Genomic DNA, 82,727 nt, shown 5'->3' with positions numbered 1-82,727 from the left:
GTCTATCTCGCGGTGGGCATTTCCGGGGCGATCCAGCACCTTGCCGGCATGAAGGACTCAAAGACCATCATCGCCATCAACAAGGACGAAGACGCGCCGATCTTCCAGGTGGCCGACGTGGGCCTGGTGGCTGATCTGTTTACCGCCGTGCCGGAACTGGTGGGCAAGCTTTGAGGGAATAAAACATGCCCTCCCCCAGCCCCTCCCGCACGCGGGAGGGGAGTCTAAGGGGCACTACTGAAAGTCCCCCTCCCGCTGGCGGGAGGGGTTAGGGGAGGGCATGTTTCGGGTCCCAAGCCCGAAAACAATCAATCGCAGGGATCGCCCGCTTCCACGGTCACGCTGGCCTGCGTTTGGCGCACGCGGCTGCCCGGGGGAACGGAGCGGGTGAGCCAGACATTGCCGCCGATCACGGAGCAGCGGCCGATGGTGACGCGGCCCAGGATCGTGGCGCCGGCGTAGATCGTCACGTCATCCTCGATGATCGGATGGCGCGCCTCGTCCTTGACCAGGCGGCCTTCCTCGTCGGTGCTGAAACTCCGCGCGCCGAGCGTCACCGCTTGGTAGATCCGCACCCGCTTGCCGATGATCGCGGTCTGCCCGATCACCACACCGGTGCCGTGATCGATGAAGAAACGCTCACCAATCGTGGCGCCGGGATGAATGTCGATGCCGGTGCGGGAGTGGGCGATTTCGGCCAGGATGCGCGCCACCAGCGGGGCGCCCAGCTTGTAAAGCTCGTGCGCCACGCGGTGATGCAGCACGGCAGTGACGAACGGATAGCACAGCAGCACTTCATCGACGCACCGCGCGGCGGGATCGCCGTCGAACGCGGCTTCCACGTCGCTGTCGAGCAGGCGGCGGATTTCCGGGAGGCGCGCGGCGAGCGCGGTGACGATGCGGTTGACCTCGGCATCGACAGTGGCGTTGCAATCCTGGGGATGGCTGTAGTGCAGTTCCATCCGCACTTGCGCGGCCAGGAGGGGCAGGGCCGATTGCAGGCTGGCGGCAACGAAGATGTCTTCGTTGGCGGCGGTCACTTCGGCCGGGCCTAGGCGCAGCGGGAACAATGCGGCGGCCAGTACATCGATGATCCGGCCCAGCGCGTGGCGCGAGGGGAAGCCGACCGCGCCGTAATCGCCGCGCTTGCTGCGTGCATCGCGCCAGCCCTCGCGCACCCGGCGCAGGTGCGCGACAACATCGTCGATGGCAAACGGCGGCTCGGGAAATTCGACCTCGGCCTTGCCCATATCCCTCATGTCCTTCCTGCGCCTTGCCGCCGGCCGATCAGGGGCCGTCGTGGCTGTGGCGCATCATATAGGATGTGCCACAGCCACGGAAAGGGGGCCTTGTGGGAATGTTGCCAGTTGTTTGCGCGGCGTTATGCCGGCGCGGCGCCTAGAGGCCGGTCGCTGCCAGGCGCGCGGCCGTGGCGTCGCCGTGGGCAAAGCGTGCGGCCTCGATCACGAGGTCGGCCGACGGACGCACCCCGGTATAGAGCACGAACTGCTCCACTGCCTGAAGCACGATGACCTCGGCCCCCGAAACGACCGGCTTTCCGGCTGCCAGCGCGGCAAGGATGAACGGCGTTTGCGCCGGTTGGGCCACCACGTCGAACGCCACGTCTGCGGCGGCGATCATTTCGGCCGGGAAGGCCAGCGCCTGGGCATCGGGCCCTTCCATGCCCAGCGGCGTCACGTTGACCAACAGCGGCGCGCCGGCGGCCGGCAGGTCGCTGGCCCAGGCAAAGCCATAGCGTTCGGCAAGCGCCGGGCCAGCCTCGGCATTGCGTGCCACGACCGTGCCCTGGGTAAAGCCCGCATCGCGCAGCGCCGCGACCACGGCCTTGGCCATGCCGCCGCTGCCCCGCAGGATGAACGGCTGGGCCGGATCGGCGGGACTGGCTTCGATCAACTGGCGGCAGGCGGTATAATCGGTGTTGTAGCCGGTAAGGTGGCCGTCGTCGTTGACGATGGTGTTGACGCTGTCGATCGCGAGTGCGGAGGGTTCGAGCGTATCCAGCAGAGGGATCACCGCTTCCTTGAACGGCATCGAGATCGCGCTGCCGCGAATGTCGAGCGCGCGGATGCCGGCAACGGCCGCCGGCAGATCGCGCGTGGAGAAAGACTTGTAGATAAAGTCGAGGCCCAGTGCCTCGTACAGATAGTTGTGCAGCCGCGATCCGGCATTGCCGGGGCGGCCCGACAGCGACATGCACAGGCGGGTGTCGCGGCCGATGGGGGGCTTGTTGGGCATTGAGGCTCCTGGGGGAAGGGGCTGACGGTCGGCCCAGCCATGGCATGAATTGCCGGGGCAAGGCCAGCCTGTTGAGGCAGCTTGACAGGAGGCGGGGGTTGCCGCCAGCGCTGGCGAAACCGCAACCTCTCCCACCATGGTTTCCCGCATGATGCCACCGCTTGCGATCGTTCTGGCCGGGCGCAGCAACACCGCCAAGCGATCCGATATCCTGACCCGCGTTGCCCGCAAGTTTGGCGAGCGCGGGCAACCGGTTTTCGTGTTTGAATCCCCGCGCCATGCCGCATCGGAGGGGATCAACCGCCGCCTGGAACAGGCCCTGCCAAGCATTGCGCGCAGCACGGGCCAGGCGCTGTCGTGGCCGCGCCTGGCCGCCTGGTACGCGGTCAAGACCGCGCTGGCCTGCGCCAGCCCGCACCGCCTCGACTTTCTCATGGCGGCACTGCTGCCGCCGTGGCTGATCGCCAGCTGGGAATTGCAGCGGTTCATCGAAAGCCTGCCGCACGCACGAGTCGTGGTCGTGACCCATTCGGCCGGGGGCGTGGCTGCCACGCGGATTGCCGCGCACCCCCACGTGCAGGCGATAGCCAGCTTTGGCTATCCGTTTCGCCACCCGGAACGACGGCGCGAAGCCTATCGCACGCGGCACCTGCGCGCGGTGGCCAAGCCGATGGTGGTGATCCAGGGCCGCGGCGATGCCTATGGCGGCGATCCCGCGCAGTTCGGCCGCTTCCTTGGCCCGACATGCGCGATCGTTTCGCTCGAGTGCGACCACGAATACCATGGCCTGGACGATGGCGCGTTCGCGCGCGCCTGGGAGGCCATTGATCACGTGCATGATCTGGCCTGTCAGAAGGAATCACAAGCGCCACGGCTGGATTGCGCCACGAGCGTGTCAGGACAGACGTGTTGAAGATCGACACTGCGCGATGACGGTCTCGCGCAGCCAGCGATGCGCAGGATCGGCGTCCATGCGCGGATGCCACAGCGCGGCAACGGCAATGTCGGGTGTTTCAACCGGCAGCGTGAAGCGCACCAGCCCATCCGAGAACCATGGGTCGGACAGACAGGATTGCGGCACCAGCGCGACCAGATCGGACTGGCGGGCAATCCGCAAGGCATCCGGGAAGCCGGGCACGACGGCGACGATCTCGCGCTGCAGCCCGAGCGCTGCCAGCATGTCATCGACGGGTCCGGTCGATTGTCCGCGCCGCGACACGACGACATGCTTGGCGGCCGCATAGCGATCTGCGGTCACCGCAGCTGACAACAGGGGATGCCCCTCTCTTGCCGCGCCGATGAAGCGGTCACGAAAAAGCAGCTGTGTTCGCACCTCGGGCGCAAAATCGCCGAGCACTCCGATTTCAAGGTCGATCGTTCCGTCCCGCAGCGGCCCAGCCTCCTTGATGGGCTTTGGGGCAAAGCGCAGGCGCGCATGCGGCGCGGCGGCGACCACGGTCTTGACCAGGGAAGCGGAGAACAGCGCGATGAAGCCTTCGTTGGCGCGGATGGTGAAAGTCCGCTTGAGCGTAGCGAGATCGAGCGGCCCTTCGTGTGGCGTGAGAACATCGCGAACATCTCGCGCCAACGCATGAACACGCTCGCGCAGCATGATGGCGCGGGGAGTTGGCACCAGCCCACGGCCTGCCCGCACCAGTAGGGGATCGCCGGTCGCCGCCCGCAACCGTGCGAGCGTGCGGCTCATGGCCGATGGGCTGAGGCTCAAGCGACGCGCCGCAGCCGTCACGCTGCCTTCCGCCAGAAGCGCGTCCAGCGCCGACAACAGGTTAAGGTCAATGGTGTCCATCGCCACATGATAGGCGGCTTGGCAAACGTGGGACAGCGCGTGATGCAACAACAGTTTGCATCCTGTGCGCCTGGTGCAGCTATCGAAAGTGGAAGATGATGGTCTTCAGCGGCAAAACCGAAAGGAATCACCATGCTCTCCCGGTCCATCAGTGACACCGCCGGCACGATTCTCATTGTCGGCGCATCGCGTGGCCTTGGCCATGCGATGGCGGCAGAATGTATCGCGCGGGGCTGGCATGTCGTCGGAACGGTGCGCGGCCCTGACCGCACTGCGTTGCACGACCTTGCCGATGCCCACCCGGGCCGCGTCGACATTGCCCAGCTCGACATGACGCAGCCAGCCCAGATTATGGCATTGCGCGAACGGCTGATGGGGAAGCAGTTCGACATCCTGTTCGTCAACGCGGGTACGGCCAACCACAACCAGGACGAAACCATCGCGGAGGTTTCGACCGAAGAGTTCATTCGCGTGATGGTCACCAACGCGCTCAGCCCGCTAAGGGTGGTGGAAGGCTTGCAGGATTGCGTCGCGCCAGCGGGCCTGATCGGTGTCATGTCTTCGGGCCAGGGCAGTATCGCCAACAATGTGAATGGCGGGCACGAGGTCTATCGGGGCACGAAGGCTGCGCTGAACCAGTACATGCGCAGCTATGCGGCGCGTCATGCCGATGATGGCCGGGCCAAGGTGCTCATGGCGCCGGGCTGGATCCGCACCAGACTTGGCGGAGCCGAGGCGCCGTTCGGCATCGAGGAAACCGTGCCACAGATCGTCACCACGCTGCTCGCGCAGCAGGGAAAGCCCGGCCTGCATTATCTCGATCGGGAAGGGCGCACCGTTCGCTGGTGAGAATCGCTGGAATGGCGCGCCCTGCAGGATTCGAACCTGCGGCCACCGGCTTAGAAGGCTGGTGCTCTATCCAGCTGAGCTAAGGGCGCGCACAGCCGTGCCCATAAGACGGCTTTGCCTTTGGTGCAAATGGCGATAGCAGTTCATCCCCATGAACGATCCCGCATCCGCATCGACGCCGCTTGAAAAGATCGGCGGCAAGCTCGGCGCACGCCGCCATTTCCGCTTTTTCGACTACATGATGGCCGCGTTCGTGGCGATCCTGCTGCTGTCGAACCTGATCGGCGCGTCAAAGCTGTCGAGCGTGGGCGGCTTCACCTTTGGCGCGGGCATCCTGTTCTTCCCGATTTCCTACATCCTGGGTGACGTGCTCACCGAGGTCTACGGCTATGCCAACGCGCGGCGCTGTGTGTGGGTGGGCTTTTTCGCGCTGCTGTTCATGGCGGTGATGAGCTTCGTAGTGGTGGCGATGCCGCCGGCGGCCGACTGGGGCTGCGCATCGAGCGGCGATCCGCAGTTTGCCGGGCTCGTGGCCAGAAGTTCCGCTGGGGCGGTTTGCCAGACCACCTATGTCTCGGTGTTCGGCAGCACCTGGCGCATCGTGCTGGCCTCGGTCACGGCATTCTGGGCCGGGGAATTCGTCAATTCCTTCGTGATGGCGCGAATGAAGGTGTGGACGGGCGGCAAGTATCTGTTCACCCGCACCTGGGGCTCGACCATCGCCGGGCAGGCGATCGACAGCCTGATCTTCTATCCCGTGGCGTTCCTGGGCACCTGGACCAATGCCGATGTGGTGCATGTGATGATCACCAACTGGGCGATGAAGGTGTTGTGGGAAGTGGTGCTCACGCCCGTTACCTATGCCGTGGTCAATTTCCTCAAGCGGCGCGAAGGTGTGGACGTCTATGACACCGACACCGATTTCTCGCCGTTTGCCCGCACCGCTTCGGTGTGAAGGGGTGCGGGGCGGTGCCAGAGGTGGTGTCGGCGGCCCGCATCAATCGGCGATCAGCGCGATGGCCAGGTAGATCAACAGCAGCGAGCCAAAGCCCAGCAGGGTGCCGGCGATCCAGGCCACGCGCACCAGCGTGACATCGAGATCGAGCGCGTCGGCCATGCCGGCGCAAACGCCGAAGATCTTGCCGTTGGCGCGGTCGCGGCGGAAAATGCTGCCACGGCGGCGGGCGGGGCGGACGGGGCTATCGTCAAAGCGCAGGTCGGTCATCATGCGATCTCCACGGCGGAAGCGGTGCCCTGGGCAGTGGTGACCGGCGTCTGTACGGTCTGGCCGATGAGGGCGAGCGAGAGGGCGAGGGCGGCGACGGCGGCCGAGGTGCGGCCGGCGATGGAAAGCAAGGTCTGCATGGTGATTACTCCCTGAATGTGGCGCCGGATGATCGCATCCGGCCGATGTCCCTTGCTTTGCATGGGGCGTGCCAAATTCAGAAAATGGCGGTTTTCTGCGCTTTCTCTTCGCCTGTCTTGCCCGTGAACGCAGAATGAATACCAAGGATTGGGATTATTCACCGATAATTTGGATGATGGATTTCCTGGCTGACGCGATTCGCATGCCGCGCAGCTTTGTCAGGGCGGGGACCGGCCTTCTTCCCCCTTTGGAAGGCTGGCGCCGATGCAGGCCGGGCGGGCCATGCATCAGGCGTTGCCGGAGCAATCCGGCGGTTCCCGCCTCCCTTGCGATCAAAGGCCGAGTGGCGTGGCTTTGTTCTTGCAATTTTCCGCCGCCTCCCTTATTGGCACATTCATCCCGACATTGTGAAGGCAAGAGCGGGCTGGCGCCAGACGGGGCCGGCGCGAAACTTCGTTGCTGAAACGGTGTGGCCTGAAGTGGTTTGACGCGCCAAGGGCGTGCTCGGGAGTATTGGAGACGGCATGACGGATATCGCGCGGATCATCGAGATTGTGGAGCCCGAGGTGAAAGCCATGGGATTCGATCTCGTGCGCGTGCGCCTTTACGGCAAGAGCGAAGTTGGCGACGAGGAGCACACGCTCCAGATCATGGCCGAGCGCCCCGAGACCGGGCAACTGGTCATCGCCGATTGCGCCGGCCTTTCGCACCGCATTTCCGACAAGATCGACGCGCTGGAAGAAGCCGGCGAAATGCTGATCGAAGAGGCCTATCGCCTTGAAGTCAGCTCTCCGGGGATCGACCGCCCGCTGACCCGCCCCAAGGACTTTGCCGCCTGGATCGGTCACGAGGCGCGGATCGAGCTGTCCGAGCTGCTCGACAATCGCAAGCGCTTTCGTGGTGATCTCAAGGGGTTTGATGCCGATACCGGCACGATCTCGATCGAGGATGACGGCGAGGTGTTTGCCGTGCCGTTTGCCCTTGTCACCAATGCCAAGCTGATCCTGACCGATCGGCTGATTGCCGCCTCGCGCCCGGTGGATAGCTCCGGCGTGGACGAGGAAGATTTCGAAGACGAAGACGCTTTGGCGCAAACCGACGCATTTCTTGAGGAACAGGAAGACTAAGCCATGGCCAGTGCGATTTCCGCCAACCGTGCCGAGCTGCTGGCGATTGCCAACGCGGTCGCTGCCGAAAAGATGATCGACAAGTCCATCGTGATCGAAGCGATGGAAGAAGCGATCCAGAAGTCGGCGCGCAACCGCTATGGCGCCGAGAACGACATTCGCGCCAAGCTCGATCCGCGCACCGGCGATCTGCGCCTGTGGCGCGTGGTCGAAGTGGTCGAGCACGTCGAAGACTACTTCAAGCAGGTTGACCTCAAGCAGGCCGAAAAGCTCCAGGCCGGCGCCAAGGTGGGTGACTTCATCGTCGATCCGCTGCCGCCGGTGGACCTCGGCCGCATCGATGCGCAGTCGGCCAAGCAGGTCATCTTCCAGAAGGTGCGCGATGCCGAGCGCGATCGCCAGTATGACGAGTTCAAGGACCGCGCGGGCGAAATCATCACCGGCGTGATCAAGTCGGTCGAATTCGGCCACGTGATCGTCAACCTGGGCCGCGCCGAAGGCGTGATCCGCCGCGACCAGCAGATCCCGCGCGAAGTACCGCGCGTGGGTGAGCGCGTGCGCGCGCTGATCCTCAAGGTGGAGCGCCAGAACCGCGGTCCGCAGATCTTCCTGAGCCGTGCGCACCCCGACTTCATGAAGAAGCTGTTCGCCCAGGAAGTGCCCGAAATCTATGACGGCATCATCGAGATCAAGGCCGCAGCCCGCGATCCGGGCAGCCGCGCCAAGATCGGCGTGATCAGCCGTGACAGCTCGATCGACCCGGTCGGCGCCTGCGTCGGCATGAAGGGCAGCCGCGTTCAGGCGGTGGTCCAGGAAATGCAGGGCGAAAAGATCGACATCATCCCCTGGAGCGAAGACACCGCGACGTTCGTGGTCAACGCGCTGCAGCCCGCGACGGTCAGCCGCGTGGTGATCGACGAGGAAGAAAGCCGCATCGAAGTGGTCGTGCCCGACGACCAGCTGAGCCTGGCGATCGGTCGCCGTGGCCAGAACGTGCGCCTGGCATCCTCGCTCACCGGTTCGGCCATCGACATCATGACCGAGGCCGAGGCGAGCGAAAAGCGCCAGAAGGAATTCTCCGAACGGTCCAAGACCTTCGAGGAAGAACTCGACGTCGATGAAACCCTGTCGCAGCTGCTGGTGGCCGAAGGCTTCAGCGAGCTGGAAGAAGTGGCCTATATCGACATCAGCGAACTCGCCGGAATCGAAGGTTTCGACGAGGAACTGGCGGCCGAACTGCAGAACCGCGCGCTTGAAGCGTTGGAACGCCGCGAGGAAGGCCAGCGCGAAGAACGCCGCGCCCTGGGTGTGGACGATGCCCTGGCCGACCTGCCGCACCTGACCGAAGCCATGCTGGTTACGCTGGGCAAGGCAGGGATCAAGACGCTGGACGACCTGGCGGATCTCGCCACCGACGAACTGATCGCCAAGAAGCGCAACAACGACCAGCGCCGCCGCAACGACCGCCGCGAGCGCGATCGTTCGGAACGCAGCGAAGACAAGGGCGGCGTGCTGGGCGAATATGGCCTGAGCGACGAACAAGGCAACGAAATCATCATGGCGGCACGCGCCCACTGGTTCGACGACGAACCGATGGCCGACGAAGCCCCCGCAACCGAGGAGGCCGCCGATGCGGAATCCTCACAATGACACGCTAAGCGCCCCAGGGCCGCAAGACCGCCCGGCAAGGCCTGACAAGGCTTTGCCGGAGCGGAAATGTATCCTCACCGCCCGCCACGATGGCCGGGGCGCCTTGGTGCGCCTGGCGATTTCGCCCGATGGTCTGGTTCTGCCAGATCCGTTGGCGCGTGCCCCTGGGCGCGGCGCCTGGATCGGTGTTTCTCGCGCAGACCTTGAAATCGCGCTTGCCAATGGCAAACTTAAGGGAGCGTTGGCACGCGCATTCAAAGGCGCCCCGCTGACCATTCCCGCCGATCTGCCCGATCTGATCGAACAAGGCCTGAAACGCGCCACGCTGGACCGACTCGGTATCGAGTTGCGTGCCGGTAGCCTGGTGCTGGGAACCGAAAAAATCGCCCAGGCCGCGCGTTCCGGCGCGGTCGTGCTGCTGGCCCATGCCAGCGATGCAAAGGCCGATGGCGTGGGCAAGTTGGCCCAGGCCTGGCGCGTGGGCGAAGAGGCCGAAGGATCGGGAATGATGGGCCGCATCTTGCCGCTGGACCGGGCGGCGTTGTCTGTGGCATTGGGCCGCGACAACGTCGTTCACCTGGGCGTCACCGATGCGGGCGCGGCCGAACGGATTGACGGGCCATTGGCCCGCTTGATGCACTTTATCGGGGCTGCGGCACCGGAAGGTCCGCCTGGTGGCACGCCACCGGGCGAACCTGCCCCTGCTGATGCACCGGCTGCGCAAGCAGCGAACGACGATTTGGATACGAAGGGCGAATGAGTTCGATGAGCGATAGCGACAAGAAGCCGACACTGGGCCGCAGGCCACTGGGCCTGAAGACCGCAGTAGAGGCCGGAGAGGTCAAGCAGACCTTCAGCCATGGTCGCACCAACAAGGTGGTGGTCGAGGTAAAGCGCCGCAAGCTGGTGCCGGGCGGACAGCCCGCTGCGCCGGCCCCCGCTGCGCCTGCCGCAGCCCCGCGCCCGGCTGCCCCGGCCGCGCGTGCGCCGGTGGTGCCGCCGCCGCCGCCGCCGGTTTCCCCCACCGCCTCGCGCGAAACGCGCCAGGAACTGCAGGCCCGCCTGCTGCGCCAGGCCGAGGAAGCCCGCCTCGCTTCGCTGGAAGCGGCCAACCGCCGCGAGCAGGAAGAACGCCTGCGCGCCATCGAGGAAGAACGCCGCCGCGTTGGGGAAAAGGAAGCAGCCGCTGCTGCTGCCGCCCAGGCTGCTGCCGCGCCCGAAGCCGCCCCGGCTGAACCGGCTCCGGCTGCTGAACCCGCACCGGTGGCGCCCGCCGCTGCGGCGCAGCCCGCTGCCGAGCCGGCGCCTGCCGCCGCGCCAGTGGCGTCTGCTCCGGCTGCCGCGGCCGAAGAACCGGTCCAGGCACAAGCTCCGGCTTCTGCCGCAGCCGCTGCGCCGGCTGCGCGCCCGGCCCCGGCTGCTGCCGTGCCCGCGCCGCGCCGCTTTACCCCGGTGGTGGCGCCCAAGCGCCCCGAACCGGCCAAGAAGCCGGCGCATGCCCCGCGTGACAAGAACGCCAATGATCGCCGCCAGGCGGGCAAGCTGACCGTGACGCGCGCGCTCAACGAAGACGAGGGCGCTCGCGCCCGTTCGCTCGCCGCGCTCAAACGCGCCCGTGAAAAGGAACGCCGTGCGCACTTCGCCGGGCAGACCCAGGCGCGTGAGAAGCAGGTGCGCGATGTGATCGTGCCTGAAGCGATCACCGTGCAGGATCTGGCCAACCGCATGGCTGAAAAGGCCGCGGACCTGGTCAAGGCGCTGTTCAAGATGGGCATGATGGTCACCATCAACCAGGCCATCGACCAGGATACCGCCGAACTGCTGGTGACCGAATTTGGCCACAACATTCAGCGCGTGAGCGATAGCGACGTCGATATCGATACCGCTTCGGACATCGATGCCGATACCACGCTCAAGTCGCGGCCCCCGGTCGTGGCGATCATGGGCCACGTTGACCACGGCAAGACCAGCCTGCTCGACGCGCTGCGCGGCACCGACGTGGTGCGCGGCGAAGCCGGCGGCATCACGCAGCATATCGGCGCCTATCAGATCAAGACCAAGGGCGGCGATTACATCACCTTCCTGGACACGCCAGGCCACGAAGCCTTTACCGAGATGCGCATGCGCGGTGCCAATGTCACCGACATCGTCATCCTGGTGGTGGCTGCTGATGATGGCATCATGCCGCAGACTATCGAAGCCATCAATCACACCAAGGCCGCTGGCGTGCCGATGATCGTGGCGATTACCAAGTCCGACAAGCCCGAAGCGAATCCCAAGAAGATCCGCGAGCGCCTGCTCGAACATGAAGTGATCGTGGAAGAAATGTCGGGCGACGTGCAGGACGTGGAGGTTTCCTCCAAGACCGGCGCCGGGCTCGACACGCTGATCGAAAAGATTCTGCTCCAGGCCGAACTGATGGAACTGCGTTCCAACCCCGATCGCGCCGCCGAAGCGACCGTGATCGAGGCCAAGCTCGACAAGGGCAAGGGCCCGCTGGCGACCGTGCTGATCAACCGCGGCACGCTGCATGTGGGCGATATCCTGGTGGTAGGCACCCAGTCTGGCCGCGTGCGCGCCATGCTGGATGACAAGGGCCGCCAGGTGAAGTCTGCGCCGCCTTCGCTGCCGGTCGAAGTGCTCGGCATTGGCGGCGTGCCGATGGCTGGTGACACGCTGACCGTGGTGGAAAACGAAGCACGTGCCCGTGAAGTGGCGGCCTATCGTCAGGAGAAGGCCACTGCCAAGCGCACCGCCGTTGCGCCGTCGAGCCTGGAGAACATGTTCTCTGCGCTGGCGGCCAAGCAGAGCGTCATCGAGTATCCGGTGGTGATCAAGGCCGACGTGCAGGGCTCGACCGAAGCGATCGTCAATGCGCTCAACCGCTTGTCGACCGACGAGATCAAGGTGCGCGTGCTGCATTCCGGCGTGGGTGCGATCACCGAAAGCGACGTGGGCCTGGCCCAGGCTTCCGGCGCACCGATCGTGGGCTTCAACGTCCGTCCCAACGCCAAGGCGCGCGAGCTGATCGAGCGCAACAAGGTGCGGATGAAGTACTTCGACGTGATCTATCAGCTGACCGACGACATCGCCAAGGAAATGGCGGGCGAGCTTGGTCCGGAGCGCATCGAAACCGTTGTGGGCCGTGCGGAAGTCAAGGAAGTCTTCCCCGCGGGCAAGAAGGACAAGGCAGCCGGTCTGCTGGTGCTGGAAGGCTACATCCGCAAGGGCATCTATGCGCGTCTTACCCGCAACGATGTTATCGTCAGCAAGACCACGATTGCCTCGCTGCGTCGCTTCAAGGACGACGTTTCGGAAGTGCGCGCGGGCCTGGAATGCGGTGTGGTGTTGCAGGACACCAACGACATCAAGGCTGGCGACACGCTGGAAGTGTTCGAAGTGGAAGAGCGCGAACGCACGCTCTGATCTTCGGATCGGTAAACACGAAAAGGCGGCCTTTCCCACGGGAAGGGCCGCCTTTTTCGTTCATGGCTCTGGCGATTGCAGCCTGTGTCAGGCGCGCGCTGTGGAGCACGACCCTGGCACAAAAAGGGGCGGCCTTTTACAAGGCCACCCCTTGATGTGATCCGGTCGCGCGCGGATCAGAACGTATTGGCGATCACCGAGGCGATCACGCCGCTGCCGATTGCCACCAGCAGGGCATCGTTGCCCGACCGCACCCAGTGATAGCCACGCGGCGGCGCCGACAGGCGACGGTACTGGTGGTAATCGACCACGCGATAGTTGGGCGCGCGGCGGTGGTCGAAGCGCTGCCCCTTGCGGAACGGGTTGGGCTTCATCTTGACCGGTCCGCGGCGCACGTCGTGGCGTTGATCGTGGCGCGCATCATAGTGCTGGGCCAGCGCGGGGGTGGCGGCGGGCAGGGCCACCGCAAGGGCGGCAACCGTGGCGAGAAACTTGTTCATGGCGGTCCTTTCCAATGAAACTGACCCTTCCTCAACGGCTCAACGCCGTGCCGGCTCCCACGACAAATGTCTGACTTTGTATCGATTTTGTTACCTGATCGGCCATCAGCGCGGGGTGAGCCGCAAGTGGATGCCATGGCGCGACCGCAGGGTCAGGCGGCTGATCGGTTCGGGCGCGGGGCCTGGGGCGGGCGCCAGGCGAAATTCGCGCAGCAGCGTGGCCAGCACGATCATCGCCTCTTGCATGGCAAAGCCCTGGCCGATGCACACGCGTGGGCCCTTGCCGAACGGCAGCCAAGCCTCGCGCGCGGCCCTGGCATTCTCGGCGCGGGCAAAGCGGCCCGGATCGAACGCGTGCGGGCAGGCCCAGTTGTCGGCGTTGCGCTGGATCAGCCAGGGTGACACCACCGCGAGATCGCCCGGCGCCATCGCCTTGCCGCGCATGATCTGCGGCGCGACGACCTCGCGCATCAGGAAGCTGACCGGGGGATAGAGGCGCAGCGCTTCCTGAAAGAGATGGCGCAGTTCGGGTAAAGCCTTGAGGTGATCGGCAGCGAGCGGACCGCCAGCCGTGACAGCGGCGATTTGCGCGTCCAGGCGATCCTGCAGCCCCGCGTCGCCAGCCAGAAGATAACTGGCCCAGGCCAGCGCGGATGCCGAGGTTTCGTGGCCCGCGAGGAAGATCGTGCCAAGCTGATCGAGCAGGGCCTCGCGCGAAAACGGTGCGCCGCTATGCGGATGGCGCGCATCGAGCAGCGCATCGAGAATATCGGCCGGGGGCAAGGGCTGATCCACATGCGCGCGCGCTGCCATCCGCGCATCGACGAGCGGGGCAAACAGCATGCGGATAGCGGCGGCGGCCTGGGACAGCCGCTGGCGCCGGCGCATGAGCGGCAGGCGGTAGAGGCGCTGCATGGCATAGCGCTGGGCATGGCGCTGATAGTGATCAAAGGCGGCAAAGACCGTTTTGGCCGCATCGGCAGGCAGGCTTTGTGAAAACAGCGTGCGATAGATCACGTCTGCCGTCACCGCCGTCATCGCCTGTTCCATATCCACCGGCCCCCGCGCCGCCGCCTGGCGCAGGTTCCCGGCCATATCCTGCGCAGCGGCACGCATGGCCGGCCAGGCGCGGCCAAGGCCAGCCTGGGCGAAAGCGGGATTGATCATCGCGCGCTGCGCCTGCCACTGCGCGCCATTGGCAGAAAACACGCTTTCGCCCATCAACGGGCGCAGCAGTTCGGTCATCAAGCCGTGCTTGGGCCACGGGCAGTGGCGTTCTTCCAGCACATCTCGCGCCAGGGCCAGGTCGTTGATCACGAAAAAGCGCAGCAGCGGAAAGCGCACCGTGCCCATTTTCATGCGATAGGATTTTTCGAACAGCGTGTGGATCCAGCTGCCCCAGCCGATCACGAAACGGCGCAGCAGGCCCGCCTTGCGCCGCAACGGCGTAGGGAACGGCGGCACGACCAGCGCGGGCGGCTCGGTCATGCCCGCGATACCTGGCGAAAGGCGGCGATACTGGCGGCGAGTGGCTGGTCGCTGCAGGTGAGGCCGAGGTAATCGAGCGGTGACGGGCGATCGAGCCGGCGCAGATAATCGAAATGGGTGAGATACTTGTCCTTGCGCCGCGCAGCATAGGTCTGGGCATCGCAAAACGCGAACCAGCGCGGGGAAAGCTGTACCAGCCCATCCTGGCGGCCCGGCTCGCGGCCCAGCCAGGGATCGACCAGCGGGGTGGCGGCGCCATCGGTGGGCGAGCCAATGTCGAGCCAAGCAAAGTGGCCCTGCGCCAGCGTGGCCATGGTGCCGGCAAAATCGCGCGCATCGCGGCGAGAGGCGAGCATCGGCAGGCTGGCCCCCAGCGTGACCAGCGCCACGCGCGAAGGCAGCACGCCGCCGTGGCGGGCAAGCAATCGGGCGATGACGCCCGCGGCCAGAACGGCGCCGTTGGAATGGCTGACCAGCAGCACCTCGTCCCACGGCGGATCGGCGGCCAGCGCGCCGTCGATAGTATCGGCAAAGCGATCGAGCCGGGTGGCGAGTGCCGGATCGCCACGCCCGGCGGCCAGGGCATCGTTGAAGATGATGAACTGCACCAGCCAGCCGATGTGGCCGCGCCCCCCGAGCATCAGCGCCAGCACGGCGGCAAGCGCCAGCCCGAACAGCGGTGCCAGCCAGGCCTGCCCGATCAGCATGGCAAATAGCGCTGCGCCCAACCCGGCCAGCAGCGGCAGCACCAGCAGCGCCAGCGCCGGCAGGAACAGCGCCACGCGGCTGCCGTGCGGCACGCGGCGCAGGCAGGCAAGATCGGTCTGCCACAAGAGGCGGACATAGGCGCGGGCGCTGGCCAGCAGCACGCGCAGGCCGCCCCTGATCCAGGCGCGGCGCACGATATCGTCCCACGCCAGGACGTGGAAAGCGCTGGTGATCGTGGTGGCGGCATCGGCAACCGTCCAGGCAGTGTCCCCATGTCCGGCGGCGTGCCGCGCCGACAGGATCAGGGAATTGCCTGCGCAATCACGCGCATTGTGTGCGGCGATCTGTTGTGCGAGCAATCCATGATAGAAACGCGCGCCCCTCGGGTCGAAACCACCAATATAGAACACTTTGCGCTTGAACATTGCCCCATCCACGCCAAATCCATGGTCAGGTGATATCATAAGTGCAGGGGGCTGACGTGTGTGATCCAGGGCAGAGGGACTATTGTCTGTTCCTCAATGGATTTAAATACAACCGCAATGGATCATGCCGGCGCCATGACAATGCTTACGGTATTGCTGGCGGTGGCCGAGAGGCTGATCGCCGCCGCGCCGATGCCGCGTTCTTTCGCGGCCTGCGGCAAGAGGGCGATCCGATGGCCGTACCGGTGTGGCTGGCGGTGCGCACATTTGGCTGGTTCTTCTTCAATTATCATGGGTTTCCGTGGCGCGGCCAACTCGTGCGCAAGATCTTCCCCCGCTATTGACCCAAGGTTCTGGCGAAATCGCGGGCAATGCCCCATATAGGGCGCGATGAACCGCCAGAATGCCTCTCCCGAACAACGCTCGGTCCGCCTGCTCAAGGTGGGCGAGCAGGTGCGCCACGTATTGTCCGAACTGCTCACGCGCCAGTACGTCCATGATGATGTGCTCAGCGCGCATACCGTGTCGGTTACCGAAGTGCGCATGTCGCCCGATCTGCGCCACGCAACCGTCTTCATCAAGCCTTTGCTGGGCGAGGACGAAGAGATCGTGCTCAAGGCCCTGCGCACGCACACCGCCTATTTCCAGAAGGAAGTGGCCGGCCGGCTCAAGCTGAAATATGCCGCGCGGATCAAGTTCCTGCCCGACGAAAGCTTTGACGAGGCATTTCGGATCGACGCGCTGCTGTCTGATCCGCGCGTGCGCCGCGATCTGGGCGAGGATGCAGCGGGAGAGGGCGAGGGCTGATCGGCCCCGCCACCGCCTCGCGCCACCATGGCCAAGCTCTATTTCTATTATGCCAGCATGAACGCTGGCAAATCGACCAACCTGCTCCAGGCCGCGTTCAACTATCACGAGCGCGGCATGGCGACGATGCTGTGGACCGCCGCGCTCGATGATCGCGCCGAACACCTTGGGCCGGGGCGGGCCATTGCCAGCCGCGTTGGCCTTTATGCCGATGCCCACCGCTTTTCCCCGCAAACCGATCTGTGGCAGGCGGTCAGCGCCGAACTGGCCACGGGGCCGCTCGCCTGCGTGCTGGTGGACGAGGCGCAGTTCCTGACCAGGGCACAGGTATGGCAACTGGCCGATCTGGCCGATCGCGCGGGCGTTCCCGTGCTGTGCTATGGCCTGCGCACCGATTTCCGCGGAGACCTGTTCGAAGGTTCTGCCGCGCTGCTTGGCCTGGCCGACAGCTTGGTCGAACTGAAAGCTGTGTGCCACTGCGGCCGCAAGGCGACGATGAACCTTAGGGTCGATGCGCAGGGGCACCCCGTGCGCGAAGGCGCGCAGACCGAAATCGGCGGCAACGAACGCTATCTTTCTCTTTGCCGCGCGCATTTCAGCGCGGCGCTTCGCCAGGACGAACACCCATGAGCGATGGCCTTTACGTTCCCCTGGCCGAAGGCAACCTGGCGTTGGAGCCTCTGGCCGAGCGGCACCGCGAAGGATTGCGCGCCGCCTGCGCGCAAGATCAGGAGATATGGGCGGTCTATCCGCACGATTATCTGGGCGACAGTTTCGATCCGCAATTCGATCGCCTGCTTGAAGGCGGGACCGCACGGCGGATCTATGCCGTGCTGGCCGATGGCGTGGTGGTGGGCATGACCGGCTGGATCGAGCATGGCGCGCCAGGCTGGTCGATCGAGATCGGCAACAGCTTCATCGTGCCGGCGCTGCGCGGCACGGGCTTCAACGGCCGCCTCAAGCGGCTGATGCTCGGCCATGCCTTTGCCTGCGGGCTGGAGCGGGTGGTGTTCAAGGTGGATCGGATCAACGCCCGCAGCCAGGCCGCCGTGCGCAAGCTGGGCGGTGTGGAAGAAGGCCTGATGCGCCACGAACGCCGCACCTGGACGGGCCGGGTGCGCGACACGGTGCTGTTTTCGATCCTGCGCGACGAATGGATGGCACGGCCATGAATGACACGCTGTACAGCCTCGCCACGGTGGCCATTCCGATGATCGTGGCCATCGTGTTTCACGAAGTGGCGCATGGCCGCATGGCCCGCCTGCTGGGTGATCACACCGCGCAGGACATGGGGCGGTTGAGCTTCAACCCGCTGCGTCACGTCGATCCGGTAGGCACGGTGATACTGCCCGGCATGCTCGCGCTCGCCCATGCGCCGGTGTTTGGCTGGGCCCGGCCGGTGCCGGTGGATGTGCGCGGCCTGCCGCATCCGCGCCGGGCGATGATGCTGGTGGGCGCTGCCGGGCCGGCGATGAACTTTGCCCTGGCCGTGGTGGCGGCGCTGGGTCTGGGTGTCATGGCGCGGCTGGCGCCGGGATCGGGCGCGGTGGCCCAGTTCGTGGCGGCGAACCTGGTAAATTTCCTGGCCATCAATCTGTTCCTTGCCTGTTTCAACCTGCTTCCGCTGCCGCCGTTCGATGGATCGCACATCGTCGAGGGCCTGCTGCCGCGCCCGGCGGCGCAGGCCTATGCCAGACTGCGTCCCTTGGGCTTTCCGATCATGTTGGTCCTTCTGGTGGTCCTGCCCTGGATGATGCCATCGCTCGATCCGGTGCGTGCAGTCGTGGTGCCGCCGGTGACGTGGTTGGCCGATCATTACCTGGCGCTGGCCGAACTGGTGGCGGGCCGCCCGCTGGGCTGATGCCGCAGGGGGATTAACGTACTTTCAGCTTGGTCGCCAATTGTCGCGCCGGGCTTGATCGCGCGGGCGCGCTGCCCATGTCGATACCATTGGTTCGACATGACAAGGAGTTGGCCCATGATCCGCATTGCTACACTGGCCGCGCTGGCGCTGGCCGCAACCCCCGCTCTCGCCCAGGCGCCGGTAAATCCGGGCAAGCCGGTGGAAGCGTCGATCCCCTTCGTCAACCACGGCGGCATTCGCGATTGGCGCGCCCAGGGTGACAGCACGCTCTATGTGCAGGACCAGAGCGGCCAGTGGTACCGCGCCAGCCTGATGGGCCCGGCGTTCGATCTGCCGTTTGCCCAGGCGATCGGGTTCGATGCACGCGGCACCGATACTTTTGACCGTTTCGCCAGCGTGGTGGTGCATGGGCAAAGCTATCCGGTGCAAAGCCTGGTGAAGGTGGCTGGCCCACCGATGAAGGCGAACGCGGCGCCGGCAAAGCCTGCGGCCTGACGCGCCCTGCGCCAAAGGGCTGACAGAACGGCGCGCAGCCGCTAGGGCGCGCGACCATGGCAGATGGCTGGATCATTCTCGACAAGCCGCTGACTCTGGGATCGACCCAGGGTGTGGCGGCAGTAAAGCGCAACCTGCGCGCGCGCGGCCTTGGCAAGTGCAAGGTGGGCCATGGCGGCACGCTCGATCCACTGGCCACTGGCGTGCTGCCGATCGCCGTGGGCGAGGCAACCAAGCTGTGCGGGCGCATGCTCGATGCGCGCAAGACCTACGCCTTTACCGTGGCCTTTGGCGCAGAGACCGATACGCTCGATCTGGAAGGGGCGGTAATCGGCCACAGCACGGTGCGGCCCACCCGCGCCGCGCTCGATGCGGCGCTGGCGGCCTTTACCGGGCCGATTGCTCAAGTGCCGCCGGCCTATTCCGCGCTCAAGGTGGATGGCGAGCGCGCCTATGACCTGGCGCGCGCCGGGCACGACGTGGTCTTGGCTGCCCGCAACGTGACCATCCATGCGCTGCGCGTGCTGGAAACCCAGGGCAGCGACGCGGCGCTGGACAGTGCCACGCTGGAGGCCGATGTATCCAAGGGCACCTATATCCGCAGCCTGGCGCGCGACATCGCCCTGGCCCTTGGCACGCGCGGCCATGTTACCATGCTGCGCCGCCTCAAGGCCGGCCCGTTCACCCTGGAACAGGCGATTTCGCTGGACAAATTGAACGATTGGGGCCAAGGGGCACCCCTTGAGAACGTAATCTTGCCTGTGGAGGCAGGGCTGGTCGACATCCCGGCTCTTGACCTCAACCCCGAACAGGCCGGGGCGGTCCGCCAGGGCCGCGTTCTTTCGGGGTTGCCCTTTCCTGACGGGCTATGGTGGGCGCGGTGCGGCGGCAAGCCGGTCGCGCTGGTCATGCTGGCAGGCGGCGCCTTGCGCGTTGAACGGGGTTTCAACCTTTGAGCATGTCGCGGAGTGAATACTTATGTCGGTGACCCCGGAAAAGAAGCAGGAAATCATCCAGGACAACGCGCGCGCCGCCGGTGATACCGGTTCGCCCGAAGTTCAGGTGGCTATCCTCACCGAGCGGATCGTCAACCTCACCGAACACTTCAAGGGCCACCACAAGGACAACCATTCGCGTCGTGGCCTTCTGCAGATGGTGAACAAGCGTCGTTCGCTGCTCGACTACCTGAAGAAGAAGGACGTCGATCGCTACAACGCGCTGATCCAGAAGCTTGGTCTGCGTAAGTAAGTTCACAGACGGCCCGCCACCCGGCGGGCCGTTTTGTTTATAGATCCGCCAGCGAGGCTGGCGGCGGCCGCCACCCGGCCGACCGTTTTGTTTGTAGATCTGCCTATCAAGGCAGACAGGCCTGGATTGGCCACGATCCGATGCAAAAGGCATTCGGCGCTGGCGCAATCCATGGTAAGGCAAAGGCGCCTCGCGCAATTCGGCGCAGGCACCACGGGGCCAAGCCCCACACCGGACCGGGACGGCACCCCGGCAGCAAATCCCGCCGGCAATAGGGCCCGTGGGGCGAAGGAATATTCATGTTCGACGTCAAGACCGTATCGCTGGAGTGGGGCGGAAAGACCCTCACTCTGGAAACTGGCCGCATTGCGCGCCAAGCCGATGGTGCCGTGCTGGCTACCTATGGCGAAACCGTTGTGCTTTGCGCGGTGACTGCCGCCAAGTCGGTGAAGGAAGGCCAGGACTTCTTCCCGCTGACCGTGCACTACCAGGAAAAGTTTTCCGCAGCTGGCCGCATCCCCGGTGGCTTCTTCAAGCGTGAACGCGGCGCCACCGAAAAGGAAACGCTGGTCTCGCGCCTGATCGACCGTCCGGTGCGCCCGCTGTTCCCCGAAGGTTTCTACAACGAAATCAACGTCATCTGCCAGGTGATGAGCTATGACGGCGAGACCGAACCCGATATCGTCGCGCTGGTTGCCGCCTCGGCCGCGCTGACCATCTCGGGCGTGCCGTTCATGGGCCCGATCGGCGCTGCGCGCGTCGGCTTCAAGGATGGCGAATACCAGCTCAACCCGTCGCTGTCCGAAGCTGCCTCTGGCCGCCTCGACCTGGTGGTTGCCGCAACCGACGCTGCCGTGATGATGGTCGAATCGGAAGCCAAGGAACTGACCGAAGACGAAATGCTCGGCGCGGTGGTCTTTGCCCACAACGAAAGCCGCAAGGTGATCGGCGCGATCATCGAGCTGGCCGAAAAGGCCGCCAAGGATCCTTGGGAAATCGACCTGTCGGACAACACCGCCGACATCAAGGCCAAGCTCAAGAAGGGCGTTGGCGCCGATATCGCGGCGGCTTACAAGCTGACCGACAAGTCGGCCCGTTCGAACGCCCTGAACGACGTGCGCGCCAAGGCCAAGACGCTGTTTGCGGATGAAACCCCGCAGACGCAGATGGTGGCGATCAAGACGCTCAAGAAGCTGGAAGCCGAAATCGTGCGCGGCGCCATCATCAAGGATGGTCAGCGTATCGACGGCCGCACCGTCACCCAGGTTCGCCCGATCGAATCGATCGTTGGATTCCTGCCGCGCACCCACGGTTCGTCGCTGTTCACCCGCGGCGAAACCCAGGCCATCTGCACCACCACCCTTGGCACCAAGGATGCAGAGCAGATGATCGACGGGCTCGACGGCCTGAGCTATCAGCGCTTCATGCTGCACTACAACTTCCCCCCCTATTCGGTGGGTGAAGTGGGCCGCTTTGGCGCCCCCGGTCGCCGCGAAGTGGGCCATGGCAAGCTGGCCTGGCGCGCGCTCAACCCGGTGCTGCCTACCAAGGACGAGTTCCCCTACACGATCCGCGTGCTGTCCGACATTACCGAATCCAACGGCTCTTCGTCGATGGCCACGGTGTGCGGCGGCTGCTTGTCGATGATGGACGCTGGCGTTCCCATCGCGCGCCCGGTTTCGGGCATCGCCATGGGCCTGATCCTGGAAGGCAAGGACTTTGCCGTCCTGTCCGACATCCTGGGTGATGAAGATCACCTGGGCGACATGGACTTCAAGGTGGCCGGCACCAGCGAAGGCATCACCTCGCTGCAGATGGACATCAAGATCGCCGGGATCACCGAGGAAATCATGCGCAAGGCCCTGGCCCAGGCCAAGGAAGGCCGCGCGCACATTCTGGGTGAAATGACCAAGGCGCTGGGTTCGGCTCGTAACGAGCTGTCGGCCCATGCTCCGCGCATCGAGACGCTCCAGATCGACAAGTCGAAGATCCGCGAAGTGATCGGCACCGGCGGCAAGGTCATCCGCGAAATCGTCGCGGAAACCGGCGCCAAGGTCGACATCGACGATGAGGGCCTGATCAAGATCTCGTCGTCCGATCTCTCGCAGATCGAAGCGGCCAAGAACTGGATCCTCGGCATCGTCGAAGAACCGGAAGTCGGCAAGGTCTATAACGGCAAGGTCGTCAACATCGTCGATTTCGGTGCTTTCGTGAACTTCATGGGTGGCAAGGACGGTCTCGTCCACGTGTCGGAAATGAAGAACGAGCGCGTGGAAAAGCCGGGCGACGTCGTCAAGGAAGGCCAGGAAGTCAAGGTCAAGGTCCTCGAGATCGACAACCGGGGCAAGGTGCGCCTGTCGATGCGCGTGGTGGACCAGGAAACCGGCGAAGCGCTGGAAGACACCCGCCCGGCGCGCGAACCGCGTGAACCGCGCGGTGATCGTGGCGACCGCGGTGATCGCGGCGGTGACCGTCGTGGCCCGCGCAGCGATCGTGGCCCGCGCCGCGATGGCGATCGTGGTCCGCGTCGCGAAGGTGGCGATCGCCCCCGTCGTGACCGCGACGAAGGCCCGGCTCCCGATCACATGCCGGCGTTCCTCAAGTCTGACGACTGAGGCATTCCGGCCTGATGGCAACAAGGAAGGCTCGCACCACACGGTGCGGGCCTTTCTTGCGTCAGGGCCTGGCGCGTTGCCCGGCCCGCTGCGCGCGGTCGGTTAGCATCACGCGGTTGCGGCCTGCGCGCTTGGCGGCATAGAGCGCGCCGTCGGCGGCGTTTAGCGCGCTTTCCAGGTCGCCGCAGGCCACGGCATCGACAATGCCGCCGGAAATGGTGACCAGGCCGAACGGCAGATCGGTGCTGCGGTTGATCATGCGTCGTTCGGCAACCCGGGCCCGCGCGCCATCGAGCAGGGCCAACGCCTGGCCGGGATTGTGGCCGGGAAACAGCACGCCGAATTCCTCCCCGCCAATGCGGCCGACAAAGCATTCGCAATCGCGCAGCGTAGCGATGGTTTCAGCAATCACCTTGAGCACGCGATCACCGGCAGCATGGCCGTGGCGATCGTTGATGCGCTTGAAGTGATCGATATCCACCACCGCCAGGCACAGCGGCGCGGCCGTGCGGCGCGCCAGATCCAGCGCCTGGTCAAACTGGCGCTCGAACGCGCGGCGGTTGGCCAGCCCGGTCAAGTGATCTTCGTCCGCCACGCGCTGCACCTGCTCCAGCGTGCTTTGCAATTCGGCGCTGCGCTTGCGGCTGGCGGCAAGTTCGGCATGAAGCTGGCTTGCCTGGACCAGCATGGCGCGGGCGGCATCGGCCAGCTTGCGCACCAGTGCCTCGTCGGCGCCGGCCTGTGCCATGTCGGCCAGGTGGCCTTGCAGACTGTCGGAAAAGTCGTCGCTGGCCTGCATGGCATCGTGCGTGCTGCGATCGAACGCGGTCAGGCTTTCGCGCACGTGGCACAGCAGGGTGACGAGTTGTTCGGCGGCCATGTCCTGCGCCGGATGGCGTAGCGCCTGTTCCAGCCAGGCAAGGTCCATCGGCAGGCCGGCGGCGATGCGCTGTACCAGCAATTCGGCCAGGCGCGGGTTTGCGCCGGTGACGCAATCATGCGCCATCACCAGCGTGAACGGGCTGATTGGCAGGTCGTGCTCCACCAGCAGCGCCGCAAGCCGTGCCAGCAAGGCACGCCGACCGGCAAGCGCCTCGGCCGTTTCGGCAAGATCGCCGGCTGCGGCATTGTCTCCCGCCAGGCCAAGCCTGTGCCACAGGCGCTGAAATGGGCTCTCGGCCCGCCGGTGATCGTGTTTCCCCATGGCCGGCAAAACGACAAGGCCGCAACCCGGTTAAGGGTCGCGGCCTTGCGTAGAACCGTGGTAACCGGGCGTCAGGCCCGGCTGGATTACGGATGGTTCAGCGCACGCGCGGCCCGCCAAACGGCATCGGCGGGGGCGGGCGGCGGTGGCCACGCGGCAGCTGCGCCTGATAGGCGCGACCGCAGTGTTCCACGCAGTAGGGGAACCCAGGGTTCACCTTCTCACCGCAGAAATGGAAGTCAGGTTCACCCGGGTGGCCCATCGGCCAGCGGCAGATGCGATCGTTGAGATCGAGCAGGCTGGTCTTGTCGGCGATTTCCGGGCTGGGCCGTGCCGGCACCAGGCGACGCGGCGGCGCAGGCGGGATCGGTGCCTGCTGATCGCCGGGGCCCTGGCGCAGGAAGCCGCCTGGGCCAACCGAAACCACACGGGGCGTTGGCGCTGCGGGCGCAGGCGCCGCGTCGCCGGCCGGAGCAGCGCTGGCGGCCGGCGGAGGGGAGGCAACGGGCGCGGCTGGCGCAGGGCGCGGCGCTGGCGCAGGGCGTGCTTCAACCGGGGCGGGCGCAGGCGTCGGCTTGGGTGCGGCCGGGCGCGCTTCGGCAACCGGCGGCGCGGGCGGCGCTGCAGGCTTTGCCGGCTTGGGCGCGGCGGCCGCAGGCTCGCTCTTGTCGTTTGCCTTGACCGGGGAAGGGCGCGCCTTCAGACCCAGGCGATGGGCCTTGCCGATCACGGCGTTGCGGCTGACCCCGCCAAGCTCTTCGGCGATCTGGCTGGCGGTTGCGCCGCCTTCCCACATCTTGGTCAGTTTCTCGATCCGCTCGTCGGTCCAGCTCATCCGTTCGAAAACCCTTGCATGGGCCAAGGGGTGCGTCCCTTGCCCTTTCATCATCTTGCCATCGGCCTCCGCGCGCGATACCGCGCCGGTTATGGCCAACCAATTCCCGTCCCCCACCGGAGAAACGAAACCGCTTGAACCGGCAGATGCCTTTGCGGGCACCGCTGCCGGTCATGCCTACGGGCATCTAGCCGGTTTTCCACCGCCCGGACAGCCGATTTTCCGCAGCTTCAACAGTGTCGGGCTCTGGACCCTCTATATGAAGGAGGTGCGGCGTTTCTTCAAGGTGCAGACCCAGACGATCTGGGCACCTGCGGTAACCACGCTGCTTTATCTGATGATATTTACCCTGGCGCTGGGCGGCGGTGGCCGCGTGGTGCTGGGCGTGCCCTTTGCCAGCTTCGTGGCGCCGGGCCTCATCGCCATGGGCATGATCAACAATGCCTTTGCCAACGCCAGCTTCGGCCTGCTCGGGGGCAAGATCCAGGGCACGATCATCGATTACCTGATGCCGCCGGTTTCCGAAGGCGAACTGCTTGCCGCCCTGGTGGGCGCTGCCGTATCGCGCGCGATCCTGGTCGGCCTTGCCGTGTCGGCCGCCATGATGTTCTGGCCGGGCGTGTCGCTGGAAGTGCGCCATCCCTGGGCCGTCATCTGGTTTGGCCTGATGGGCGCGATCCTGCTGTCGCTGATCGGCGTGGCAACTTCGCTGTGGGCGGAAAAGTTCGATCACAACGCGGCTGTAACCAACTTCATCATCACGCCGATGTCGATGCTGTCGGGCACGTTCTATGTGATCGATCGCCTGGTGCCGGCGTTCCAGACGGTCAGCCGGATGAACCCGATCTTCTACGTGATCTCGGGCTTCCGCTATGGCTTTCTGGGGCAAAGCGATATCGGCAGCAGCAACATGGCCGTGCTGCATGGCGCGATCGGTTTGGGCGTGCTCAATCTGGTCCTCGGCCTTGGCCTCTATGCCCTGCTGCGCACGGGCTGGAAGCTGAAAGCCTGAAGGTTTCACATATGCTAAAAAGGCGCCGCTTCCCCGGGGAAACGGCGCCTTTTTCGTTTGTTTCGGCCGGTCAGTGCGACAGGCTGCGCCGCAGGCGATAGCGCCCGTCGGCAAACCCGTCAAACATCTCGCGCAGCGACGGATGGTCTACCGGCCCGGCTTCGGCATCGGCGGCCAGGTTCTGCTGGCTGACATAGGCGACGTAGCTGCTTTCATCGTTCTCGGCGAGGAGGTGATAAAACGGCTGCTCGCGCAGGGGCCGCATGTCTTCGGGAATGGATTCATACCATTCCTCGCTATTGGCGAAGACCGGATCGATATCGAACACCACGCCGCGAAACCCGAACAGGCGATGGCGCACCACGTCACCGATCGCAAAGAGCGCCTCGCTCACGGCCGGTACGGAAATCTGACGGCCGGCCTGGGGAGAAAAGTAGCTCGTATTTTCGACATGGATGGACATGGAGCGAATATAGGTTTGCGGCACTTGCGAAACAAGCGAGGCTTTTGGGGAATATCAGGCTGGGGATAACTCCTCTTTCCGCTTGGCAAGCCCCGAATCCTACGCTAGTGGCGCGGTCCTCGACCGGGGCGGCACACGCCGCCTGACGCACGGCACTTCATGGAGAGGTGGCAGAGTGGTCGAATGCGCCGCACTCGAAATGCGGTGTACGGGCAACCGTACCGTGGGTTCGAATCCCACCCTCTCCGCCACGTGCCCCTTTCACCAGCACCCATCAGCATCCATAAGGCGCCACCCGCCGCCGCGTTTTCAGCGATTCGCGCCTGTCATGGGCTGTCATTGGCTGTCACCAAAAGGCGCGCCGCGCGGGGGTATGTATGGGGGTAAGGGCGCGGCAACGGGCGCTCTATACCCCCAGGCGGGGGTATTGTGGTGCTGAACGACACGAAAATCCGCAAGGCTGCGCTGGCCGATAAGGATTACAAGCTGGCCGACGAGAAGGGGCTTTACCTGCTGGTGCGCCCGACCGGCGGAAAGCTGTGGCGGCTGAAATACCGCATTGCCGGCAAGGAGAAGCTGCTCGCACTTGGCAGCTATCCAGATATCAGCCTGGCCACGGCGCGAGAACTGCGGGACGAGGCGCGCAAGAAGATCGCCACCGGGATCGACCCGATGCAGGAGAAGCGCCAAGCTGCCCAGGCAGAGAAAGCGAAGGTGGCGCATACCTTCGAATCCGTGGCGCGGGAATGGCACGGCCTCAACAAGGATCGCTGGGTGCCCGTGCACCAGAACGATGTGATCCATTCGCTTGAGCGCGACGTGTTTCCGAAATTGGGGCCGATGCCGATCGCGGACATAACCGCTGGCGACGTTCTTGACGTGCTGCGCAAGGTGGAGCGGCGCGGATCTATCGAGACGGCCAAGCGGCTGCGGCAGCGCATCAGTGGCGTGTTCGTTCTGGCGATTTCGCAGCACCTGGCCAAGGATAACCCGGCGGCGATGCTCGAGCATGCGCTGCTGCCGAAGAAGAAGGCCAAGAAGCAGCCGGCGGTGGTGGACTTGACCGAGCTTCGTAAGCTGCTGACGGTGACCGAGGCAAGTGGAGCCTATCCGGTCACCCTGCTGGCCTCGCGCTTTCTGGCGTTGACCGCCCAGCGGCCGGGCACGGTGCGCCGCGCGGAATGGGCCGACATGAGGGGCATCGACTGGGACAGCGACGATGCAGCGCCAGATGCGATCTGGCATATTCCCGCAGAGCAGATGAAGCTGTCGGCAGAGCGCAAGGACGAGGCCGAGTTCGATCACATCGTGCCCCTGGCGCCCCAGGCCGTAGATGTGCTGCGCGCGGCCCGTGTCCTATCCGGCCGGGGCGCGCTGGTGTTCCCGGGGCAGCGCCATGCACACATCCCGCTTTCGGAAAACGGGATAGGCTACCTCTACAACCGGGCAGGGTGGCATCGAAAGCACGTCCCTCATGGCTGGCGCGCTGCGTTTTCCACGATCATGAACGAGCGGGCGAAGGAGGCGGGGATTGCCGACGATCGCGCGGTGATCGACCTCATGCTGGCGCACATGCCAGCCAACAAGGTGGAGAGCGCCTACAACCGGGCGCAGTTCATGCCGCGGCGCCGGGCGATCGCAATCGAGTGGGCTGATCTGCTGATGGAGGGAATGGCGCCAGCGTCTGATTTGTTGCCAGGGCGGCGGCGCAGATAGCGCGCCTTGACCACTTTGTTCTTTTTCTGTTCTGGTTTCGGGCATGCGAATCGCACCGCCCGACCACGACCGTCTGACCCGCCTCGCGCTTGAGACGGTGAGCGAGGCGGCGGCTGAGGCGCAGGAGCAAATTGTCGACGTCACATGGGGCATCAGGCTGGCGCTGCGATGGCTGATGATCAGCGGCGTGATCAAGGATTGGCATGTGCGCCAATTTGTCGAGGCGATCGGCAGCCCCATCCGAGACGCGTACAATCCACATGTCGAATGGCGCAGTCGAGCAGACGTAGCGGCGCGTTTCGTTGATTTTTGCCATCAGCAGTTGGGCCTGCCGTGCGGCTTTGGGCCACCGCAACGGCATCGAGAGCGCCGCTGGTATGACGAGATGCTTGACCCCGACACCGGCCGCGCGCAGCCTTGGCTGATGTGCAACAGGTATAGGCCAGGCGAGCGCGAAACCATCCGCCAGCATTTCGGCGCGAAGATGTGGCGTGAGACCAACGACGGCCCCGCGATCGTGCATCCCAAGGATCCGGGCTGGGTGGTGCGCCAGGTCGATGGCGCGCTGGTGCTGGACCAAATGACGTGGGGCTTTCCCGTCGTGCTGACCGGCCGGCGCGGCCAGCCTCTTAAGCCCAAGCCGGTCAACAATGCGCGCATGGACAAGCTGGGCGGGTTCTGGAAACGCTGGACCGGGCCGGAGCATCGCTGCCTCATCCCTGCTATGGCCTATGCCGAGGCCGTGGGCCCGTCGGGTGAGATGACCACGACGTGGCTGTCGATCCGCTCAATGCCGGTTTTCGCCTGGGCGGGCCTATGGCGCGATAGCGAGGAATGGGGACCGGTCTATACCGGCGTCATGACCGACAATGCCCCTGAACTTGCGCACGTTCATGACCGGTCGCCGGTGATTTTGGCGCCCGAGGATTGGCCCACATGGCTCAGCGGACCGGCGGATGGGCTGGCGCAGTTTGATCGGCCCTGGCCTGCCGCTGATGTCATTGTGGATGCAACACCGGTGCGCTGGAGGGATGGCGGTCGTTGAAGACCTCTGGACTGGTGCAATGGCACTTCACTTTTAACAGCCTTCGAAAAAACTTAACTGGTGCGTTTTTGTAATTGACAACTATATTTTTCAACGATTCGCTGCGCCGCACAAGCTTGGACGAGCGACGAAGCGAATCGTCGTTGCGACAAACGCTTAAATCTTGAGGGCATGTTGCGCTTGCCTCTCGACGCTTTTTCGCCACTAGTGGGCTCAGCCGATGAGGCGCTCATTTACCATCGAATCCTAGGCAAAACGTCGCTTCCCCTGGAAACGGTGCAAGCCTGTTCGCCATAATGGAGGGCAATTGAGAAGACCGTGAGGATCCGGGGAATTGCCGGAATCAAAAAAGGGCCGCCCGGTAAAGAGCGACCCCTTCCTGAAAAGTCCGGACGGCTAGCCGTCGCGATCTCTCCCTTCGCAAGTAGAGCGTCGCACGATTGCCCTCCGGACTCAACCCTAGTTGATAGGAGGTGCGAATGGTTCGCATCCGGTCATACCTGCGTGTCCGCTTCGGGCGCGAGGAGTTTGTGCGCGCGCACTGGCGCTCGCGGTAAGTTCAACGTGCGCCGCCAGGGCAGTCCTCTGGCGGCGCTAATTCCAGCGCCGTGCCAAGCCGCGCGCGATCAGATAAGCCCCGGCATCCTGGCCATTGACCATCACCCGCGCCAGCAAACGCCCATACCGATCCCGGCCGACCGGTTGAATCGTGGTGATCCCGTGATAGACTAGCGCTGCCAAAGCATCGCGTGAGCGCTTGCCCAAGCCATAATCGCACCAGGCGGGGTTGCGGCTCCTCGCCAGCCGGCGGCGCGACTTCGGGCTGCATCTTTCCGAGCCAGCCAGTTCCGGCGCGTCGATGTTAACCAAGCGCACCCGCTCGACGCCGCACCGGATAGTGTCGCCGTCATGAACGACCGGGTGAGGACAGGGCATGAGCGCGGCCAGGGCGGCGATGGCGAGGGTGCTGGGCATGTAGGTAGAATGCCTTATGCCCGGTGCCGCGACCAGTGCAGAAAGGTCCGCTTTATCTCGGGCGCGGACGCATCACCGAAACGGATTGACGATCCTTGACACTTACCCCCTCGCGATCCTGCCATTTTGGCGGTAATCACGATGCGGGGGGCGTTAGAGGAGAGTCTGATGCGCAAGCTTGCAATTGCTCTGGCCGCTGCGATGGCGATGACTGCGACGCCGATGGTGGCCCAGGCCGCGCCCTGTAAGGATGCCAAGGGCAAGTTCGTGAAGTGTCCGGCACCTGCCGCCAAGCCGGCTCCAAAGAAGGCGTGCCGTGACGCGAAGGGCAAGTTCACGAAATGCCCCAAGTGAGGTGACCTTGGCCGGCGCGCCATCCACGCGTCGGCCAAAAATGCGCGGATGTGAAGTTGAGAGATTTCCCCGCGCGGGGAATGTGCTATGCTGCGCCGGCAGAGGAGAGGTTCGCACGTTCGAACTCATCCTAGGGCGGTAAGGCAGGCACGCGACACGTTCTGCTTTGCCGCCCTACCTCGCATACCCCGCAAAAGCGCCACGAGGACGACATGCAAAACCCGATTGAGCAAGCGGCGGCAAAGATTGGCGCGGTTCCGGCCGATATTCTTGGCCTCTGGTGGGCGCCGGGCTATCCCGAGTTGACGACCGGCCAGTTGATTGATGCGGCGAGACAACTACCAGATCATTCCGAGGACGTGCGCGGAATGATCCAACCTGTGCAATTCCTGCACAAGTTCATTTCGCACAGCCTCGCAGCAACGCCACAGCCTTAAGCGCCACGGCCCGCATATCAGCCAGCGCTGATCCCAGGATGCCGCTGTCATGCACCGCATCGCCGTCAAGCTGGCCGCCGATCTTGGCAGGCACAGTCGGGATATCGGCCTTATCCACGCAGGCGACAGCTACGGGCACGTTGACGGTTTCCACGCGGGCTTCAATGGCAGGCGGTGGTGTGGTGACAGAGCCGCAGCCAGCAAGGGCGAGGCACGCGGCAACCTGTAAGCCGCTCTTACAAGTTCGCATCAGATCTGATCCTTGAAAGCCATTACGGCGTCGTTGGTATGGCAACCCGTGGCCGAGGTCTGCGGCACAGCGCGAATCTTGGCGGCAGCATCGGTGAGCGACTTCACAGCCGGCGCGATTGCGGCGTTCGCATCCTTGCCAGCCTGCACCCGCGCGTCGCTGTCAGCCTTGAGCGCGGCCACCTTGGCATTCTGCATGCCCAGCGCCTGGTGCAGCACGTCGAAGCTGTTGCGCTGGACTGTATAGGCCCGGCGCCAGTTGTGCTCTGCATCGCGCCACAGGGCAATTTCAACGCCGCGCTTTTCGGCCAGGGCGTGTTCGTGGCGGGCGTAGAGGATCAGCAGCAGCGCCGCTGCGCCGACGACGATTGGCCGCCAGAACTTGCGCAGGACTGACAGCGCCAAAGCGGCCGGGCTGAGCGCGGGAAGGTCGAGCGGGATAATCATGGCTTGGCCTCCTCAGTCGGCACAGGCTGTGATGGCGGATTGTCAACGCGGACAGTGCGGCTCGATGGTGCGCGCAGGAGGCCGATCAGACCGCCAGTGATCGTGCCCATGCCGAATGCCTCGGTCACGGTGACGTGATGGCCAGCAGCGATGAGCGCCGAGACGAAGATGATCACTAACGTCGCCAAGGTGGCGAGGTAGGCAATAAGCTGGTCGTGGTCGTTGATCATGCCCAAGCCCCCCACCAGACAGTGCCCGGCAGAAAGCTGTTGCTGCGGTTGATCCAGCCATTCAGGAATCGGCGGTCGGGATCGTTCGGCTCGTTGCTGGCAATGCGCTGGTAGAAGGCATTGCGCACGTTGGCCCATGCCTGCGCGGCCTTCGCTTCACCGAGGCCATTATACCATGCCGCATAGGCCCGCGCCGTGGCCGGGCCGAGATTGCCGTCCACGACAGTGCCGACCATCTTCTGCATCAGCTTGATCGCGCGATCGGGGCCCGCACCCCACGCCATGTCGATGATCGAGAGCGTGACGCGGTTGACCAGCAGCTTGTCGAATCCCGGCACCTTGTAATAGAGGCGCACGCCGATCGCGACGGCCTCGTCCATGGTCAGGTTCGCAATGTCTGCCCGGGTGACGACGCCCACCTTGCGATACTGCGCCAGAGCATAGCCGGTCACGCCGAATTTAGAGCCGATCAGTTTGCCGACGTTGCGCTGTTGCGGGATATTCGCCGCATAGCTGACGGGATCAAACCAGTTGCCATTGTCAGCCGGGTCCATCGACAGACCGCCTTCGTGGTCCTTGATGTAGCCGGCGATGAATTTTGCGATGTCGATCATGGGTGATGCTCCGGTGGCGCCGGCACAGTAGGCGCGACGATGGGCGGGACAGGTGTTGGGGTGACCGGCGGCGAAACGACAGCGGGCGCGGGATGACGCGTGAAGGGCGACCACAGTGTGAGGTCGAGCCGGTCAGCGGCGGCCAAGATGCCTTCGGAGACGCCGATACAGGCCAGGCCAGCGATCGAGCCGGCAACCGTGGGCGGAATGTCCGCACTGGTGACGCCGTGCACCAGCTTCTGCACGAAGCCACCGAACAAATACGATCCGCCAATGCAGAGACCGGTGGCCAGGATGCGTTGCTTCCACAGCGTGGCGGGGCGCAGATACTCACGGGCAGCGGCACCAAACACGCCGCCACCCAGCATCTGCGCGGTATCAGCGCCGATTCCGACGCTTTCGGGCGGCGCGACCATCAGCACGCCACCATGCGTAGAGCGCGCTGGAACCGATCAGATACGCGGCCAGCCCAATCATCAATGCCACGTCCGACGACATCGACCACGCCCCCGCCAATCAAGAATTGCAAAGCGCTGGCGAGATTTATGGCCGCCGCATAGGTCCAATAATCGATATATTGGCCATGATCCGCGAGCCGAACACAGCGCCAGGCAATCAGGCCCAGCGATACGGCGGCAACCATGCGGTCGCGCGCGCCATGACCCGTCGCTCGCAATGCCAAGATGGTGCAGAGATCGAGCATCATCATCATGACGATCTGGTCGTTGCCCGAATAGATCGCGCCGACAGCCCATGATGCCACTGTGGAGGCGGACAGAATGATCGTGACCGGGCGGATGCCAACGCGCCGGGCCGCCATCGCCCACAATGCGGCGTGCACGGCGTAGACGATGATGGTTTCCATGTCCGGGCCCCTTACTGCGTCTTGGGCTGGCTGGCGGCGGTGACCGTCGCTTCGTCAACCCCGGCGGACGGGCCATGTTTGGCGAGCAGGTCGGTCAGCAGGGTGCATTCCTCGGCGTGCAGCTTGGCGAGTTGGTCGGTCAACGCGACCTTGCGGCGGCCGATTTCGGCGAGGCGGGCGATGGACTTGGCGGGCATGGTCAGTTCTCCTTGGGTGAGGGGTTAGAGGGTCTGGCCAGCGTCGGCCAAAATGGCGGAGAACGCAGCGCCAACAGCATTGATCTGCGTCGTGGAAAGCGCGCCTTTGTAGGTAGCCACGCCCATGACCGTGCTGTTTGGGGTGCCGTAGGGACGCCCGATTTGCAGTTTGTTGGTTGTCGAGCCGACTGCGCCCGAAGTCGGCAATGCAGTTGCGCTTGCCTGGACCAAGCCGCCGACTGTCCGCCACGTCATTGCCTGAACGGTGGTGGCGGTAAATTGCGCCACATACATGGTCCACGCAGTCGCAGCATCGGAACGCTGCGCCACACCGCTGTTGACCGTGGTGGCGCCGCGCACGACAGACAGCATGTTGCTCCCACCGCCATTCAACACCATAGCCATGGAGGCACCAGCGGTCGCGACATAGTCGCTTACGACGCCGCCCGCAGTGCCTTGGACAATAGCGATGCTAGTGAAGCCGCCAACCGCGTTTGCCGTGCCGCGATACAGCGTCGTTCCCGATGCGACCGTGACCCACCCGGCTGCAAGGTTGTACGTGCCAGTGCCGCCGGTCCCTGTGCCCAAAGACGCGATGACACCCACCACAACGCCAGCGGCTGTGCGGATCGTGTCGCCCACAGCCAAGGGGGTCCCTGTGCCGCCATTCGGAAACGTCGCCACAGTCATCACGCCGCTGGTGATATCGGCGGTGAAGGCGGCGCCATTGTAGATCAGGCCACTATAGCCGGGCAAATCAACCGCGTTATTTGCGGAGGCCATTGTCTGAGAAGTGACGGCTACCCAACCCGTAGCTAGGTTGTATGTGCCGTTTCCACCCGTGCCAGTGCCCAGCGAGGATACAACGCCCTTCTGAACGTTGTTGCTGTCATAGACGACGCTGCCAATCCCGATCGGCGCGCCCGTGGTGTATCCCGATACGGTCAGAACACCACTGGCGATAACGCCCGTGAAGCTAGCGCCAGTGGGTGAAACGCCGAGGGTCCCGGTAGTGCCGTAAAGAGACGCGACGCCTGCGGTCGATGCATCAAATAGGTTTGCTGATGGTGTCGACGTGAATGTCGATCCGAAGATGTGCGCACCATAGCCGAGTTCGCCAAAAGACGGCAGTGTTTCAAACGTGCCATACGCACCGCCGGAGCCAGGAAAAGAGATGCCAAACATGGTCATGGCGTGAAGTCCTTAAGCGGTGAGGGTGATTTTGTCGGTCGGCGCCCATCGGTACATGGGCACATTTAGGCCGTTCGGGTCGAAGATTAGTGGATTGTCGTCGCGGACGTTGCCGCCAAACAGCGTCGTCTTGTTCGTCGCAGTCTGGGCACTCCAGGCATAGCCGAAATACCACTGGTCAGCTGGGGTCTCGCTAGCGTCCCATACAATGCAATCGCGCCCGACAACCCGTGGGTTGCTCAGCGTCTTTTCTACCCCGGCAGCGTTGAAAGCTCGCATGCCGAAATTTGGCATCAGTTCGAGATAGGACGTGTCGATGACCAGCTTGCGGCCGGCCAATACCGGGTAGCGGGCAATAATCCGGCTACCCTCAGCGCGGATCACCGGGCGCAGTGGGACGGGCTTATATCCCTTATAAAGCCATTGATAAGCTGCCCAACCGTAATACGCCCCAAGCCACTTATATCCTTGCGGCACCATGTGAATATCGCTGTTGCGATAAGGCATGAACCAAGAAGGCCCGACATGGCAAACGTAGTCGTTGCTGAGTGCCATCTGCAATTGCGCGATCGGGATATCAGGCTGAGCGCCAGCGTAATAACCGGCGACGCTGCTACTTTGATTGACAAACATAGGAACGGGCCGCGCATTCCCTGTCGCAGCCTGCCAGTCCGATTGGACCGATGCCTGAATGCCAAGGACCGTGCTTGTCCAAGTCGCCGGAGCGGTTTTGGCGGAACTGTCTGCCTCACCTTGGGTGTAGAACAGGCCAGCAGACGCGTAACTCTTGCCAATAGCAGCAGCCGCAAGCGGGCCGTTTTGAATATTCGCAAGCAGGCGTGGGTAGCGAACGCCGCTTGCTTTGGTCAACTGCGCGGCAGGTGCGCCACCTCGTGCTGAGACCGAAGCCATGAACTTTTGTCCGTTCGTGGTCGGATCAGTGCCAGCGTCGCTTACCATCAACTGCGCAAGCATTTGCATTGCGCCATACATTGGCGTCTCACCCACCGAGCCAGAGTCATTGGCCGATGGGTCTGCCATCCCACCTGTCAGGTAGCGCTCTTGTAGTGCTACCAAGCTGGCATAAATGACCGCCGGATCAACCGACAGGTCATCGGGGCGAACGCCGCCGCTGAACATCAGCGCCGATGCCAGTGAACCAGTATCGTAAAGAGCGCCGGGGTAACCCTGTGCAAGGCTCTGCCCATAGCCCTCGAAGTGGACAACTTCACCAATGATCTGGATGCTATCCCACTTGGGATCGCGCACCATATAGCTGGCACCGGCGCCATTATTCACAAGGTTGGTGACCTGCGTGCTAAGGCTGTCGATCACCGGGTGTTGGAACTTGGTTGGGGTTATCCGCAGCCACCGGGTTTTGTCGCCGGTAAAGTAGAACGATACTTCGTTTGTACCTACCTTGCTGGAAAGCCGCTGTGCCGCGCCGATAAAGCTGGAAATAGAAGACTGAAGCGACGCGACAGCCGTATTCAAGGCGTCGATAACCGGGTGCAGGAACTGCGTCGGAGTAATGCGAAGCCAGCGGGTCTTGTCGGCGTAGACACCGGAGATTTCCGCACCGCCGATCTTTTTCAGGATGCCCAGCGCGGAGATTGAAGCATCCACGCCAGACTTGAAATACTGCGAAACCTGCGCCCCAGACCCATCATTGACCGGCGCCAGCACACCGCCAGACACCTGCCAGAGCAACGCGCGCTGATTGTCGCTCGACAGCGCTTCGAATGTCGCGCCATTGCCCAGCGCCGAAACCGTCGCGGCGGGGGCCGTTGCACCGGTCAGGCCAGCGATGGCGGGCAGGGTATAGGTCGGCGCCGTGTTGCTGGTCGAGAGACCGCCACGCACAATCCGCGCGCTGGTAATCGCCCCGCCCGATACGGTGATTTTTGCCTGATGGCCAAGCGGGCCGCCTGTCACGATCAAGTCGAACTCGCCGCTGACCGTCGCGCCGCTGCCTGCCGTGCCGAGCGCGATGCCGCTGACCGTGAAGGGCACAGCGCCGCCGGGCGCCAGATACGCATTGAGCACGCCGGCCGAACCAGCATATGCGGCGGCAGCCTGCTGGGAGATGGAGGCGGAGGTGGCTGAGGCGGTGGCGATACCCGCTTGCGTCGTAGCAGTTGCGGCCGCCGTTCCGGCAGTGGTCGCACTCCCCGAAGCAGCGGCGGCCGATCCGGACGCGTTGCCAGCGAACCCAGCTGCGGCGGAAGCTGAACCACTTGCCGCCGCCGCGCTTCCCGCCGCCGCCGAAGCCGATCCCGCAGCCTCCCCCGCCTTTTCAGTCGCCGAGTTTTGGGCAGTAATCGCCGCCTGCTGGGCATTTCGCGCCAGCAGCTGGGCAATGATATCTTCAGCCATGCTCTGCCCTTACTGGTTGGCGTTGGCGATGATGGTGGGAGTCGAGGCCGTGCCGGTCTGGGTGGTGGTGATCCACAGACCGCCGGCGCCGAAAATGACGTAGAGCCCGTTCGCCGTGATGCTTGCCGACAGCGTGCCGGGGTTGCTGCCGGACACCGACATGACCTCAAGCGGCTGTGGGGTATCGTTCTGCGCCATGGCGCCGCCGAAGCTGATCGCGTCGCCGCCCGAGAGACCGGTCACCTGAATGCGGATCACGCCGTAGCGGGTGAAGTCCCGGGTTGTGCCGGGGACCAGAGGCGGGAAGCTGGTGACGGCCGACGAGATCGGAACGACCTGATCGCTGGCGAGCGCCACGGAGAGAGAAGCCGCCGATACCTGCGGGCCGAGCCCATCGGGCAACTGCGCCTGGATCTGGCCAAGCAGGCCATTGCCTTCGGCTTGGAGTGCGCCAGAGGCGGCGCCATCGGGCAGCGGCAATCCCGTCGCGGAAATGGCCAAGGGATTGGCGCTGGAAACTGCCGCGCCGCCCACCGTCGGTTGCACCTTCAACACGCCGGCCAATTGCGCGAACAGGCCCTTGAGCAGCGAAACGATCGTCCATGGATCGGTCGAATTGGTCGCGGCCGGATCGGCCACTGCGCCTTGCGTGACGTCGGCGCCATTGGGCGCAGCGATCGTGCTTACGCCGCCGCTGGACCAGACATCGCCCAGGCCGGCAGAGACAGCCGCAGCGCCGGATACGCCCCTGACCCAGATATGCGTCGCGGTGCCCTGCGCAGTTTCGCCCGCAACCAGGTAATAGCCGCCACCGGTGGGCGCAGAGGCGGACGAGGAAAACGCCACCAGCACGGGCGACCAGCCCTGATTGCAGACCCAGGCATATTCACCGGCCAATTCCGGTGCGCTTTCGGTGATGTCCTGCCAGTCGGTCGTGATCTTGATGTCGAGGCCTGAATCTTGGGCCATGGCGCGATCCTTGCGGGCAAAGAAAAACCCCGCCTGAGCGAGGTCGGGTCAGTCAGATCGGGCGGTCAGGCCCAGGCCGGTTCCGGCACAGTGGGCCAGATCGGCTCAAGTGGCGGATCGCGCAGAATTGCGCGCAAGGCGGCGCGATAGGCAGTGAAATCGCCGGCATTGCTCAGCGCTGCTGCGGTGTCGGCCGTTTGCGTGTAGTCGGTCGCGGCCAGCAGGCGCGTGGCTTGGGCCGCCACCATTGCCTTGATCTGTTCATCGGACGGGCCAGGATCCTTGGCGATCATGACCTTGCCATCCACGACGGTGAAATTTTCGTCCGGCGCGCGTGCCATGGCCTTGGCATATTCGGCTTCATCGACTTCGACGAGATCGCTTGGCAGCGTAGGATAGTCGATATCGTCGGGGTAAAAATTCCCGGTGGAGGGGCTGAATTTCATAGCTATTTCCTCAGTTTCCGAGGGCAATCAAGTCAGCGGTCATGCCCCACGTGGTGCTGCCCCCGCTGGGGAACTGCATGTAAACGCCCACGCTGTTTGCCGATTTCGAATAGGTCTGCGCCCATGCATCCTGAGAGGATGATGGCGAACCTAGGACAGCTGCGGGGATTGCCACGAAGCAGTTGTTCGGAAATGCGATGGGGAACGAGACGGTCTTGCCTCCTTCCGACAAATAAGCAGTCGTCGAGCACCATTGCAGGATCAGGCCGCCGGGGAGCTTCTGATAGCCGTTCCCGGATAGGCTGTTCACGAACGCGGAGAGGGGCGCGTAGGCGGCAGCGGCGGCGGACGCGGTGAGATAGCCGAGGCTGTTCGAAAACGCGGTCAGCGCATTGGTGATTTGGGTCGTGAAGTTGGCAATCACGCCATCGTCCACAACTGCATCATTGATTTCCACCGACATCCAACTGGCCAGTGCAGCCGCGACGAAATTGGCTTGGCGCAAGGCTTTGTTGAACTGCGCCGATGAGGCGAGGCCCGAGGAGAAGCCGCCGGTCCGTGCCGCCAGCGCAGCCCAATCGGACTGACTGGTGACGTTGGCGCCCGAGCCGGTGGCAAAGGGCAGAAAGTCGCTTGAGGCAGCCATGTGCGCTCCTATGGATCAGTTGGATAGAGCAAAGGCGCCGACGTCGAAGCCAGCGATTACGCTGCTCTCTACGTCAAAGCCGAAGAAGGGGGCGCCATCGACACTGGGTGTCAGATAGCCATCGATTTGCACCGTCGCCGGGCGCAGATCGAGGTAGCCGCCGACAAACAGTTCCTTGAACGTCGGGTTGATTGACGATGACGCCAGGGCCAGCGTCATCGTCATGTTGCCATTGTCCTGGATAAGGATCGTGAAGCCATAGGGCGCCAGCAGCGTGTCCCAGGCCGTATACGCTCCGGGGATTGTGCCATCCCACTGGTTGGCCGCGATCTTGGCGCGCAGCAGCAGCTTGTAGATGTCGTCGGGCAGCGCGATCAGGCCTGTTGTCGGCTCGCCCGGCGCCCATATCACGCCTTGCTCAAAGCCAAGCCCTGCGGTGTCGAACGAGAAGTAGACCCCTTCCAGCGGGGCCCTGACATTGCGCGAGACGCCCACCCATTCGCCGATGATGTCGAGTTGCGCGCCGACTGCATCGTCGATGTCGAACTTGCCGGCCATGGCATCCAGCACGGCAATCTGATCGGCCAGCGGTTGCAGGCAGGCGGTGACAGTGGCGACGAACTTTGCCTTATTGGCGTGCTCCGACGTGATCAGCCCGGTGTAGGGCGTGATGTCTCCACTCATGAGATCAAACTCAGCGACACGTCGCCAGTCACGCAGGTCGCGGACTCGTCGAAAGCGATGGGGATATCAGCCGCCGCCGGGCTGTCGCCATAGATCGCAATCTCAAGGCTCAGCAGGTTGAACGTGCCGATTCCGCCGCTGCCTTGGATGCCGGCCGAGATCACCTGCGTGAGGTAGACGCTCTCGCCCAGCGGCAGGTCGTTGATGTAGCTGGCGATGGCCGAAACCAGCGCGTTGCCGATCGTCACGGTATAACCGGTCAGGGCCTTGATCGAGACGTTGACGATGATGCGGCGATACGTCGGCGTGCTGAACTTGATCGTCGCCGGCATGCCGCGGCTGTCGATCACGATCTTGCTGATGGTCCCGGCCGTCCCGCCGCCAGGAATCTTCGAGCGTGCGATCGTCTGGGAAATGGCGTCAGCATCGCCGCCCTCGATTACCAGCGCAACGCTGTGGCTGGGCGTACCATTGCCGTTGGTCGCATCGGTCGTGTTTTCGTCATAGGTCACACGGGTCACGCCTGTGATGTCCTCGATCGCAGCGGCCAGCGTCTCCATGGGCGACGTTGCCCCGAGCGCCGTGGAGCGCGACTGGCGCTGGCGCAGCTTGGCATCGCTTTCCTGCGCGGTGCCGGGCGATGCTGCGACGGCGTTGGTCACCGAGATCCAGCCCAGCGTCGGCGTGCCGATCTTGGTCAGGCTGCCGATCGCGGCCGAGATCGCCCCGGCGGTCGTGCAGGTCGCGGTGACGGTGATCGAATTGGTCGACGGAATCGTGACGCTGGCCGGGAGAGCCCAGGTGTAAGCCCCATCGGCATCCTTGACCGTGCCATTGGTGATGATCGTCCCGGCGGCGCCGGTGATCGTGACGTCGCAGGTCGAATAGGTGGCTGCCTGCTTCTGAAGGCCGTTGATTTTGACCACGGACGCCAGCCCGGCACCCTGCGCGCTCGACGGCGAGCGGGCGTTGTAGGCCGCGATGCAAGCATTGTTGGTGTCGTTGAAGCCCTGCGCCAGGATCGCCAGCCACTGACCGTCCTGCGTGTCGGCATCCAGTACCACGTCACTGCCGTAGATGCCGCGAAAGCTGGCACAGAGCGACAGGTAGATGTCATCATAGCTGGGCGCCGAGATGCCGTTCTCGTCGATCGTGCATGCCAAAGTGGCGAGGGGATAAGTGGTCACAGGCGGTCCTCTGCGGGGAGCAGATCGGGCTGGGCGGCGATGGCGGCCATGTCAGGCGGCGCGAACGGCCAGGGTCTTGGCGATCGTCACGGTTTCGGTCGTGCCGTAGATCGTCATCACCGTCGCGTTGATGCTCACCTTGCGCGCGCCGGTCAGGTCGCTGGCATAGGCCACGATCGAGGCGACGCCTTGCGTTCCCAGGATCACGCGCTTGATCTCGGCGTCATAGGTCGCGGCATTGTTGCGGCCGACGATCTTGCCCCAAGCGGTTCCGGCAGTGGTGTCGAGAAACCACTCACCCATGATCAGGCCCAAGCGCGTCATGATGCGCTGGCCGACCGCGCTGGGTTCGTCGACGAAATAGTCGGCGCCGCCTCGGCCGAAAACCATATCGCCGTCGCTGTCTTGGCGTCTTACGCGCATTTGGGATTCCCTGCTTGGGATGGCTGACGGTCCCAGCCACCCTCAAAGGCAGCAAGAGCGGTTAGGCGGTAGGCGTTTCCTGCGTCGGCAGCGCGGCGGTGATCGAGGCCGTCACGGCAGAAATCTGGCTGGCGGTATCGGAATCGGCCGAAGCCAGTTCCTGCTGTGCGGCTGCCAGCGCCTGCGCATTCGCTTGGTTGGTGGCGATCAGGGTGTTCGCCGCCGTATTCAGCGCGGTCAGCGCGGCGGCGGTCTGGGTCAAAGCGGCCATGAGTTTCATCTCCTCGAGTTGTTTGGGCAGGACAATCTTGCCTGTCAGCACTGCCCATGCGTGCTTCAGGCGAGACAGAAACGGCATAGCGAAGCCTTTCAGATGGACTTGACGGTTGTTGAGCCGCCAGTGATCACGCCGCCGCTCACGGTATCGCCGATCCGCGCCACGCCCATGCCACCAGCACCGCCGAGATCGACCGGCCCGACGAACTCGATGCCGCCCGGAGCCACCAGGCGCAGTTTCTGCGCGGTTGGATCCAATTCGATCATCGTCTCGCCATCATCGCTGCGAAGCTGGGCCGCCGTGGTGCTGATCCCGCTCAGTACACGCGGTTGCGACCGGACACCGGCCACCACGAACCCATCGGACAGGTCGTGCATGCGGTAGGCCATCTGCGGCTGCACACCGCCGCTCTGCCACCAGGCATCGATGCAGCGCGAGGCGAACACTACCAGGCACTCGTCGCCTTTCGCGATCGGGAACGTCAGCGAGACGCCGCCCCAGCCCGGGAAGCAGACCGGGCAGTCAACCAGCAGGGGCAGGTTGGCGTTGCTGGCCTGGCCGGTCTTGGGGTCGGACAGCACGCCTTGCAGCGACGGCTGCACTTCGCAGGTCATGGCGGTGGCATTGAACGACTGGATGATGCCGGGAAGGGCAGTCCACATCTCCGCCTGGTTGCCACGCACCGCCATGTCGATCGAGGTCGAGAGGTCGCCAAGGCGCTGTCTGGGGTCCATCAGAACTGGCCCTTTTGCACGAGGCCGGTAAGGCCCGATTTCGTCGGATCAATGGTCAGGCAGATGATGTCTGAATACCAGGCCTGGCCGCGCGTATCGCCGCTGTGCTCGATCACGTAGATTCGGTAGAAGCCATCGGCATCGAGTGGCGGAAGGTTGTTCACGTAGTCGAAGCTGGGCGACGGTTGGGCCGCCAAGATCGACGCATTGTCGATTTGCAGCCGGGCCCCGACTTCCAGCAGCGGATTCAGCAGGCAGCGCACGCGGATGCCGTCCTGTGTCTGTTCCGGCCAACCGATCATGCCGGTTGCGGCGTTCAGCACCACAGCGGCGCCGTCCTTGTAGCCTTGCAGCGGAACCCAATTGATGCCGCCCCGGTCGTAGAAATACCCGTAGCCCGCCGTCGCCGCAGCCTTGTGAAGGGCGGTGCGCGCCATGCCGTAGAGCACCCGGCCGCGCGGCAGTTTCACCGTGGGATTGTAGCTGTTGAACTGGATCGACTGGCCCATTGCCGTGCCGGCCGCATTCGCCACATCTTGCTCGGTTGCCCCGGCCGCCAGCGTGGTGTTGACCACGGCCTGATTGGCTTCGTAGCCCTCGGCGGCCAGGATATCGAGATAGCTGTCTACGGCGCTTTCCCGGCCAAGGCGTGCCTGGATCATCTGGCCGTCAAAGATCAGCCCGAAGTTCCCGCCCTGATACCCGGCCTGCAAGACGACGCGGGTGTATTCGTTGGCCTTGATCTTTTCCGCTGTCGCCCGCGCCACATTGTAGATGCGGATGTTCGTATACTGCGGGGTGCGCAAGTCCGCCTGGCGCACCGAGAACGAGAACTGCAAATCCGACATATCGATGCCGGTTTCATCATCGCCGATCAGCAGGGTTGCCCGGCGCAGGTATTGCATGGTCACGGCGTCACCAGCACCAGATGCGTGTCGGTCCCGAGATTGCCGAACGTCGGCGCAGCGTCGCCGCCGGCAGTATCGGTGACATAGAGCGCCGCGCCGCCCGCAATCCCGAGATAGGCATATTGCTCCATCAGGTTGGCGCCAGTCACCAGCGGAATGCCAGACACGACGGCCACGCCCGAGGCGTCAGCTATGTTAAGCACCCAGCCGCCTTCGTCATGGTCACGGTATTGCAGCGTCAACTGATAGGTCGTGCCGTTGAGCGCGATCGAGAACGTCTCGGCCTGCCCGGTCAGCGGGATTTCGTAGGCTGCCATGGTCGCCTCAATTGCTCGGCGTCGCGCCGGAATAGCTGCTGACCCGCTTGGAGCCGGTGCTCGCCACGCCCGAGGCCGATTGCGGCGACTGGCGCACGGCGTTCTTGGGCATCGCGGTTTCGAGTGTCTCGACCAGGATCACTTCTTGCAACTGGACCGTGATCATCAGCACGTTCTCGGTAGCGGCATCGGTTTCGACGGCCAGCGAGCGGATCAGCATGTTCTGGTACAGTCGCTTGCCGGTCTGCACCTCCAGCAGCTCGGCTGAGGCTTGCAGGTCCAGCAGCGAGGCATAGGCGTCGGAGAGCGACAGGCCAGCGCCCTTGGTCCCGGCCTGCACCGTCAACTGCGCCGGGTTCTTGAAGGCGTGATCGGTAATCGCCGCGCCGCGCTCCACCGGGTGCGTGGTGATCGTCAGATCGTCCTTGTGGGTCTCCTTGACCGTGACGTCAGCGATGAAGCCGCCGATTGCACGAATGACTGCCTGGGCCATGTCAGTAGGCGAACACGCCGGCCGACGATACCAGGCGCTGGTTGGCCGCTTCCTGCTGCGACATCACGCCCTGCGTAACGTCCCGGCTGTTGCCGCCGTGGGCATGGAACTGATTGTGCTGGTGGAAGACTACGCCGCCATGCGCTCTCCCTGCGAATGGAGTGTTAACCCGCCCAGCATTTGCGGCCAGTAAGCTCAGCAGTTCGCCATGGCCGATGATGCTGCGGCCTTTCTCCATGCGGATCATGGCGTACATCAGCTTTTCCAGTTGACTGGCGTCGGACAGGTTAAGCGCTTGATTCCGTGCAAACCCAGTCATCTTTGAAACAAACTGGATATAGCCTTCGGTGTTGTTCTCATTCGGCGGCGCGTAGCGGTAAAGAATCTGCGCGATCGTGTTTAAATCATCGCGCTTCTGATAGGTAACCAACTGGCGGCCCATCGCGACCAACGCGTCGGCCGTGCTGCGGAATTTCTGGAACCCGATGCCATTGGGGTTTCGCAGATTGCCGGCATTTATGCCGCCGCCCGCGCCTGCTCCCGGCGCGCTACCCGGCGCCCCCGCGTCGCCACCCCATCCGCCGGACGCACCGCCGCCTTGCTGATACTGGCCAGAGCCAGCACCGATAACGCCCATCATGAAGCTGTCGCCAGCCTGAGTCGTTTGCTGCGCGGCGTTGATGGCTTCGCGATATGCTGCCGCCCATTCGCCGTTCAGAACGTGCGTCACGACGCGCACTAGCGCGCTGATGGCCTTCACAGAATGATCGATCGCCGCTGTCAGTTTTTCGGCGAAATTCATCATGTAAGGCGTAGCCGCGAGATCGCCCAGCGCGTGCAGAAGGTCGCCGATATCGTTGATCAGATTGCGCAACTGCAAGCTGATGCCCGTCAGTTTCCGGCCCGACATGATCTCGTTTACCCAGCGGGAGAACTCCTCCAACTTAGGGATCAGCCATTCCAGCGCCTTGTATTCAGCGACGTCGAACGCAAGGCTCAGCTCTGCTTTAAGCTCGCGAACCCGCGTCATTGCATCATTCGATTTGCCGGAAAGGCCCTCCAAGTTCACGCCTAGGCGAGTTGCCATGGCTTCGTATTGTTTTTCGTATTCTCCCGTATCCTTAATCATCGCCTGGAGTTGAATGGGATCAATTCCAAGCATTGATGCATAGGCTTTAGCTCGAAAATACGGCATCTTCTGGAAAGTTGCAGAGAGATCCTTGGCCATTTCAACGGCATCGCCAAGATGCCGCCGATCCACCCCCAAGGCTCCCACAAACCACGATCCTGCATTTGGACTTGATTTCGCAAATTCTGCGATGCCCTCAAGCGCTGCCATTGCGCCTTGAGCAGATCCTCCAAGCTGCGAAATTGCGTAACCGTAGGCACGAACACCTGCTGCTGACGATCCGAGCCTTTGCGATCGCCAGTAAAGCTGGTCCAGATCGGGCAGGATGCGGGCCATCGCCTCGGCCACCTGCTTGGCGAGGTCGTAGATTGCCTCGCCCATCGCCACGGCCTTGGCGGTGGCGGCGTCCAGCCCCTTGTCGAACTTGTCCTGGCCCTCGACCTTGAAGCCGAGCGAGACCAAGAACTCTTTGATCACGTTGTCGGCCATGGGGTTCTCGCAACAAAAAAGGCCGCCCGGTGAGGGGCGACCTGTGCATGCCCGGCGGTGCGGGCGAATTTCAAGGAATGGTCAGGAACCTACGCTGCTACTCACGCGAGGGCAATAGGAAAGGGCGGCCCGAAAGACCGCCCACCTGATCTATTGGACTGTCAGCGGATAAGCCGCAGCGACCCCTGGCCGGAACGCCCGGCGATATAATGGTCGATTTCGGTCTTGCCGCCGTCAGCCAGCCAGCGGCGCGCCGTCGTTTCGTCGAACAGGCGCACCCGGCCCGAACCATGTTCAGACCGCCGGATCGGCACGGCGCGATCTTCGTGGTAGCGGCCCAGGCGACGCGAAATGAACTGCGTCGCGCCGCGCGGGCGCCGGCCCTTGGTGTAGCCGGCCATTTCCGCCACTTGCAGCGCGCAGACGCCCTGGACGATGCCATAGCGCCCGGCCAGCACTTCGCGCTCGACCAGCGCGGGCACCAGTTCGGCAAGCTGCTTGGTCATGATGCTCTTCACCATGCCGCCGATCGCATTCATCACGGAACGATCAAGGCTAGTGACCACGCCTTCCATATCGCCGCGCACCGCCACGCCCTTCGTCCAGTAGTCGTGCAGGACGATGGCGGATTCGGCTTGGTAGAGTTCGATCTTCGCCCGCTTCACCGGGTCGGGGATCTTGTTCGGGTTGATCGTGGCCAGCCACAGCGGCAGCTTGGCCACCGGCATGGAGAGCATTTCTTGGCGGCGGCCAGTAGTGTCGTGCGTCACCATATGGTGACACGCGAAGCGCGAGCCGCATTCAGCCAGCTTGCGCTGCTGAACCTGCCAAGCCAGCCCGAGATTTTCCACCACGCGGCGCATGGCCACGTAGGGTTCGCCCTGGTGCTGGAAGGTGACGATCTGGTCGCCGTGAAAATCGATGGCGACAACGCTGCTTTTCGGAGTATCGGAGGTAGGAGGCATGAGACGATGCCTTTCTTGGTGTGCGCCAGACTTCGGCCTGACGCGTGCCGAGGATGCGGCGGGCGGGAAGGGCAGGCCTCGACAACCAAACACCTTCCCGTCCGTCCACGACGCTTGGGAGCGCCGCTTTCCCCTTCCCAGGGGGGAAACATGAGGGCCGAAGCCCTGTGTCCAATTCTTCCCAGATTACACCGTCGTAACGCAAACCGATTTCGAAGGTCAGACTGCGAATCGCAAAGTGGCTCAACTTTCGCTCATGCTCGCCGGAGCAGGTCGAACGGCGCCGTTTCCGGCACGCGATAGCGCCCGACGGCCCGGCCAAGGATTTTCCGGCCAGGGCGGCTGCATTCGCTGGCACAGACCAACCTGGGCGACGCGCCGTAATCCAGCACATACATGAGCGCGCCGACCGCCGGGGTCCGATTGCTGGTGTCGACCATGGCGGCGAGGCCCGGCGCGACGACTGCGGCGCGGTGGTCGTCATCGGGAATGCTGGAAAATTCCGGCATCATCTTGACCTGTTGAGCCAGGTCGGATGCGCCACTGCCGCCGGCCGCGCCCTGCGCAATCGAGGGGCTGAGCGCGGCAACGCCAATGGCGGCGCTTGCCACCAAAAAGGAGCGGCGGTCCATTACGCATCCCCCAGCAGGCGCAGATCGGCCATGAAAGCGTCCAGCCACTCGTCCGGTAGCCCGAGCCCGTCCCAGCGCTCTTTTGCCAGTTCCATCTTGTAGAGCAGCGCATTGGCGTTCGGCGAGGGCACGTCGCCCACCAGATGATCCATGGCGATGCAGTAGGCATCAACGGCGTCGTCAGCGCGTGGATCAGTGGTAGGAAGGCTATCGGAGTACTGGCGCTTCATCTGATAATCGTGGAGCGCAGCGTCCCACGCCGCATGATTGGCTGCAGGGTGGGCGATGGCAGAAACGGGGATGGCTGTGGCGCCAATGGCGACGATGGTGCCTAGGCCGCTGCGGACGAATGCACGGCGATCCATCACGAACGCCCCTTGACCAGCTGGCGCAGGATTTCGCGCATGATGTCGTTGTCGGCGGGATTTTGTGGCGCCGGGTTCTGGAGCGGGGTAAAGACGAAATCAGCCATGTCGATCTCCTTGGGATCGGGTTGGTTAGGAGCGGTGCAAGGATTAGGCCCCTTGCGCCGCTCTGTTTTTTAGGTAATACCGTTTAGCCATGACGTCAACAAAAAAAGTATTACCCAAAAAGAAGGGTCGGCCAGCTACCGGGAAAGACCCGGTGCTTACCTTTCGCTCGCCTCCGGAATTGACCGCCCAGGTCGAGGCTTATGCAGAGGCTGCGAACATGCCCCGATCCGAAGCGATCCGGCGCCTCGTAGAGGCTGGACTCTCGCGCGACGGAGGGTAATTCTGTGCCCCGGCATGGGGGTGGCATTATGGATTGCAATTGTCCGAGGTGTGGGAGTGAGAACACGCAGCGATTGGCGCTGTTGGTCGCATCCAATACGCAAGCGACCGTTTCCCAAAGCGGGACGATAGGCTATTCCCCAGGCACTAAGCTACTCGCCGCTGCCACGCACACCAGCGGCATAACGACGTCGGGCGCGGCCATGGCAGCCCGTCCGCCGCAGCGACCATCGCGGTCGGTTTTCCCAATCATCCTGTTCTGCTTGGTCGGGATCGGATTTTTGAACGCGGCAGGGCAGGGGCGATACGGGGCGGCAGCCATCTCCGCATTTTTCATGGTAGCGACCGGCGGCATCTGGTTCTTGCTTGAGCGGTCATACCGCACATCGGAGCAGGCATACCTTGAAGAACTGGCCGAATGGCGCCGCAAGTTTGCCTGCCTGCGCTGCTCGCACATCTTCGTCGTCGACATGGACGCCTACTGACCCTGCCTCGCCGCAGCCTCGAACCGCCGCTGGTTCTCCTGCCTGACCGCGATAGCGTCGTTCATGCGCGCAATATCGGATAGGCCCAGCGCTGGATCGAGCAGCTTGTCATAGGTGATCAGCCCTTCAAGCACGGGCTGCATAAGCCAATCCATGCCTTCCTCGGGGCTGGACGCGGCCTCGAAATTCAGGCTGCCGCCGATGGAGAACTCAAGCTGCGGCCGGGAAAAAAATCGGCCATGTTCTCCCGGATCGTCTCGAACGTGAGGCGAATCATGCCGGGCATCTGGATATCGTCGAACATGAGCCGGCCGCCCGCCCAGACCTTGGCCCAGGCCTCGCCGTTCTTGCGCCGGCACTCGGCCAGGCAGCGCCCGATCACGTATTCGGCATCGGCATCGGACAGTTCGCCCAAGGCCGACATGATGCTGGCCATGATCGCGCCGCTGGCTTCCCCGTCACCGATTTCTGCCACGCCCTTCTGAAAGGCCGCCATCGCCGGGGCAATGCGCCGGGTGATGTGGAACTGCGACATCGGGTCGAGACTGGCTAGGCGATAGGTCGCGCCTTCAAATTCGATTTCCGCCATGGTCAGGCCGCCCCGCTGCCGAGAAAGGTATGGATCGATCCGGCCGTGAAGCTCCATTCCAGCGCCGGTCCCTCCTTGTCATAAACGGTGTCCGGGAACTTCATGAACGCGCAGGCGATCGCGTCGTGGCTGTCGCCCAGGTTCGTGTCGCGGACCAGGATCGTGTTGCTGCCCCAGGCCGAGGTGTCGGCGGCGTCGGCATCATACATGCTTTGCAGCATGGCATTGACCGGCGACGTCTTGAGCAGGCGCACGGTGATGGTGCCCGACTTGTCGGCGTGCAGGCTGTTCATCGGCGTGCCGTCGGCGCCCACCGTCAAGGTGTTGCGGTCGCCGCGGCGCGCGATCGTGATGCCGCCCTCGGAATTGCCGTCCGAAAGCGAGAACGAACCGTTCGGCCCGGAGATCGCCGCCGAGACGTCGTAGAAGCTGTAGGTATAAGGCATCGGTCAGAACCCCGGATCAGCGGTTGATGGTGAGCAGCGCATTCACGCTGTGGACGGCGCCAGCGAGCTTGACGGCCACCTGGATCGGCGGCGTGACGCGCTTCTTGCGGTCGGCCGCGCTCTGGCTGGAGAGGCGTGGGATGTAGATGTAGAAGCCCTTGGGCAGCACATCGCCTTCCTTGAGTGAGCCGAAGCCCGCCGCCTGCCAGGTCAGGCCTTCACCGATCAGGCCGTTGGTGACGCCGACGTTCAGAGACGCGGTCATGACGGTCTGCAACTCGGTCATGCCCTTGTCGGTCTGTGCGACCTTGGGGCTCGCAGCCAGCTTGTTGAACTGGTCGGTCTGCACGCGGTTGGCCAGCCAGTCGAGGCCGTACACTTCGTCGATGAACGCATCCCCGAAGCACATGCCATTTACGACGATCGAGGCCTCGTTGTCGAAGGTGGCGAAGTAGTTGTAGCGCTTGGCGTCCAGCGCGTTGGCCTGGCTCGACCGAAGCGATTCCGCCGCGAGGCCGACGATCGTCTTCCACATGACGGTCGGCATGGTGTTGGTGCCGCTGAAATCGGTGGAGAGCAGCACGCCGAAGATGCCGGCCACGGCATAGGGCGAGGCCGTCGAATAGATGCCGAACGTGCGCTGGTAGCCGGCCTGCTTGAGCAGCGAGCCGATGTCAGCCGAACTGGCGTTGTCGATCGCGGTCGTGCTCGAAACCGTGATGCCGTAGGCATGGATACCGGTCTCGATATAGGCGGCGATGGCCTGGCGGTCGCTGTCGCTGGGCATGGTCGAAGCCGCGAACATCAGGCCCCACCAATAGGTCGGCAGATCGTCGAACAGCGTCACCGCCGACAGTGCCGATTCCGCGACGATCCCGGCCACAGTATAGCCGCCGCTGGTCGAGAGACCGCCGAGCAGGCCGGCGATGTTTGTGCCGCTGGTCGGAGCCGTCAGGAACGAGACTGCCGAAGTGGCGCCAGTCGTGGCGGACTTGAACACGAACCGGGTGCCATCCCAGGTGCAGGTGGCGCCCACCGACGCCGAGGTCAGGGCGGCGCTGATGATCGTCGCCACGTTCGACAGGCTGGTCGCGGCCGACAGGTTGATGCCGCTGATGTTCGTGGGCGAACCTGCCCCATCGACGGCGATCTTGAAGCCACCACTGGTCACCGCCGTGAAGTTGGACAGAGCCTGCTGGGCCGAGGTCAGGATCGCGCCCTTGAGCAGCCCCGCCGTCGCGGTGCGCGCCCAGCGGCCGATGAACAGGCTGGCCGGAGCCGGCTTCTGGCTGAAAAAGATCAGCGCCGCCGCATATTCTGGCGCCGACGTGCCGAAATCGGCCTCGACGTCGGATGCGTCCGAATAGGTGCGCATGCGCTCGGTCACGTCGATGACGTCGCTGTCGCCCAAAATCAGCAGGGTATTGATGTTCTGATACGAGGCGGCCGCAGCCGTCAGGGACCACGACGCCTTGATGAGGCGCGAGGTCGGCAAGCCAGTGGTCATGGGGACTCTCCGGTCAGTCGTCGGTGGTGACGGAAATGGATTCGGTGGGGCCGGCGTCGGTGGCGATGCCACCGTCAACGCCAGTCAGGCTCAGGATCGGGTAGACGTCGGCGATGGCGCGGCGGAACACGAAGGTGACGTCGATGCGGTTCGACCAGCGGTTGTTGATCAGCACCGGCGCCTTGACCGGCTTCTCGGCGTGCATCAGCGCGATGCCTGCCGAGGCCAGGACTTCGCGGTTCTGCTCAATCTGGATGCCGTTGCGCGCCATGCGGGCAGCCTGCTGGGCCTTGTCGCCGTAGAAGCTGGCCATCACCTCCAGACGCTCATGCTGGATCAGCCGATAGGTGCCGTCTGCGCGCAAGCCCTGCGGCGCGAAATCGTCGTCGTCGATCGCCATGACGCCCACGCTCGCCCAAGTTCCGTCGAACTGCGGCGCAATCGCGGGCTCGGGGTTGAACCGGCGCACGACACGGCGCGGATCCAGCCCGGTGATGCCCGCGATCGTCACTCGGAACAGGTCGTCAAGCGCTTCGTCGTTGACCGGTGGCGGCGTGGTGGGCAGCAGGAAGCCGCTTTCGCTGCTGTCCCGGCTCATTGCGCCACCTGCCCACGACTGACCTTGCGGGCCAGGGCCTCGATGAACCCGGCGCCATAGGTCGTCCAATCCTGCACCAGGAACACCTCGTAGACGTCGCCGAGAAACACCACGATGTCGGACTTGAACTGCACCAGGTCGGTGGGGATCACGGCATTGCCATAGATGTCGGTCTGCACCGGCCCAAACGGCAGCGGCGGTGTCGCGCTCGATGACGTGCCCTCGGTGTAGAGCCGGAAATCGGTGTAGATCGTGATCAGGTTTTCGACGCTGGTCAGGTCGGCCTGGCGCAGCATTTCGGGATTGGCGCCAGACTGGATCGAGCCGAGCGGCTGCGGCGTGATCAGGGCGGGCGCGGCGGTTTCGACGCCATTGCCGCCATAGGTGATCTGCCGGCGCCAGATGGTCATGGGCTGGAAAAAGTCGGGGTCGCCGATCAGATCATCCATGTCGATCATCAGCGGTTGCCCTTCTTCGCCCCGGCCGGGCGAATGACGAAATCGATGTTGCGGCGGTATTGCCCGGTATCGAGCAGCGGCGTCTCGCCCTCGCGGCCCCGGCGCTTGCGATTTTCCAGCGTGCGCTCGGCCAGCGGCGGTGCGATGCCGTCGGTGATCAGGTTCTTGATGGACGACGTGACGGTGAAGCCGACCTTGCCGTGCGCCGCGCGGATTGCCTCGCTGTTGCCATCCAGCACCTTGGGTGCCGCCTCGCGGTAGAACTTCTCGACCTTGGGCAGCGCTTTCTGCGTACCGGGCACCAAGTGGGGTCGCGCCGGGATATTGGCTTCGGGCGCGCCGAACTCGTTGAGATAGCCGATCTCGGCATTGTTCAGCGCCGGCCGGGGTTCGTCCGGCTCGGGATCGCGAAAGGCTTTTTCCGAAGGGATGCCCACCAGCACGCGGTCTTTGACAAGCGCCTTGAGTGCAGCCTTGACGGCGGCGGTCCGGTCCTTTGTGACGGTCGTTCCATTGGTCACAGTTGCCGACCACCCGATCCGACCATCAGCGCCAGTTGCCAGAACTGAACGCCATAGGTGGTGGCGTTCCAATCACCCGCGCCTTCCAGCGTCACCGCCGAGACGTCCTGGCTCTTGGACAGCTTGTCGATCGACTTGGCCGTGGTCGGGCCGTCAATGGCGCCGACGGCACCGCCCTTGGCTGCGGCGATGGCGTTCTTGCGCTGCACCGCCATGTTGTGGGCGATGAACAGCATGGAACCGTGGTCGAGCAGGGCGTCCCACCGATCGGCGCGAAGGCGCAGCGCGGCGATGCCCTGCCAGAACGTGAAACTGGCTTCGGGGTATTTGGTCTGGTCCGAAAACTCGGGGAAGGCGGCAATGAAATCCGAATAGGCGAATGCCATGCAGCCCTCCCCGGGCAAAAGAAAAGGCGCCGGAAAGCGCCTCGTTCAACCAGCGATCAGGACGGGATCAGTCGACGCCGTCGCGGTAGCCGATGGTTTCGGGATAGACGGTCTCCACGCGGCCCAGGCGGCCATAGTAGGGCACGTCGATCCAGATGCCGCGATATTGCGGCTGCATCGACTGGAGCGGCACCATGGCGAAGCGCACATAGGGTTCATAGCGGCTGTAGGCCACCATGCGGCCATAGGTTGCCGCGGCACCGCCCGGCCCGTTGAGATTGGCCTTGTCGAGCCACTTCACCGGGTAGATTTCCAGGTCGATGTTCTTCTGGGCCGTGAAGACGTTGTTCTGCTTCACATATTCCAGAATGCTGATGTTGCCGGCTTCCGAGACCTTGGTGGTCGCGATGTAGCCGAACGCGCCGGGCGAGAGCAGCACGTTCTTCGGCGGGGCCTTGTAGCCCGACGCCGCCCAGACCGAGGTCAGCAGTTCGTTGAAGTCGGCGGTGATTTCGTCCGGCGTCTTCGTGATGAACGGCAGGCCCGACGCGGCGCCAGCAGCGACGTTGCCGGTGTTGGCCACCAGCGCGGCATTCACCAGGCCGGTGGCGCTGACGGTGGGATCGCCGACATAGACCATCTGGTCGGTGTCCATCTGGTGCTTGAGGTTGAGGCCCGCCAGCATCTGGGAATCGATCGGGCGACCAAGCTGCTGGGCGCTCAGCAGTTCGGTGATCGTGTAGCTGACCGTCTCGGTCCAGAGCGTCAGCGGGTTCACGACCTTGGCGATGTCGACGTTGATCCGCGAGATCGTGGTCGTTTCGCGCCCGGCCCAACTGATGCCGCCAGACGAGGGGCCGCCGGTCGAGGCGAAGGTCGACGTGGTGTAGGACGAGTTTTCGTCGCCCATGGTCACATCGGTGCGCAGGTCGATGTCGCGGCTCCAGGTCGTGTCGACCAGGGGCTCATGGATCATCGGATCCAGGCGTTCGAGTTCGCCCACCAAGAACGCGCCGGCGCTGTCGATGGTGGCCTGGTCGAAGGTCTGGAACGCATCGCGCAGGAAGCGGGTGGCCTTGCGGTTGTCGCCCCATGCCAGCGCGGCGGCGATGGCGGGGGCGGCCGCCGTGGCGACGAGCGCGATCGACGGCACGATGATGGCGGGACCGCTCTCCCGCATACGGAGGGTATTCATGCTTGTGGTCTCCTGAGGAGAAAGGCCCGGCCTCTCACGACCGCTGGCCAGGGGTTGATCAGTACGGAATGCCGACGGAAATCTCGACGTTGCCCGCCGCGTCAGCCGGCCCGGTGAAGGCATAGAGGCTGGGCGCGACCAGGCCCGAAGACGTGGTGTTGTCTTCGATGCCGCCGATCGCCAGGCTGCCGTTCACGGTGGTGCGCACATAGGCCTGCGCGCCCTTCGCGGCCGTGCCATTGGCCAGCGTGGCACCGATGAAACCGACCTTCATCACATCGATGATGCCGGAGGTCGGGGGTGTGCCGGCGCCATAGCCCGAGGCCGCGCCGGTGGCATCCTGGGTGGGATAGGGGCGCACGGTGATGCCGTAGATCACGCCGGCAGCGTCACCGCTGGCGAGCGTGCGGACCTTGCCGTTGACCAGCTTGACGGGCTGGCCATAGGCGGTGGGCGGATTGGCGCTGTCGATGACCTCCTGCGAGATCACCTGGCCAGGGAAAGAACGGCTGACGGCGCCGGGAATGGCAACGTTCATCCGCGTGGTAATCGCCGTCATGTCGGCTTCCTTTCGCTTGGGTGGTTGAGTGGGGTGGTGATCAGCGCTTGGCCTGGCGGCGAGCGGCGATCTGTTCCTGCATCTTGGCGGCCGTCATCGGGCCCTGCGGGATCGCGGTGATGGCGCGCGGCCGGGTGTTGTGCACCTTGGCCACGGCGGCGGCGGCGTCGAACAGGACGCGGACCTGGGCTGGCTTGGCCTTGGCCAGATCGGTATTGGCCAGGATCGGCTCGATCACGGCGCGGCGGGCGCTGTCGTTGAACGCGCGGGCCAGGACATCGCGGCGCATTTCGGTCAGCGCGCGACGCTTGGGCGTGCCGTCCATGGTGCCGGTCTTGAAACCGGGGAAGATGATTTCGGCCTTGGCCTGGGCGTCCATGACTTCGGAGCGATCGGCTTCGACTTCCTCCTCGGGATCTTCATCGGTGGTTTCGACCACCGGGGCGACGGGCTCGACCTTGTTGGCGGCCATTTCGTCGAGGCGTGCCATGATGCCGCCCAGGCTGTCTTCCAGCGCCTTGAAGCGGGCTTCGTTCGGATCACCATCGTCGGTGAGCACGGCGGCCGGGGCCGGTTCTTCGCGGGTACCGTTGTGGATGTGGACGTGCACGCCGCCTTCATCCCCATCGGGCTCGCCAGTGCCCAGCACTTCGGAAGCGTCGGCGAGCGCGCTTTCCAGGGCCGTTTCGTCATTGTCCCGGAATGCCGCGCGGACGCGGTCCATGAGGGACATCTTGCGCTTCGCCATGTCATTCTCCTTGTCAGTGATGGCGCAGGTTGAGCCAGCGCGACCTCGGTCGACGATGGCGGTGTGGTTGCCGATGATGCGCGCCTGGCGCCCGAGGCCGGGCTTCACCTCTTCGACCTCGGCGTCGTAGCCAAGACTGATTTCCCGCTTCTTCTTGGCCAGGATCTTGGCAATCATCGGTGCATCGGTGATCAGCAGGTCGGCCACGAGGAATTCGGAATCGGCACCTTCGCCCCGGCGCGGGTTGAGCGTGACGCCGACCTGATATTTCCGGGCGTCGCGCTCGCTGAGCAGGGCCGGAGGGTGATCATCGGTCACGGGCTTGCCGTTGAAGCTGGCCAGGGCCTCGGGATCGAACAGCACGTCGGCATCGCGGGTGACGACGATCATCTGGCCGTTCGGAGCGGGTTGCACCTCCGGCACTTCGTCGGGCCGGTAAAGCATCGCCCCGGTCCGCGCGACGCGCACGGCGGTGCAGAGCAGATAGCCTTCCGGCGTCAGCGCCTGGGTGCGGCCAAGCTGTTCCGGCGCATAGGTCGCCTGTGGGCTGCGGTCGATGACCATAGCCCTGTCACGATGCACCGTCATGATCAGGAAGCGACGGCGCCAAGCTGGGCCGACGTGATCGCGGTCGCGCTCTTGCAGTAGAAGGTGGCGCGGCGCGCGTTGGTCAGGGTCACCGAGGCGCCGGCCGTGCCACCATCGATCTGGATGCCCGAAGCGGCGGGAAACACCTTGATCGGGTTTGCGCCGTCGTTGAACACGGTCACCGACTGGCCGGGTGAAAGCGCGGGCAGTGAGACGGCATCACCACTGTTGGCCGCCGTGGCGACGAAGTTGATCTTGCTCGTCAGCGCCGTAGCACCGACCAAAGTCTGCGTCGTGCTGGCAGTGATGCCGGTCGTCACGCTCTGCGCGTCACCGGTCGTGCTGAATCGCGTGGTCCAGGTGGGCGACGCCTGCGTTCCGGTATTCTGGTAGAGGATGCCGGTCGTGGTATCGACCAGAAGCTGGCCTGGATTGGCCACGCCGGCGCCCGTGCCATTGGTGCCGTTGACCGGTGCACCAGCCTTGGTCAGCGTCACGGTCGCGGCCAGGCCAGCAAGGTTGAACGTGGTTGCGTCGATCAGGGCGCGGCGAAGCGCACCCTTCCGCTTGTAGGCGGGAAGAGCCATAGGTATCGTCCTTCTCTATGAGGCATGCACCGGAAGACATCGTCGATCAGTTGCGCGCGATTGCCGAACTGGACGGTGTCGAGCTTCCCGACCTGGCGGCCGAGGATCTCGTTGAGTTCGATGCCGCCGATTACATCGAATATCTCTGGGGCTATCTGGCCCGCATCAGGGATGGGGACGGCGACCCGGTTGACCTGGCGCGCGAGGCGCTGGATCACTCGAAATGGATTCTAGGCCGTTAGGCTGTCTTGGCGCCCTTGCCGGCGAACACGCGCGGTTTCGGTTCGCCGCCGCCATTTTCGAGCAGGCGAATATCGGCTTCGATCTTTTCGGCTTCGGCGTTGTCGGCATCGGCCAGCGCCTGCTTTTCTTCGGCTTGGGCCAGCAGCGTTTCCGATTCCGCGATGTGAGCCTGCGCACTGGCGCGCTTGGCCTGCGCGGCTTCGGCCAGGATCTTGATCGACGACATGGACGGTCCTTTCTGTGGCGCTCAGATGGCGCCGACGTGTTTGAGGGTTGCGGCGACACCGGGGTGCAGCGGCGATGGTGCGTCTTTCGGGTGCGCCCAGACGGCATCGGTATGCTCAGCGTTCAGCACTGGCGCGAAAGGCCGGGGCAGCTCGGCGCGATAGGTTGCAAAACCGGATCGGCTGTCGATCAGCCGCAGCGGCCAATTCGCGTTGCACCCGGCTTCTTCCATTGCCTCGCGCCGGGCGGCCGTTGCCGGCGATTCGCCATCCTCGATCTTTCCGCCAGGCCAGCACCATGTTTCCGGGTGGCTTGCGGTGTCGGCACTGCGGCGCAGGAACAGCATGCGGCCATCGGGGTCAACGCACATGATGCCGGCGGCACGCACGATATCTGCGCCGCTGTCGCGCAGTTGGACGTGGATGTGCATCGTCACCTCAAAACACGGGCTCAGGAAAACACCGGCAGTTCCAGATCGCGCCGGGCAGCGCGTGGTGCCCAGGATCGCATTCCGGCGGTTCGTCCCAGCGGAACGTCTTGCCATCCAAGGCCTTGTGGCTCGGCCGCACGTCGCTGTCGCGCGAGGTTCGCCAGATGAAGTGGGTGGAACCGATGTCCTCGGCCCGCGCCCGGGTGAACTCCGTCGACGTCCGCGAAACCTCGGTGCGTGCGATCAGATCGGCCCGGCTCTTGCTGACCTGGCCCGACCGCATAATCTCGGCAGCGATTTCCCTGGCGCGCGTGCCCTGCGTCAAGCCCTCGAGCGTCAGCTTGTGCACCCGCTCGGCGGCGTCGCGCGGGAGACTGGTGATCAACCGCACCTGATCGCCCAGGCGCTGTTGCGTCAGGGCGCCAACGTCTGTGCTGTTCAGTTGCGCCTGCATCAGGCGGGACATCTCTGCCGATGCCTCGCGCCAGGCGCGGCGGTCACGGGAATCGATCTCCTCGACCATCCGCCGTCCGACAACGCGGGCCCATGGCTCGATAATCTGGGCGTAGCGCTCGAGCGCCTGCCCGATCCGATCGGCAACCGCCGGATCTTCCGGCACCCAGATCGTGTTGATCAGTTCGCCGACGTGCGCTGCGATCTTACGCAGTTGGCTGGCGTACTGCCTCTCCACCTTCGCCGTCTGCACCAGGCGCCGGGATGACCTGGCCCGGTCCATCACCGGCAGGCGCGACAGCGTCGGGATCAAGCTCGGTCGGGCGAGGTGGGGCAAGCTCGGCCTCCTTGATTTCGTCATCGGTGATGTTCGAGAACACACCGGTCTGGTCGGCGCTCTGCTTCAGTTCGCGCATGGCCGACGGGGCGCTGATCAGGCCCAGTTCCGACGCGGTGCCGACGGCATCGACGATGGTTTTGGCGAGCTGACCCTTTTCGGTGTCGGACATTTGCCAGAGCGGGTTGAACGTGGCGCGGAAGCCTTGCGGCGGCGGCGAGCCGATCACCGACCGGTAAAGGATCGACATGACCTTGTTCACCGGCTCACGCAGGTCTTTCTGCTGCTTGGCGCGGATCGCGTCGTAGTAGTTCCGGAGGTCGCTTTCCCCGGTGCTGTTGAGACCCGCCGGCGACTGGCCGAACAGCCGCACCAGCGGGATTTGCGTGGCCCCGGACAGTTGCTGACCAAACCCGAGCAGCAGGTCGTTGAGCCCGGAAAAGCTGTAGGTGTGCGTCTCGAAATCGTCCTCGGAATCCAGCATCGTCAGCCCTTCGCTGGACTGAAACTTGCGGATCGCCTCGACGTGCTTCTCGACAGCCGTTTCTGCCTTGCCGCCGGCTGCCAGGATGCTGCGCAACCCCTTGATCTTGAGCGTGCGCAAATAGGCCTTGTAGATCAGCTGGGCCGAACCCTGGCTGGCACTGTCGTAGGCGACCAGGCGATCGTACATGCGCTCGACCACCGACATGCCCCAGCCCGCCTCGGCGATGCGCTGGAAGTAGGGCAACTTTACGCCCTCCATGCGGATCACGCGGCTGTGGTGGATATCCTGCAACTGGAAGGCGGATGCCTGCGGCCCGACTTTGTAAAACTCCGGCCGGCCAACAACGGTGCCATTGAGCGGCATGGAATCGCTTGTGACGGGCAGCAACTCCCAACGGCCCAGCGGCGTGATGCCGAGGAACTGGCCTTGCCCGATCGTATCGACGTTCAGTTCGGTCGAGACGTCCTGGCCATCGATGTCGATCACCCCGATCGCACCGCCATAGAGCCGCGACCACTGGATCACTTCCTGGAGCGATTGCCAGATTTGCAGATCGTCCTCGGCGGCGTGGATACGCTCGATTGCGCTGGGCGCCATGGTCGAGCCGAAATCGACACCCTCGCGCGTCATGTCCTCGGCGACGGCGTCGACCACAGCGCCGACCACCCACGATCCGCGGTACATCGCCTCCAGCGTGCGCGGCTGCCGGGTGAGCAGATTCGACAGCACATAGGTGTTGGCGTCGCTCATGTTGCCCGCGCCGACGCCGAGACGTGCCTGCATGTTCTGGAAGCTGTCGGCGGTGGCCCGGTCCATCTGCGGCCGAGGCGCGGCTTGGCTGCGGCCACGGGCGCGGCGCTGTGATCGTCGGCTCATCCGTAGGCCTTGAGGTAGGTGTTGAGGTCGAAATCCTTGGGCGCGAACGTCAGGCCCAAGGCGTCGGCAATGTCCGGGGACCGCAGGCCCCGCTTTTTCATGTCGGCCTTGCTCTCGACCACGATGCGGCCCGAGCTATCAATGCGGTAGCGCGGGGAAGCTAGTTCCCCTGCCAAGTCATCCGCGACCTCCTTGTCGAGTTGCCCGAAACTCGGCTCTTCCGTGCGCACCCACTCCGCAACCTCCATCCAGAGGTGATCGCGCAGTTTGAATGGCTGCCCATCGATCTTGGACCACTGGGTGCGTTCCGGCGCTGATTCCGACACCATGACGCCGACCACCGGCTCGCCTTCCTCGACTAGCCGGTCGACGACGCCTGCGCCGACACCATTGGCATCGACGTAGATTTCGTCGGCTGCCCATTCCTGGCGCAGGGCTTTTGCCATGCCGGCCGTGGCCATCGTATCCTGCTTCGCCACGACCTTGCACTTCTCGACCACGTTGCCGGCGCGCAGAATGAAGACCGTCCGGTCATCGCCGAACCGGGCCACGTCAACACCAAGCCGCCGGTCGCCGCCGGTAGAGGGCGCATCCCGGCTGATCGCTGCCTCGACATCGTCGATGCTGATCAGCGTGTCGTCGTCTTGCTTCGGGAACTCGCCGTCGGCGCGAACCCGGACCACGTTCGACCCTTCGCCGAACTTGCGGACTAGGCGCTCGCGGTAGCTGGGATCGACCAGGGGGCTGTCGTTGCAACGGAAGTGCAGCGCGGTGAAATCCGCCCGGTCCTGTTTGTGTGATCGGGCGAAATAGCCGGTGTTGCGGGTCGGGTTTCCGACCATGAGCAGTCGGGCGCCATGGGATGACAGCGCGCCTTCTGCCACTTCGAAAATCTTGTCATCGACGCCGCTGGCTTCCTCGACCACGAACATGATCGAGCCTTCTTCGGTCGCCACCTCCTCTACGCTGGTACCGTCTTCGCTGATCCTGACGCCGCTGGCGTGGAAGCCTTGCAGCGCATCCGGGTTCTCCTTGCGGGCGGTACGGGCCACCGCGAACCATTGGTCTGGGCTGCCTTTGTCGGCGATGCGGTCCTGATTGACCGTGAACAGGTTCGACAACCACAGTTCCTGGGGAAGGCCCTGCGACCGGCTCATCGCGTCCGATTTCCGCGCCCACTTCCCGAGTTCCGACCAAAGCACGTCGCGCAGCTGGCTGGCGCTGGGCGCGGTGCACGGGATCTTGGGAAAGTCGAAGCATTCCAGCATCCACCAAACCGCGGCAGATACCGAGCCTGATTTACCGACGCCGTGGCCGGCACGGGCCGACACCTTCGCGCCCTCCGGTTCAATCGCCTTGAGCAGGTCCGCCTGCTGCGTCGTCGGGTTCAGTCCGAGCCGTTGCTTGGCGTAGAGCAGGATATCCCGGCGCCAGATTCCCCGCAGTTGCTGGTAACCGTCGAGATCAATCTCGGTCAACATCGGCGCCGGCCTGTCGCGCGGCAGCCAGCAGCCCGGATACCCCGCCCTTGGTCTCGAGTTCGACCGGGCCGCCATCCTTACCAGTCAGTTCGACCCGATCCTTGAACATGCCCAAATGCCGCATGACCTTGTCGATGGCCACCATCTGGTCGTGCAGTTTGAATTCAAGGCCGTCACGCCCTTCCTTTACCCCTGCAAAAAGCATACGCGCCGGGCCCTTGATGCGCCGGGTGTCAGCGAAATGGGCTTGGCCGATTCCTTCACCGCTGCAGCGTGGGCAGTCCGGGGCGGGCTCGACATGCAAGCTGTAGCCGTAGCCACCGGCGTTGTCGGGTTTCACACTGTGGCGCTTTTCCGCCGTGTCACAGGCGTGGCCCCATTCCGCCTCATCGATCCACTGGTAGGCATGCCCGACACCATGGCAGTAGCGGCAGGCGTTACGGCGGTATTGCACCAGGTCGTTCGGATCGGCGGTGGCGATTGCCCAAAGCCGCAACAGCACCTTGTCTGCGGTGATCTCGGTCCTGGCGGCACGCTCGGCCTGGGCCTTTTCGATCTCGGCGCGCACATCCTCCCGCTTGAGCAACCTGGTCGCTGCACGGGCGGCGCTGCGCGGGTTCTTGGCTGGGCCGCCGTAGCCAGCAGCCAAAGCCGCTTCCGTCCCGTTCAGATCAGGCGACGCGAGCAGTTGGCGCACAAACTCGGCACGCATTTCGATTTCGCGGGCGCGCTCGCTGTAGCCCATGGCGTTTTCCTCGAAGCTCAGGCCCCGATACCGCACGGCGCGGGGCAGGCCGGTGGCGCCAGCCGCCCGCGTCGTGGGAGATGCAAAGATCGCCTCCTTTCCGCTTGGGTGCTGGGCCTCTCGGGCCGGGCCAGGGCGTCTAAGGCCCTGAAACGAGAAGCGCCCCGCAGGCCGGGTAGGGCCTCGGGGCGCAGTTCTGAATGATGGGAAGTTACGCTAGTTGCCACTCACGCGCAAGGGGCGTTGATCGGCGGGTTTCTCCACCGCGCGGCCAGGCGTTCAAGGTCGGTCATGTCCGGTTCTCCAAAGCCTTTTGCGCAACAACTCGGCACCACTGGATGCTGCCTCCATCGACAACCATCGGCGCGTTTTGGATGTGCTGCACTGCCTCCCGCAGCCGCTCCACCTCACCCCGCAGCGCCAGTTCGCGTTCGGCGCTCTTGCCCAGCAGGCGGGCTTGCTCTTGGATTTCGGCGTCCGCCTCGCGCACCTTCGCCAGCGTGCAGGCGTGGGCGTGGATTGAGCGGGCCAATTCAGATTGATCAGTGCCTCCAATGCACTCACGGATGAACCGCACGCGAGCCTTGTTGGCGGCACCGGTTGCCGCCCGGATCGCGGCTTCGTAATCGGCGTCGGTGGGGGTCATGGGGCACTCCATGGGACAATCGGGCTATCATACGGCAGCATCAGCGGGTGCTTGGGGTGCCCGCATTGCGCAGGTTGCCCTATGCTGTAGAGCGGAATGCCAAGTGGTTGGGCGATGTTCGTGATTGCTCGCCAGCGGAGCCCACGCCATATCTGCGGCTGCTTTGATACCGGACTCCATGCGCAAATGACTTTCTTCGCCTGCCCGATCATCCATCGAAGGTGTGCGTCATTTTCCGGGCCGACAGGATCATCGGTGCGCGCCAGTTCCCGAACATCCGTTGCCCGGTAAGCGAACAGATTGCCGACAATCACCCGACCCCATCCGTTCCGCTGTCCGAAGCCCAGAAGTTTGCGGATTGTGGCATCGTCTTTTTCGGCATCCGCTGTCGATGGGTTGACCATGATCACGGCTGTGATCTGGTCGCCACCAGTCCGCCTCTCAAGGCGATAGCGATATGCGCCGCATGGTGAGATTATCGCCCCCATCACACACCCTCCCGCAGGCTGGCGGGGTCGATGGCGCGCACCTTAGCGGCGGCATCGCGCGTCCCGTCACGGTGGCCATCGTTCCAGTCGATGTTGTCAGGACGCGACCGGCTGCGGTCGTCAAAGGCGCAGATGGCATGGACCGCAGCCGCCTCCAACGCCGCCCGCACAGCCTCGTCATGGAGCGCGGCAAGGGCGGTGAGGATGGCGGGCTGTTTCGCGGCAACCGCAATGATAGCCGGGTTCATGTTGGGGAATGCCGCTCTCAGCACAGCCTCAGCGTGCGCGCGCAGGTTTGTTGGCATGGTCAGTCTCCTTGTGCTTACGCCTTCCGGCGCGTGTTGTCGGCGGCCCATGCAGGACAACCGTCTCAACCATGCTCATGGCTGCTCACTCCTATCAAAATCAGAAATGCCCTCAAAAGGCCCACAGAGCCGTGAACCTGTCCCCCGACCTCACCACCATAGGGCTGATACCCGCTTTCGCGCTGTAGGGTGGCTCTGCGGGCGAAATTTGCCATATCAACGGCCTCGCCTGCCGTTCGCCGCCCGCAAACCATGCAGCAGCCCGGCGAGGATAGTGTTGCCGTCGCGGTCTGGCGGCATCACGCGCACCAAGGCCCGGATCAGCACGAACACCAGCCACCAGCGGAACAGGTCGAGGCCTGCTTTGACCAGACGGCCCATCAAACCAACTCCCCCACCCCAAGCCGCGCATACCGGGCCAGCACATCCCGCTCGTCGACATCGCGCCAGACCCGCTCCCGGATGTCGCACCAGCGGTCCAGCGCGCCCAGCAGCAGTCGCCGGGCACGGGGCCAACCCACGCGGTAGACTCGCGCCGTGGCGAACAGTTCACGGTCGCCCAGCACCATGTCGATCACCATGCGGCGCGGCATCGGCAGGTGCTGCCGCCATTGCGTGTAGGCCTGCTCCATGCGCACCAAGTGCAGCCGCTCGACCAGCACGTCGCGGCCCGATCCGGAACCATCCACTCGAGCCTCCAGGCTGGCACCGCGCACCGAAACCGACCGCTCGATCATCTCGGCGATCAGCGCGATCTCCTGCGAGGCCGCCCACTGATCGCCGGTGATCTGGCCGTTGTCGTGCAGCCGGGCCATGGACGACACCGACTTGCGCCGCATGGTCTTGGTCAGGCGGCCGCCTTGGTCGGGGATGAATGCTGGCTCCCAGTCGCCCTGGGCCAGCGCTTCGGGCGTCAATACCGGTTCACCGGTCTCCCGCTCGAACGGCGCCATGGCGTCGATCCGGGCCTGCCACTGGGCATGCGTCTCGTCGCGGCGCTTGGCCCTGGGATCGGGTTTTGCCCTCGTCGTCGTCGCAATCATGGTGCGGTGTCTCCCGAATTGAACAGTGTAGATTTCAATGGACGGTTTTCGACACGGGCTTCCCACGTCATGCCGCCTGCTTTCGCGCCTTCCAGCGCTCGAACTCGTCCGGACCCATGATGGCCTTGGCTTCGCTATCGCTGAGTGAACGCGGCGGGTAGCGCTGGTCGAACAGCCGATCGGCTTCGGCTTCGGCATGGCGCTGGGCATCTTCCGCAGCGTTGCGGTTTCGCAGTACCCGCTCGATGTACGGCACTGGGTCCACAGCCTCGGCCTTTCGGGCATTGGCGAGCGCGGACGCCACGGCTTCGCGGCCGTGATCCTTCACCCATTTCCCGATCATTCCGGCCTTGGACTTGCCCAGGTAGGCCTTGGCTTCGTCCCAGAATTGCTTGTCGGGATCGGCGCTGGGCTGGGCCGGCGCTGGCGGTTCGGGCGGTTTGTCCGAAATTTTCGCGTTCGCGGCGTTTCCGTCAGGAAACGTATTTCCCTTCCTCCCTTCCTCCCTTCCTCCCTTCTGCGGAGACTTTTCCCCACCGGTTCGGAACTGGTTCCCCACTGGTTCGGAACTGTCAGGCTTTGAAGGGGTGTCGTTTCCGCACCAGTTCCGAACCTCATCGGTCTGAGGGCAGAACAAAGTGGGCTTCTTGGGGCGTTGAAACCGGCAGAAGTTCCGAACCGCTCCGTAACTGGCGCCATCAGAATCGTACTTCAGGATGCACCGGTTCTCCACCAACTCGGCCAACAAGGCGTCCATGTCGACGCTGTCGGCAGGTAGGATCCGCATCTTGAGGCGAAGCGGGCGCCATTCGAAACAGCCGCCATCATCGCATTCGTTCCAGATGCCGATGAACAACAGGCGCGCCATGGCCGAGAGGCAGACGAATTCCTCGTCTGTCCAAAGCCCGGGGTGGACGGAGCGGATGCGGCTCATGGCAGTGGCCTTTCTTGATAGTGCTTGGCCATGATCACCTCACGGCCTGATAGGGAGCGAAGAAGCGGCCGCGCGTCGTTCCGGTGGTGCCGTTGCGGCGCTTGGCGAGAATGAACTCGATGACCCCACGACAGCGCTGCAGCTTGTCTTCCCAGCGCTGGTGCGCATCGGGGTCGTTCTGCGGCTCGGCCTGGTTGAGGTAATATTCCTCGCGCAGCAGGAACATCACGGCGTCGGCGTCCTGCTCGATCTGGCCGCTATCGCGCAAGTCAGACAGCTGGGGGCGCTTGTCCTGGCGCTGCTCCACGGTGCGAGACAACTGGGCCAAGGCCATGACGGCGACGCCATGTTCCTTGGCCAGGCCCTTGAGCCGCTTGCTCACCTCGGACGTCGCCTCATAGGCGCTGCGACCGCGCGTGTCGGGGTGAAGCAGCTGGAGATAGTCGACAACGACCAGATCGAGGCCTTGACCGGCGGCGGCGAGGCGGCGCTTGTGACGGCGCACCAGCATATCGAGGCGGCCAACGGTCAGGGTGCCGGGGTCGGCAATGGTAAGGGGGAGACGGCCTAGCATCAGCGCGGCCTCGTTGACGCGCTCCCGCTCCCAGCGGTTGAGCTGCCGGCGCTGAATCACGCCGTAGGGCACGCGGCGATCTTCGTTGTCGAACAGCATGTCGGCAAGCATGCGCCCGGTCAGCTGCTCCTTGGACATTTCCAGGCTGACGAAAAGCACACCTTGGCCATGGGAGGCGGCGCCACGGGCATAGCTGCCAGCGAAGCCGGTCTTGCCCATTCCAGGACGGCCAGCGACGATGGTCAGGCTGCCGGGTTCCAATTCGCCCAAGAGCTCGTCGGCGCCCGGAATGATGACGGAGCGCGCACCACCAACATCGCGGTCAAGATCGGCCATGAAGCTGGCGACGCAATCGGCAGCATCGGCTTCGGTTATGGCGACATCCTCGCGCGCGGTCACCGCCGCATCAGCCATGGCGGCGATTTCAGCGGTGGGGTGGCTGAGGTCGGTGCAGGCCTCGATGGCGGCCAGCAACCCGTCACGCATGCGCCGACGCTGTGCCAAGTCGAGCAGCTGCTTTGCCGTGTCGGCCGGGTCGATCATCATCGATGTCGGGTCAGACGTTAGCCGGGCCAGAAAGCCAGGTCCGCCCAGGGTGTCCAGGTCGGGATCCTGCTTGAAATGAGAGAGCATCATGACCGCCGACAAGGTGCGACCCAGCGATGCCTCGTGCACAATGGCTGCGAACATGCGTCCCAGGATCGGGACGCCGAAATCTTCGGCGCGCATGAAGTCCGCGGCTCGTTCAAGCGCCCGCCGGTCGAGCAGGATCGCGCCGAGTAGCGCCGCCTCCGCTTCGGGATTGATCAGAACAGATGAGTCGGTGTCGCTCACGAATTGGTGTCTCCGAACGCGCGGTCGAAGCGGGAAAAGGCTTCCCGCCGCAGCAGCGTCCAACAGGGATTGTCCTTGAGATCAGGCTCTCGCGCCTCGGCTCGCACCATCGCGGCATGCGCGGCGAACGCCTGTTCCGCAGCGAGGCTCGAGCCACGGCGCGCCGCGCACCTCACCGTGCCGTTCTCCGCAGGTCGCAACCGGTTTCCCGGGCACGGGTCAGCCGGCCGTTGCGCAACCAGTGCATCAGGCGAGAGCGATCGGGCAGGGCGATGAACCCGCGCAGCAAGCCTTTGTGCTCGTGGACATCGAACACGGCTTCGCCATCGACCGTGCGCAAACCATGGATCCGGTCGACGTCAGGGCAGCAGCGGGCGCCGGGGGTGTCGTCCCCTTCAATCATCGCCGCACACTCCCGGTGAGCATCGGGCGCAGCACCTCGTTCTGGCGCCAGGGCGGCGTCAGACCGCGAAGGCCGCAGGCGTAATCGAGCAGGCCCAGCGCATCCGCTTCATCGTTGGTGCGCGGTTTGAAGCCGAGGTGCCGGCAGCGTTCGATCGTCAGGGCCTTGAGGGAATCGCTGGCGCTGCGATTTGCCGCCTTGGCGCGCTTCCGGGCATCGGACGCGGCGATCCGCCCGATGAAGTCGCCGCGCCAGGAACTGACATTGATCGCCTGGGCGGTGCGCAGGCCCATGGCATGGGCAAAGCTCTCGGCATGGGCGGCCAAGCCGCTCAGCACGCGCAGGGTGTCGATGTTGGTGTGGCCGCTCAGTTGCGCCGGAGAAATCGGCTCCTCGAAATAGAGATGCTCGAAGCGGCAGAGCGCGCGCAGGTCCAGCAGGTTTGCGTGCAGCTTGGCATAGGTCTGGCCGCGTGTCGTGAATTCGGAGCCGAGAACCCAGGAACCATACCGGGGCGCGTCGGTGCCTTCGATCCACACCGCCCAGCCGGTGCCGCGCTTAGAAAGGTCGAGAGCGAGGATGGTCAAGGCATTCTCCCTTGCCGTGGGGCGACCGATCAGGGCCGCCCCACCGACATCATCATTGCAGGCTGAGGGTGCGCGGTTCGGCGCCAGCGGCCGTGGCCAGATCGGCGTCGATGCCATCGCTGGGAATCGTCGCCATCTTGCTGCGGCCCTTGGCGCCGGCGGGCACCACGGGCTGACCCGGCTCGGCACCTTCGGCCATGGTCACCAGATCGAGCGGCCGGCTGAAATTCATCTCGGTCAGGCCGAGATGCAGCGCGGTCAGGAAGTGGTCGCGCTTGGCGTCCTCCATCGCTTCGAGATGAAACAGCAGGTCCAGTATCTTTCGCGGAAAATTGCAGTCGTCCTTGATCCGCGAATAGGGATCGCTGAGGTCGCCCTGCTTTTCCGAGATGAACGCCTTTCGCGGCGCGATCTCGGCGCGGTAGATGCGGATCGCTTCGGCGGCATTGGGGCGGTTATATACCCCGCCGCTTTCCTGCTGCTCCGACTTTACTTCGGTCTTCTTCTGGCGGGCCATGGTGGCCTCCTCTTCGGTGGTTGAACGGGGCGTTGCCAGCAGCGGTTCGTAAGCCTCCGGCGGCGGTGGATTGCGGTCGTCCTCAGCAGCATGCAGGCGCGCTTCGCCGATCGAGATGCCAGCGAGTGCCGCGGCGTCATTGATGCTGGCGCCGTCGCGGCGCGCCCGGCGAAAGGTTCGAAGCTGCTGGCTGCCGTGCGACATGATCAGTCGACCGCCAGCATCTGTTCGCTGGCGCAGAACACGAAATGCGGGGGCTGGCCGACGCTGGGACGCAGCGCCTCCAGGCGTTCACAGTCGAACCGGGGGAAATCGAGCGAGAACAGGCCGTCCGCCGTTGCCGCATTGATGGTCAGCGCATAGGCGCCCGTCTTCTGCCGCTTGGCAAGAAATGGCCCCTTGGCGTTGTCGATCACGACCTGGATCAATCCGGCATCGTCACCCGTGCCGAAGGCCAGGCGGAGGTTGCACTCATCCTTCACCAGCGAAATGGCTTCGGCCAGCTTCGGACCGATCAGGATCTTGATGTAGCGTGCCGTGACGCCGTTACGGGTGCCGAGCTTGCGGGCGGAGACTGCTACCCCATGCGGCGGCACAGCAGCGGGCGCGGCCTTGGCGGGATTGACCGCCTCGATGTCTTCGAATGCCATGATCAAATCCTCCCTGGAAGGTGGGCTGGCGCAGCTTGGCCGCGCTTGGGGACGTGGGGGTTTTCGTTGCTGTGGCCAGCAGGAACGGCGGTGCGCTTGCCTGTCGCCACGACTTCGACGATGCGGCAGCGCTGGCGACGATCGACCCGGATCAGGCCGCGCTCTTCCAGCTTGGCCACCATCAGCGGCGCCATTGCTGCGGCATTGTAGCCGGTCATATCCAGAATGGTGTTGTTCGACGGGCAGGTCTGCCCGGCCTCGGCCGCCGCACAAATCGCTTCGAACACCAGGCGTTCGGCATAGGTGAGGGGGCCGCGTTCCATGATCAGGCCTTTTCCTGCAAAGCCGCCGGAACAGGCTGCCCAGCCTTGGCGCAAAGCTGCCGTGCCACGGCGCGGACGTGGGCCTTGTGCGCGGCACGCAAGGCGCTACGCGGCACCAGCAAGGCGCGAGAGGCCTCTTCCGGTGTCAGCGGGGCCACGGGGGCGACTGTGCGACGGCGCGAGAACGGAATCCTCATGGCAGCATCTCCAGCTTGAGCGCGGCATCAGCGATGTCTTGGGCGCTGTTGAGCGGTGCAAGGGCGATGCGGCGCAGCAGGCGTGCCCGCTTTTCAGCCAGCTTTTTCGCCTCGTTCCGATCGCGCCGCGCATTGTGCCGGGCAATGATCACCGCGGTTATCTGCGCCTGTTGGGCGGCCAGCGCTGCTGCTGCAGCAGCGATCGGCCGGGCGGGCAGCAACGCATCGGCGATCATCCGCAACTCGGGCCAATCGGCGCAGAAGGCGTCAAAGGTGCTGACATGCCAACTGACGCTGGAATGATCGATGCCAAGACGACGCCCGATGCCAGAAAGGGTGAGGCCTTTGCCGCGCAGCACCGCGCAAGCGCACTTGCGGGCGCCCACGATATGACGATCGCGACGCGGCCCGAGCAAAGTGTCAGTGCTCATGCCGAGTGCCTGGCTGATCAAGGTGATGATTGCGCGTGGCTGCACGCCAGGCTCGGGCAAACGGATGGCGGATGTCGCCACCCCGCCAGCGCGCCGTTCGATGTCCGCGCGCGTCATGCCGCTATGCTCCGGCGGCAGCCGAACTGGTCGTGCACCGCGGCACGGGTGCCGCAGTAGCCGCAGACCCGGTTGTCGACATGGCGCAGGGTATCATCGCGCAGGGCGTCTTGGGGGGCCTCTGGCTGGCGCTGAATGCTGACCAGCACACGAAAAATGCCATCGCGGCGGATCATGATCTTGCCCGCCGCTTCCAACGAGCAAAGCACCGAACTGATCGATGCCGGGTGCAGTCCTCGGATCGCCTGCGCCAATTCCGGATTCTTCGGGATCGGACGACCGATGAACCCACGCAGGTAGTCGATCAGTTCACGCTCACGGTCGCGCAGCCCGTCGCCGGCGACGCCGATCCTCTTGCCGGGCGCGGTCACCTTGCCGGTGCCCACGATCTCGAACTGGAACAGCCCTTTGTCCGGCCGGCGCAGCACATCGTTTTCTACGAGCCACAGCACGATCTTGTTGGCGTAGGGTATGCTTATGCCCAGCTTGTCAGCGATCGTCCGATATTCGGGCGGTGGCGCGCCGGCATCGGCTGCTTCGATCATCAGGTTCAGCACGGCCATGCGGTTGGCGGTGGCGTCGCGGTTGAAGTTCATGCCATCCTCCCTGCCGCAAAGACGGGATCAAGCATGGCGCGCGCATCAACGGCCGTGAAATAGCGGCGCAGGTTGGCATAATCGCTAGCCAGATCCGGCGGGCAATCCGGCCACACGGCGCGGGCAGCGCGAATGCCGGCGACGCGCTTCGCCTGGGCTTCGGGCGTGCGCAGTTGCTCAATCCGCGCACTGGCACGCTTTCTCGCCCGGAATTCGGGACTGGCCCACATCGTGCGAGACAACGCGCTCATGGCGCAGGAACGGCAATGCCGATCCGGGCGGCTTGCCGGGCAGGCGCCTGGCGCCTTGCAATGCGGCCGCGTACTCATGCCGCCCTCGCGCCCATAGCGGTGATTACATGCCCATGGCGCACCATGCGTGCACCCACGGCCGGCAGGTCGACCACGCCGCCGCCATTGATGCCGCGCACTACCGTTGCAGCATCCTCCGCTACCTCGCTGGCAAGCGTGCCAGGGCTTGGTTCATCGTCGGGCAAGTCGAAGGCGCCCTGGCCTGTGAGCGGGAGCCATTCGTTGGTGAAGTCCGCGCCGAGGACTGAGGCAATCGACAGCATTTGCCCCCAATCCAGCGGGCGATAGTCGGTATGGCCAACCGGATAGCCCCGAAACGCTTCGATCGTGCGGTGATGGACGCGCGAGGCCTTGGCCAACTGCAGGACGCTCATGCTGCGCCCGCGTCCAACGAACAGGCTCATGCCCTTCTTGAACGCGTTCACGGCTTGTTCGTGGGAAATAAGGGGCTCTTTTTCCACTGAATTGCTATGTTGCATGTGCGAATGCCTCCAAAATGGAGAAATCAGAGATCAGGATGAATGGCCGGGGCAGCGGCGTGGATGGCGCCAGCCGCCCCGGCGCCGGTGGTGCGACCCGCCGGGCTGTGGTTGTCTTGTTCGGGGAGGCGCCAGCGGTAGCCGCGGCCACGGTTGCTCTCGACCGGCATCCGCGCGCCCAGGCGCTTGCGCACCCGGCTGAGAACGACGGCGACAACGTTGGGCTCATCGCTGTCGCTGACTCGGTCAAGGATGACCCAAGGGGACAGCCATTTCCCGCGACCAGCGGCCACAGCGTAGAGCGTGGCGTTCTGCTGGGCGGTGAGCTGGAAGGGTGCACCATCGAGGAAGGCGCTGTCGGGCGTCAGGCGCCAGGGGCCTGCCTCGATTTCGGGATCTGCGCGCAGATTGCAGCCGCAGCTGGGGCAGATGTGCAGGGGCTCGGCCATGGCTCAGCCCCTTTCGCTGGCGCGCTTGATGGCGCAGCCGATCAGGCACCCGGCGACAAACGAAATGGCCAGCCAGGCCGCCAATGCGATCTCGATCATGGTCATGGCCGGGCGTCTCCGGGCAGGGCCGGGGCGCTGGCGAAAAGCGCGGCGCGCGTCTCGGCTGTGAGGATGATGGATGTCGTTGTGCCGCCGTTGGTCACGGCGACGTGCAGGCCGCCATCACGCAGCGGCGTCGCGCGGATCGCGGCGTGGGGCTGGGTGTGGTGGCGGGTGCGCTCAGGCATGGCTCAGCGCCCTCCGGGGCCGGGATTGCGCGCCCCGGCCCTTTCGGTCATCCTGCGGTTGTCGAGACCGAGCAGGAGAATTTTGCCATGGATGAAATCATCGCCGTGGTTTGGCCCAGGCCAGAAGACTATCCGCGATTTTTCGAGGTCTGCGGGCCGGAAGATTACCCGCCCACGTACATCGAGTTCGTGCAGCAAGCCCTCGGCATCCTGGCAGCACAAGGCATCGACCCTGGCAGCATCGAAAAGGTCCATGTGGACCCCGACGAAATGCTGCAATGGTGCCTTCGGCATCACGGCAAGCTCGACACCGAAACGCGCGCCCTGTTCGCCATGTTCAAGGTCCGATCGCGACACGGCAAAGGCGCCGAGGCAATCAATTGAGCTGATGATCGGGGCCGGGGCCTCAGGCATCGGGGAGGGCCTTGGCTGGGGTGCGGACGCTCATGCGGCGCTCTTCTGGCCAGCTTCGTGCTCCGCCATCTTCTGGCGAACGCGCTCGACCGTGCTCATCCGTAAATCGCGGCCATCACGAAGTTGGCGGACAAAATGCTTGTCCCTCAGGGCCATCTCCCCGAACTGCCAGTCCGAGAACCCATGCTTGGCGCAGAACGCCTCGATTTCTTGAAGGAGTGCCATCATGGGTTTGCAGCATATGGGGGAAATCTCCCCCAGTCAATGCGCCTATCGGGGGAAATTTCGTGAGTTCCCCGAAATGCCGTGGCCGTGGGATATTGCCCCCATGGATGACGAGGAAAAAATTGCAGCAATCAGGCAGTTTATCGTGGATGTTATGACAACCAAGGACATGAGCCGCCGTGCGCTATCATCTGCTGCCGGCCTCAGTGAATCCGCCGTTCGCGATGTCCTCGGCCGGACAACGAACCCAGGCATCGGGACGCTCTACAAAATTTCAGAGGGTCTCGGCGTGTCATTCGAAGAAATGATGGCGGCAGGCTCGTCTAAAGCCACACCCCCGCTTAGTGCCGAAGCCCTGGCGCCACTTCTTGACGCGCTGATCCCCTTGGCGCCTCCATCTGGTCGGCTGACGGAGCAATCTCGAAAAGCCTTAGCCGAAGCGCTTGCATATGGGCTGTCGCTTCTTGGAGGTGATCCCACCAGTTCGGCCAACGAGGGTGCTGTCGCGGTGGCTGCTCGCGCCGCAACATCTCGATTTCGCGAGATAATGAACTGATGGTCAGGCGGGTCATGGCGCAGTCTAAAAAGCAAGGGCGGCAACCGCCGTCGCATTCTGGGCTCCACAGCTTGATTCGTTCCATCTGCCGTCCTTTGTTCTCACTCCGTTCTACCACGGCGTGAAAAGTGCGCGATAGGAAAAATCTTTCGATCCGCTTCAATCTGGGAAATTTACGTAGGAACCTAATCTGGCTGATGGGCAGGCCAAGCGAAGGGGGCAACATGAAGGGGCATATCGCAGCGGGCCTGGCGCTCGCTTTGGCTGGGTGCGGCGGCGAGGCAGCGGCACCCGCGCCCGGCGGATCTACATCAGCGGCAGCGACTACGGAGGCGGCGGCCGAGACCAGCGCCGCGCCAGAGCCTAACTTCGTCGAGCGCCGCAACGGCATCTATTACTACCTCTCGCAGGTATCGGAGAACGACCAGAAGGATGGGCGCGGCGTCGGGCATGCGGTAGGCTTCCGCTACCTAGGCAAGGCCGCCGATGGCGATTTCAAGGTGGCGGGCGTGACCGATGGCGGCGCTACGGTAATGACCGCGACCTGTTCCGATCCCTGCAAAATTATCCATGTCAGCACTGGAGAGGCTGTTGGCTATGAGCCGACCACAGTTATCGGCGGCGTGTTCACCGATGCCATGAACGGACTGCTCGAGGTGGCGCCAGCTAAGCACGGGACCACTTCGAAATGAGATACCTATACTATCACGGCGCTGTCACACCCGCAGGTGCGAGAAATGCAGCAACCCTACTAAACATGGCGTTTAAGGAGGGTGAAGCCGAGGTCACATTGTGTATTTGCTCAGATGGCGGCGACATAACTGCTGGCATGGGCCTGTTTCACTTCATCCAAATGCTGCCTATATCGGTTCACACGCATGCAATGAGTTTTTGCGGGTCCATTGCTGCAACAATATTTTTGGCCGGGCAACGGCGGACCTGTACGATGGATTGTGTGTTCACGACCCATCAAGGCACCTATGTCGAAGGCCCTCTAATCGGGCAGCGCACGCCAAATACCAGCGTGTTCGCTGAGCCTTTCAGGAATTTGTTGGGATGGACGACTGATGAAATTAACGCGCGCTTTGGCCCCGCAGACTTCCGCATTCATTCCGGGGATTCTGTCAGCCTCAAGATCACCCATGAGGTGACCGACGTCAAAATGGGCGGTCAAGACACTATGGTGATTGTCGGCATTCCTTGAGATAACGCATCCGTTCGCTCTGCAATCGGGGCTAGAGCAACAGCAGCTGCGCGCGATCAACCCATCCATACCACCTCCACCAGGCGCCCACGCGGCGCCTTTTTCGTGCAAAAATAATTTAGCACGAATGGGGGAAATTTCACACATAATTGTTGACGACGGGGGAAATGTCCCCCATTAAGTCTCCAACAGCCGGCCACCCCGGCCCAAGTTGGAGACGGCAGATGCCCCTTGGCACCACCCTCGAAATTCCCGCAGGCTACCCGGACAACGCCACGACCCGCGCGATCTTCGCCCCGGTCGAACTTGCTCCGTTTCGCCTGACCGAAGCGCAGGCCGCTGAACTGGCCGCGCTGACCCCGACCATGCGCGAACTGACGCTGTCGGACCTTTACGGCGCCTACCTGATCGAGCGCATCCCGAACCGCTTCCTGCGTCACTCGCCGGTCGTTGGCCGTGAGATTGCCCGCTCGTGGGACAAGCGCGGCGCCGAATACATGGAAGCCGCGCGCGCGGAATACCGCCGCGCGCTGGCTGCTGGGCGGGAGGCTGCGTGATGCGCCCCGTCCCCATGACCGCCGCCTATCGCGCCTGGAAGCTGCACAACGGCGTCCATTACCCGCTGCGGCCCGAAGCTAGCACGCTCACCAACGTTGTGGCCGAGGCGCAACAGTCCTGCGCCCACAAGGACCAGTTCGCGGTGCTGGAATGCGCGGGTGGCAAGCAGGTGCTGCGCATCTACCAGATCAAGCAGGGCAAGGACATGTGGGTGCGCAAGCCCGGCTTTTCCCATTCGGTGAAGGTGCCGCAGCTGCGCGCCGACCTGATCGCTGAACTGGCTGTGGAGAATTACGAGCCGGTCGAGGCCTGGCAGTGGACGCCTGGCGCCGATGCCGTTGGCGCACCTGCGCGGGAGATCGTGCTGTGAGCAAGCCAACCCCTAACCAGACCATCGAAAAGCTTCTGACCGCTGTTGTCGCTGCCGGCGGCGAACGCCTGGCGCCGACAAACCCCTATGAGGTCGCCCGCTTTCGCACCCTTTATGGCGTCGGCGTCATTTACCGGAACGCCCGTGGCAAGCAGACTTGGACCCCGGAAGCCGAGATGGCCCAAGATCACATCAAGGCCAAGAAAGGCTCATTGGCGCCCGTGGTTGTGGTGAACCGGGCCGGGCAGGCGCAACGCCGCTCTGCCGTGCTTCGCATTCTCGAACGCGACGGCGGTGACTGCTTTTTCTGCGGGCTCCCGCTCGCGGACGATGTGACGCTCGAGCATCTGGTTCCGATTGCCCACGGCGGCCCGAACCACATCAGCAACCTCGTTTGCGCCCATGCCGCCTGCAACCTGGAAGCGGGCCACCTGAGCGTGGCTGAAAAGGTCGCGCTGGCCGTCTGCAAGCGCACCGCAAAGGCGCTGGCATGACTCACCACCACCCCGTCGCCTTCGTGGTGATCATTGCCACCGCCCTGACGCTGCTGGCCGTAGCTGCCGCCGCGCCGCGCATAGCCGGCATCCCCGCCGCCCACGCCCTGCCTCGCGCCGCCGTTGGCCTAGCCGGCTTGCTGATGATGCCCTTCTTCATCCTGACCTTGGAGGCCTTCATCTATGGCTGACCGCGTCCACACGCCGATCCTCGCCGCACGCTGCAATAGCCGGCCTGGGACGGCTCACCCGCCTTTGCGCGACGTTCCCAGCATGGCTGAATGGTGCGCCGCGCATCATGCACCGCGCCGCCAGGGCTGGATCGCCCGCATCCTGTCCCCACGCGCTGCCTCGCCGGTTCCCCTTGCCGGGGCGTGCCCGTCCACTTCCAGCGCTGTCGAGGCCGGCGCTGAGACGGGCGGGGAGGGGAAGTGAGCCGCGCCCCACTTTCCTATGGCACCCCCGGAACTGGCACGCCCGGCGTGTCGGCCGGCTTGGATGTGCGCCAGCCAGTCGAGGGGTTCTACCGCCACAAGCCGCGCCGCGACGCCGTCTATGTCGGCATCCGCATCTGGTACGGCGCTCCGCTGGACCCGGTGACCGGTGAGGAAATGGATCGGTCCTGGCGCTGGCAGGCTCAGGCCAACGGCGAGCCGATCGAACTGGACCATGTCTGGCCGACCTGTGCCGGCGATCCGATCACCGAGGCTGATTACCGCCGCTACTGCGCCCGCCAGGCCTGGGCGCGCGAACATGCCCCCGACAGCGCCTGGGCCGAGCGCGGGCGCCGCATCGACCCCCTTTCGAGGTCCACCCCACTCCCTTTCTAAGGAGGCAGCAATGCCGATTGCACAACCGAAGCCTGTTTTCGACGATGTTACTCCCTGGCCGGAACCGTCCACGCCCGCAATCGGCGGGCTGGGCCACAACAAGCCACCGGTCGAAGACGAGGCGCGCGCCGCTTTCCGCGAGGCCCTGCTCGCCAACCGGCCGGATTTCGAGCAGAAGGTCGAGGACATCATTGCCGGCGCCGATCGCGCCAACGTGGTCGACGATGACAGCTATGCCCGTGGTGGCAGCTATATCAAGTTGGTCCGTGCCGCGCTCGATCACGTCGACGTCGCCCACAAGACGGCCAAGGCTCCCTATTTGACCGGCGGCCGCGTGGTCGATGCCGAGAAGAACGATCTTGCCGCCAAGCTGATGACGGCGCGCAACAAGGTGCAGGGCCAGCTTAACGAATATGCCGCGAAGAAGGCGGCTGAGCAGGAAGCCGAGCGCCAGCGGATTGCCGCCGAACAGCGGGCCGCCGCCGAAGCCGCCATGCGCGCCGAGCGCGAGCGCCTCGCCGCAGAGGCCGCCGCCGCGCGCGCCGCACGCGAAGCGACCAGCGCCGCCGAGCGCGAGGCCGCTGAGCAGGCCGCCGAGGTTGCGCGCCAGGCTGCCGAGAGCGCCATGGCCGCCGCTGCATTGGCACCGGCGCCGGTCACAAAGGCTGAACCGATCCGCAGCGATGACGGTGCCACGGTGTCGACGAAGACGGTCTGGAGCAGCGCGGTCGAGGATTACGCCAAGGCCTTCAAGGCGGTGAAGACCGATCCGAAGGTCAAGGAAGCGATCGAGGCCGCCGTCGCGCGCCAGGTCCGCGCCGGTTCGCGCGAAATCCCCGGCTGCCGCATCTGGCCGACCCAGCAGGCTGTGGCCCGCTGACCCACCCTCTCGCATTTCAGGAGATTATCATGCCCCAATACGTGTCCTGCCGTTTCCGGCCGACTGACACCCGCACCTATACCTATGTCCACGACGGCGCCCCTTTGAAGCCCGGCGACATGGTGAAGGTGGCTGATGCGCGCAGCGATAGCTGGAAGCGCGTGGAGGTCGTGGCCGTGTCCGACGAGGCGCCGCCGTTCACCTGCAAGCCGGTTCTGGGCCTCGCCGAAGACGAGGGCGAGGCTGCGCCGGCCGATGGCGCCGCCGACATTTCCGCATCCGACCTTCCTTACTGACAGGAGCCTTATCGATGAACGCCCCCGCCACCGTTGCGGCGCAACGCCAACTTCATCCCGTCACGAAGCTGACCCAGCAGCTTGAGGAGCGCGCGAACGAGTTTCGCAAGGCTCTGCCGTCCCACATTTCGCCGGAAAAGCTGCAGCGCACGATCGTGACCGCCGCCACCAACAACCCCGATCTGCTCAACGCCGATCGTCAATCGCTGATCGTGGCGGCCATGAAGGCGGCGCAGGATGGCTTGCTGCCTGATGGCCGAGAGGCCGCGCTGGTCATTTTCAACAACCGCAAGAAGGACGCGCAAGGCAAGTGGCACGATCACAAGATCGTCCAGTATATGCCGATGGTCTATGGCCTGCGGAAGAAGATCGTGCAGTCGGGCGAGGTCGTCAGCTTGCAGACGGGCCTGGTCTATCGGGCCGAAATGGAGGCGGGCGCCTTCATCTATGAAATCGGGATGGAGCCACCGATCCGCCACAGGCCGATGCTGGACCTGCCCGGCGACGAACTGACCGACGACAAGATCGTCGCCGCCTATTCCATTGCCAAGATGAAGGACGGTACCGTCGCGGTCGAAGTCATGCGGCGCGGTGAAATCGACCGCGTCCGCAACGTCAGCATGACCGGCTCCACCATCGATCGGTATGGCAAGCCGCGCGACCCGAAGGGCCCATGGGTGGACTGGTTTGGCGAAATGGCCCGCAAGACGGTCATGCGTCGGCACAGCAAGACACTGCCAATGTCGGGCGACATCATCGTCGATGTCGAAGCGAGCGAAATGGAGGCGGCAAGCAGGGCCGCGGCCCTGCTCGATTCTGTGACGCCAGATGCCCCCGTCGCGCTGCCGAGCAATGAGCAATTGGGCGCCCAACTGGAAGATCATTCCGGCACCAGCAATGGCGTGCCGTTTGATCCTGAGACAGGCGAACTGCTCGCTCGGGATTCGCGCGGCATGACCGAGGTGGACGAAGAAACGGCCCGCGCGCTGGACGCCGACGCCATCCCCCCAGCCCACGACCAGGAAGGCCGGGCCGACGAAGACATGGGCGAGGCCAACAGCGACAGCGAACAGCCCGCGTGGTGGAACCTGGTCGAAGGCATGAAGGCGAGCCTGGACGCTGCCACGACGCTTGCCGCGGTCAAGAGCGTGGACGATCTGTTCGTGAAGAACGCCGCCGGCCTGCCTGACGACGTGGCCGCCGACCTGCAAGGGCGCATCGATGCCGCGCGCCGCCGTGTGAAGGGGGCCTGACCGATGCCGAACCATGTCACCACCACCTGCGCCGTATCGGGGCCTGCCAGCGACGTTCAACTGTTTCGGGAAATGCTCTTTCCGGATGGCGATGCCGAGCAGTTCGACTTCAACAAGATCATTCCCATGCCGGCGATCTTGAAGGCCGCTCAGGAAAGCACCATCGCTGAATTCGGGGCCGCTCTGATCATGGCGGAGGCGCAAGACCAGAAGAATTTCTTTGGCGGCGCCGAAATCAATATCCCGGACCAATGGGTTGCCAAGATGCGCCAGGAAACCGGCTGCCATCACATGGGCGAGGTCGCGAGGGCCTATCTGGCGGCCCACCCGGAATACCGCGAACAGGGACTGCTGCGGCTTCGCGCCGTGGCCGAAACCGGCTTTGTCTCCTGGTACCCTTGGGCAATCCAGAACTGGGGCACCAAGTGGGGTTCCTATCGGGTCAGCGTCACCGACAACGGCGAGCCGTTTGCATTCTCTTTCGAGACGGCATGGTCTTTCCCTGAGCCTGTTTTCGCCAAGCTGGTCGAGAAATTCCCGACTCTGACGTTCGACCTCGCGACCTTTGATGAGGGCTGGAATTTCGCTGGCGAAGGCCAAATGGGCGCCGTTGTTGCCAAGCCCTTTGAGATCGGGAGCGCGACCAACGAGCTTTATGAGCGCGTCTATGGCCACGCCCCGGAACTCGAAGACGAAGGCGAGGCCTGACCATGACCGACACCACAACCCGCGTGGCCACCATCATCGCCGACTTCACCGGCGAAGACCTGAGCCGCTTTTCCGACCCGCGCACCGTGACGCTGGCCAAAGACCTGTCGCTCGACAGCCTCGACATGGTCGAACTGAGCATGGAGATTGAGGACGTCTTCTCGATCGAGATCACCGACGACGAAACCGCCGCCCTTGGCATGGACGGCCCGGACAAGTCGGTGACCATCGGCGATGTCGTGGCGCTGATCGAGCGCAAGCGCGGGGAGGGCGCCGAGGCATGACCGCCGCCGGCTTCTATGTCTGGCGGCGCCCCAATCGCTCGCTGGAGTTCCGCGCGAAGCTGCCGCGCCGTCGCCATCCCACGCTGGCCGACGCCTGCGCCGAAGCGACGCGCCTGCATCGCTTGCAGCCGGACGACACGTTCCAGGTCGTGCAGGTGCTGGCGGAGATTGGGCCGGAGGAGGGGGCATGAACGCCATCGCTCTCCCCATCACCGTCGCCGACCTGGTCGCGGAATACGAGCGGAAGATCGCCGCAGCCGATCTCGTCGTGGACCAGTTCAAGGAAGCGGTCACCGCGTTGGACGCTGCCGCCACGGTGCAGGGCGTCTACGTCGAGCGGGTTGCACCGCGTGATGGTGTCTACGCTGATACTCTGCGCCGGAACCTGCTGCTGTCAGGCTGGCGCGCGGTCTATCGGCGCCTGATGATCGACCACTTGGCCAGCGCTGACGACAAGCGCCGGTTCGAGAAGGACATGGCCAACCCGCCACCGCTGACGGTCGAAAACGCCAAGGCCACGTTTGGCGATTTCCTGATCCGCCCACGCTTCCACATCCTGCGCGGCCTGGCCGAAGTCTTCTGCTCGCTCGACCCCGCCTATAAATCGCACAGCAAGGTCCGCATCGGGAAGAAGGGCCTGCCCAAGCGCGTGATCCTGGGGAGCTGGAACAGCTTTCACAGCAGCTACGGTCGGGACCGGTTCAAGGACATGGTCAACGCGTTGGCCGCTGTGCGCGGGCAGGAACCGCTCGACTGGCTGGAAGTGCTCGACATTGAAGTGCAGCACAAGGCCGGGCACGACGCGGTGATGAATGGCCGCACGCTGGTGCGCCACAACATCGGCAGGGGAGATCCCGAACAGTTCACCGCGCCTGATCGCGGGCTGACCATCCGCAAGTTCGCAAACGGCAACGCTCACGTCTATTTCGACGCCGGCGCGCTTCTGGCGGTAAATCGCGGCCTGGCCGAGTTCTACGGCGAGGTTCTGCCTGATGCCGAGCCCGAGGGCGTCAAGCCCAGCGCCAGCACGGCGGTGTCGAAGGATCTGCAGTTCTATTGGTCATCGCCCAAGGTGGTCGAGGCCGCGCTCGATTTTGCCGACGTTCCCGACCCGCAGCACTATCGCGGCGCGGCGCCAGTCTGGACCGTGCTGGAGCCGTCGTGCGGCGACGGGCGCATTCTCGACGGCATCCGCGCCCGCGGGCACCAGGCGCTGGGCATCGAATATCATCCCGGCCGGGCGAGCGAGGCGCGGGGCAGGGGCCATGCCGTGGTCTGCGCCAACTTCCTGGAGCAGCCGCCGGCGCCGGAGTTCGACGCAGTGGTGATGAACCCGCCCTTCTATGGCCGGCACTACGTCAAGCACGTGAACCACGCTCTGCGCTTCCTGAAACCGCATGGCACGCTGGTGGCGATCCTGCCAGCGACCGCGCGCTACGACCACGGCGAATTGCAAGGCGAATGGCGGGACTTGCCCGTGGCCAGCTTTGCCGACGCCGGGACCAACGTTCCTACGACCATGATCAAGATGAAGGCAGCATGAGTGCGCCCCGCGTCCTGATCGGCTGTGAACGCTCCGGCGTCCTGCGCCGTGCCTTCGTCGCCCGTGGCATTGATGCTTGGTCCTGTGACCTTGAACCGGCCGACGATGGCAGCAATCGCCATATTCGCGGAAACCTGCTCGACCATCTCGATGATGGCTGGGATCTGCTGGCCGTGCTGCATCCGCCATGCACCCGCCTGTGCAACAGCGGCGTGCGCTGGCTCTACATCGGCGGACGGCGCGTCAATGGCCACGATCCGCAGGGCTGGGCTGATCTCGAAGCGGCCGCTGCCTTCTATCGCGCATGCCGCGAGCGCGGAAACATCCTGCGCCGCGCGCTGGAGAACCCCATCATGCACCGCCATGCCATCCGGCTCACCGGCCGGCGCCACGTCCAGTTCGTGCAACCCTGGTGGTTTGGAGATCCGTTCTTCAAGTCCACGGGCCTCGAGCTGATCAACCTCCCCCAGGTCCTGCCCACCAATCGCCTGACCCCGCCGCGCCCCGGCACGGACGAGCACAAGGCTTGGAGCCGCGTCCACCGTCAAAGCGGATGGGGCAAGCACGCCGCCGATCGCGCCCGCGCCCGCAGCCAGACCTTCCCCGGCATGGCCGATGCCCTGGCTGAACAATGGAGCAACCTGCTCGACGTTCGCGCCGCCTTTCCGCGCCAGGAGGCGCAAGCAGCATGACGCGCCGATATACCATGTTCAGCGCCGGGCAGGGCAGCTTTCGTGCGGCCATGATCGACCGGCGTCGGCATCCCATTGCCGAGTTTGGCCTCGTATTCACCGACACACTTTACGAAGATGCCGATGCCTACCGGTTTCTGATCGAAGGCGCAGCGATGGTGACAGGTCGCCGCCTCAACTGGACAGTAAAGGCGGAGGACTTCCCCGACTATCGCGTGCCCGAAGATGTGCCGATCGAGGAATATCGTGGCAATCCTGAGTGGCGCGCGTTTCTGGCGGACCTGCGCGCGCACGCGATCGATGCCATTCCAGAACTGATCTGGCTGGTTGAAGGTCGAGACCCTTGGGAAGTGTTTCGAGATCGCCGCTTTTTGGGGAACAGCGGCGTTGCAGATCCGTGCAGCGAAGTCTTG

Annotated in this window: 116 protein-coding genes, 2 tRNA genes and 1 pseudogene; 45 read left to right on the top strand and 74 right to left on the bottom strand. The window is 64.3% G+C overall.

Annotation, left to right across the window (positions count from 1 at the left end; translation table 11 throughout):
- Positions 1 to 174, top strand: a pseudogene (locus tag C8K14_RS19820) (FAD-binding protein); the annotation flags it as partial.
- Between the two features lie 134 nt (positions 175 to 308).
- On the opposite strand, the gene epsC reads toward C8K14_RS19820, so the two are convergent.
- Both epsC and C8K14_RS19810 read right to left on the bottom strand, forming a co-directional pair.
- Positions 309 to 1,259: a serine O-acetyltransferase EpsC gene (gene epsC / locus C8K14_RS19815; RefSeq protein ID WP_051146401.1), complete on the bottom strand. Its 951-nt coding sequence runs from the start codon at positions 1,257 to 1,259 to the stop codon at positions 309 to 311.
- 139 nt (positions 1,260 to 1,398) lie between these two features.
- Entirely contained in the window at positions 1,399 to 2,256 is an 858-nt protein-coding gene (locus C8K14_RS19810) for a shikimate 5-dehydrogenase (protein ID WP_107718629.1), read from the bottom strand.
- Positions 2,257 to 2,404: 148 nt separating this feature from the next.
- On the opposite strand from C8K14_RS19810, the gene C8K14_RS19805 reads away from it, so the two are divergent.
- A complete protein-coding gene (locus C8K14_RS19805; protein WP_133726896.1) occupies positions 2,405 to 3,169 on the top strand; it encodes an alpha/beta family hydrolase in 765 nt (254 codons plus the stop codon).
- On the opposite strand, the gene C8K14_RS19800 is transcribed toward C8K14_RS19805, so the two are convergent.
- Positions 3,152 to 4,063, bottom strand: coding sequence for a LysR family transcriptional regulator (locus C8K14_RS19800; RefSeq protein WP_107718627.1), 912 nt, complete (start codon positions 4,061 to 4,063; stop codon positions 3,152 to 3,154). The two genes, C8K14_RS19805 and C8K14_RS19800, sit on opposite strands and share 18 nt — an antisense overlap.
- A 132-nt stretch (positions 4,064 to 4,195) precedes the next feature.
- Here C8K14_RS19800 and C8K14_RS19795 point away from each other — a divergent pair, with 132 nt between their 5' ends.
- A complete protein-coding gene (locus C8K14_RS19795; protein WP_107718625.1) occupies positions 4,196 to 4,912 on the top strand; it encodes an SDR family NAD(P)-dependent oxidoreductase in 717 nt (238 codons plus the stop codon).
- A gap of 12 nt (positions 4,913 to 4,924) precedes the next feature.
- On the opposite strand, the gene C8K14_RS19790 is transcribed toward C8K14_RS19795, so the two are convergent.
- Positions 4,925 to 5,001 (bottom strand) — tRNA-Arg (locus tag C8K14_RS19790).
- Positions 5,002 to 5,063: 62 nt separating this feature from the next.
- Between C8K14_RS19790 and C8K14_RS19785 the strand changes: the two genes are divergently transcribed.
- A complete protein-coding gene (locus C8K14_RS19785) occupies positions 5,064 to 5,867 on the top strand; it encodes a queuosine precursor transporter (RefSeq protein ID WP_107718623.1) in 804 nt (267 codons plus the stop codon).
- 42 nt (positions 5,868 to 5,909) lie between these two features.
- Here C8K14_RS19785 and C8K14_RS19780 read toward each other — a convergent pair whose 3' ends face one another.
- Both C8K14_RS19780 and C8K14_RS22730 read right to left on the bottom strand, forming a co-directional pair.
- Positions 5,910 to 6,140: a PspC domain-containing protein gene (locus tag C8K14_RS19780; protein WP_022677251.1), complete on the bottom strand. Its 231-nt coding sequence runs from the start codon at positions 6,138 to 6,140 to the stop codon at positions 5,910 to 5,912.
- Complete coding sequence (locus tag C8K14_RS22730; protein WP_158271977.1) at positions 6,137 to 6,277, bottom strand: hypothetical protein; 141 nt, start codon at positions 6,275 to 6,277, stop codon at positions 6,137 to 6,139. Before C8K14_RS22730 ends, C8K14_RS19780 begins: the two co-directional genes overlap by 4 nt.
- 525 nt (positions 6,278 to 6,802) lie before the next feature.
- Between C8K14_RS22730 and rimP the strand changes: the two genes are divergently transcribed.
- From rimP to infB, 4 genes are read left to right on the top strand one after another with little or no spacing between them, the layout of a single operon-like run.
- A complete protein-coding gene (gene rimP, locus C8K14_RS19770) occupies positions 6,803 to 7,405 on the top strand; it encodes a ribosome maturation protein RimP (protein WP_107718619.1) in 603 nt (200 codons plus the stop codon).
- Positions 7,406 to 7,408: 3 nt separating this feature from the next.
- Complete coding sequence (gene nusA / locus C8K14_RS19765) at positions 7,409 to 9,055, top strand: transcription termination factor NusA (protein ID WP_107718617.1); 1,647 nt, start codon at positions 7,409 to 7,411, stop codon at positions 9,053 to 9,055.
- A complete protein-coding gene (locus tag C8K14_RS19760; protein WP_107718615.1) occupies positions 9,036 to 9,815 on the top strand; it encodes a DUF448 domain-containing protein in 780 nt (259 codons plus the stop codon). Before nusA ends, C8K14_RS19760 begins: the two co-directional genes overlap by 20 nt.
- A 5-nt stretch (positions 9,816 to 9,820) precedes the next feature.
- Entirely contained in the window at positions 9,821 to 12,481 is a 2,661-nt protein-coding gene (gene infB, locus C8K14_RS19755) for a translation initiation factor IF-2 (RefSeq protein WP_171795898.1), read from the top strand.
- A gap of 176 nt (positions 12,482 to 12,657) precedes the next feature.
- Here the strand turns inward: infB and C8K14_RS19750 are convergent, their stop codons facing one another.
- The 3 genes from C8K14_RS19750 to C8K14_RS19740 all read right to left on the bottom strand — a co-directional run bounded on the left by C8K14_RS19750 (position 12,658) and on the right by C8K14_RS19740 (position 15,602).
- Positions 12,658 to 12,981 carry an RcnB family protein gene (locus C8K14_RS19750; RefSeq protein ID WP_022677122.1) on the bottom strand — a complete coding sequence of 108 codons (324 nt, stop codon included), beginning with the start codon at positions 12,979 to 12,981 and terminating at the stop codon, positions 12,658 to 12,660.
- Between the two features lie 105 nt (positions 12,982 to 13,086).
- Positions 13,087 to 14,469 (bottom strand): cytochrome P450, encoded by a 1,383-nt coding sequence (locus tag C8K14_RS19745; RefSeq protein WP_107718611.1) that lies wholly within the window; start codon positions 14,467 to 14,469, stop codon positions 13,087 to 13,089.
- Complete coding sequence (locus C8K14_RS19740) at positions 14,466 to 15,602, bottom strand: hypothetical protein (protein ID WP_107718609.1); 1,137 nt, start codon at positions 15,600 to 15,602, stop codon at positions 14,466 to 14,468. Before C8K14_RS19740 ends, C8K14_RS19745 begins: the two co-directional genes overlap by 4 nt.
- 56 nt (positions 15,603 to 15,658) lie before the next feature.
- Between C8K14_RS19740 and C8K14_RS19735 the strand changes: the two genes are divergently transcribed.
- From C8K14_RS19735 to pnp, 9 genes are all read left to right on the top strand, one after another.
- On the top strand, positions 15,659 to 15,946 hold the full coding sequence (locus C8K14_RS19735; protein WP_107718607.1) for a hypothetical protein: 288 nt from the start codon (positions 15,659 to 15,661) through the stop codon (positions 15,944 to 15,946).
- A 46-nt stretch (positions 15,947 to 15,992) separates the two neighbouring features.
- Positions 15,993 to 16,409 (top strand): 30S ribosome-binding factor RbfA, encoded by a 417-nt coding sequence (rbfA, locus tag C8K14_RS19730; protein WP_022677128.1) that lies wholly within the window; start codon positions 15,993 to 15,995, stop codon positions 16,407 to 16,409.
- 27 nt (positions 16,410 to 16,436) lie between these two features.
- Positions 16,437 to 17,039, top strand: a complete 603-nt coding sequence (locus C8K14_RS19725) for a thymidine kinase (RefSeq protein ID WP_022677129.1) — start codon at positions 16,437 to 16,439, stop codon at positions 17,037 to 17,039.
- On the top strand, positions 17,036 to 17,581 hold the full coding sequence (locus tag C8K14_RS19720) for a GNAT family N-acetyltransferase (protein WP_107718605.1): 546 nt from the start codon (positions 17,036 to 17,038) through the stop codon (positions 17,579 to 17,581). Before C8K14_RS19725 ends, C8K14_RS19720 begins: the two co-directional genes overlap by 4 nt.
- Complete coding sequence (locus tag C8K14_RS19715; RefSeq protein WP_107718644.1) at positions 17,578 to 18,270, top strand: site-2 protease family protein; 693 nt, start codon at positions 17,578 to 17,580, stop codon at positions 18,268 to 18,270. The genes C8K14_RS19720 and C8K14_RS19715 overlap by 4 nt, the downstream gene beginning before the upstream one ends.
- Before the next feature lie 117 nt (positions 18,271 to 18,387).
- Complete coding sequence (locus tag C8K14_RS19710) at positions 18,388 to 18,768, top strand: DUF6491 family protein (RefSeq protein ID WP_107718604.1); 381 nt, start codon at positions 18,388 to 18,390, stop codon at positions 18,766 to 18,768.
- A gap of 56 nt (positions 18,769 to 18,824) precedes the next feature.
- Positions 18,825 to 19,724: a tRNA pseudouridine(55) synthase TruB gene (truB, locus tag C8K14_RS19705; RefSeq protein ID WP_107718602.1), complete on the top strand. Its 900-nt coding sequence runs from the start codon at positions 18,825 to 18,827 to the stop codon at positions 19,722 to 19,724.
- Positions 19,725 to 19,746: 22 nt separating this feature from the next.
- Complete coding sequence (rpsO, locus tag C8K14_RS19700; RefSeq protein ID WP_022677134.1) at positions 19,747 to 20,016, top strand: 30S ribosomal protein S15; 270 nt, start codon at positions 19,747 to 19,749, stop codon at positions 20,014 to 20,016.
- A 299-nt stretch (positions 20,017 to 20,315) separates the two neighbouring features.
- Positions 20,316 to 22,631 carry a polyribonucleotide nucleotidyltransferase gene (gene pnp, locus C8K14_RS19695; protein ID WP_054131217.1) on the top strand — a complete coding sequence of 772 codons (2,316 nt, stop codon included), beginning with the start codon at positions 20,316 to 20,318 and terminating at the stop codon, positions 22,629 to 22,631.
- Positions 22,632 to 22,692: 61 nt separating this feature from the next.
- Here the strand turns inward: pnp and C8K14_RS19690 are convergent, their stop codons facing one another.
- On the bottom strand, positions 22,693 to 23,835 hold the full coding sequence (locus C8K14_RS19690) for a diguanylate cyclase (protein WP_107718600.1): 1,143 nt from the start codon (positions 23,833 to 23,835) through the stop codon (positions 22,693 to 22,695).
- 97 nt (positions 23,836 to 23,932) lie between these two features.
- A complete protein-coding gene (locus tag C8K14_RS19685; protein WP_107718598.1) occupies positions 23,933 to 24,670 on the bottom strand; it encodes a GcrA family cell cycle regulator in 738 nt (245 codons plus the stop codon).
- Positions 24,671 to 24,887: 217 nt separating this feature from the next.
- Between C8K14_RS19685 and C8K14_RS19680 the strand changes: the two genes are divergently transcribed.
- Positions 24,888 to 25,682, top strand: a complete 795-nt coding sequence (locus tag C8K14_RS19680) for an ABC transporter permease (protein WP_369974068.1) — start codon at positions 24,888 to 24,890, stop codon at positions 25,680 to 25,682.
- A gap of 70 nt (positions 25,683 to 25,752) precedes the next feature.
- Here the strand turns inward: C8K14_RS19680 and hspQ are convergent, their stop codons facing one another.
- Positions 25,753 to 26,145 (bottom strand): heat shock protein HspQ, encoded by a 393-nt coding sequence (gene hspQ, locus C8K14_RS19675; RefSeq protein ID WP_022677885.1) that lies wholly within the window; start codon positions 26,143 to 26,145, stop codon positions 25,753 to 25,755.
- A gap of 161 nt (positions 26,146 to 26,306) precedes the next feature.
- On the opposite strand from hspQ, the gene C8K14_RS19670 reads away from it, so the two are divergent.
- From C8K14_RS19670 to C8K14_RS23075, 3 genes are all read left to right on the top strand, one after another.
- Positions 26,307 to 26,396: transfer RNA gene (locus C8K14_RS19670), tRNA-Ser, on the top strand.
- A gap of 181 nt (positions 26,397 to 26,577) precedes the next feature.
- Positions 26,578 to 27,861: an integrase arm-type DNA-binding domain-containing protein gene (locus C8K14_RS19665; RefSeq protein ID WP_107718594.1), complete on the top strand. Its 1,284-nt coding sequence runs from the start codon at positions 26,578 to 26,580 to the stop codon at positions 27,859 to 27,861.
- A 43-nt stretch (positions 27,862 to 27,904) separates the two neighbouring features.
- Positions 27,905 to 28,906, top strand: a complete 1,002-nt coding sequence (locus C8K14_RS23075; RefSeq protein ID WP_233251156.1) for an SOS response-associated peptidase family protein — start codon at positions 27,905 to 27,907, stop codon at positions 28,904 to 28,906.
- Positions 28,907 to 29,500: 594 nt separating this feature from the next.
- Here C8K14_RS23075 and C8K14_RS19655 read toward each other — a convergent pair.
- On the bottom strand, positions 29,501 to 29,881 hold the full coding sequence (locus C8K14_RS19655; RefSeq protein WP_107718592.1) for a thermonuclease family protein: 381 nt from the start codon (positions 29,879 to 29,881) through the stop codon (positions 29,501 to 29,503).
- A gap of 168 nt (positions 29,882 to 30,049) precedes the next feature.
- Between C8K14_RS19655 and C8K14_RS19650 the strand changes: the two genes are divergently transcribed.
- The 3 genes from C8K14_RS19650 to C8K14_RS22500 all read left to right on the top strand — a co-directional run bounded on the left by C8K14_RS19650 (position 30,050) and on the right by C8K14_RS22500 (position 30,901).
- On the top strand, positions 30,050 to 30,235 hold the full coding sequence (locus tag C8K14_RS19650; protein WP_107718639.1) for a hypothetical protein: 186 nt from the start codon (positions 30,050 to 30,052) through the stop codon (positions 30,233 to 30,235).
- A gap of 212 nt (positions 30,236 to 30,447) precedes the next feature.
- Positions 30,448 to 30,672 carry a hypothetical protein gene (locus C8K14_RS22505; RefSeq protein WP_133726895.1) on the top strand — a complete coding sequence of 75 codons (225 nt, stop codon included), beginning with the start codon at positions 30,448 to 30,450 and terminating at the stop codon, positions 30,670 to 30,672.
- A 49-nt stretch (positions 30,673 to 30,721) separates the two neighbouring features.
- Positions 30,722 to 30,901: a hypothetical protein gene (locus C8K14_RS22500; RefSeq protein ID WP_133726894.1), complete on the top strand. Its 180-nt coding sequence runs from the start codon at positions 30,722 to 30,724 to the stop codon at positions 30,899 to 30,901.
- 20 nt (positions 30,902 to 30,921) lie between these two features.
- Here the strand turns inward: C8K14_RS22500 and C8K14_RS19640 are convergent, their stop codons facing one another.
- The 23 genes from C8K14_RS19640 to C8K14_RS19530 form a co-directional block, all read right to left on the bottom strand.
- A complete protein-coding gene (locus C8K14_RS19640) occupies positions 30,922 to 31,368 on the bottom strand; it encodes a hypothetical protein (RefSeq protein WP_107718589.1) in 447 nt (148 codons plus the stop codon).
- A complete protein-coding gene (locus C8K14_RS19635; RefSeq protein ID WP_107718587.1) occupies positions 31,365 to 31,598 on the bottom strand; it encodes a hypothetical protein in 234 nt (77 codons plus the stop codon). The genes C8K14_RS19640 and C8K14_RS19635 overlap by 4 nt, the downstream gene beginning before the upstream one ends.
- Entirely contained in the window at positions 31,595 to 32,212 is a 618-nt protein-coding gene (locus C8K14_RS19630; RefSeq protein ID WP_107718585.1) for a glycosyl hydrolase 108 family protein, read from the bottom strand. Before C8K14_RS19630 ends, C8K14_RS19635 begins: the two co-directional genes overlap by 4 nt.
- On the bottom strand, positions 32,209 to 32,628 hold the full coding sequence (locus tag C8K14_RS19625; protein WP_133726893.1) for a hypothetical protein: 420 nt from the start codon (positions 32,626 to 32,628) through the stop codon (positions 32,209 to 32,211). The genes C8K14_RS19630 and C8K14_RS19625 overlap by 4 nt, the downstream gene beginning before the upstream one ends.
- A complete protein-coding gene (locus C8K14_RS19620; protein ID WP_107718581.1) occupies positions 32,628 to 33,077 on the bottom strand; it encodes a hypothetical protein in 450 nt (149 codons plus the stop codon). Before C8K14_RS19620 ends, C8K14_RS19625 begins: the two co-directional genes overlap by 1 nt.
- An 11-nt stretch (positions 33,078 to 33,088) precedes the next feature.
- Positions 33,089 to 33,274, bottom strand: coding sequence for a hypothetical protein (locus C8K14_RS19615; protein ID WP_107718579.1), 186 nt, complete (start codon positions 33,272 to 33,274; stop codon positions 33,089 to 33,091).
- Positions 33,275 to 33,298: 24 nt separating this feature from the next.
- Entirely contained in the window at positions 33,299 to 34,465 is a 1,167-nt protein-coding gene (locus C8K14_RS22495; RefSeq protein WP_133726892.1) for a hypothetical protein, read from the bottom strand.
- Positions 34,466 to 34,477: 12 nt separating this feature from the next.
- Entirely contained in the window at positions 34,478 to 36,841 is a 2,364-nt protein-coding gene (locus C8K14_RS19605) for a hypothetical protein (protein WP_107718576.1), read from the bottom strand.
- A 9-nt stretch (positions 36,842 to 36,850) separates the two neighbouring features.
- Positions 36,851 to 37,810, bottom strand: a complete 960-nt coding sequence (locus C8K14_RS19600; RefSeq protein ID WP_107718574.1) for a hypothetical protein — start codon at positions 37,808 to 37,810, stop codon at positions 36,851 to 36,853.
- A gap of 65 nt (positions 37,811 to 37,875) precedes the next feature.
- A complete protein-coding gene (locus C8K14_RS19595; RefSeq protein ID WP_107718572.1) occupies positions 37,876 to 38,256 on the bottom strand; it encodes a hypothetical protein in 381 nt (126 codons plus the stop codon).
- A 10-nt stretch (positions 38,257 to 38,266) separates the two neighbouring features.
- The gene (locus C8K14_RS19590; RefSeq protein ID WP_107718570.1) at positions 38,267 to 38,902 is read right to left on the bottom strand and encodes a hypothetical protein; all 636 of its coding nucleotides are present in this window, start codon (positions 38,900 to 38,902) and stop codon (positions 38,267 to 38,269) included.
- A 15-nt stretch (positions 38,903 to 38,917) separates the two neighbouring features.
- Complete coding sequence (locus C8K14_RS19585; RefSeq protein ID WP_107718568.1) at positions 38,918 to 39,586, bottom strand: DUF2612 domain-containing protein; 669 nt, start codon at positions 39,584 to 39,586, stop codon at positions 38,918 to 38,920.
- Positions 39,583 to 40,773, bottom strand: coding sequence for a baseplate J/gp47 family protein (locus C8K14_RS19580; protein WP_107718566.1), 1,191 nt, complete (start codon positions 40,771 to 40,773; stop codon positions 39,583 to 39,585). Before C8K14_RS19580 ends, C8K14_RS19585 begins: the two co-directional genes overlap by 4 nt.
- A gap of 51 nt (positions 40,774 to 40,824) precedes the next feature.
- On the bottom strand, positions 40,825 to 41,196 hold the full coding sequence (locus C8K14_RS19575) for a hypothetical protein (protein WP_107718565.1): 372 nt from the start codon (positions 41,194 to 41,196) through the stop codon (positions 40,825 to 40,827).
- Between the two features lie 61 nt (positions 41,197 to 41,257).
- Positions 41,258 to 41,554, bottom strand: coding sequence for a hypothetical protein (locus C8K14_RS19570; protein ID WP_107718563.1), 297 nt, complete (start codon positions 41,552 to 41,554; stop codon positions 41,258 to 41,260).
- Between the two features lie 11 nt (positions 41,555 to 41,565).
- Positions 41,566 to 42,207 carry a Gp138 family membrane-puncturing spike protein gene (locus C8K14_RS19565; RefSeq protein ID WP_133726891.1) on the bottom strand — a complete coding sequence of 214 codons (642 nt, stop codon included), beginning with the start codon at positions 42,205 to 42,207 and terminating at the stop codon, positions 41,566 to 41,568.
- Complete coding sequence (locus tag C8K14_RS19560; RefSeq protein ID WP_107758315.1) at positions 42,207 to 43,118, bottom strand: hypothetical protein; 912 nt, start codon at positions 43,116 to 43,118, stop codon at positions 42,207 to 42,209. The genes C8K14_RS19565 and C8K14_RS19560 overlap by 1 nt, the downstream gene beginning before the upstream one ends.
- Positions 43,115 to 43,432: a hypothetical protein gene (locus tag C8K14_RS19555; RefSeq protein ID WP_107718557.1), complete on the bottom strand. Its 318-nt coding sequence runs from the start codon at positions 43,430 to 43,432 to the stop codon at positions 43,115 to 43,117. The genes C8K14_RS19560 and C8K14_RS19555 overlap by 4 nt, the downstream gene beginning before the upstream one ends.
- Before the next feature lie 7 nt (positions 43,433 to 43,439).
- Positions 43,440 to 43,925, bottom strand: coding sequence for a phage baseplate protein (locus tag C8K14_RS19550; protein ID WP_107718555.1), 486 nt, complete (start codon positions 43,923 to 43,925; stop codon positions 43,440 to 43,442).
- A gap of 1 nt (position 43,926) precedes the next feature.
- Positions 43,927 to 45,543, bottom strand: a complete 1,617-nt coding sequence (locus tag C8K14_RS19545; protein ID WP_107718553.1) for a hypothetical protein — start codon at positions 45,541 to 45,543, stop codon at positions 43,927 to 43,929.
- 161 nt (positions 45,544 to 45,704) lie between these two features.
- Positions 45,705 to 46,508 carry a phage antirepressor N-terminal domain-containing protein gene (locus C8K14_RS19540; RefSeq protein WP_107718551.1) on the bottom strand — a complete coding sequence of 268 codons (804 nt, stop codon included), beginning with the start codon at positions 46,506 to 46,508 and terminating at the stop codon, positions 45,705 to 45,707.
- A gap of 254 nt (positions 46,509 to 46,762) precedes the next feature.
- The gene (locus C8K14_RS19535; RefSeq protein ID WP_107718549.1) at positions 46,763 to 47,140 is read right to left on the bottom strand and encodes a hypothetical protein; all 378 of its coding nucleotides are present in this window, start codon (positions 47,138 to 47,140) and stop codon (positions 46,763 to 46,765) included.
- On the bottom strand, positions 47,140 to 47,505 hold the full coding sequence (locus tag C8K14_RS19530) for a hypothetical protein (RefSeq protein WP_107718547.1): 366 nt from the start codon (positions 47,503 to 47,505) through the stop codon (positions 47,140 to 47,142). Before C8K14_RS19530 ends, C8K14_RS19535 begins: the two co-directional genes overlap by 1 nt.
- Before the next feature lie 196 nt (positions 47,506 to 47,701).
- On the opposite strand from C8K14_RS19530, the gene C8K14_RS23260 reads away from it, so the two are divergent.
- The gene (locus C8K14_RS23260) at positions 47,702 to 47,893 is read left to right on the top strand and encodes a ribbon-helix-helix protein, CopG family (RefSeq protein ID WP_107718545.1); all 192 of its coding nucleotides are present in this window, start codon (positions 47,702 to 47,704) and stop codon (positions 47,891 to 47,893) included.
- Positions 47,894 to 48,095: 202 nt separating this feature from the next.
- Complete coding sequence (locus C8K14_RS22490) at positions 48,096 to 48,377, top strand: hypothetical protein (RefSeq protein WP_133726890.1); 282 nt, start codon at positions 48,096 to 48,098, stop codon at positions 48,375 to 48,377.
- On the opposite strand, the gene C8K14_RS22950 is transcribed toward C8K14_RS22490, so the two are convergent.
- The 12 genes from C8K14_RS22950 to C8K14_RS19470 form a co-directional block, all read right to left on the bottom strand.
- Positions 48,371 to 48,520 carry a hypothetical protein gene (locus C8K14_RS22950; RefSeq protein WP_166643376.1) on the bottom strand — a complete coding sequence of 50 codons (150 nt, stop codon included), beginning with the start codon at positions 48,518 to 48,520 and terminating at the stop codon, positions 48,371 to 48,373. The genes C8K14_RS22490 and C8K14_RS22950 overlap by 7 nt on opposite strands.
- A 44-nt stretch (positions 48,521 to 48,564) precedes the next feature.
- Positions 48,565 to 48,966 (bottom strand): phage tail assembly chaperone, encoded by a 402-nt coding sequence (locus tag C8K14_RS19520; RefSeq protein ID WP_107718541.1) that lies wholly within the window; start codon positions 48,964 to 48,966, stop codon positions 48,565 to 48,567.
- Positions 48,967 to 48,968: 2 nt separating this feature from the next.
- Positions 48,969 to 49,412, bottom strand: a complete 444-nt coding sequence (locus C8K14_RS19515) for a phage protein (protein ID WP_107718539.1) — start codon at positions 49,410 to 49,412, stop codon at positions 48,969 to 48,971.
- A gap of 16 nt (positions 49,413 to 49,428) precedes the next feature.
- On the bottom strand, positions 49,429 to 50,919 hold the full coding sequence (locus C8K14_RS19510; RefSeq protein ID WP_107718537.1) for a DUF3383 domain-containing protein: 1,491 nt from the start codon (positions 50,917 to 50,919) through the stop codon (positions 49,429 to 49,431).
- A 13-nt stretch (positions 50,920 to 50,932) separates the two neighbouring features.
- Positions 50,933 to 51,517 (bottom strand): hypothetical protein, encoded by a 585-nt coding sequence (locus C8K14_RS19505; RefSeq protein WP_107718535.1) that lies wholly within the window; start codon positions 51,515 to 51,517, stop codon positions 50,933 to 50,935.
- Complete coding sequence (locus C8K14_RS19500) at positions 51,514 to 51,975, bottom strand: hypothetical protein (RefSeq protein ID WP_107718533.1); 462 nt, start codon at positions 51,973 to 51,975, stop codon at positions 51,514 to 51,516. The genes C8K14_RS19505 and C8K14_RS19500 overlap by 4 nt, the downstream gene beginning before the upstream one ends.
- A complete protein-coding gene (locus C8K14_RS19495; protein WP_107718531.1) occupies positions 51,975 to 52,496 on the bottom strand; it encodes a hypothetical protein in 522 nt (173 codons plus the stop codon). The genes C8K14_RS19500 and C8K14_RS19495 overlap by 1 nt, the downstream gene beginning before the upstream one ends.
- Positions 52,493 to 52,882, bottom strand: coding sequence for a DUF4054 domain-containing protein (locus C8K14_RS19490; RefSeq protein ID WP_107718529.1), 390 nt, complete (start codon positions 52,880 to 52,882; stop codon positions 52,493 to 52,495). Before C8K14_RS19490 ends, C8K14_RS19495 begins: the two co-directional genes overlap by 4 nt.
- Before the next feature lie 67 nt (positions 52,883 to 52,949).
- Positions 52,950 to 54,077 (bottom strand): DUF2184 domain-containing protein, encoded by a 1,128-nt coding sequence (locus C8K14_RS19485; protein ID WP_199223783.1) that lies wholly within the window; start codon positions 54,075 to 54,077, stop codon positions 52,950 to 52,952.
- Between the two features lie 58 nt (positions 54,078 to 54,135).
- Entirely contained in the window at positions 54,136 to 54,636 is a 501-nt protein-coding gene (locus C8K14_RS19480) for a hypothetical protein (protein ID WP_133726889.1), read from the bottom strand.
- Positions 54,637 to 54,676: 40 nt separating this feature from the next.
- Complete coding sequence (locus tag C8K14_RS19475) at positions 54,677 to 55,972, bottom strand: DUF2213 domain-containing protein (RefSeq protein WP_107718523.1); 1,296 nt, start codon at positions 55,970 to 55,972, stop codon at positions 54,677 to 54,679.
- A 2-nt stretch (positions 55,973 to 55,974) separates the two neighbouring features.
- Entirely contained in the window at positions 55,975 to 56,559 is a 585-nt protein-coding gene (locus tag C8K14_RS19470; RefSeq protein WP_107718520.1) for a hypothetical protein, read from the bottom strand.
- 17 nt (positions 56,560 to 56,576) lie between these two features.
- Between C8K14_RS19470 and C8K14_RS19465 the strand changes: the two genes are divergently transcribed.
- Entirely contained in the window at positions 56,577 to 56,801 is a 225-nt protein-coding gene (locus C8K14_RS19465; RefSeq protein WP_107718518.1) for a hypothetical protein, read from the top strand.
- Here the strand turns inward: C8K14_RS19465 and C8K14_RS19460 are convergent.
- From C8K14_RS19460 to C8K14_RS19350, 25 genes are all read right to left on the bottom strand, one after another.
- Positions 56,798 to 57,028, bottom strand: a complete 231-nt coding sequence (locus C8K14_RS19460) for a hypothetical protein (protein ID WP_107718516.1) — start codon at positions 57,026 to 57,028, stop codon at positions 56,798 to 56,800. The two genes, C8K14_RS19465 and C8K14_RS19460, sit on opposite strands and share 4 nt — an antisense overlap.
- 21 nt (positions 57,029 to 57,049) lie before the next feature.
- Positions 57,050 to 57,415 carry an NUDIX hydrolase gene (locus C8K14_RS19455; protein ID WP_199223782.1) on the bottom strand — a complete coding sequence of 122 codons (366 nt, stop codon included), beginning with the start codon at positions 57,413 to 57,415 and terminating at the stop codon, positions 57,050 to 57,052.
- Positions 57,416 to 57,464: 49 nt separating this feature from the next.
- Positions 57,465 to 58,223, bottom strand: a complete 759-nt coding sequence (locus C8K14_RS19450; protein WP_199223781.1) for a phage minor head protein — start codon at positions 58,221 to 58,223, stop codon at positions 57,465 to 57,467.
- The gene (locus C8K14_RS19445) at positions 58,117 to 59,550 is read right to left on the bottom strand and encodes a DUF1073 domain-containing protein (RefSeq protein ID WP_158271975.1); all 1,434 of its coding nucleotides are present in this window, start codon (positions 59,548 to 59,550) and stop codon (positions 58,117 to 58,119) included. Before C8K14_RS19445 ends, C8K14_RS19450 begins: the two co-directional genes overlap by 107 nt.
- Before the next feature lie 56 nt (positions 59,551 to 59,606).
- The gene (locus tag C8K14_RS19440) at positions 59,607 to 61,091 is read right to left on the bottom strand and encodes a hypothetical protein (RefSeq protein ID WP_166643375.1); all 1,485 of its coding nucleotides are present in this window, start codon (positions 61,089 to 61,091) and stop codon (positions 59,607 to 59,609) included.
- Entirely contained in the window at positions 61,075 to 61,836 is a 762-nt protein-coding gene (locus C8K14_RS19435) for a terminase small subunit (protein WP_133726888.1), read from the bottom strand. Before C8K14_RS19435 ends, C8K14_RS19440 begins: the two co-directional genes overlap by 17 nt.
- Before the next feature lie 289 nt (positions 61,837 to 62,125).
- Positions 62,126 to 62,482, bottom strand: a complete 357-nt coding sequence (locus tag C8K14_RS19430; RefSeq protein WP_133726887.1) for a hypothetical protein — start codon at positions 62,480 to 62,482, stop codon at positions 62,126 to 62,128.
- A complete protein-coding gene (locus C8K14_RS19425) occupies positions 62,479 to 62,970 on the bottom strand; it encodes a DUF1643 domain-containing protein (protein ID WP_107718508.1) in 492 nt (163 codons plus the stop codon). The genes C8K14_RS19430 and C8K14_RS19425 overlap by 4 nt, the downstream gene beginning before the upstream one ends.
- Complete coding sequence (locus tag C8K14_RS19420) at positions 62,970 to 63,275, bottom strand: hypothetical protein (protein ID WP_133726886.1); 306 nt, start codon at positions 63,273 to 63,275, stop codon at positions 62,970 to 62,972. Before C8K14_RS19420 ends, C8K14_RS19425 begins: the two co-directional genes overlap by 1 nt.
- A gap of 216 nt (positions 63,276 to 63,491) precedes the next feature.
- Complete coding sequence (locus C8K14_RS22725; RefSeq protein WP_158271974.1) at positions 63,492 to 63,656, bottom strand: hypothetical protein; 165 nt, start codon at positions 63,654 to 63,656, stop codon at positions 63,492 to 63,494.
- Entirely contained in the window at positions 63,656 to 64,318 is a 663-nt protein-coding gene (locus tag C8K14_RS19415; protein ID WP_107718504.1) for a hypothetical protein, read from the bottom strand. The genes C8K14_RS22725 and C8K14_RS19415 overlap by 1 nt, the downstream gene beginning before the upstream one ends.
- A gap of 67 nt (positions 64,319 to 64,385) precedes the next feature.
- A complete protein-coding gene (locus C8K14_RS19410; RefSeq protein WP_107718502.1) occupies positions 64,386 to 65,252 on the bottom strand; it encodes a hypothetical protein in 867 nt (288 codons plus the stop codon).
- Positions 65,253 to 65,286: 34 nt separating this feature from the next.
- A complete protein-coding gene (locus tag C8K14_RS19405; RefSeq protein ID WP_133726885.1) occupies positions 65,287 to 66,660 on the bottom strand; it encodes a DnaB-like helicase C-terminal domain-containing protein in 1,374 nt (457 codons plus the stop codon).
- Between the two features lie 172 nt (positions 66,661 to 66,832).
- Positions 66,833 to 67,063, bottom strand: coding sequence for a hypothetical protein (locus C8K14_RS19400; protein ID WP_107718498.1), 231 nt, complete (start codon positions 67,061 to 67,063; stop codon positions 66,833 to 66,835).
- On the bottom strand, positions 67,060 to 67,650 hold the full coding sequence (locus C8K14_RS19395) for a hypothetical protein (protein ID WP_107718496.1): 591 nt from the start codon (positions 67,648 to 67,650) through the stop codon (positions 67,060 to 67,062). The genes C8K14_RS19400 and C8K14_RS19395 overlap by 4 nt, the downstream gene beginning before the upstream one ends.
- Before the next feature lie 52 nt (positions 67,651 to 67,702).
- Positions 67,703 to 68,371 carry a hypothetical protein gene (locus tag C8K14_RS19390; protein WP_107718495.1) on the bottom strand — a complete coding sequence of 223 codons (669 nt, stop codon included), beginning with the start codon at positions 68,369 to 68,371 and terminating at the stop codon, positions 67,703 to 67,705.
- Positions 68,372 to 68,373: 2 nt separating this feature from the next.
- Positions 68,374 to 68,817 carry a hypothetical protein gene (locus C8K14_RS19385; protein WP_107718493.1) on the bottom strand — a complete coding sequence of 148 codons (444 nt, stop codon included), beginning with the start codon at positions 68,815 to 68,817 and terminating at the stop codon, positions 68,374 to 68,376.
- Between the two features lie 2 nt (positions 68,818 to 68,819).
- Entirely contained in the window at positions 68,820 to 69,140 is a 321-nt protein-coding gene (locus tag C8K14_RS19380) for a hypothetical protein (RefSeq protein ID WP_107718491.1), read from the bottom strand.
- Positions 69,141 to 69,142: 2 nt separating this feature from the next.
- On the bottom strand, positions 69,143 to 69,337 hold the full coding sequence (locus tag C8K14_RS22485; RefSeq protein ID WP_108350174.1) for a hypothetical protein: 195 nt from the start codon (positions 69,335 to 69,337) through the stop codon (positions 69,143 to 69,145).
- Positions 69,334 to 69,885 (bottom strand): helix-turn-helix domain-containing protein, encoded by a 552-nt coding sequence (locus C8K14_RS19375; protein WP_107718489.1) that lies wholly within the window; start codon positions 69,883 to 69,885, stop codon positions 69,334 to 69,336. Before C8K14_RS19375 ends, C8K14_RS22485 begins: the two co-directional genes overlap by 4 nt.
- Positions 69,882 to 70,481 (bottom strand): hypothetical protein, encoded by a 600-nt coding sequence (locus C8K14_RS19370; protein WP_107718487.1) that lies wholly within the window; start codon positions 70,479 to 70,481, stop codon positions 69,882 to 69,884. The genes C8K14_RS19375 and C8K14_RS19370 overlap by 4 nt, the downstream gene beginning before the upstream one ends.
- Positions 70,478 to 70,732 (bottom strand): hypothetical protein, encoded by a 255-nt coding sequence (locus C8K14_RS19365; protein ID WP_133726884.1) that lies wholly within the window; start codon positions 70,730 to 70,732, stop codon positions 70,478 to 70,480. The genes C8K14_RS19370 and C8K14_RS19365 overlap by 4 nt, the downstream gene beginning before the upstream one ends.
- A gap of 74 nt (positions 70,733 to 70,806) precedes the next feature.
- A complete protein-coding gene (locus C8K14_RS19360; RefSeq protein ID WP_107718483.1) occupies positions 70,807 to 71,271 on the bottom strand; it encodes a hypothetical protein in 465 nt (154 codons plus the stop codon).
- Positions 71,272 to 71,297: 26 nt separating this feature from the next.
- On the bottom strand, positions 71,298 to 71,720 hold the full coding sequence (locus C8K14_RS19355) for a winged helix-turn-helix domain-containing protein (protein WP_107718481.1): 423 nt from the start codon (positions 71,718 to 71,720) through the stop codon (positions 71,298 to 71,300).
- 101 nt (positions 71,721 to 71,821) lie between these two features.
- Positions 71,822 to 72,007, bottom strand: a complete 186-nt coding sequence (locus C8K14_RS19350) for a hypothetical protein (protein WP_107718479.1) — start codon at positions 72,005 to 72,007, stop codon at positions 71,822 to 71,824.
- Between the two features lie 87 nt (positions 72,008 to 72,094).
- On the opposite strand from C8K14_RS19350, the gene C8K14_RS19345 reads away from it, so the two are divergent.
- Complete coding sequence (locus tag C8K14_RS19345; RefSeq protein ID WP_107718477.1) at positions 72,095 to 72,391, top strand: hypothetical protein; 297 nt, start codon at positions 72,095 to 72,097, stop codon at positions 72,389 to 72,391.
- A gap of 60 nt (positions 72,392 to 72,451) precedes the next feature.
- Here C8K14_RS19345 and C8K14_RS19340 read toward each other — a convergent pair whose 3' ends face one another.
- Positions 72,452 to 72,649 carry a hypothetical protein gene (locus tag C8K14_RS19340; RefSeq protein ID WP_107718474.1) on the bottom strand — a complete coding sequence of 66 codons (198 nt, stop codon included), beginning with the start codon at positions 72,647 to 72,649 and terminating at the stop codon, positions 72,452 to 72,454.
- Between C8K14_RS19340 and C8K14_RS19335 the strand changes: the two genes are divergently transcribed.
- From C8K14_RS19335 to C8K14_RS19255, 17 genes are all read left to right on the top strand, one after another.
- Entirely contained in the window at positions 72,648 to 73,202 is a 555-nt protein-coding gene (locus C8K14_RS19335) for a helix-turn-helix domain-containing protein (protein ID WP_107718472.1), read from the top strand. The two genes, C8K14_RS19340 and C8K14_RS19335, sit on opposite strands and share 2 nt — an antisense overlap.
- Before the next feature lie 224 nt (positions 73,203 to 73,426).
- A complete protein-coding gene (locus C8K14_RS19330; protein ID WP_133726883.1) occupies positions 73,427 to 73,894 on the top strand; it encodes a hypothetical protein in 468 nt (155 codons plus the stop codon).
- The gene (locus C8K14_RS19325; protein WP_107718468.1) at positions 73,891 to 74,406 is read left to right on the top strand and encodes an ATP-dependent Clp protease proteolytic subunit; all 516 of its coding nucleotides are present in this window, start codon (positions 73,891 to 73,893) and stop codon (positions 74,404 to 74,406) included. Before C8K14_RS19330 ends, C8K14_RS19325 begins: the two co-directional genes overlap by 4 nt.
- Positions 74,407 to 74,630: 224 nt before the next feature.
- On the top strand, positions 74,631 to 74,963 hold the full coding sequence (locus C8K14_RS19320) for a hypothetical protein (protein ID WP_107718466.1): 333 nt from the start codon (positions 74,631 to 74,633) through the stop codon (positions 74,961 to 74,963).
- Positions 74,963 to 75,334, top strand: coding sequence for a hypothetical protein (locus C8K14_RS19315; protein WP_107718464.1), 372 nt, complete (start codon positions 74,963 to 74,965; stop codon positions 75,332 to 75,334). The genes C8K14_RS19320 and C8K14_RS19315 overlap by 1 nt, the downstream gene beginning before the upstream one ends.
- Positions 75,331 to 75,828 carry an HNH endonuclease gene (locus tag C8K14_RS19310; protein ID WP_233251155.1) on the top strand — a complete coding sequence of 166 codons (498 nt, stop codon included), beginning with the start codon at positions 75,331 to 75,333 and terminating at the stop codon, positions 75,826 to 75,828. The genes C8K14_RS19315 and C8K14_RS19310 overlap by 4 nt, the downstream gene beginning before the upstream one ends.
- On the top strand, positions 75,825 to 76,019 hold the full coding sequence (locus C8K14_RS19305; protein WP_107718462.1) for a hypothetical protein: 195 nt from the start codon (positions 75,825 to 75,827) through the stop codon (positions 76,017 to 76,019). The genes C8K14_RS19310 and C8K14_RS19305 overlap by 4 nt, the downstream gene beginning before the upstream one ends.
- A gap of 240 nt (positions 76,020 to 76,259) precedes the next feature.
- Positions 76,260 to 76,658, top strand: a complete 399-nt coding sequence (locus C8K14_RS19300) for a hypothetical protein (protein ID WP_133726882.1) — start codon at positions 76,260 to 76,262, stop codon at positions 76,656 to 76,658.
- A 10-nt stretch (positions 76,659 to 76,668) separates the two neighbouring features.
- Positions 76,669 to 77,538 carry a hypothetical protein gene (locus C8K14_RS19295; protein WP_107718458.1) on the top strand — a complete coding sequence of 290 codons (870 nt, stop codon included), beginning with the start codon at positions 76,669 to 76,671 and terminating at the stop codon, positions 77,536 to 77,538.
- Between the two features lie 29 nt (positions 77,539 to 77,567).
- Complete coding sequence (locus C8K14_RS19290; RefSeq protein WP_107718456.1) at positions 77,568 to 77,834, top strand: hypothetical protein; 267 nt, start codon at positions 77,568 to 77,570, stop codon at positions 77,832 to 77,834.
- 14 nt (positions 77,835 to 77,848) lie between these two features.
- Positions 77,849 to 79,087: a recombinase RecT gene (locus C8K14_RS19285; RefSeq protein WP_107718454.1), complete on the top strand. Its 1,239-nt coding sequence runs from the start codon at positions 77,849 to 77,851 to the stop codon at positions 79,085 to 79,087.
- Positions 79,088 to 79,090: 3 nt separating this feature from the next.
- Complete coding sequence (locus C8K14_RS19280) at positions 79,091 to 79,795, top strand: hypothetical protein (RefSeq protein ID WP_107718452.1); 705 nt, start codon at positions 79,091 to 79,093, stop codon at positions 79,793 to 79,795.
- Between the two features lie 2 nt (positions 79,796 to 79,797).
- Positions 79,798 to 80,079 (top strand): acyl carrier protein, encoded by a 282-nt coding sequence (locus C8K14_RS19275; protein WP_107718450.1) that lies wholly within the window; start codon positions 79,798 to 79,800, stop codon positions 80,077 to 80,079.
- Positions 80,076 to 80,270, top strand: a complete 195-nt coding sequence (locus C8K14_RS19270) for a hypothetical protein (protein WP_107718448.1) — start codon at positions 80,076 to 80,078, stop codon at positions 80,268 to 80,270. The genes C8K14_RS19275 and C8K14_RS19270 overlap by 4 nt, the downstream gene beginning before the upstream one ends.
- Positions 80,267 to 81,622, top strand: coding sequence for a class I SAM-dependent methyltransferase (locus tag C8K14_RS19265; RefSeq protein WP_107718446.1), 1,356 nt, complete (start codon positions 80,267 to 80,269; stop codon positions 81,620 to 81,622). Before C8K14_RS19270 ends, C8K14_RS19265 begins: the two co-directional genes overlap by 4 nt.
- Complete coding sequence (locus tag C8K14_RS19260; RefSeq protein WP_107718444.1) at positions 81,619 to 82,314, top strand: hypothetical protein; 696 nt, start codon at positions 81,619 to 81,621, stop codon at positions 82,312 to 82,314. The genes C8K14_RS19265 and C8K14_RS19260 overlap by 4 nt, the downstream gene beginning before the upstream one ends.
- Positions 82,311 to 82,727, top strand: a 417-nt coding sequence (locus tag C8K14_RS19255) for a hypothetical protein (RefSeq protein ID WP_199226588.1), incomplete at its 3' end; no start/stop codon positions are given. The genes C8K14_RS19260 and C8K14_RS19255, both read left to right, overlap by 4 nt.

Origin of the sequence: Novosphingobium sp. GV079 (genome assembly GCF_003058045.1) — a bacterium.
Lineage (GTDB): Bacteria > Pseudomonadota > Alphaproteobacteria > Sphingomonadales > Sphingomonadaceae > Novosphingobium > Novosphingobium capsulatum.
Note: the sequence above shows the minus strand (reverse complement) of the source record. Positions and strands in the feature narration are given on the sequence as shown.

Coding starts and splice junctions, on each gene's coding strand:
- epsC (WP_051146401.1), bottom strand. CDS start 1,259: ATGAGGGATATGGGCAAGGCCGAGGTCGAATTTCCCGAGCCGCCGTTT.
- C8K14_RS19810 (WP_107718629.1), bottom strand. CDS start 2,256: ATGCCCAACAAGCCCCCCATCGGCCGCGACACCCGCCTGTGCATGTCG.
- C8K14_RS19805 (WP_133726896.1), top strand. CDS start 2,405: ATGATGCCACCGCTTGCGATCGTTCTGGCCGGGCGCAGCAACACCGCC.
- C8K14_RS19800 (WP_107718627.1), bottom strand. CDS start 4,063: ATGGACACCATTGACCTTAACCTGTTGTCGGCGCTGGACGCGCTTCTG.
- C8K14_RS19795 (WP_107718625.1), top strand. CDS start 4,196: ATGCTCTCCCGGTCCATCAGTGACACCGCCGGCACGATTCTCATTGTC.
- C8K14_RS19785 (WP_107718623.1), top strand. CDS start 5,064: ATGAACGATCCCGCATCCGCATCGACGCCGCTTGAAAAGATCGGCGGC.
- C8K14_RS19780 (WP_022677251.1), bottom strand. CDS start 6,140: ATGATGACCGACCTGCGCTTTGACGATAGCCCCGTCCGCCCCGCCCGC.
- C8K14_RS22730 (WP_158271977.1), bottom strand. CDS start 6,277: ATGCAGACCTTGCTTTCCATCGCCGGCCGCACCTCGGCCGCCGTCGCC.
- rimP (WP_107718619.1), top strand. CDS start 6,803: ATGACGGATATCGCGCGGATCATCGAGATTGTGGAGCCCGAGGTGAAA.
- nusA (WP_107718617.1), top strand. CDS start 7,409: ATGGCCAGTGCGATTTCCGCCAACCGTGCCGAGCTGCTGGCGATTGCC.
- C8K14_RS19760 (WP_107718615.1), top strand. CDS start 9,036: ATGCGGAATCCTCACAATGACACGCTAAGCGCCCCAGGGCCGCAAGAC.
- infB (WP_171795898.1), top strand. CDS start 9,821: ATGAGCGATAGCGACAAGAAGCCGACACTGGGCCGCAGGCCACTGGGC.
- C8K14_RS19750 (WP_022677122.1), bottom strand. CDS start 12,981: ATGAACAAGTTTCTCGCCACGGTTGCCGCCCTTGCGGTGGCCCTGCCC.
- C8K14_RS19745 (WP_107718611.1), bottom strand. CDS start 14,469: ATGACCGAGCCGCCCGCGCTGGTCGTGCCGCCGTTCCCTACGCCGTTG.
- C8K14_RS19740 (WP_107718609.1), bottom strand. CDS start 15,602: ATGTTCAAGCGCAAAGTGTTCTATATTGGTGGTTTCGACCCGAGGGGC.
- rbfA (WP_022677128.1), top strand. CDS start 15,993: ATGAACCGCCAGAATGCCTCTCCCGAACAACGCTCGGTCCGCCTGCTC.
- C8K14_RS19725 (WP_022677129.1), top strand. CDS start 16,437: ATGGCCAAGCTCTATTTCTATTATGCCAGCATGAACGCTGGCAAATCG.
- C8K14_RS19720 (WP_107718605.1), top strand. CDS start 17,036: ATGAGCGATGGCCTTTACGTTCCCCTGGCCGAAGGCAACCTGGCGTTG.
- C8K14_RS19715 (WP_107718644.1), top strand. CDS start 17,578: ATGAATGACACGCTGTACAGCCTCGCCACGGTGGCCATTCCGATGATC.
- C8K14_RS19710 (WP_107718604.1), top strand. CDS start 18,388: ATGATCCGCATTGCTACACTGGCCGCGCTGGCGCTGGCCGCAACCCCC.
- truB (WP_107718602.1), top strand. CDS start 18,825: ATGGCAGATGGCTGGATCATTCTCGACAAGCCGCTGACTCTGGGATCG.
- rpsO (WP_022677134.1), top strand. CDS start 19,747: ATGTCGGTGACCCCGGAAAAGAAGCAGGAAATCATCCAGGACAACGCG.
- pnp (WP_054131217.1), top strand. CDS start 20,316: ATGTTCGACGTCAAGACCGTATCGCTGGAGTGGGGCGGAAAGACCCTC.
- C8K14_RS19690 (WP_107718600.1), bottom strand. CDS start 23,835: ATGGGGAAACACGATCACCGGCGGGCCGAGAGCCCATTTCAGCGCCTG.
- C8K14_RS19685 (WP_107718598.1), bottom strand. CDS start 24,670: ATGAGCTGGACCGACGAGCGGATCGAGAAACTGACCAAGATGTGGGAA.
- hspQ (WP_022677885.1), bottom strand. CDS start 26,145: ATGTCCATCCATGTCGAAAATACGAGCTACTTTTCTCCCCAGGCCGGC.
- C8K14_RS23075 (WP_233251156.1), top strand. CDS start 27,905: ATGCGAATCGCACCGCCCGACCACGACCGTCTGACCCGCCTCGCGCTT.
- C8K14_RS19655 (WP_107718592.1), bottom strand. CDS start 29,881: ATGCCCAGCACCCTCGCCATCGCCGCCCTGGCCGCGCTCATGCCCTGT.
- C8K14_RS19650 (WP_107718639.1), top strand. CDS start 30,050: ATGCGCAAGCTTGCAATTGCTCTGGCCGCTGCGATGGCGATGACTGCG.
- C8K14_RS22505 (WP_133726895.1), top strand. CDS start 30,448: ATGCAAAACCCGATTGAGCAAGCGGCGGCAAAGATTGGCGCGGTTCCG.
- C8K14_RS22500 (WP_133726894.1), top strand. CDS start 30,722: ATGCACCGCATCGCCGTCAAGCTGGCCGCCGATCTTGGCAGGCACAGT.
- C8K14_RS19640 (WP_107718589.1), bottom strand. CDS start 31,368: ATGATTATCCCGCTCGACCTTCCCGCGCTCAGCCCGGCCGCTTTGGCG.
- C8K14_RS19635 (WP_107718587.1), bottom strand. CDS start 31,598: ATGATCAACGACCACGACCAGCTTATTGCCTACCTCGCCACCTTGGCG.
- C8K14_RS19630 (WP_107718585.1), bottom strand. CDS start 32,212: ATGATCGACATCGCAAAATTCATCGCCGGCTACATCAAGGACCACGAA.
- C8K14_RS19625 (WP_133726893.1), bottom strand. CDS start 32,628: ATGGTCGCGCCGCCCGAAAGCGTCGGAATCGGCGCTGATACCGCGCAG.
- C8K14_RS19620 (WP_107718581.1), bottom strand. CDS start 33,077: ATGGAAACCATCATCGTCTACGCCGTGCACGCCGCATTGTGGGCGATG.
- C8K14_RS19615 (WP_107718579.1), bottom strand. CDS start 33,274: ATGCCCGCCAAGTCCATCGCCCGCCTCGCCGAAATCGGCCGCCGCAAG.
- C8K14_RS22495 (WP_133726892.1), bottom strand. CDS start 34,465: ATGACCATGTTTGGCATCTCTTTTCCTGGCTCCGGCGGTGCGTATGGC.
- C8K14_RS19605 (WP_107718576.1), bottom strand. CDS start 36,841: ATGGCTGAAGATATCATTGCCCAGCTGCTGGCGCGAAATGCCCAGCAG.
- C8K14_RS19600 (WP_107718574.1), bottom strand. CDS start 37,810: ATGGCCCAAGATTCAGGCCTCGACATCAAGATCACGACCGACTGGCAG.
- C8K14_RS19595 (WP_107718572.1), bottom strand. CDS start 38,256: ATGAAATTCAGCCCCTCCACCGGGAATTTTTACCCCGACGATATCGAC.
- C8K14_RS19590 (WP_107718570.1), bottom strand. CDS start 38,902: ATGGCTGCCTCAAGCGACTTTCTGCCCTTTGCCACCGGCTCGGGCGCC.
- C8K14_RS19585 (WP_107718568.1), bottom strand. CDS start 39,586: ATGAGTGGAGACATCACGCCCTACACCGGGCTGATCACGTCGGAGCAC.
- C8K14_RS19575 (WP_107718565.1), bottom strand. CDS start 41,196: ATGCGCGTAAGACGCCAAGACAGCGACGGCGATATGGTTTTCGGCCGA.
- C8K14_RS19570 (WP_107718563.1), bottom strand. CDS start 41,554: ATGCCGTTTCTGTCTCGCCTGAAGCACGCATGGGCAGTGCTGACAGGC.
- C8K14_RS19565 (WP_133726891.1), bottom strand. CDS start 42,207: ATGGACCCCAGACAGCGCCTTGGCGACCTCTCGACCTCGATCGACATG.
- C8K14_RS19555 (WP_107718557.1), bottom strand. CDS start 43,432: ATGGCAGCCTACGAAATCCCGCTGACCGGGCAGGCCGAGACGTTCTCG.
- C8K14_RS19550 (WP_107718555.1), bottom strand. CDS start 43,925: ATGGCCCAGGCAGTCATTCGTGCAATCGGCGGCTTCATCGCTGACGTC.
- C8K14_RS19545 (WP_107718553.1), bottom strand. CDS start 45,543: ATGGCCGACAACGTGATCAAAGAGTTCTTGGTCTCGCTCGGCTTCAAG.
- C8K14_RS19540 (WP_107718551.1), bottom strand. CDS start 46,508: ATGCCTCCTACCTCCGATACTCCGAAAAGCAGCGTTGTCGCCATCGAT.
- C8K14_RS19535 (WP_107718549.1), bottom strand. CDS start 47,140: ATGGACCGCCGCTCCTTTTTGGTGGCAAGCGCCGCCATTGGCGTTGCC.
- C8K14_RS19530 (WP_107718547.1), bottom strand. CDS start 47,505: ATGGATCGCCGTGCATTCGTCCGCAGCGGCCTAGGCACCATCGTCGCC.
- C8K14_RS23260 (WP_107718545.1), top strand. CDS start 47,702: ATGACGTCAACAAAAAAAGTATTACCCAAAAAGAAGGGTCGGCCAGCT.
- C8K14_RS22490 (WP_133726890.1), top strand. CDS start 48,096: ATGGCAGCCCGTCCGCCGCAGCGACCATCGCGGTCGGTTTTCCCAATC.
- C8K14_RS22950 (WP_166643376.1), bottom strand. CDS start 48,520: ATGCAGCCCGTGCTTGAAGGGCTGATCACCTATGACAAGCTGCTCGAT.
- C8K14_RS19520 (WP_107718541.1), bottom strand. CDS start 48,966: ATGGCGGAAATCGAATTTGAAGGCGCGACCTATCGCCTAGCCAGTCTC.
- C8K14_RS19515 (WP_107718539.1), bottom strand. CDS start 49,412: ATGCCTTATACCTACAGCTTCTACGACGTCTCGGCGGCGATCTCCGGG.
- C8K14_RS19510 (WP_107718537.1), bottom strand. CDS start 50,919: ATGACCACTGGCTTGCCGACCTCGCGCCTCATCAAGGCGTCGTGGTCC.
- C8K14_RS19505 (WP_107718535.1), bottom strand. CDS start 51,517: ATGAGCCGGGACAGCAGCGAAAGCGGCTTCCTGCTGCCCACCACGCCG.
- C8K14_RS19500 (WP_107718533.1), bottom strand. CDS start 51,975: ATGATCGACATGGATGATCTGATCGGCGACCCCGACTTTTTCCAGCCC.
- C8K14_RS19490 (WP_107718529.1), bottom strand. CDS start 52,882: ATGGCATTCGCCTATTCGGATTTCATTGCCGCCTTCCCCGAGTTTTCG.
- C8K14_RS19485 (WP_199223783.1), bottom strand. CDS start 54,077: ATGAATACCCTCCGTATGCGGGAGAGCGGTCCCGCCATCATCGTGCCG.
- C8K14_RS19480 (WP_133726889.1), bottom strand. CDS start 54,636: ATGACGGCGATTACCACGCGGATGAACGTTGCCATTCCCGGCGCCGTC.
- C8K14_RS19475 (WP_107718523.1), bottom strand. CDS start 55,972: ATGACGGTGCATCGTGACAGGGCTATGGTCATCGACCGCAGCCCACAG.
- C8K14_RS19470 (WP_107718520.1), bottom strand. CDS start 56,559: ATGGCTCTTCCCGCCTACAAGCGGAAGGGTGCGCTTCGCCGCGCCCTG.
- C8K14_RS19465 (WP_107718518.1), top strand. CDS start 56,577: ATGAGGCATGCACCGGAAGACATCGTCGATCAGTTGCGCGCGATTGCC.
- C8K14_RS19460 (WP_107718516.1), bottom strand. CDS start 57,028: ATGTCGTCGATCAAGATCCTGGCCGAAGCCGCGCAGGCCAAGCGCGCC.
- C8K14_RS19445 (WP_158271975.1), bottom strand. CDS start 59,550: ATGGACCGGGCCACCGCCGACAGCTTCCAGAACATGCAGGCACGTCTC.
- C8K14_RS19440 (WP_166643375.1), bottom strand. CDS start 61,091: ATGTTGACCGAGATTGATCTCGACGGTTACCAGCAACTGCGGGGAATC.
- C8K14_RS19435 (WP_133726888.1), bottom strand. CDS start 61,836: ATGGGCTACAGCGAGCGCGCCCGCGAAATCGAAATGCGTGCCGAGTTT.
- C8K14_RS19430 (WP_133726887.1), bottom strand. CDS start 62,482: ATGACCCCCACCGACGCCGATTACGAAGCCGCGATCCGGGCGGCAACC.
- C8K14_RS19425 (WP_107718508.1), bottom strand. CDS start 62,970: ATGGGGGCGATAATCTCACCATGCGGCGCATATCGCTATCGCCTTGAG.
- C8K14_RS19420 (WP_133726886.1), bottom strand. CDS start 63,275: ATGCCAACAAACCTGCGCGCGCACGCTGAGGCTGTGCTGAGAGCGGCA.
- C8K14_RS22725 (WP_158271974.1), bottom strand. CDS start 63,656: ATGGGCCGTCTGGTCAAAGCAGGCCTCGACCTGTTCCGCTGGTGGCTG.
- C8K14_RS19415 (WP_107718504.1), bottom strand. CDS start 64,318: ATGATTGCGACGACGACGAGGGCAAAACCCGATCCCAGGGCCAAGCGC.
- C8K14_RS19410 (WP_107718502.1), bottom strand. CDS start 65,252: ATGAGCCGCATCCGCTCCGTCCACCCCGGGCTTTGGACAGACGAGGAA.
- C8K14_RS19400 (WP_107718498.1), bottom strand. CDS start 67,063: ATGATTGAAGGGGACGACACCCCCGGCGCCCGCTGCTGCCCTGACGTC.
- C8K14_RS19390 (WP_107718495.1), bottom strand. CDS start 68,371: ATGTCGCACGGCAGCCAGCAGCTTCGAACCTTTCGCCGGGCGCGCCGC.
- C8K14_RS19385 (WP_107718493.1), bottom strand. CDS start 68,817: ATGGCATTCGAAGACATCGAGGCGGTCAATCCCGCCAAGGCCGCGCCC.
- C8K14_RS19380 (WP_107718491.1), bottom strand. CDS start 69,140: ATGGAACGCGGCCCCCTCACCTATGCCGAACGCCTGGTGTTCGAAGCG.
- C8K14_RS22485 (WP_108350174.1), bottom strand. CDS start 69,337: ATGAGGATTCCGTTCTCGCGCCGTCGCACAGTCGCCCCCGTGGCCCCG.
- C8K14_RS19375 (WP_107718489.1), bottom strand. CDS start 69,885: ATGACGCGCGCGGACATCGAACGGCGCGCTGGCGGGGTGGCGACATCC.
- C8K14_RS19370 (WP_107718487.1), bottom strand. CDS start 70,481: ATGAACTTCAACCGCGACGCCACCGCCAACCGCATGGCCGTGCTGAAC.
- C8K14_RS19365 (WP_133726884.1), bottom strand. CDS start 70,732: ATGAGCGCGTTGTCTCGCACGATGTGGGCCAGTCCCGAATTCCGGGCG.
- C8K14_RS19360 (WP_107718483.1), bottom strand. CDS start 71,271: ATGCAACATAGCAATTCAGTGGAAAAAGAGCCCCTTATTTCCCACGAA.
- C8K14_RS19355 (WP_107718481.1), bottom strand. CDS start 71,720: ATGGCCGAGCCCCTGCACATCTGCCCCAGCTGCGGCTGCAATCTGCGC.
- C8K14_RS19350 (WP_107718479.1), bottom strand. CDS start 72,007: ATGCCTGAGCGCACCCGCCACCACACCCAGCCCCACGCCGCGATCCGC.
- C8K14_RS19345 (WP_107718477.1), top strand. CDS start 72,095: ATGGATGAAATCATCGCCGTGGTTTGGCCCAGGCCAGAAGACTATCCG.
- C8K14_RS19335 (WP_107718472.1), top strand. CDS start 72,648: ATGGGTTTGCAGCATATGGGGGAAATCTCCCCCAGTCAATGCGCCTAT.
- C8K14_RS19340 (WP_107718474.1), bottom strand. CDS start 72,649: ATGATGGCACTCCTTCAAGAAATCGAGGCGTTCTGCGCCAAGCATGGG.
- C8K14_RS19330 (WP_133726883.1), top strand. CDS start 73,427: ATGAAGGGGCATATCGCAGCGGGCCTGGCGCTCGCTTTGGCTGGGTGC.
- C8K14_RS19325 (WP_107718468.1), top strand. CDS start 73,891: ATGAGATACCTATACTATCACGGCGCTGTCACACCCGCAGGTGCGAGA.
- C8K14_RS19320 (WP_107718466.1), top strand. CDS start 74,631: ATGCCCCTTGGCACCACCCTCGAAATTCCCGCAGGCTACCCGGACAAC.
- C8K14_RS19315 (WP_107718464.1), top strand. CDS start 74,963: ATGCGCCCCGTCCCCATGACCGCCGCCTATCGCGCCTGGAAGCTGCAC.
- C8K14_RS19305 (WP_107718462.1), top strand. CDS start 75,825: ATGACTCACCACCACCCCGTCGCCTTCGTGGTGATCATTGCCACCGCC.
- C8K14_RS19295 (WP_107718458.1), top strand. CDS start 76,669: ATGCCGATTGCACAACCGAAGCCTGTTTTCGACGATGTTACTCCCTGG.
- C8K14_RS19290 (WP_107718456.1), top strand. CDS start 77,568: ATGCCCCAATACGTGTCCTGCCGTTTCCGGCCGACTGACACCCGCACC.
- C8K14_RS19285 (WP_107718454.1), top strand. CDS start 77,849: ATGAACGCCCCCGCCACCGTTGCGGCGCAACGCCAACTTCATCCCGTC.
- C8K14_RS19280 (WP_107718452.1), top strand. CDS start 79,091: ATGCCGAACCATGTCACCACCACCTGCGCCGTATCGGGGCCTGCCAGC.
- C8K14_RS19275 (WP_107718450.1), top strand. CDS start 79,798: ATGACCGACACCACAACCCGCGTGGCCACCATCATCGCCGACTTCACC.
- C8K14_RS19270 (WP_107718448.1), top strand. CDS start 80,076: ATGACCGCCGCCGGCTTCTATGTCTGGCGGCGCCCCAATCGCTCGCTG.
- C8K14_RS19265 (WP_107718446.1), top strand. CDS start 80,267: ATGAACGCCATCGCTCTCCCCATCACCGTCGCCGACCTGGTCGCGGAA.
- C8K14_RS19260 (WP_107718444.1), top strand. CDS start 81,619: ATGAGTGCGCCCCGCGTCCTGATCGGCTGTGAACGCTCCGGCGTCCTG.